The 113751-nt window shown below is 58.5% G+C and carries 105 protein-coding genes, 4 tRNA genes, 1 other RNA gene, 1 pseudogene and 1 riboswitch (1 of these 112 cut by a window edge); of the genes and pseudogenes, 85 read left to right on the forward strand and 26 right to left on the reverse strand.

The features are described 5' to 3' along the window. The 16 genes and pseudogenes from rsmI to lfiJ all read left to right on the forward strand — a co-directional run. Positions 1-89, forward strand: partial view of a 16S rRNA (cytidine(1402)-2'-O)-methyltransferase gene (rsmI, locus tag ACTG2T_RS11450; protein WP_330124679.1) — the 3' end only. Its footprint begins 745 nt before the window's first position; 89 of the gene's 834 nt are visible here — the last part of the coding sequence; the start codon falls outside the window, past its left edge; it ends in the stop codon at positions 87-89. 177 nt (positions 90-266) lie between these two features. Continuing rightward, positions 267-653, forward strand: an RNA gene (gene rnpB, locus ACTG2T_RS11455) — RNase P RNA component class A. 227 nt (positions 654-880) lie between these two features. Then, positions 881-1753, forward strand: coding sequence for a lateral flagellar motor switch protein LfiM (lfiM, locus tag ACTG2T_RS11460; protein WP_181497028.1), 873 nt, complete (start codon positions 881-883; stop codon positions 1751-1753). A gap of 8 nt (positions 1754-1761) precedes the next feature. Beyond that, positions 1762-2139, forward strand: a complete 378-nt coding sequence (lfiN, locus tag ACTG2T_RS11465) for a lateral flagellar motor switch protein LfiN (RefSeq protein WP_019444828.1) — start codon at positions 1762-1764, stop codon at positions 2137-2139. After that, the gene (gene fliP / locus ACTG2T_RS11470) at positions 2139-2873 is read left to right on the forward strand and encodes a flagellar type III secretion system pore protein FliP (protein WP_005336248.1); all 735 of its coding nucleotides are present in this window, start codon (positions 2139-2141) and stop codon (positions 2871-2873) included. Before lfiN ends, fliP begins: the two co-directional genes overlap by 1 nt. Position 2874: 1 nt before the next feature. Next, complete coding sequence (fliQ, locus tag ACTG2T_RS11475) at positions 2875-3144, forward strand: flagellar biosynthesis protein FliQ (RefSeq protein ID WP_005336246.1); 270 nt, start codon at positions 2875-2877, stop codon at positions 3142-3144. Next, positions 3141-3923: a lateral flagellar biosynthetic protein LfiR gene (gene lfiR / locus ACTG2T_RS11480; RefSeq protein WP_005336245.1), complete on the forward strand. Its 783-nt coding sequence runs from the start codon at positions 3141-3143 to the stop codon at positions 3921-3923. Before fliQ ends, lfiR begins: the two co-directional genes overlap by 4 nt. Then, on the forward strand, positions 3920-5056 hold the full coding sequence (gene flhB / locus ACTG2T_RS11485; protein WP_330124678.1) for a flagellar biosynthesis protein FlhB: 1137 nt from the start codon (positions 3920-3922) through the stop codon (positions 5054-5056). The genes lfiR and flhB overlap by 4 nt, the downstream gene beginning before the upstream one ends. Before the next feature lie 3 nt (positions 5057-5059). Further along, positions 5060-7135 (forward strand): lateral flagellar biosynthesis protein LfhA, encoded by a 2076-nt coding sequence (lfhA, locus tag ACTG2T_RS11490; protein WP_139400293.1) that lies wholly within the window; start codon positions 5060-5062, stop codon positions 7133-7135. A 174-nt stretch (positions 7136-7309) separates the two neighbouring features. Next, a riboswitch (cyclic di-GMP riboswitch) is annotated at positions 7310-7397 on the forward strand. A 135-nt stretch (positions 7398-7532) separates the two neighbouring features. Further along, entirely contained in the window at positions 7533-8918 is a 1386-nt protein-coding gene (gene lafK / locus ACTG2T_RS11495) for a lateral flagellar response regulator transcription factor LafK (protein WP_139400295.1), read from the forward strand. A 3-nt stretch (positions 8919-8921) separates the two neighbouring features. Then, on the forward strand, positions 8922-9248 hold the full coding sequence (gene lfiE / locus ACTG2T_RS11500; protein WP_005336241.1) for a lateral flagellar hook-basal body complex protein LfiE: 327 nt from the start codon (positions 8922-8924) through the stop codon (positions 9246-9248). 17 nt (positions 9249-9265) lie between these two features. Beyond that, a pseudogene (gene fliFL / locus ACTG2T_RS11505) lies at positions 9266-11013 on the forward strand (lateral flagellar M-ring protein FliFL). Next, on the forward strand, positions 11000-12028 hold the full coding sequence (fliGL, locus tag ACTG2T_RS11510; RefSeq protein ID WP_005336238.1) for a lateral flagellar motor switch protein FliGL: 1029 nt from the start codon (positions 11000-11002) through the stop codon (positions 12026-12028). Before fliFL ends, fliGL begins: the two are co-directional and overlap by 14 nt. A 12-nt stretch (positions 12029-12040) precedes the next feature. Beyond that, positions 12041-12733 carry a lateral flagellar assembly protein FliH gene (lfiH, locus tag ACTG2T_RS11515; protein ID WP_019444822.1) on the forward strand — a complete coding sequence of 231 codons (693 nt, stop codon included), beginning with the start codon at positions 12041-12043 and terminating at the stop codon, positions 12731-12733. Beyond that, positions 12726-14057, forward strand: a complete 1332-nt coding sequence (gene lfiI, locus ACTG2T_RS11520) for a lateral flagellar FliI-like assembly ATPase LfiI (RefSeq protein ID WP_330124677.1) — start codon at positions 12726-12728, stop codon at positions 14055-14057. Before lfiH ends, lfiI begins: the two co-directional genes overlap by 8 nt. A 9-nt stretch (positions 14058-14066) precedes the next feature. Continuing rightward, the gene (gene lfiJ, locus ACTG2T_RS11525; RefSeq protein WP_005336226.1) at positions 14067-14480 is read left to right on the forward strand and encodes a lateral flagellar protein LfiJ; all 414 of its coding nucleotides are present in this window, start codon (positions 14067-14069) and stop codon (positions 14478-14480) included. Between the two features lie 9 nt (positions 14481-14489). On the opposite strand, the gene ACTG2T_RS11530 is transcribed toward lfiJ, so the two are convergent. The 3 genes from ACTG2T_RS11530 to flgA form a co-directional block, all read right to left on the reverse strand. Beyond that, positions 14490-14933, reverse strand: a complete 444-nt coding sequence (locus ACTG2T_RS11530; protein WP_330124676.1) for a flagellar protein FlgN — start codon at positions 14931-14933, stop codon at positions 14490-14492. Continuing rightward, entirely contained in the window at positions 14930-15205 is a 276-nt protein-coding gene (flgM, locus tag ACTG2T_RS11535; protein ID WP_330124675.1) for a flagellar biosynthesis anti-sigma factor FlgM, read from the reverse strand. Before flgM ends, ACTG2T_RS11530 begins: the two co-directional genes overlap by 4 nt. A 76-nt stretch (positions 15206-15281) precedes the next feature. Continuing rightward, entirely contained in the window at positions 15282-15920 is a 639-nt protein-coding gene (gene flgA, locus ACTG2T_RS11540; RefSeq protein WP_330124674.1) for a flagellar basal body P-ring formation chaperone FlgA, read from the reverse strand. A gap of 212 nt (positions 15921-16132) precedes the next feature. Here flgA and lfgB point away from each other — a divergent pair, with 212 nt between their 5' ends. The 22 genes from lfgB to ACTG2T_RS11650 all read left to right on the forward strand — a co-directional run bounded on the left by lfgB (position 16133) and on the right by ACTG2T_RS11650 (position 34268). Continuing rightward, entirely contained in the window at positions 16133-16522 is a 390-nt protein-coding gene (lfgB, locus tag ACTG2T_RS11545) for a lateral flagellar basal body rod protein LfgB (RefSeq protein ID WP_019444816.1), read from the forward strand. A gap of 2 nt (positions 16523-16524) precedes the next feature. Next, positions 16525-16950 carry a lateral flagellar basal body rod protein FlgCL gene (gene flgCL / locus ACTG2T_RS11550; protein WP_019444815.1) on the forward strand — a complete coding sequence of 142 codons (426 nt, stop codon included), beginning with the start codon at positions 16525-16527 and terminating at the stop codon, positions 16948-16950. Between the two features lie 4 nt (positions 16951-16954). Beyond that, complete coding sequence (locus ACTG2T_RS11555) at positions 16955-17662, forward strand: flagellar hook assembly protein FlgD (protein WP_330124673.1); 708 nt, start codon at positions 16955-16957, stop codon at positions 17660-17662. Positions 17663-17680: 18 nt separating this feature from the next. Continuing rightward, positions 17681-18871: a lateral flagellar hook protein FlgEL gene (flgEL, locus tag ACTG2T_RS11560; protein WP_330124672.1), complete on the forward strand. Its 1191-nt coding sequence runs from the start codon at positions 17681-17683 to the stop codon at positions 18869-18871. A 9-nt stretch (positions 18872-18880) separates the two neighbouring features. Then, positions 18881-19615 (forward strand): lateral flagellar basal-body rod protein LfgF, encoded by a 735-nt coding sequence (gene lfgF, locus ACTG2T_RS11565; RefSeq protein WP_005336213.1) that lies wholly within the window; start codon positions 18881-18883, stop codon positions 19613-19615. A 78-nt stretch (positions 19616-19693) separates the two neighbouring features. Beyond that, positions 19694-20479 carry a lateral flagellar basal-body rod protein LfgG gene (gene lfgG, locus ACTG2T_RS11570; RefSeq protein WP_111899830.1) on the forward strand — a complete coding sequence of 262 codons (786 nt, stop codon included), beginning with the start codon at positions 19694-19696 and terminating at the stop codon, positions 20477-20479. Continuing rightward, the gene (flgH, locus tag ACTG2T_RS11575) at positions 20479-21150 is read left to right on the forward strand and encodes a flagellar basal body L-ring protein FlgH (RefSeq protein WP_139400312.1); all 672 of its coding nucleotides are present in this window, start codon (positions 20479-20481) and stop codon (positions 21148-21150) included. Before lfgG ends, flgH begins: the two co-directional genes overlap by 1 nt. Positions 21151-21158: 8 nt before the next feature. Then, positions 21159-22265, forward strand: coding sequence for a lateral flagellar basal body P-ring FlgIL (gene fgIL / locus ACTG2T_RS11580; protein WP_236768669.1), 1107 nt, complete (start codon positions 21159-21161; stop codon positions 22263-22265). Positions 22266-22273: 8 nt separating this feature from the next. After that, the gene (locus ACTG2T_RS11585) at positions 22274-22672 is read left to right on the forward strand and encodes a rod-binding protein (RefSeq protein WP_005336207.1); all 399 of its coding nucleotides are present in this window, start codon (positions 22274-22276) and stop codon (positions 22670-22672) included. Then, positions 22672-24015, forward strand: coding sequence for a lateral flagellar hook-associated protein LfgK (gene lfgK, locus ACTG2T_RS11590; protein WP_047438681.1), 1344 nt, complete (start codon positions 22672-22674; stop codon positions 24013-24015). The genes ACTG2T_RS11585 and lfgK overlap by 1 nt, the downstream gene beginning before the upstream one ends. 11 nt (positions 24016-24026) lie before the next feature. Then, positions 24027-24926, forward strand: a complete 900-nt coding sequence (lfgL, locus tag ACTG2T_RS11595) for a lateral flagellar hook-associated protein LfgL (protein WP_047438680.1) — start codon at positions 24027-24029, stop codon at positions 24924-24926. Between the two features lie 14 nt (positions 24927-24940). After that, positions 24941-25948, forward strand: coding sequence for a hypothetical protein (locus ACTG2T_RS11600; protein ID WP_330124671.1), 1008 nt, complete (start codon positions 24941-24943; stop codon positions 25946-25948). Positions 25949-26196: 248 nt separating this feature from the next. Next, positions 26197-27363 (forward strand): flagellin N-terminal helical domain-containing protein, encoded by a 1167-nt coding sequence (locus ACTG2T_RS11605; RefSeq protein ID WP_330124670.1) that lies wholly within the window; start codon positions 26197-26199, stop codon positions 27361-27363. Between the two features lie 121 nt (positions 27364-27484). Continuing rightward, positions 27485-28771 (forward strand): lateral flagellar capping protein LafB, encoded by a 1287-nt coding sequence (gene lafB, locus ACTG2T_RS11610; protein ID WP_330124669.1) that lies wholly within the window; start codon positions 27485-27487, stop codon positions 28769-28771. A 49-nt stretch (positions 28772-28820) separates the two neighbouring features. Further along, positions 28821-29213, forward strand: coding sequence for a lateral flagellar export chaperone LafC (lafC, locus tag ACTG2T_RS11615; protein ID WP_330124668.1), 393 nt, complete (start codon positions 28821-28823; stop codon positions 29211-29213). A 59-nt stretch (positions 29214-29272) separates the two neighbouring features. After that, complete coding sequence (locus ACTG2T_RS11620) at positions 29273-29674, forward strand: LafX (RefSeq protein WP_330124667.1); 402 nt, start codon at positions 29273-29275, stop codon at positions 29672-29674. 110 nt (positions 29675-29784) lie between these two features. Further along, a complete protein-coding gene (locus tag ACTG2T_RS11625) occupies positions 29785-30747 on the forward strand; it encodes a flagellar hook-length control protein FliK (protein WP_439973789.1) in 963 nt (320 codons plus the stop codon). A gap of 71 nt (positions 30748-30818) precedes the next feature. Further along, a complete protein-coding gene (lafF, locus tag ACTG2T_RS11630; protein WP_269428984.1) occupies positions 30819-31241 on the forward strand; it encodes a lateral flagellar basal body-associated protein LafF in 423 nt (140 codons plus the stop codon). 7 nt (positions 31242-31248) lie between these two features. Next, entirely contained in the window at positions 31249-31965 is a 717-nt protein-coding gene (lafS, locus tag ACTG2T_RS11635) for a lateral flagellar system RNA polymerase sigma factor LafS (RefSeq protein ID WP_330124665.1), read from the forward strand. A 50-nt stretch (positions 31966-32015) separates the two neighbouring features. After that, positions 32016-32873, forward strand: a complete 858-nt coding sequence (gene lafT / locus ACTG2T_RS11640; protein ID WP_019444796.1) for a lateral flagellar motor stator protein LafT — start codon at positions 32016-32018, stop codon at positions 32871-32873. Next, complete coding sequence (lafU, locus tag ACTG2T_RS11645) at positions 32873-33820, forward strand: lateral flagellar motor protein LafU (RefSeq protein ID WP_047438670.1); 948 nt, start codon at positions 32873-32875, stop codon at positions 33818-33820. The genes lafT and lafU overlap by 1 nt, the downstream gene beginning before the upstream one ends. After that, complete coding sequence (locus ACTG2T_RS11650) at positions 33807-34268, forward strand: hypothetical protein (protein WP_330124664.1); 462 nt, start codon at positions 33807-33809, stop codon at positions 34266-34268. Before lafU ends, ACTG2T_RS11650 begins: the two co-directional genes overlap by 14 nt. On the opposite strand, the gene ACTG2T_RS11655 is transcribed toward ACTG2T_RS11650, so the two are convergent. Together ACTG2T_RS11655 and ACTG2T_RS11660 are read right to left on the reverse strand one after the other, a co-directional pair. After that, complete coding sequence (locus ACTG2T_RS11655) at positions 34201-35208, reverse strand: lytic transglycosylase domain-containing protein (RefSeq protein ID WP_330124663.1); 1008 nt, start codon at positions 35206-35208, stop codon at positions 34201-34203. The genes ACTG2T_RS11650 and ACTG2T_RS11655 overlap by 68 nt on opposite strands. Positions 35209-35288: 80 nt before the next feature. Then, entirely contained in the window at positions 35289-35738 is a 450-nt protein-coding gene (locus ACTG2T_RS11660; protein ID WP_159144453.1) for a hypothetical protein, read from the reverse strand. Positions 35739-35852: 114 nt separating this feature from the next. Here ACTG2T_RS11660 and mraZ point away from each other — a divergent pair, with 114 nt between their 5' ends. The 18 genes from mraZ (at position 35853) to mutT (ending at position 56934) form a co-directional block, all read left to right on the forward strand. Then, positions 35853-36311: a division/cell wall cluster transcriptional repressor MraZ gene (mraZ, locus tag ACTG2T_RS11665; RefSeq protein ID WP_013723406.1), complete on the forward strand. Its 459-nt coding sequence runs from the start codon at positions 35853-35855 to the stop codon at positions 36309-36311. Then, positions 36312-37250, forward strand: coding sequence for a 16S rRNA (cytosine(1402)-N(4))-methyltransferase RsmH (rsmH, locus tag ACTG2T_RS11670; RefSeq protein WP_005336168.1), 939 nt, complete (start codon positions 36312-36314; stop codon positions 37248-37250). It begins immediately after the preceding gene. Positions 37251-37253: 3 nt separating this feature from the next. Next, positions 37254-37568, forward strand: a complete 315-nt coding sequence (ftsL, locus tag ACTG2T_RS11675) for a cell division protein FtsL (RefSeq protein ID WP_005336166.1) — start codon at positions 37254-37256, stop codon at positions 37566-37568. Continuing rightward, positions 37565-39319, forward strand: a complete 1755-nt coding sequence (locus ACTG2T_RS11680; RefSeq protein ID WP_005336163.1) for a peptidoglycan glycosyltransferase FtsI — start codon at positions 37565-37567, stop codon at positions 39317-39319. The genes ftsL and ACTG2T_RS11680 overlap by 4 nt, the downstream gene beginning before the upstream one ends. After that, positions 39252-40784 carry a UDP-N-acetylmuramoyl-L-alanyl-D-glutamate--2,6-diaminopimelate ligase gene (gene murE / locus ACTG2T_RS11685; protein WP_330124662.1) on the forward strand — a complete coding sequence of 511 codons (1533 nt, stop codon included), beginning with the start codon at positions 39252-39254 and terminating at the stop codon, positions 40782-40784. The genes ACTG2T_RS11680 and murE overlap by 68 nt, the downstream gene beginning before the upstream one ends. Continuing rightward, the gene (locus tag ACTG2T_RS11690) at positions 40781-42136 is read left to right on the forward strand and encodes a UDP-N-acetylmuramoyl-tripeptide--D-alanyl-D-alanine ligase (RefSeq protein ID WP_330124661.1); all 1356 of its coding nucleotides are present in this window, start codon (positions 40781-40783) and stop codon (positions 42134-42136) included. The genes murE and ACTG2T_RS11690 overlap by 4 nt, the downstream gene beginning before the upstream one ends. Next, entirely contained in the window at positions 42130-43212 is a 1083-nt protein-coding gene (mraY, locus tag ACTG2T_RS11695; protein WP_005356635.1) for a phospho-N-acetylmuramoyl-pentapeptide-transferase, read from the forward strand. Before ACTG2T_RS11690 ends, mraY begins: the two co-directional genes overlap by 7 nt. A gap of 4 nt (positions 43213-43216) precedes the next feature. After that, positions 43217-44500 (forward strand): UDP-N-acetylmuramoyl-L-alanine--D-glutamate ligase, encoded by a 1284-nt coding sequence (gene murD, locus ACTG2T_RS11700; RefSeq protein ID WP_042079680.1) that lies wholly within the window; start codon positions 43217-43219, stop codon positions 44498-44500. Continuing rightward, positions 44497-45678, forward strand: coding sequence for a cell division protein FtsW (gene ftsW / locus ACTG2T_RS11705; RefSeq protein ID WP_005336154.1), 1182 nt, complete (start codon positions 44497-44499; stop codon positions 45676-45678). Before murD ends, ftsW begins: the two co-directional genes overlap by 4 nt. Beyond that, positions 45678-46760: an undecaprenyldiphospho-muramoylpentapeptide beta-N-acetylglucosaminyltransferase gene (gene murG / locus ACTG2T_RS11710; RefSeq protein WP_181497036.1), complete on the forward strand. Its 1083-nt coding sequence runs from the start codon at positions 45678-45680 to the stop codon at positions 46758-46760. Before ftsW ends, murG begins: the two co-directional genes overlap by 1 nt. Before the next feature lie 111 nt (positions 46761-46871). Further along, entirely contained in the window at positions 46872-48326 is a 1455-nt protein-coding gene (gene murC, locus ACTG2T_RS11715; RefSeq protein WP_005336150.1) for a UDP-N-acetylmuramate--L-alanine ligase, read from the forward strand. A gap of 97 nt (positions 48327-48423) precedes the next feature. Then, positions 48424-49176 carry a cell division protein FtsQ/DivIB gene (locus ACTG2T_RS11720; protein ID WP_005336149.1) on the forward strand — a complete coding sequence of 251 codons (753 nt, stop codon included), beginning with the start codon at positions 48424-48426 and terminating at the stop codon, positions 49174-49176. Further along, positions 49157-50416 carry a cell division protein FtsA gene (ftsA, locus tag ACTG2T_RS11725; protein ID WP_005336148.1) on the forward strand — a complete coding sequence of 420 codons (1260 nt, stop codon included), beginning with the start codon at positions 49157-49159 and terminating at the stop codon, positions 50414-50416. Before ACTG2T_RS11720 ends, ftsA begins: the two co-directional genes overlap by 20 nt. Before the next feature lie 39 nt (positions 50417-50455). Next, complete coding sequence (ftsZ, locus tag ACTG2T_RS11730; protein ID WP_005336147.1) at positions 50456-51607, forward strand: cell division protein FtsZ; 1152 nt, start codon at positions 50456-50458, stop codon at positions 51605-51607. 99 nt (positions 51608-51706) lie between these two features. After that, a complete protein-coding gene (lpxC, locus tag ACTG2T_RS11735; protein WP_005336146.1) occupies positions 51707-52630 on the forward strand; it encodes a UDP-3-O-acyl-N-acetylglucosamine deacetylase in 924 nt (307 codons plus the stop codon). Between the two features lie 139 nt (positions 52631-52769). Next, positions 52770-53675, forward strand: coding sequence for a M23 family metallopeptidase (locus ACTG2T_RS11740; RefSeq protein WP_005355107.1), 906 nt, complete (start codon positions 52770-52772; stop codon positions 53673-53675). Positions 53676-53734: 59 nt separating this feature from the next. Continuing rightward, positions 53735-56455 carry a preprotein translocase subunit SecA gene (gene secA / locus ACTG2T_RS11745; RefSeq protein ID WP_005336144.1) on the forward strand — a complete coding sequence of 907 codons (2721 nt, stop codon included), beginning with the start codon at positions 53735-53737 and terminating at the stop codon, positions 56453-56455. 74 nt (positions 56456-56529) lie between these two features. Next, positions 56530-56934 carry an 8-oxo-dGTP diphosphatase MutT gene (mutT, locus tag ACTG2T_RS11750; protein ID WP_019444787.1) on the forward strand — a complete coding sequence of 135 codons (405 nt, stop codon included), beginning with the start codon at positions 56530-56532 and terminating at the stop codon, positions 56932-56934. 77 nt (positions 56935-57011) lie between these two features. Here mutT and yacG read toward each other — a convergent pair whose 3' ends face one another. The 9 genes from yacG to ACTG2T_RS11795 all read right to left on the reverse strand — a co-directional run bounded on the left by yacG (position 57012) and on the right by ACTG2T_RS11795 (position 64756). Then, entirely contained in the window at positions 57012-57206 is a 195-nt protein-coding gene (yacG, locus tag ACTG2T_RS11755) for a DNA gyrase inhibitor YacG (RefSeq protein WP_021231282.1), read from the reverse strand. A gap of 9 nt (positions 57207-57215) precedes the next feature. Then, entirely contained in the window at positions 57216-57938 is a 723-nt protein-coding gene (zapD, locus tag ACTG2T_RS11760) for a cell division protein ZapD (protein WP_021231281.1), read from the reverse strand. Positions 57939-57975: 37 nt separating this feature from the next. After that, on the reverse strand, positions 57976-58590 hold the full coding sequence (gene coaE, locus ACTG2T_RS11765; RefSeq protein WP_309507381.1) for a dephospho-CoA kinase: 615 nt from the start codon (positions 58588-58590) through the stop codon (positions 57976-57978). Between the two features lie 13 nt (positions 58591-58603). After that, positions 58604-59476, reverse strand: a complete 873-nt coding sequence (locus ACTG2T_RS11770) for a prepilin peptidase (RefSeq protein ID WP_330124660.1) — start codon at positions 59474-59476, stop codon at positions 58604-58606. 61 nt (positions 59477-59537) lie between these two features. Continuing rightward, the gene (locus tag ACTG2T_RS11775; protein ID WP_005336136.1) at positions 59538-60779 is read right to left on the reverse strand and encodes a type II secretion system F family protein; all 1242 of its coding nucleotides are present in this window, start codon (positions 60777-60779) and stop codon (positions 59538-59540) included. Between the two features lie 240 nt (positions 60780-61019). Then, complete coding sequence (gene tapB, locus ACTG2T_RS11780) at positions 61020-62726, reverse strand: PilB family type IVa pilus assembly ATPase TapB (RefSeq protein ID WP_005336134.1); 1707 nt, start codon at positions 62724-62726, stop codon at positions 61020-61022. After that, a complete protein-coding gene (locus ACTG2T_RS11785; protein WP_151286536.1) occupies positions 62726-63103 on the reverse strand; it encodes a pilin in 378 nt (125 codons plus the stop codon). The genes tapB and ACTG2T_RS11785 overlap by 1 nt, the downstream gene beginning before the upstream one ends. Before the next feature lie 315 nt (positions 63104-63418). Next, complete coding sequence (gene nadC / locus ACTG2T_RS11790; RefSeq protein ID WP_088868330.1) at positions 63419-64282, reverse strand: carboxylating nicotinate-nucleotide diphosphorylase; 864 nt, start codon at positions 64280-64282, stop codon at positions 63419-63421. Between the two features lie 3 nt (positions 64283-64285). After that, complete coding sequence (locus tag ACTG2T_RS11795) at positions 64286-64756, reverse strand: retropepsin-like aspartic protease family protein (protein WP_040068932.1); 471 nt, start codon at positions 64754-64756, stop codon at positions 64286-64288. Between the two features lie 130 nt (positions 64757-64886). Here ACTG2T_RS11795 and ampD point away from each other — a divergent pair, with 130 nt between their 5' ends. The 6 genes from ampD to ACTG2T_RS11825 all read left to right on the forward strand — a co-directional run bounded on the left by ampD (position 64887) and on the right by ACTG2T_RS11825 (position 73917). Beyond that, the gene (ampD, locus tag ACTG2T_RS11800) at positions 64887-65462 is read left to right on the forward strand and encodes a 1,6-anhydro-N-acetylmuramyl-L-alanine amidase AmpD (protein WP_323892355.1); all 576 of its coding nucleotides are present in this window, start codon (positions 64887-64889) and stop codon (positions 65460-65462) included. A 278-nt stretch (positions 65463-65740) separates the two neighbouring features. Then, the gene (pdhR, locus tag ACTG2T_RS11805) at positions 65741-66505 is read left to right on the forward strand and encodes a pyruvate dehydrogenase complex transcriptional repressor PdhR (protein WP_005336127.1); all 765 of its coding nucleotides are present in this window, start codon (positions 65741-65743) and stop codon (positions 66503-66505) included. A gap of 79 nt (positions 66506-66584) precedes the next feature. Next, positions 66585-69245, forward strand: a complete 2661-nt coding sequence (gene aceE / locus ACTG2T_RS11810; protein ID WP_064341798.1) for a pyruvate dehydrogenase (acetyl-transferring), homodimeric type — start codon at positions 66585-66587, stop codon at positions 69243-69245. Between the two features lie 119 nt (positions 69246-69364). After that, on the forward strand, positions 69365-71254 hold the full coding sequence (aceF, locus tag ACTG2T_RS11815; RefSeq protein ID WP_064341799.1) for a pyruvate dehydrogenase complex dihydrolipoyllysine-residue acetyltransferase: 1890 nt from the start codon (positions 69365-69367) through the stop codon (positions 71252-71254). 148 nt (positions 71255-71402) lie between these two features. Then, a complete protein-coding gene (gene lpdA, locus ACTG2T_RS11820; protein WP_005341659.1) occupies positions 71403-72830 on the forward strand; it encodes a dihydrolipoyl dehydrogenase in 1428 nt (475 codons plus the stop codon). Between the two features lie 124 nt (positions 72831-72954). Beyond that, the gene (locus ACTG2T_RS11825; protein WP_330124659.1) at positions 72955-73917 is read left to right on the forward strand and encodes a sensor domain-containing diguanylate cyclase; all 963 of its coding nucleotides are present in this window, start codon (positions 72955-72957) and stop codon (positions 73915-73917) included. Between the two features lie 84 nt (positions 73918-74001). Here the strand turns inward: ACTG2T_RS11825 and ACTG2T_RS11830 are convergent, their stop codons facing one another. Further along, positions 74002-75912 carry a methyl-accepting chemotaxis protein gene (locus tag ACTG2T_RS11830; RefSeq protein WP_064335319.1) on the reverse strand — a complete coding sequence of 637 codons (1911 nt, stop codon included), beginning with the start codon at positions 75910-75912 and terminating at the stop codon, positions 74002-74004. Positions 75913-76146: 234 nt separating this feature from the next. Here ACTG2T_RS11830 and ACTG2T_RS11835 point away from each other — a divergent pair, with 234 nt between their 5' ends. From ACTG2T_RS11835 to ACTG2T_RS11855, 5 genes are all read left to right on the forward strand, one after another. After that, entirely contained in the window at positions 76147-78408 is a 2262-nt protein-coding gene (locus tag ACTG2T_RS11835; protein ID WP_330124760.1) for a patatin-like phospholipase family protein, read from the forward strand. A 229-nt stretch (positions 78409-78637) separates the two neighbouring features. Continuing rightward, positions 78638-81235 carry a bifunctional aconitate hydratase 2/2-methylisocitrate dehydratase gene (acnB, locus tag ACTG2T_RS11840; protein ID WP_019444774.1) on the forward strand — a complete coding sequence of 866 codons (2598 nt, stop codon included), beginning with the start codon at positions 78638-78640 and terminating at the stop codon, positions 81233-81235. Positions 81236-81515: 280 nt separating this feature from the next. Beyond that, positions 81516-83102, forward strand: a complete 1587-nt coding sequence (locus ACTG2T_RS11845) for an EAL domain-containing protein (protein ID WP_107684308.1) — start codon at positions 81516-81518, stop codon at positions 83100-83102. A 162-nt stretch (positions 83103-83264) separates the two neighbouring features. Next, positions 83265-84671 (forward strand): D-arabinono-1,4-lactone oxidase, encoded by a 1407-nt coding sequence (locus tag ACTG2T_RS11850; RefSeq protein WP_330124658.1) that lies wholly within the window; start codon positions 83265-83267, stop codon positions 84669-84671. A gap of 71 nt (positions 84672-84742) precedes the next feature. Beyond that, on the forward strand, positions 84743-85870 hold the full coding sequence (locus tag ACTG2T_RS11855) for a CobW family GTP-binding protein (protein ID WP_330124657.1): 1128 nt from the start codon (positions 84743-84745) through the stop codon (positions 85868-85870). Here ACTG2T_RS11855 and ACTG2T_RS11860 read toward each other — a convergent pair. Then, positions 85855-88962, reverse strand: coding sequence for an efflux RND transporter permease subunit (locus tag ACTG2T_RS11860; RefSeq protein WP_330124656.1), 3108 nt, complete (start codon positions 88960-88962; stop codon positions 85855-85857). The genes ACTG2T_RS11855 and ACTG2T_RS11860 overlap by 16 nt on opposite strands. After that, on the reverse strand, positions 88959-90059 hold the full coding sequence (locus ACTG2T_RS11865) for an efflux RND transporter periplasmic adaptor subunit (protein WP_330124655.1): 1101 nt from the start codon (positions 90057-90059) through the stop codon (positions 88959-88961). Before ACTG2T_RS11865 ends, ACTG2T_RS11860 begins: the two co-directional genes overlap by 4 nt. A gap of 90 nt (positions 90060-90149) precedes the next feature. Between ACTG2T_RS11865 and ACTG2T_RS11870 the strand changes: the two genes are divergently transcribed. Further along, positions 90150-90758, forward strand: a complete 609-nt coding sequence (locus ACTG2T_RS11870; RefSeq protein ID WP_005355070.1) for a TetR/AcrR family transcriptional regulator — start codon at positions 90150-90152, stop codon at positions 90756-90758. A gap of 11 nt (positions 90759-90769) precedes the next feature. Continuing rightward, the gene (gene mdtD, locus ACTG2T_RS11875; protein ID WP_139428308.1) at positions 90770-92185 is read left to right on the forward strand and encodes a multidrug transporter subunit MdtD; all 1416 of its coding nucleotides are present in this window, start codon (positions 90770-90772) and stop codon (positions 92183-92185) included. On the opposite strand, the gene ACTG2T_RS11880 is transcribed toward mdtD, so the two are convergent. The 3 genes from ACTG2T_RS11880 to folB all read right to left on the reverse strand — a co-directional run bounded on the left by ACTG2T_RS11880 (position 92157) and on the right by folB (position 93652). Further along, on the reverse strand, positions 92157-92645 hold the full coding sequence (locus tag ACTG2T_RS11880) for a YbaK/EbsC family protein (protein WP_245148027.1): 489 nt from the start codon (positions 92643-92645) through the stop codon (positions 92157-92159). The genes mdtD and ACTG2T_RS11880 overlap by 29 nt on opposite strands. 126 nt (positions 92646-92771) lie before the next feature. Further along, entirely contained in the window at positions 92772-93281 is a 510-nt protein-coding gene (gene folK / locus ACTG2T_RS11885; RefSeq protein ID WP_139474360.1) for a 2-amino-4-hydroxy-6-hydroxymethyldihydropteridine diphosphokinase, read from the reverse strand. Next, positions 93281-93652 (reverse strand): dihydroneopterin aldolase, encoded by a 372-nt coding sequence (folB, locus tag ACTG2T_RS11890; protein ID WP_075112913.1) that lies wholly within the window; start codon positions 93650-93652, stop codon positions 93281-93283. Before folB ends, folK begins: the two co-directional genes overlap by 1 nt. A gap of 157 nt (positions 93653-93809) precedes the next feature. Here folB and plsY point away from each other — a divergent pair, with 157 nt between their 5' ends. The 7 genes from plsY (at position 93810) to ACTG2T_RS11925 (ending at position 97052) form a co-directional block, all read left to right on the forward strand. Further along, positions 93810-94472, forward strand: coding sequence for a glycerol-3-phosphate 1-O-acyltransferase PlsY (gene plsY / locus ACTG2T_RS11895; protein WP_042053596.1), 663 nt, complete (start codon positions 93810-93812; stop codon positions 94470-94472). 47 nt (positions 94473-94519) lie between these two features. Then, positions 94520-94595, forward strand: a tRNA-Phe gene (locus ACTG2T_RS11900). A 52-nt stretch (positions 94596-94647) separates the two neighbouring features. Then, positions 94648-94723, forward strand: a tRNA-Thr gene (locus tag ACTG2T_RS11905). A gap of 3 nt (positions 94724-94726) precedes the next feature. Beyond that, a tRNA-Phe gene (locus ACTG2T_RS11910) sits at positions 94727-94802 on the forward strand. Positions 94803-94810: 8 nt separating this feature from the next. Then, positions 94811-94886, forward strand: a tRNA-Asn gene (locus ACTG2T_RS11915). Between the two features lie 105 nt (positions 94887-94991). After that, positions 94992-96164, forward strand: a complete 1173-nt coding sequence (locus tag ACTG2T_RS11920) for a CD0519/CD1768 family membrane protein (RefSeq protein ID WP_005356581.1) — start codon at positions 94992-94994, stop codon at positions 96162-96164. Positions 96165-96596: 432 nt separating this feature from the next. Continuing rightward, entirely contained in the window at positions 96597-97052 is a 456-nt protein-coding gene (locus ACTG2T_RS11925) for a hypothetical protein (protein WP_330124654.1), read from the forward strand. Between the two features lie 75 nt (positions 97053-97127). Here the strand turns inward: ACTG2T_RS11925 and argH are convergent, their stop codons facing one another. From argH to argC, 5 genes are all read right to left on the reverse strand, one after another. Continuing rightward, on the reverse strand, positions 97128-98513 hold the full coding sequence (gene argH / locus ACTG2T_RS11930) for an argininosuccinate lyase (protein ID WP_330124653.1): 1386 nt from the start codon (positions 98511-98513) through the stop codon (positions 97128-97130). Between the two features lie 209 nt (positions 98514-98722). Continuing rightward, positions 98723-99958 (reverse strand): argininosuccinate synthase, encoded by a 1236-nt coding sequence (locus ACTG2T_RS11935; RefSeq protein ID WP_330124652.1) that lies wholly within the window; start codon positions 99956-99958, stop codon positions 98723-98725. 84 nt (positions 99959-100042) lie between these two features. Then, positions 100043-100954: an ornithine carbamoyltransferase gene (locus ACTG2T_RS11940; RefSeq protein WP_279464219.1), complete on the reverse strand. Its 912-nt coding sequence runs from the start codon at positions 100952-100954 to the stop codon at positions 100043-100045. A 25-nt stretch (positions 100955-100979) separates the two neighbouring features. Beyond that, positions 100980-101759, reverse strand: coding sequence for an acetylglutamate kinase (gene argB, locus ACTG2T_RS11945; protein WP_005336097.1), 780 nt, complete (start codon positions 101757-101759; stop codon positions 100980-100982). Positions 101760-101781: 22 nt separating this feature from the next. Further along, positions 101782-102789, reverse strand: a complete 1008-nt coding sequence (gene argC, locus ACTG2T_RS11950) for an N-acetyl-gamma-glutamyl-phosphate reductase (protein WP_330124651.1) — start codon at positions 102787-102789, stop codon at positions 101782-101784. Positions 102790-103060: 271 nt separating this feature from the next. Between argC and argE the strand changes: the two genes are divergently transcribed. From argE to ACTG2T_RS11985, 7 genes are all read left to right on the forward strand, one after another. After that, a complete protein-coding gene (gene argE / locus ACTG2T_RS11955; protein WP_330124650.1) occupies positions 103061-104206 on the forward strand; it encodes an acetylornithine deacetylase in 1146 nt (381 codons plus the stop codon). Between the two features lie 231 nt (positions 104207-104437). Further along, a complete protein-coding gene (gene ppc, locus ACTG2T_RS11960) occupies positions 104438-107071 on the forward strand; it encodes a phosphoenolpyruvate carboxylase (RefSeq protein ID WP_005341594.1) in 2634 nt (877 codons plus the stop codon). Positions 107072-107427: 356 nt separating this feature from the next. Continuing rightward, on the forward strand, positions 107428-108135 hold the full coding sequence (locus ACTG2T_RS11965) for a DUF2971 domain-containing protein (protein WP_330124649.1): 708 nt from the start codon (positions 107428-107430) through the stop codon (positions 108133-108135). 101 nt (positions 108136-108236) lie between these two features. Beyond that, positions 108237-108701 (forward strand): Cys-tRNA(Pro) deacylase, encoded by a 465-nt coding sequence (gene ybaK, locus ACTG2T_RS11970; RefSeq protein WP_005336092.1) that lies wholly within the window; start codon positions 108237-108239, stop codon positions 108699-108701. Between the two features lie 147 nt (positions 108702-108848). Continuing rightward, complete coding sequence (locus tag ACTG2T_RS11975; RefSeq protein WP_330124648.1) at positions 108849-109757, forward strand: hypothetical protein; 909 nt, start codon at positions 108849-108851, stop codon at positions 109755-109757. A gap of 68 nt (positions 109758-109825) precedes the next feature. Further along, positions 109826-110617, forward strand: a complete 792-nt coding sequence (locus tag ACTG2T_RS11980; protein WP_108612425.1) for a transporter substrate-binding domain-containing protein — start codon at positions 109826-109828, stop codon at positions 110615-110617. Between the two features lie 112 nt (positions 110618-110729). Beyond that, on the forward strand, positions 110730-111614 hold the full coding sequence (locus tag ACTG2T_RS11985) for a transporter substrate-binding domain-containing protein (RefSeq protein ID WP_330124647.1): 885 nt from the start codon (positions 110730-110732) through the stop codon (positions 111612-111614). On the opposite strand, the gene ACTG2T_RS11990 is transcribed toward ACTG2T_RS11985, so the two are convergent. After that, the gene (locus tag ACTG2T_RS11990; RefSeq protein WP_139405121.1) at positions 111608-112492 is read right to left on the reverse strand and encodes a LysR family transcriptional regulator; all 885 of its coding nucleotides are present in this window, start codon (positions 112490-112492) and stop codon (positions 111608-111610) included. The two genes, ACTG2T_RS11985 and ACTG2T_RS11990, sit on opposite strands and share 7 nt — an antisense overlap. Positions 112493-112626: 134 nt before the next feature. On the opposite strand from ACTG2T_RS11990, the gene ACTG2T_RS11995 reads away from it, so the two are divergent. Continuing rightward, positions 112627-113028, forward strand: coding sequence for a CidA/LrgA family protein (locus ACTG2T_RS11995; RefSeq protein ID WP_040069042.1), 402 nt, complete (start codon positions 112627-112629; stop codon positions 113026-113028). Further along, positions 113021-113710, forward strand: a complete 690-nt coding sequence (locus ACTG2T_RS12000; RefSeq protein ID WP_005341581.1) for an LrgB family protein — start codon at positions 113021-113023, stop codon at positions 113708-113710. The genes ACTG2T_RS11995 and ACTG2T_RS12000 overlap by 8 nt, the downstream gene beginning before the upstream one ends. Positions 113711-113751 lie beyond the last annotated feature (41 nt).

The raw sequence follows: 113751 nt of genomic DNA on the forward strand, positions 1-113751 counted from the left end.
TGCCACTGAAAAAAGCGGCCGCCCTGACCGCCGAGATCCACGGCGTGAAGAAGAATGCCCTCTACAAATACGGCCTCGAGCACTATTGAGCCGGTTAATAGGCCGTAAGGCTGTTTTAATAGGCCGTAAGGCTGTTTTCTGACCAGTGCAATCCCCCGAACCGGCGAGCATTCAGCATGTAAACGGGGGCCAAAGCGCGATAAATGGCTGTAAACGGGAATTGCCGGTTTACCCCGTGCGTATCGCAAGGCTATAATCCGCGCCTCGGAGTTGGCTGGGCAATCGCTGCTTCGTCGTTGTGTCCCTCGGGACAGACGGGCGGAGGGGAGGAAAGTCCGGGCTTCACAGGGCAGGGTGCCAGGTAACGCCTGGGGGGCGCGAGCCTACGACCAGTGCAACAGAGAGCAGACCGCCGATGGCCCGCAAGGGATCAGGTAAGGGTGAAAGGGTGCGGTAAGAGCGCACCGCGCGACTGGCAACAGTTCGTGGCACGGTAAACTCCACCCGAAGCAAGACCAAATAGGCCCCTATTGGCGCGGCCCGCGTTGGGGGCGGGTAGGTTGCTTGAGCCAGCGAGCGATTGCTGGCCTAGAGGAATGATTGCTACCCGGGGCAACCCGGTACAGAACCCGGCTTACAGGCCGACTCCGACCTCATTCCGCGTGAACCGTCACGCTAAAATCCCGGTGCCTAACGGCACCGGGATTTTTATTATTCACGCCGAGATGCACCGCATGGCGGCTTTCTGGAATTTGTAATAAAGTTCTCACCCTTTTTGGTCGATATACGTCGGCTGGACTGTCTGTATCTATCACACTGCTGGCCTGATGAGCGACCCTGTGGCAGTAAGGCGAGATGAAATGGTTAAGGTGGATTATTAATGTCATCAAGCAGCGCAATGCTCACACCTTCCCGGCTGCTTAGCGCAGAACGGGGCAGAACCCTGCCTCATTATGATCTGTTGGGTGTCGAGCGGTTAAACCACGCCCGTTTGAAGCAGGTCAATGGCCAGTTGAGCACATTTTCCCTGCAAGCTGCGAGTTGTATGGCCCAGCTGTTCAATAGTGCGGAGTGCGAACTGAATTATGGCGAGTTCGCCTTTTCCGGTCCTGCAGAGATAGATGACGCTCATATCTGGGTCGAGGCGAGAAGTCCGCTTGAACCACAGCGCGCCGTCTATTTCTCGATCGCACCCCTGGTCATCTATCGTCTTGCGGTCCTCTTTTTCGGTGGCACCTTGCAGCAAAAAGAGGAGCATGTTCAGTCTGGCAAAGGGCTGACCGATACCGAACAGCGGCTGTTATTGCGGCTTTGCCAGTATCAGGTTGATATCTGGTGTGCTTGTCTGGGGTTGGGGGATCTGAAGTGGCAGTTGCATGTCGTGCCACGTGATTCCATCGCCCACCGTCAGCTCTGGACCACGCAGGCAACCCTGCAGGCAGGTAATTGCACTCATCACTGGCAGATGTGGTTGCTTCCTCCCGAGGAGTCCATTTCTCAGGTCAGTCATTCCCTGCCGGAAGGTCAGCTGGAACAGGCTCTGACTCATGTCCCGGTTCGTCTGCGGGTGGTGATGGGCCAATTGTCCATGACGCTGGCAGATCTTGAGTGTCTCAAGGTGGGTGATGTGCTGTCACTGGATTTGCCTGAGGTGGTGCCAGCATTGATTGGCAGCCGTCCCTGCTTCAGTGGACGAATCGCAGAACACAAAGGCAGCCTGGTCTATCAGGTTGCGACGGTTGTAGAGGAGTAAATTGAATCATGAGCGAGCACAATATGAATGATCCGCTGGATCTGGATGGACTGGATCAACTGTTTGGTGACGACATCAGTATGCCTAGCGCCGCAGACTACTTGGCCCCCACCAGTAGCAGCAAACAACGGGATCTCTCCTTCTTTCGCCAGATCCCGGTCAAGGTGACGCTGGAAGTGGCCAGTACCGAAGTGCCGCTCGGCGATTTGATGCGCGTCGAGGAGGGGGCTGTCATTGAGCTGGACAAGCTGGCAGGTGAACCGCTGGATGTGCGGGTGAATGGCCGTCTGCTTGCCAAGGGCGAAGTCGTCGTCGTGAATGGCAAATATGGTCTGCGCCTGGTTGATGTCATCGATACCAACCTGCTGGGCGGCATGGACGACTGATGCGCTATCTGCTGCTGACGCTGCTGTTATTTTCGCTGCCCGGCTGGGGGGCGGACATGACCTTGTTCTCGGTATCGCCAGGCGCTTCAGGGGGCGAGGACTACAACATCAAGTTGCAGATCCTCTTCTTCATGACCCTGTTGGGTCTGCTTCCGACCTTGTTACTGATGATGACCAGTTTTACCCGGATCATCATCGTACTGGCCATATTGAGACAGGCCCTTGGCCTGCAGCAGAGCCCTCCCAACCGGGTGCTGATCGGCATCAGCCTCATCCTGACTGTGGTGATTATGCGTCCGGTCTGGACGGACATGTATCAGAATGCATTTGTCCCTTATGACCAGAATGAAATAACCCTGTCAGAGGGGATCGCCAAGGCAGAAAAACCCCTGCGTAAATTCATGCTGGCCCAGACCCGTGAACCGGATCTGGAGCAGATGCTGCGCATCTCTGGTGAACCAACAACGGTCGCCAAAGAGGATGTGCCTTTCGGGGTGCTGTTGCCTGCGTTTGTATTGAGTGAGTTGAATACCGCATTTCAGATTGGCTTTATGCTGTTTATCCCCTTTCTGGTGATCGATTTGGTGGTCGCCAGCGTTTTGATGGCGATGGGGATGATGATGCTCTCCCCGCTGATCATCTCGTTACCCTTCAAACTGATGGTGTTTGTGTTGGTCGATGGCTGGTCGATGACCGTCGGCACCTTGGCTGCCAGCTTTGGTGGGGGAGGCTGATATGACCCCTGAGCAGAGCGTTGCCCTGGTTGGTGGCGCGGTCAATCTGGTGGTGACCATGGTCTCGGTGCTGATTGTACCGGGCCTGATCGTAGGTTTGGTGGTCAGTATTTTTCAGGCGGCCACCCAGATCCAGGAGCAGACGCTCAGTTTTCTTCCCCGTTTTATCGTGACTTTGATGACCCTTATCTTTACGGGTAACTGGCTGTTGTCGCAGATCACCACTCTGTTCCAGGATCTTTTTCTTAAAATCCCCGGGTTTATCGGATGAATTCGCTGCTGTCCCTCAGTGCTGCTGACCTGACCGCATGGTTGGGACAGTGGTGGTGGCCGTTTATCCGGATCGGTATGGCATTCTGGGTGATGCCGGTCTTTGGGGATACCCGGGTGCCTGCGCAAGTTCGCCTGATGCTGGCGTTCATCATCAGCCTGCTGCTCGCCCCCATGATGAAGGATATGCCGGTTGTCGATCCTTTCAGTGCCGGTGCGCTGGTCCTGGCGGTGGAGCAGCTGCTATTTGGTTTGCTGTTTGGTCTGTGTGTCCAGTTGCTCTATATGGTGATGACCACTGCGGGGCAGATCCTCTCCATGCAGATGGGGCTCGCGATGGCGGTGATGAATGATCCGGTCAATGGGGATTCTGCACCCATCATCAGTCAGGTCATGATGGTGTTTTGCGCCTTGCTCTTTCTGGGGCTGAATGGCCATCTGGTGGTACTGGATATTCTGGTGCAGAGCCTGCGTAGCTGGCCGCCGGGTTCATCTCTGGATCTGATCGATATGAAAGGTGTGATCGGCTTGTTTGGTTGGTCTATCGGTGCCGCCCTGTTACTGACGTTGCCTGCCGTTGTCGCCATGTTGATGGTTAACCTGACCTTCGGGGTGATGAACCGGACCGCCCCTTCGCTCAATATCTTCTCTCTCGGTTTTCCCATGACCCTGTTGCTCGGGTTGCTCACCATGGCGCTCTCCATCAGTGGTGTGCCCTCCCGTTATCTGGATTTGGTTACCCATGTGCTTGAACAGCTGCGAGGCTTGACCCCGGCATGAGTCAGAACAGCGCACAGGACAAAACCGAAGAGGCCTCCAGCCAGAAACGCCAGAAAGCGAGAGATGAGGGGCAGATCGCTCGCTCAAAAGAGCTCAGTTCTGCCGGTTTGCTGCTGCTTGGCGGGTTGGTGATGCAGTGGATGGTGCCGGGGTTTGGCCAGTTCTTTGCCGAGTTGATGAAGCGTCCGCAGCGTTTTGACTGGCAAGGTGCCCGTGACCCGCAGATGATGATCCATTGGTTGGGTGAAGCGCTCATAAACATGCTGTGGGTGCTGCTGCCCCTGTTTGGTTTTCTGGCCCTGATGCTGGTGTTGCTCAGCATAGTGCCGGGCGGTATGGCGTTGACCTGGAAAAAGCTGCTACCCAGTGGCGAGAAGATGAACCCTTTGAAGGGGCTGGGGCGCATGTTCTCCAAGAACAGCCTGATGGAGTTGCTGAAGTCACTGCTCAAGGTGACGCTGATCGGCGGCACGCTGGCGTTGATGTTAAATCATCAATGGCCTTCCTTGTTGATGATGAACCGGATGCCCCCTCAGGCGGCCCTCGAGCAGGCGCTACGGATCCTCTCCCAGGCATTTATTTTGCTGGGGAGCGTTCAGATGCTGATTGCCGTGCTGGATGTGCCCTATCAGCGCTGGTCGCTTAACAAGCAGCTCAGGATGACCAAACAAGAGGTCAAGGATGAGCACAAGAACAGCGAAGGGCGTCCCGAAATCAAAGCCAAAATCCGCCTGGTACAGGGAATGCTTGCCCGCGCGCGTATCGAGCAGCGGGTACCACAGGCGGATGTGATCATCGTTAACCCGACCCATTATGCGGTGGCCATAAAATATGATGCGGCTCGTGCCAATGCCCCTTTCGTGATTGCCAAAGGGGTCGACAGCATGGCCGAGCGGATCCGCCAGGTTGCCAAGCAGCATGACAAGATGGTGATGAGCTTGCCTGAGTTGACGCGAGCCATCTATCACTCGACCAGGGTGGATCAGGAAGTCCCCGCAGGTCTGTACACGGCAGTTGCCTATGTATTGAACCATGTATTGCAGTTAAGGGCGTATGAGGCAGGCAAGGGGAGGAAACCGACCCCTCTTGCCCCGTTATATGTACCGCCCGAGTTACGTCAACCTGAGAGGTAAGTTGTGAACTGGCGTGTATTCACCCAATCCTATACCGCAATTCCGCTGATGTTATTGGCCATTCTGGCCATGATGATCCTGCCTCTGCCCGGTTGGCTGCTGGATGCGCTCTTTACCTTCAACATCGTGTTGGCGGTTCTGGTGTTGCTGGTATCCGTCTCGGCCCGCAGACCACTCGATTTCTCGGTATTCCCAACCGTGTTGCTGGTGGCCACCTTGATGCGGCTGTCGCTGAACGTGGCCTCTACCCGGGTTGTGTTGCTGCATGGTCACGAAGGGCATGAAGCAGCCGGTAAGGTCATCCAGGCATTCGGTGAAGTGGTGATCGGTGGCAACTATGTCGTCGGTCTGGTGGTCTTCGTGATCCTGATGATCATCAACTTTGTGGTGATCACCAAGGGTGGCGAGCGGATTTCGGAAGTATCCGCCCGCTTCACGCTGGATGCCATGCCCGGCAAGCAGATGGCCATCGATGCCGACTTGAATGCCGGCACCATGGATCAGCATCAGGCCAGGGCTCGCCGTGAGGAGATCGCGCGAGAAGCGGACTTCTATGGTGCAATGGATGGTGCTTCCAAGTTCGTTCGTGGTGACGCGATAGCTGGCATGTTGGTGCTGATCATCAACCTGGTGGGTGGGTTGGCCATCGGTATTTTCCAGCATGCCTTGCCCGTTGCAGAAGCCTTCCAGCGTTATGCGCTGCTGACCATTGGTGATGGTCTGGTTGCCCAGATCCCGTCCCTGCTGATGTCGACTGCTGCGGCCATTATCGTGACCCGGGTCAGTGATGAGGGGGAGATGGCTGATCAGGTTGGTCAGCAGATCCTGGCATCCCCTCGCGTTATCTATACCTCTGCAACGATAATGCTGATCCTGGGTCTGGTGCCCGGGATGCCTATGCTCGCATTCCTCAGTTTCGCAGCTGTACTGGCCTGGACTGGCTGGAGTGTCAGCAAGCGAGCCGTCAATGTGCCGGATCTGGATGCAGCGCAAGAGCTGACTCGTCAAATGATTCAGCCTGAACAGCAAGCACTGGAGTGGCAGGATTTGCCACCAGTCGATACGGTCGCCATCGAGCTTGGTTATCGTCTGGTGCCATTGGCTGAAACGGATAAAGGGGCTGAACTGCTTGCACGAGTGCGCGGGATCCGCAAAACCCTCTCCGAGCAGTACGGTTTTCTGCTCCCCGAGATCCGGGTGCGCGACAATCTGCAACTGCAGCCGGATCAGTACCGGATCAAGTTGTCCGGTGTCGCGTTGGCGATGGGGAATGTGGATTGCCAGCGCTTGATGGCGATCAGCAGTGGTGAGACCTATGGCGCGCTAGATGGCGAGTTGACCCAGGACCCGGCCTACGGTATGAGTGCGGTCTGGATCTCCCCGGAGCAAAAGGCCAAGGCCCTTAATCTTGGTTACTCGGTGGTGGATTCGGCCACCGTGATTGCCACTCACGCCAGCAAGCTGTTGCGTGAACAACTTGATGCACTGTTTGGTCACGATGAAGTTGGCAAACTGGGCCAATATCTCGCCAGTCAGTCCCCCCGGTTGGCTGAAGAGCTGAATCTGGCGCTGACCCAGATGCAGCAATTGAGAGTGTTTCGTCAATTGCTAAAGGACCAGGTCAGTCTTACCGATATACGAACCGTTGCCACGACGCTGCTGGATGCGAGCGAGTTGACCAAAGACCCTGTCTTGCTGGCATCCGATGTGCGCTGTGCCTTGAAGCGCCAGATTGTGCGGCAGGCTATTGGTAATCGTGATGTGTTGGCCACCTTTACGCTGGATGATCGCCTTGAGCAGACCTTGCTGGCTGCAATGAATCAGTCACAACAGCAGGGCAAAATCCAGCTGGACAGCTTTCCGGTCGATCCGCAACTGCTGGCCCAATTGCAGCAAAATATGCCGTTGGTGAAGGAGCAGTTGCAGCAGTTGGGACATGCCCCCGTATTGGTTGTTATGCCGCAACTGAGACCGTTAATAGCCCGTTATGCCCGATCATTTTCAAAGGGACTCAAAGTGCTTTCCTACAATGAGATACCTGAAGAGCTACGGGTGGAGGTAATTGGTACACTTGGTTAATTACTGTTGGATAAATATCCTGAAGGGAAGTGTTTTTTCCGCCCCAGCTTGAATTGCCGTATGAATACTATATGATGTGGCGAAAATTGACGCAGCAATGTGTGAAAGTTAAATAACAAAAACAATATTAATTGTGTTGCCACACGCTTAGCCCATCAGGCGGGGCGTGTTATCACATTGTAAGGGCAAACTGAACTGAAAAGTCAGGACGCAAAGCCTCCGGTCTAACAGCAGGAAAGCTAATGACAGCGGGGTTACCAAGGTGAGTTTGGATACAATTCTGTTACCATCTAGATACAAATTTCACTTTTTTAAGTGCGAATTTGTATTTCTCCTTTGTGTCTGATAATTCAGCTCTATTGATTGTTCTATCCACAATCACAGGTGTCAGACGTCTATGTCTTCGGGATTACCAATAAATACAACAATCGGGTTGTGTGGCGATAGCTTGGCTGGGCCACATATATTATTGATTCAGCCGCTAATAGTTGCCGAAAATGAGGTTGAAAAAATCCTATCCAAGGAAGGCATCAGGGTATCAAGCGTTAATTCTGTTAAACAATCAAAGGGCATTATTGCTGATGGTAATGTCAATTTGATCCTGCTCGATATGGATGCCATGACCGAGCTTGGGCCGCGTATTCTGCGTGAATTCGAAGGACTTGATTGTGTCATCATGGTCAATGAGCACCAGGCCACCATTGCTGCGGAAGCTATGTGTGCCGGGGCTGTTGACTATATTGTCAAACCCTTCTGCCCCCAGCAATTGCTCGATGCTGTCCGTGGTGCTCTACGCCTTCGTCAGGCGATCCCCAATCTTATCGCTGTGTCGCCCATGAGCCTGCAGGTCTTGCAACTGGCCCGACGAGCAGCCAAAACCTCTGCCACCATTCTGATCGGTGGTGAGTCAGGAACCGGTAAAGAACGGTTGGCCCGTTATATTCACGAAATGTCTGTCAGAGCGGAAAAACCATTTCTGGCGATTAATTGTGCAGCAATTCCTGAGGCAATGCTTGAGTCAATTCTTTTTGGCCACAATAAAGGTGCATTTACCGGTGCTGTTTCTGCCCAGCCCGGCAAATTTGAGTTGGCTCAGGGGGGAACCCTGTTGCTGGATGAAATATCAGAGCTTCCTTTGAACCTGCAGGCTAAATTATTACGGGTGCTGCAAGAAAAAGAAGTTGAGCGACTTGGCAGCAATCAAACGATTGCTCTTGATGTTCGAATCATTGCCGCCAGCAATAAAGATCTGCGCAAACTGGTTGCATGTGGGCTATTTCGTGAAGACCTTTTCTATCGTCTTGATGTATTGCCAATGAATTGGCCCGCATTGCGTGAACGTCCTGAGGATATTATTCCGCTGGCCAACTACTTTATTGAGCGTTATGCATCCCAACAGGGCTATCGCCTGAGTGAACGTGCCTGTCAGTTGTTGCTGTCATATGAATGGCCAGGAAATGTACGAGAGCTGGATAATGTCATTCAACGGTCATTAATCATGGCGCGTGGTTTGCATATACAGTCCGTCGATTTGATGTTGCCAAATTGTATTCTTCCCGAAGAAACAGTCGCAGCAGACACGTGGCATGCTCCCGAGGGGTTAAGTGAAACCCGGCGGCATGCCGAGTTCCAATTTGTATTAGAGACCTTGCGCCGCTTTCGTGGCCATCGTACCCGCACAGCAGATGCATTGGGCATGACAACCCGGGCACTGCGCTACAAGCTTGCGGCGATGCGTGAGCAAGGCATTGATATTGAACAGCAGATTCAAGCAGAGGGATAAAAAGTGAAGATTCAGATGATGTCATCACAGGTGACGCTACTGCAGCAGATGCAGGAGATGCAGCGTGTCGCAAGCCAGACCCCTTCTATCGAATCCAATGATCTGTCGGGAGCATCATTTACCGATGCCATGCGGGATGTGGTCGGGCGCGTCAATGAACAGCAGAATGTCGCGTCAAAATTAATGGCATCCGTCGATGCCGGGCAGAGCGATGATCTGGTGGGCGCCATGGTGGCGAGTCAAAAAGCCGGCTTGAGTTTTTCAGCCTTGATGCAGGTTCGCAACAAGCTGATGACCGGTTTTGATGACATTATGCGCATGCCGCTCTGAGGTAACAGATGACTGAACTGGTAACGTCTCCTCAGGGGGCTGCCCCTGATTCGCTCAAGATCAGGCTACAAGAGGGATTGCGCAATTGGCGTACCCTCTCCCGTGACAACAAATCGATCCTGACCATTGCTCTGCTGGCTGCCATTGTGGCCGGTACCATAGTCGTTATCCTGTGGACCTCCAGCAAAAACTATGTGCCCTTGTATGGCAAACAGGAGCTATACGATACCGCCAACATCATGGAGATGCTGGAGAAAGAGCAGGTGCCTTTCCGTCTGGAAAAGAGCACCGGTCAGGTACTGGTTCCTGAAAACCAGCTGGCTCATGTCCGGATGGCGCTTGCTGCACGAGGGGTGCGTGCAGCCATGCCGTCTGGTCTGGAAGGGCTGGATAACGTAACCGGACTGGGTACCAGCGAATTTATGGAAGGGGCGCGTTATCGTCATGCCCTGGAAGGGAGCTGGCCCGCACCATCATAGCGCTCGATGCCGTGCGCAGTGCCCGTGTTCATCTGGCTATTCCGAAACGCACGCTATTCGTGGGGCGCGATGAGGAGAAACCCAGCGCATCGGTAATGCTCGATATGCAACCGGGCCAATCCATCGAAGCGGGTCAGGTCGAGGCGATTGCCAACCTGGTAGCAGGTAGTATCTCCGGAATGAAGCCCGGTGCCGTCACTGTGGTTGATCAATCCGGCCAGTTGCTCAGCGCAGAGCTGGGGGACAAGGTCGGTTTTGGCAAGCAGAGCGTTCAACAGATGGAGTATGTCCGCAAGCTGGAACAATACATTCGTCAGCGTGCCAATGACATGCTCTATCCCATGCTCGGCAGCACCAATTTCAAGGTGCAGATTGCGGCAGACGTTAACTTCAACGCTGTTGAAGAGACCCAGCAGCAGCTCGATCCACAAGGGGTGGTTACTCGCGAGTCCAACAAGTCAGACAAGACCATCGATGCGCTGGCGATGGGGATCCCGGGGGCGTTATCCAACCGCCCGCCTGAAACTGCGGCAAAAGATGAAAAGGCTGGTGCTGACAAAAGCAATGCAAATGCCAATACCGCTACACAACAGAACGACACTCGTACCGAGCGTCAGGAAGTCAGCAAGCAGTACGAAAACAGTCGCACCATAGTACACACCCGTTACCAGCAGGGACGTCTGGAACGAATTAACGTATCAATTCTGCTTAACCAGCAGATTGCACCGAAAGGTGGCTGGAGTGCCGAGCAGCTGGAACAGATCCGTCAGATGGTAGAGCGTGCTGTCGGTTTCGATGAGACGCGTGGCGATCAGATTAGTCTGCAGGCCTTCGATTTCAATGGTGCAGTACAAGTAGCCGCTCCCGAATCCAGTTGGTGGGAGACCCCCTACTGGCAAGACTCCTTGCGCTATCTGGTCGGAGGTTTGCTTGGCCTGACACTGGTCTTCTTCGGTATTCGTCCGTTGGTGAAACATCTGGTTCGCACCCAACAGCAGCCGGATATGGAAATGGGTGAGACGGAAGAAGAGCTGGAGCCCACAGTCGGATTGTCCATGCGCAGGGATGACGATGATCCCCAGCTGACGTCTGCTCTTTCAAATAGTCTGATCCGTACTGACAACAAGATGGAGCCCCAGTTCTCGTCACTCGATATGGAGTCGTTGCCGGAACCTGGATCCGAGCTGGAGGTTCAGCTCAAGCATTTGCAGTTGCTGGTTGAAAAAGATACCGCCCGGGTGGCGGAGGTTGTCAGAGCATGGGTGAGTGGCAATGAACAGCGTTAACTTGAATCAGAGTGCCGTCGATATCGATATCGACAACCTTGAGAAGGCCGCCATCTTGTTGCTGAGCATGGGGACCGAATCTGCGGCCAAGGTGATGCAAAAGCTCTCCCGCGACGAGGTGCAGCGTTTGATTTCCAAGATGGCCTCTCTCTCTGGCGTCAGTTCGATGGAGGCAAAGTGGACGTTGCAGCAGTTCTTCAATCACTACCGTGAGCAGAGCGGAATTGGCAGCGCTTCACGGGAGTATCTGGAACAGACGCTCGATCTTGCTTTGGGGCAACGACTCTCCCGTAGTCTGCTCGACAGTCTGTACGGCGATGTGATGAGCCAGGATATCCAGCGTCTGCAGTGGGTACCTGCCGATGTGCTTGCACGTTTCTTCCGCAACGAGCATCCCCAGATGCAGGCTGTGCTGCTGGCCTTCCTGCCGCCCCAGACTGCGTCCGCCGTGCTTGATGCCTTGCCCGGCTCGGTGCATGACGATTTGCTGGTGCGCGTCGCCAGTCTCAGCAGTGTCAGTGAACATGTGCTGGGCGAACTCAGGCTGACACTGGATCGCTGTCTCACCTACGTGGCGGATCAATCTGGTGCCAAGGTAAACGGGGTGCGGCAGGTAGCCGATATTCTCAACCGTTATCAGGGTGACAAGGAGCAGATGCTCTCCCTGTTGCGGGAACACGATGGTGACATGGCGCTTGAAATTGAGAAGAACATGTTCGATTTCATGGCGTTGCGCCGTCAGAGCGACGACACCTTGCAACGGTTGGTGCAGGAGCTGCCCAGCGAATTGCTGGCATTGGCTCTCAAGAACACCGAAACCAGCTTCCGCAAGGTGGTGTTGGGTGCCATGCCGAAGCGGATGGCTCAGGCGCTGGACGATCAGATCCAGAACCAGGGCAGTGTCTCTTTGCGCAAGGTCGAGCAGGCAAGGGAAGAGGTCATGCAACTGGTCCGCGAGTTGGTGGAGCAGGGCGAGATCGAGTTCCAGCTGTTCGAAGAGCCCACCGTCAGTTAACAGGAGGCATTCATGAGTCACAATGTGCGCAAATTGATGCCTGGGGCGACCCGTCTGTATCGTTTCCCTGCGCTCGGTCAGAGTGGGGAAGAGGCCCGGAGTCAGCAAGAACAGTTTGAATTCGGCTATCAACAGGGGCTGGAGCAAGGTCATGACGAAGGTTATCAGGCCGGCTATCAGCAAGGGCTGACCAGCGGCCTGCAGGAAGGCGAGAGTACCGGTTTGCAACAAGGGCAAACCCGCGGGTTTGCTCAGGGCCTTTCGGAGGGGCGAGCCGCCTTCGAACAGGCAATGGTGCCGTTTGCCAAGCTGCAAGAGCAGTGGGAGTCACTGAGCCGGGCCCGGATGGCCGCGCAGAAAGAGCTGATTGCCCAGCTGGTGGCGCAGGTGGCCAAGCGGGTCATCATGGCCGAGTTCACCCTCAATCCGCAGCAGGTGATGAATCAGGTCGAGCAGGCGTTGGCTACCTTGCCGAGTGAGTCGGAAGAGCTGGTGATCTACCTCAATGAGGGAGACCGACAGCGACTCGCCGAGCAGGGGGTGACTCGCTGCGAAGGGTGGCCATTGCAAGTTGATGCAGCACTTGGGGTAGGCGATGCCCGTATCGAAACGCGCGCAGCCGTCGTCGAGGTAAGTACCAGCTCCCGCCTGGCAACCTGCATCGAACAGCTCAACAGCTCGCTGGACGTGCCGCAAGATGCATGAAGCCTTGCAGCAGGCTCTGACCAGTGCGCTGGATAATCTGGATGAGCTACCCGCATTTCGTCGCTTTGGCCGGTTGGTGCGAGTGACCGGTTTGACTCTGGAAGTAGTCGGCTGCAAACTGGTGATGGGGCAGCGTTGTCGTGTCAGCACGGCAAGTGGAGCTCCTCTGTTGGCCGAGGTGGTCGGTTTTAACCGGGATATCTCTTACCTGATGCCGCTGCAGCCGATGAGTGGCCTCTTCGCGGGGGCTCAGGTCGAACCGATCGATGGAGAAGAAACTGTTCGGCTTGGTAGTCATCTGCTGGGGCGGGTACTCGATGGACTGCTGCAGCCCCTCGACGGACAGCCGTTACCCGACGTTGGTGACAGTGTCCCCCTGTTTGCTCTTCCCCCCAATCCGCTATTGCGAACCCCGGTACGTGAACCGCTGGATGTCGGTATCCGCGCCATCAATGGCCTGCTGACGGTTGGCAAGGGTCAGCGTTTGGGTCTGTTCGCTGGCTCGGGGGTCGGCAAGAGTATGTTGCTGGGCATGATGACCCGCAATACCGCTGCCCAGATCGTCGTGGTGGGGCTGATTGGTGAGCGGGGCCGTGAGGTGCGCGAATTCATCGAGCACAGTCTGGGGGCGGAAGGCCTGGCTCGCGCTGTGGTCATCGCGGCGCCAGCAGATCAATCTCCCCTGATGCGGTTGCGAGCGGCCCAGCTATGCCACCGGATTGCCGAGTATTTCCGTGAGCAGGGGCAGGATGTGCTGCTGCTGATGGATTCGCTGACCCGCTATGCCCAGGCACAGCGGGAAATCGCGTTGGCCATCGGTGAACCTCCTGCCACCAGAGGGTATCCACCCTCGGTATTCAGCATGCTGACCCAGCTGGTGGAGCGAGCCGGTAACGGCACGCATCCGGATGGCAGTCTGAGTGCGTTCTACACAGTGCTGGCGGAAGGGGATGACCAACAGGATCCGGTGGTCGATGCGGCGCGCGCCATTCTCGATGGTCATATCGTGCTGACCCGCCGTCTTGCGGAAGAGGGCCACTATCCCGCCATCGATATCGGTGCCTCGGTCAGTCGGGTTATGCCACAAGTCGTGCCTGCCGAATGGCAAAAGCTGGCGGTCACCTTGCGCCAGCTATGGGGACGCTATCAGCAAGTGCGTGAGCTGTTGCCACTGGGCGGTTATCAACCCGGGGCCGATCCGCAGATGGATGAAGCTGTTCAGCGTTATCCGGGGATTGCGGCATTTCTGCAGCAAGGCTTGCATGAAGAGATGGCCTTTGAGCAGGTGATGGTTGGTCTCAAGCAGGTGCTGGGGCAGGGATAAGGATTCGTTATGCTGAAGTCTTATCTGGGGTTGCAACAGGAAGAGCTGGAAAATCTTGGCGCCGAGCGTCGACGCTTGCGGGAGCTGGCGTTGCGGGAAGAGCAGCGAGCACACAAATTGCAGGAAGTGATCTCCTCGCTGCGGCCCGGTTCCGACAAGTTTCACCCTTTGCTATGGCAAAACAAGCAACAGATGGATGGCCAGTTGCGCCGTTTGCTCTCCCATCAGGTGCAGCAATCTGCGCTGGCCAGACTGGATCTGGAGCGCCACGAAGGAGAACTTGTCCGGCAGTTCGGGCGGGTCAAGGGGCTGGAGCTATTGCTGGCACGACGTGATGATGTTGCTCGCCAGCAGCAGGAGAGGCGGGATCAGCTACAGCTGGATGAGCTGGCGAGTTTGCGTCACCTGACCCGCAAAGAGTAAGACGGAGGGTTAATCCGTGATGCTGTCCGGGTCACGATAACCTGAATCTTGTCCCAACAGCGAATTAATCGTCTCCATCTGGCCTGCCAGCAGGCGGCCATTGAGATCATTCTGGCGCAGACACTGGTGCAGCAGCTGTTCAAGCTGTTGCCATTGATTGGTTACCGTGGTGCGCAGGGGAAGTGGCAGCTTGGCTATCAGGGTGGCCATCCCCTTCTCATCGGGTTTGAGGCCTAATGTCTGCAGCTGCTGGCAGCGTAACTTTGCCTGTTGTGTCACCTTGGCCATCAGCGCTGTCTGCTGCTCGTTATGGACTTGCAGGCCATCGACATCATGGCTTGCCAGCAGTGCATGTTGGCGCAGCAACAGGGCGGTGAGTTCGGTATAGTGGCCGTAATCCTGCTGGATCCCGAGGATCAATGCCTTGACGGTGGCCTTGGTATCCACGCTCATCGGCGATGCATATCCAGAATGGCCTGACCCAGCGCATCCAGATCGATCTCCAGCTTGCCTTCACTGATGGCTTTGCGGATCTCGTTGACCTTGTCCATGTCGACGTCGGATGTGGTGGCCAGCTGGCTGCGGGCGTTGGCTACTGACTGCGCTGTGCTGCTGATCCGTGCTTCGGATGACTGTGCGGACCTGGTTTCCGGCTTGGTCGTTACCTCCGGTTTGCGGCCGGGCTGGTTTTGAATATAGAGCGAGTCAGTACGGGTAATTTTCATAACATAAATTCCTGATGGTCTGTTTATGACAAGCGACCCAAGGCTTGTCGAACTTGAATCAAATTGCGATCTTGGTTCAAAAACGGGTTTCAACTTCCCCTATATCAGTCACCCATGCCTGTATCTGCTTGCCAGAGCTAAGATTTTTCACTCTGATCCCGTCGCCTATTGCGCCATTACCGAGGGCCTCCCCTCTGGTTGTGGCGGAGAACTCACCTTTCCCTGCGCGGATCAGTACCCCTTCCCCCTGTTTGACCGCCCAACTCTTTTGTAAGTCCAGCTCTCCGATGAGTTGCCCGCTTCTCAGATGTCGGTTGCTTTTATGGCCCAGCAGGGAGTGATTGCTCGGGGTGAACCCGCGCTGTATGCGGCTGACATCCAACTCTTTCTCCACCAGATCGCTGGTGCTGATGCCCTGACCTTTTGCGATATCTCGTGCAGCAACCCAGACCGGCAACAGTAGCGAGACCTCTACCCGCCCGCGCACTTGCCAGGCGGGATCTGTGCATTCGATGAGATAGGGGCGTCGTCCCCAGGGTTGCCGATACTGGCCACCTGCTTGTAACGAGAGTGACTGTGAGGGGCAGGGAGGAAGGTGCTCGGCGGAAGGAGCAAGCCAGACTCGAAATTCCCCTGAGGTTGCAGGCCATCCCTGTTGGGTTACGTAGTCATCAAGACTCTGGCGGGCATCTTGTTCAAGCAACTGTTCAAGCATGGCGCTTTGCGCCTGCGGGGCACCGTGAGCCAATGCGCTCAGCAGAAGCCAGAGGATGCCACTCCATTTCCACACGGGAAGTCGCACTTCCTCATTTCTCATCTGCTTGCAGCGGATGGTGCATGGTAACCGCTTGAAACTAGGTATCTTCATGGTTGGCATGAGTCTTGATAAGGGTAACCCCGGTCTGAGTGAACGATAAAGGATGAAGCATGAGTATCTCATTTGACAGCGCCCTCGGCGTACACCCTTATGCCCTAGATGTCAGGGCGGAGCGGGCGCGTATTCTGGCGGGAAATCTGGCCAACGTGGATACACCGGGCTATCTGGCTCGGGATGTCGATTATAAGACGATTCTGGGCCGTGTCGCGCAGCAAGTTGCTGCGGGCGAGGAGAGTCAGGCCATCAGCCAGGGCGCCATGCGTGACGATATGCGTCACCCCCTCTATCGCATTCCTTATCAGGTCTCCATGGATGGCAATACCGCCGAATTGGGGGTTGAGCAGGGCAAATTTGCCAACAACGCCACCGATTTTCAGACCAGTCTCACTTTCCTCAATATGAAGATTACCGGGATCGCCAAGGCGATCGAGGGCCGTTAACCATGTCGTTCAACAAGATTTATGACATCGCCGGCAGTGCCATGCGCGCCCAGACCGTGCGGCTGGATACCGTTGCCTCCAACCTGGCCAACGTGGATAGCGCGGCCGCCAGTGAAGACGCCGCGTTTCGTGCCATCAAGCCGGTTTTTTCCACTCTCTATCAGAAGATTCAGGATGCCGATGGCCTCGGGGCTGCGTCGGTGCAAGTGGCGGGTATCGTACAGTCCGACCGTCAGGTCGAGAAACGGCTGGAGCCGACCAACCCGATGGCCGATCAGGATGGCTTTGTCTACTACTCCAACGTCAACGTGGTGGAAGAGATGGCGGACATGATGAGTGCCTCTCGCGGTTTTGAAACCTCGGTAGAGGTGATCAACCGGATCAACAGTATGCAGCAAGGTTTGCTGCGTCTTGGTCAGGGAGCCTAAGCCCATGAGTCTGCCACAGATAAGCAGTCTGGATACGGCGCGTGGTACGGGTCAGGCTGTTGCTGACCCCAAGATCGCCAGCAATGGCAGCGGTGCTGCTCAGGAAACACAAGCCAACCAGAATAGCGGGATACAACTGCGCAATGAATTTCTGCAGATGATGGTGGCGCAGATCCAGAACCAGGATCCCACCAACCCGCTTGATGGTGCCCAGTATGTTGCCCAGCTGGCCCAGTTCAGCATGGTAGAGGGTGTCGAGGGACTGAAGAAGCTTCAGTTACAGAGCAACACCAAGATGGATACCCAGCAGGTGTTGCAGAGTACCGCTTTGGTCGACAAAGAGGTCATGGTGCCGAGCAAAACCCTTAAACAACAGCAAGAGCACAAGATCCGCGGTCAAATCGAGCTGCAAAGTGCGGCGGAGCAAGTGGATCTCAAAGTGTATGACCAGCACGGCGTGCTGGTGGCCAGCAAGAGTTGGGGTGAGAGCAAAGCGGGCGGGCTGGATTATGAACTGCCCCCCCTTCCTGCCGGAGAGTACCGCTTTGAGGTCAAGGCCTCGGCGGGCAAGACCTTGGTGGCGACCAAAAATTATGTAGCGAGCAAGGTTGAACGTGTTGCCTTGCCCGGTACGGGAGAAATCATGCTGCAGGTTGCCGGTGTGGGCGATGTCCCGCTGTTCAGTGCAATCCAGTTCGGCAAATCAGCGTAATCAGAAAGGAGCGACACTGTGTCTTTCAGTATCGGATTGAGCGGCCTGCGTGCCGTAAACCAGGAATTGAGCGTTATCAGTAACAACGTTGCTAACGCCAGTACCGCAGGCTTCAAATCCAGCCGTGCCGAGTTTGCTGCCATCTATGGTGGTGGTCAGGCTGGCGGTGTCGAGATGAACAACGTCTCCCAGAACTTTGATCGCAACGGTGATGTGATGCGCACCGGGCGCGGGTTGGATCTGGCGATTTCTGGCAGTGGTTTCTTCGTGCTGAAAGATGGCAGCGGACAAACCTCCTACACCAGAGCTGGCATGTTCCAGCGTGATAGCGGTAACTACCTGACCACGGCGAGTGGTACCCGTCTGCAGGGTTATACCACGGATGACGCCGGCAAATTGCAATCCGGTGTGGTCGGGGATATTCAGGTCAAGGCGGGCAGCCTGCCAGCCAAGGCATCCGACAAGCTGGAGTTTGTGGCGAACCTAAAAGCGGATGCCAGCAAGATTACCAAGGTGTTCAACAAAGATAATTCGGAAACCTATAACTACTCCCAGACTAGCAAGGTGTACGACTCCCTCGGCAGTGAGCACAGCCTGACCCAGTATTTTGTCAAGACCGATGAGCACAAGTGGACAGTACATTACACCCTCGATGGTAGTGATCTGGCTGCAAAAACGGATCTGGAATTCACCAAAAACGGCACATTGAATGCGCCTGCGGCTGACAAAATGCCCAAGTTGACCCTTAATGCGCCAGGGGCTGTAGATATCACGCTGGCAGTGGATATCAGCAAGGTGAGCCAGTATGCCTCTGACTTCAACGCTACCCGCAACCAGTCCAATGGTTATACCGCAGGTGACCTGACCGGTGTGCGGGTTGATGCCGATGGTGGTGTCTATGCCACCTTTACCAACGGTCAGAGCCTGTTGCAGGGGCAGGTCGTGATGGCGAACTTCACCAATCCCAATGGTCTGCTGCAGACCAACAACACCACCTGGCAACAGTCGTTCAGTTCCGGCCAGCCGGTACTGGGGGCGCCGGGAACCGGCACCATGGGCAAGCTGACCGCCGGGGCCTATGAGAGCTCCAACGTGGATCTGACCGGTGAACTGGTAAGCCTGATGACTTCCCAGCGTAACTATCAGGCCAACGCCAAGACCATCAGTTCCGCTGACAAGATGACCCAGGTTCTGTTCAACTCCTTCTAAGGGTAACCCGTGGAAAAGCTTATCTACACCGCCATGTCCGGGGCGCAACATACCCTGATGGCCCAGCAAATCCGGGCCAATAACCTGGCCAACGTCAATACCGCCGGTTTTCGGGCTGACTTTGAGCGGGTTTCGGCTTATGCCCTGACGGGCGATGGTTACCAGAGCCGAGTGATGGCCAGAGAAGAGATGGCCGGGACCAACTTCAAAGCTGGCCCTCTGATGCAGACCGGTCGCAAGCTGGATGTGGCGATTCGTGGCGAGGGTTTTCTGGCGGTGCAGACGCCTGATGGCAAAGAGGCTTATACCCGCGCTGGTAATCTGGAGGCCGATGCCGACGGGCTGTTGACCCTCAATGGTCGGCCGGTGCTGGGGGAGGGGGGCGAGCTGGTGCTGCCCGCTTATCGTGACATCAGTTTCGGCAAGGATGGCACCCTGAGCATCACTCCGCCGGGTGGTGGCGCCCGGCTCGATGTTGGCCGCCTGAAGCTGGTCAATCCTGATCCGGCTGAGCTGGTAAAAGGCCACGATGGCCTGTTCCGGATGCGCCAGGGGGGGGATGCCGAAAGTAGCGAGCAGGTGGTAATGGCATCCGGCTTTTTGGAAGGGGCCAACGTCAATGCCGTGGATGAATTGGTGAGCAGCATGTCATTGACCCGCAATTTCGAACTGCAGGTCAAGTTGATGAAAGCGGCGGATGATCAGGCTCGTCAAGGGGCCAAATTGATTTCCGGTCAGGGTTGATTTTGACGGCATCGGGCAGATACCCGATGCCTTGCCACATCCCAGTGGATGAGGCTTGATGAACAAGGTGGAATAACAATGCACGCAGCATTATGGGTCAGTAAAACAGGTCTGTCGGCACAAGATGCCAAGATGTCCAGTATCTCCAACAACCTGGCTAACGTGAACACGGTCGGCTTCAAGCGCGATCGAGTAGCGTTTGAAGATCTCTTTTATCAGGTGCAGCGCCAGCCGGGTGCCCAGCAGGATCAGCAGAATTTGGCGCCTATAGGTATTCAGATGGGTAATGGTGTGCGGGTGGTGGGTACCCAAAAGGTCTTCACCTCCGGCCAATTCCAGAATACCAATCAGGAGCTGGATATGGCGGTGGTCGGTGCCGGTTTCTTCGGGGTTGAGCGCCCGGATGGCGAGACGGCCTATACCCGTAATGGTCAATGGCATCGCAATGCCGAGGGGCAGCTGGTTAACGCGGATGGTTTGCCCATGGTGCCGCAGATCCAGATCCCCGATAACGCCACCAAGATCTCCATTGGTACCGACGGCACTGTCAGCGCCTCGTTGCCCGGTCAGCAAGAGAGTGTCGAGCTGGGCCGAATCACCCTGACCAACTTCTCCAACCCGGCCGGTCTGGAAGCGCTCGGTGGCAACCTCTACCGTGCAACCGGCGCGTCCGGTGAGCCCATTGAAGGTGTACCGGGTGAAGAGGCGATGGGGGCCGTCAAGCAATTCACGCTGGAGAGCTCCAACGTAAACGTGGTCGAGGAGATGGTCGACATGATCACGACCCAGCGGGCTTACGAGATGAATGCCAAGGTGGTCTCTTCCGCCGACCAGATGCTCAAGTTTGTCACTCAGGCACTGTAATGATGAAGTCGATGCTGCGTTATATCTGGTTGGTATTGCTGTTGGGCGGCTGTGCCACCTATGAGCTGCAGGCGCCCGAGCCAGGTGACGAGAAATGGGCGCCATCCCGTCCCAAGGTGACCGCGACTGCGCAGGGCGAAGATGGTGGTCTCTATCGTGGCAACTACATGATGACCCTGTTTCAGGATCGGCGTGCTTACCGTGTTGGTGACATTCTCACCGTGGTGCTGGAAGAGCGTACCCAGTCGAGCAAGAAAGCCAATACCAGCATGAGCAAAAACAGCAGCATGAATGTGCCGGCCCCCTCTATTGGCGGTAAACTGCGCCCCGACTGGGGGGCAACCCTCAGTGCTGATCGGGATTTTGATGGCGGTGCGACCTCCAGCCAGCAAAATACCCTGGCAGGTTCCATCACTGTGACGGTCGCGGAAGTGATGCCCAACGGAGTGTTGGGGATCCGCGGTGAAAAGTGGATCCGCCTCAATCAGGGGGATGAATATATCCGCTTGGGCGGCATGGTTCGGGTTGAAGATATTGACCAGAGCAACCGTATCTCGTCCCAGCGCATTGCCGATGCCCGCATCACCTATGCCGGTCGTGGTGCCCTCGCCGACAGTAACCAGATGGGGTGGCTGGGCCGCTTCTTTAGCTCGGCGTTTGCGCCATTTTGAGGAATCACATGAACAGATGGTTTATCGCCCTGCTGTGTCTCTGCTTGCCCTTGTTTAGTCAGGCTGCCGCACCGGCCAAACGAGCCTTGCTGGATATTGCCGATGTGCAGGGGCTGAGAACCAACCAGCTGGTGGGTTATGGTCTGGTGGTCGGTCTCTCCGGGACCGGTGACAAAAGCCAGGTCAAATTTACCGGCCAATCCATGGCCAACATGCTCAAGCAGTTTGGCGTGCAGTTACCGGACGATATCGATCCCAAGCTCAAGAACGTGGCAGCCGTTTCGGTTCAGGCCACGCTACCCGCCTTGGCTGGCAAGGGGCAGTTGCTCGATGTGACCGTGACTTCCATTGGTGATGCCAAGAGTCTGCGCGGTGGTTCTCTGCTGCTGACCCCCCTGCGTGGTATCGACGGTGAAGTCTATGCCGTGGCGCAGGGCAATCTGGTTGTCGCAGGTGTGAAAGCGGAAGGGCAATCAGGTTCATCGGTCACGATTAACGTGCCGACAGCCGGGATTATTCCCAACGGTGCCACCATCGAACGAGAGGTGGTCAGCAATTTTGCCGAAAAGCCGGAAGTGACCCTCAATCTGCATCAACCCAACTTCAAGACCGCGCGCAATGTGGAGCGAGCCATCAACCATCAGCTGGGGCCGGTTGCCCGAGCGGTGAGTGCCGGGCGGGTTCAGGTTGCAGCCCCCAGGGACGAGAGCCAGCGCATCGCGTTTATGGCCCTGCTGGAGGATATCAAGGTGGATCCGGGTCAGGAGCGGCCGAAGGTGGTCTTCAACAGTCGAACCGGCACTGTGGTGATGGGGCAAGGGGTCAAGGTTCACAAGGCTGCCGTCAGTCATGGCAGTCTGACGGTGACCATTGGCGAGAGTCAGACTGTCAGCCAGCCCAACGCCTTCTCCAATGGGCAGACCACCACGACCCCCAACTCCAAGATCCAGGTCGATCGGGAACGTAACAACATGTTTGTCTGGCCGGATGGCACTTCCTTGGAAGTGATCGTCAAGGCTGTCAATTCACTCGGGGCAACACCCGATGATGTCATGGCCATCTTGCAAGCGCTCAATGAGGCTGGTGCCCTTGAGGGTGAGCTGGTGGTTATCTGAGGACTATCATGACCAGAATTAGCTCGGATCCCGGTTTTTATCAGGATCTCAATGAATTGCAGCAAATCAAAAGCAACCCGGATCAGCGTGCCGCGCTGGATGCTGCAGCCGGTCAGTTTGAAGTCAGTTTTCTGCAAACCGTGCTCAAACATATGCGCTCGGCGACGGATGCCCTGCAGGATGAGGACGACAAGATTATCAAGGGGCAATCCCTCTATCGTGATATGTATGACAGCCAGTTGGCAATGAGCATGGTTAAGCGAGGTGGCATCGGTCTGCGGGAGCAGATGGTCAACCAGCTAGCTCCGTCATTAAAGAATCCGGACGGGGTGGTCGCTTCAGAGCAGCAGACCCTGGCTGCGTTCAGCCAGCCTCTCAACTCGGCAAAAATGAAGAAGGTTGACTGATGTCACTGCTCAATATCGGCGCCAGCGGACTAAATGCAGCCCAGATTGCATTGAACCTGACCGCCCAGAATATCGCGAACGTTAATACCATAGGGTATAGCCGTCAGGAAGCCATGATGGGCAGTCTGTCCGGTTTCGGGCGGTTGGATAATGGTGCCGGTGTCGAGGTGACAGGGGTACGCAGGGTAACGGATGACTATCTGGTTGCTCAACACTGGCGTAGCCGTTCGGCCACCGGTTCTTCTTATGCCTTTCATCAGTACATCAATACGACAGAGCAGTTGCTGGGCAGTGAGTCGATGAATATCGCAAAAGGGCTCGACAGCTTTTTTGCCTCGCTCAGTGCTGCGCTCGACAGTCCGGAAACCCCGGCACAGCGCAGCCAGATCGTCAGCTCGGCTGGGGCGCTCGCCAACCGCTTTACCCAGCTGGACGAGAGCCTGGTCACCCAGGAAAAACAGATCGACGATCAGTTGAGCAGCACTGTTTCCCAAGTGAACAGCTACCTGTCACAACTGGCCGAATTGAATGTCCAGATTGGTGATCAAGCCGCCAAGGGCGTCAATACCTCAGCGCTGGAAGATAGTCGCGAACAGGTTGTTCGTGAGTTGTCGACCTATATGGAAGTGCGGGTTAATCGTCAGAGTGACGGCGCTTTCGCGATCAGCCTGCCGCAAGGACAGCCGCTGGTGTTGGGGGGAAGCAGCAGTACTCTCGCGCTTGCTGGCGATAAACTCAGCCTCGCTTTCGGTGGTCAGACGTTTGAAGTTCCTAAATTGCACGGTGGTTCGCTGGCGGGGGTGATGGATTATCGCACCACAGTATTGCGGCCGACCAGAGAGGCGCTGAATCAGATAGCGGGCAAGCTCGCAAAGGATTTCAATGATAAACAGGCCGGTGGTTTTGACCTTCATGGAGTAACCGGGAAACGGCTATTCGCTTTTGACGAAACAAAAGATATCCATGGTAACTACATCAATGCGTTGGGAACATTGCGGGTGGCTGATGGTTTTACCGGAGACGACCTGGCTTTTGCCAAGGCCGGTGGTGGCAAGGGCGATAACCGCAACCTGCAGGACCTGCTGACGATAAAAAATGGCCAATACGATGCCTATAGTGCCCTGCTTGGCAAGATGGCGGTGCAGAGCGGGCAGGCGAAAGCGAGCATGCAGGCCGATGCCAATATGGAAAAACAGATGGCGGCCAAGCTGAGCAGTGTCAGCGGGGTGAATACCGATGAGGAAGGGGTGAAAGTGATGGCTTACACCAAGGCTTATCAGGCCAATGCCAAGGTGATCAGCACCTCGGAACAACTCTTCAATTCCATTCTGAATATGTTCTGAGGAGGGTGACCATGCGCATCAGTACCAACCAGATCCAGCTAAGCATGCTAGACAACTTGCAGCATGGCTTCGGTGAATATGCCCGGCTTGATCGCCAAATCTCCACGCAAAAACGCATTCTTCAGCCCTCTGATGATCCTGTTGGTAGTGTGCAACTGCTGGGCTTGCAGAAAGAGCAGGTGGCAATGGCGCAGTACCAGAAAAATATTGCCAACGCCAAGAGCCAACTCTCTCAAGGGGAACTGCAGTTTGAAACCATGACCAACATGCTGATGCGGTTGCGGGAGTTGACCCAGACAGCTGCAACAGGCTCTTTGTCGGATGCGGATCGTAAAGCGGTAGCCAGCGAGGTCGCCATTATCAAGGATGGTCTGCTGGATCTTGCCAATGCGCGTAACGAGAGTGGCTCCAGCCTCTTTACCGGTAGCAAGGTTGATCAGACTGCATTGGTAAAGCAGGCGAGTGGTGACTACAGCTACCAGGGGGACAATCTGGTGCGTGAGGTCAGTATTGCAAACGGCGTCACTGTGGGCTTGAACCAGACGGCTGACCAGCTGTTTCTGAAGCCTGACGATTTTTTCAAACGACTCGATAGCATGGTGACGGCAATTAATGACGCAGCACCTGACGCCGTCGATCAAGCCCGAGCCATGCTCGGCCGCAGCCAGACGCTGCAAGATAGTATCAGCCAGGCGGTGAGCACGATTGGTGCCCGGATCAATCTGCTGGATCAGATTGACGAGAGCCATGCCGAGAAAGGTGTCTATAGCAAGGAAGTGAGCAACCAGATAGAGTCGCTGGATTATGCCGAGGCCGCGACCCGACAGGCCCATGTCCTGATGGCATTACAGGTGCAACAGCAAGCTTTTGCCAAGGTTAATGGCCTTAGTCTGTTCAACTACATGCCGTAACGAGTGAAGGAGTCATGATGCAGATCCAGCAAACCCGTCTTGGGGGCGTTGCCGAGGCGCAGGCAAAGCCCAAGTTGCAGGGCCGCGCAACTGCACAGGCTCACACTCCGGAAAACCGCAAGCAGACTGAGCGCCACCCCAATATTATCCGGATGGATAGATGGGCCCTGATCGGCGCAGCGCAACAGCGCATTGCCCATGCTCAGGGTGGGGAACAGGCACTCAATCAGGTTTGGGGCGAATTGAAGCGGCTGGAACGCCAGTTGGGTCAGCGTGAGCTGGCCAGCAGCGACGTTGCCAACCGCTTAAAAATGCTGGAAGAGAAAGTTACTTTGCCGAGAGGCCCTTTGACTGACGAGCTCAAGCCCAGACTTCTTGCGTCACCTCAGGAGCTGCGCACCCGGTTCAGTGCCGAGCATCTGGATTTATTAAGCGCCAAAAATAGCACTGAGCGACTGGTGTTCTCTTTCCCTCAAAGCAGTAGTGCGGTGGAGGTGACCATCCCCGCCGGAGCACGAGAGGGGGAGGTCGCAACCATACTCGATCGGGCGCTGCGTAAAGAGCATATCCGGGCTCGGCTGAATGAGTTGGGCAAGCTGGAGCTCTCTGTCGCTGAACCCCATCGTCGAAAACTGGATGAGCCGGTGCTGATCCGGGGCGAGGGGATTCGTATCCCGGCAGGCAACCCGATCCCGGTGCAGTTCAAGCCCAGGGCCGGAGCGCTGACTCACATGGCCGAAGGGATTGCCAAAGGGGAGATCCGTCAGGAGCGGCAGCGGCTGCAAAAAGTACTTGGCGAGATTGAGCAATCGGTTCGGGAGTTGAAACAGTTTCGCCAGAAGATGGTGCTGCAACTGGACAAGGTCAAGGCTCGCAGTCAGAACCTGAAACAGGAGGAGCTGGCACAGTTGCAATCCTCTCTGGCAACTCGCCTCTCACAAGGCGGCTATATGGGCACCATGTCCGGTCTGCTGGCGCAGGCCAATGTCACTCGGCAAGGGGTGGTTGCGTTACTCACTTGATAGCGCTGAGCTGTCTCCTCGTAAAAAACCGCACAAGCTGACTTGTGCGGTTTTTTTATCTCTGTGATGCCCTCTTGTGCCAGTGACGGCGCTGTCTGCTCGCGGGCCCACTCTTCGCATCCGAACGGGGGGCCAAGAGAAACTGCCGTTCAGCAAAAAAAGATTTAATTTTCACGACGCCGTGGTCGTTCTTCATTGGGGTCAACCCAAACGCTGCCTGTGGCAGCATCTATTTCGAGGAAACGAAAATGAGTCTGTCAATTCATACCAACTTTGCATCCATGGTTACCCAGAACCAACTGACCACCACCAACAAGCTGGCCAGCACTGCCATGCAGCGTCTGGGTACCGGTCTGCGCATCAACTCTGCCGCTGACGATGCCGCTGGTCTGCAAATCGCTACTCGTCTGCAATCCCAGTCCAACAGCCAGAAGATCGGTATGCGCAACGCCCAGGATGCCATCTCCATGATGCAGACTGCCGAAGGTGCCATGGACGAAATGACCAATATCGTTCAGCGCATGAAGGATCTGGCTACCCAGGCCGCCAACGGCACCAGCAGCGATAAAGATATTGCCGCCATGAACGCCGAATTCGGCGAGTTGACCAAAGAGCTGAAAAACATCGCCAGCAACACCACCTTCGGTGGCGAAAACTTGCTGGATAGCAAAAACGGCAAGTTCGCCAAGGGTGAAGTGACCTTCCAGATTGGTGGCTCCGACAGTGAGCGTTTGACCCTGGCTATCGGCGATACCCTCAAGAAGGTTGTCGGTGGCGCAACCCTGAGTGCTGAAGACCAGAAGCTGGTTGATGGGCTGACTGCACCGAAGACCACATTGGATGGTGCCAAGACCGCGGTTGATACCGCTAAAACTGATGCGGATGCCAAAAAAACTACAATGGATGCAGCCAAGGCTGCTTGGGAGGCAGAGACTGATGCTACAGCCAAGGCAACCAAACTAGGTACTTACAATACAGAAAAGGCAGCGTATGACACCGCGGCAAACACGTTGACCACCAAGCAGACCGATTTGGATACTGCTCAGAAGAATTTTGACAAGGCGACTGTAGGCGCCATGACCGCAGGATCTGGTTTGGATTCCAAGACCCTGGAGTATGGTCTGAAGAGCCAAGAGCACGCTCAAAAAGCTATCGGTGAGCTGGAATCCTTTATGCAGGATATCACCAGCGTACGTTCCGCTTTCGGTGCCAATATCAACCGTCTGGAGCATACCGTTAACAACCTCTCCAACATGAAAGAGAACACCGATATCGCCAAGGGTCGTATCATGGATGCCGATTTCGCCACCGAAAGCACCAACATGACCAAGAACCAGATGCTGATGCAAGCTGGCATGTCTGTGCTGGGTCAGGCAAACCAGATGACTGGTATGGTCACCGGTCTGCTGCGTTAATCGCTATAAGGGCCGCTACCTGTGTGGCGGCCTCTTTTCTTCCCCTTGCCGGTTGAAAAGTGCTGGCGAAACAGTGTTTTTCAACAAGCAAGTCTTGCCCTGATACCGAAGGAGTTGATATATGCAGGTCGATCCCGCTTCAGCCGCGATGAACATGGTGACCAATGAGCGCAAGAACATGGACAAGCTGCTTAAGGGGCAGCTAGCCAATGTCAAGGCGCAGCAGAGTTCGCTGTCATCCATTAACTCCAAACTCTCCAGCTTTCAGACTCTGCTGAAAGATCTGAACAAGCCAGCGGCTTTGCAGGCCCAGAAAGCCAGCCTCTCACAAGAGGGGATCATGACGGTCACCAGCAATGGCAAGGCGACCCCGGGGCAATATAACTTTGAGGTCAAGCAACTGGCACAGGCCCATCAGTTCGGGGTGCAACTGGCAGATGAAAAGGCGCCATTGCCAACCTCCGGCAAAGTGTCGTTCACCCTTGATGGCAAGGCGTTTGCTATCGACTTGGCGACCTTGCCTGCGGGGGCGACAGCCCAGAGTCTGGTTTCTGCGATAAATGATTCGGCGGATAACCCTGGGGTCAAGGCAAGCCTGATCCGCACAGATGGCAAGGTTAACCTGGTGCTGACCAGCAAAGAGAGCGGAGTAGCCAAGGTGTTTACCCCCACCTATGATGGCGACCCGGCTTCTGCGTTCGGCAAGGCATTTATCGATGGCAAGGTGATCACCCCGGGTCAGGACTCCATCATCAAGATGGGGGTTGGCGACGGTGCGCTGGAGATCAAATCGCCGACCAACAAAATTGAAAACGTAGTTGAAGGGCTGACGCTGGATCTCACCAAGGTGCAAAAGCCAACCGATGGCCCGATGCAGGTGACAGTGGCTTATGACAATGAAGCCGTCACCGGCTCATTGAAGAAATTTGTTGATAGTTACAATGAGTTGCTGGATCTGTTGAACAAAGAGACATCCACCGATATCAAGGCGAAAGGCGTACTGGCTTCTGATGCCACGGTGCGAGGTTTGAAAGGTGCGCTGGCCAACGCGGTTCGCAATCTTCCTGCTGGCATGACCCTGACTCAGCTTGGCATCAAAACCGAGAAGTCGGGCAAGCTGGTGTTTAGTGACTCGGATTTCAAAAAGTCGCTCGAGAAGGATCCCGAACTGCTGGGCAAGGCGCTGATGGGGGATGACGGTTTGCTCAAGCGGATGAGCAAGGTGCTCGACCCTTTCTCCAAGAGCAACGGGGTGATGGCCACTCGCAAGAGCACATTGGAAGCCAATCAAAAGCGACTTGATGATAAAATGGAGTCGCTGAATAAACGGATGGAGTCTGTTTACAAGCGTTACCTCAATCAATTCACCACCATGAACCAGATGACGCAGACCATGGGAGCACTCTAAGCTTTTTCCCTGGATGAACTGGTTTTGAACCTGCAATAGCGAGTGACCCATGTTTGAATCCGAAGATGGCTACGACGCCTATCGATTTGCTGCCACAGAAGCCAAGGCAGCCAGTGCCGATCCATATCAGTTGGTATTGATGTTGATGGATGGCTTGCTTGACGAGATAGCCAGAGCCGAAGGGCATATCTTGGCGAAACAGTTTGAGCGCAAAGGGTTGGCCATCAACAAGTGTCTGCAGATCCTTGGTGGGCTGGATAGCGCACTTGATATGGATAAGGGGGGGGATTTGGCTGCCAATCTACATCACCTCTATGACTACTGCGGCCAGAGGTTGTTTGAGATCAGTGTATCCAACAATGTTGAGGGGTTCGCCGAAGTGCGCAAAATCCTGCGAGAGCTGAAAGAGGGTTGGGAAGCCATGGCGCGTCATCCTCGTTAATACGGAAGTTGCACTTCCTTCCTCTCTGTTCTTCCCCACTTCCAACATATTGAAATTTCTTGGTTATCGGTCTGGCCCACTCCTTGCTTGTGGGCTGGGTCATCTTCTTTTTGGGGCTCGTCATGTCAGGTATTGCTCCCGTGTTGCGTGAGACCGAACTGCAGACTCGCCAGCGTCAGTTATTGGGGTTGGGTACGCTACTGCTGCAACAGGCACAAGCTGGCCAGTGGGATGCCGTCAGGCTAACGGATGGGCGTTTCGCGCAATTTGTCTCTCAAGTTAGCCGGAACCCCCAACTCTGGACTGCGTTGCAACCAGCAAGAGATAAAGCCCGAATTTTGTATCGGCAAGCATTGCAACTCTGCGAGCAGGAGACCCTGATTCGTAAACAGGAGTGGCAGCAGCTTTCTTCTATTCGTGAAGGCTTGACTGCCTACGGTGAGACACAGCAATGGGATTGATTCAATTTAGCGGTTTTGACGCTGTGCATTCACCGGATGTAACGGCCTTGAACCGTTTATCCGGTCAAACCGGCAGTGAAGGGGGGTTATATCAACCGCTGGATGGGGCTGTGGATCCTCTGGTTGCATTGCCTTTGCCCGAGCTGGTTGCCAGTGATGTTGCGGTAGAAGAAAAAGAGAGCGAACAGCCGGGGGCGGAGGGCGACCCGGCTGAACAGCTGCAAGCGTTTACCAATATGCCTCCTCTCTTTGTCAGAGTGAATGATGCCGATCTTGATGGTTTTCATTTAAGCCGTGGCTATTCCCGGGCAGAAAGTAACATCGGTGGCCAGCAGGCGGTAGTGGATAACAAATTGCCGCCCTCTCTTCGCGCGTTGATGGGGGCTGCGACCCCTCTGCCTGAGCAAGAGGTGATGCCGCGTCGTGAAACGGTTTCTGCAGCTGCGGAACAGGCGCTCTCTACGTTGCTTGCCAAATCAAATGGCCAGTCCGGTGTATTACCTGGCCGCTTCAGCTTGCCTGTTATGGCCGCCGGTTTGGAGCCGGGAAGTGTGCCTGATACCTCTGCAGTAGAAAACAGGCTGCCAGATGCTCGCCAGCTGGCAGTTGGACAACTCGCCGCTGCACCGCTGCGTCCGGTCGACTATCAATGGGCACCTGTCCGGTTGTCAGACAACCAGAGCCAGTGGGGACAGCTGCTGGTTAGCCTGCTTCAGGACAAGGTTGAACTGCAGGTCAATCAACAGGTGAAACAGGCTCACATCCGACTGGACCCGCCAGAGCTCGGGCGACTGGAGTTGACCGTCAAGCTCGATGGTGACCGGCTCAATGTCCAGTTGAACGTGACCAATCCGGCGGTGCGCGATGCGATGATCCAGTCGATGGAGCGCTTGCGCATGAGCCTGGCGCCCCATCATGCCGGCGGGGTCGAGGTCAATGTGGGGCAGGGTGGCGAACAGGGACAGCAGGAGCGGTGGCAACAGGAGAAGATCCTGGCTGGCCGCCGCCAGTTGCAGGATGATCCGGATTTCCAATGGGATACGGTGCACGACTGGCTCAATACACTGGTCTGATTTTTAACCCGTAACAGCGAGAGTGGTTTTACATTATGCGGCGTGTCATGAAGTGGTTGATGATATTCGTCATGGCTCTGTGTCTGTTGGCCATACTGGCCTATGGCGCATGGCTTAAACGCGATGTGGTCGAAGTCTGGCTCGGATTGGCAGAGCCAAAGCCCGAGCTGAGCAGCACTCCGCTGTTCAAGCCGATGGAGCGTTTTGTTATCAGTCTGGAAGGGGGTGAACAGTCTCATTATCTGGTGCTGGAGCTGGCACTGGTGACCTACAACCCGGCGCAGGTTGCCAAGCTGGATGAACTGACGCCACTGATCCGCAATGCCATGGTGCAGTATTTCAGCCACCGCTCCCATGATGACGTAAAAGTTGAGCTGCAGAATATTTCCAAGTTGCAGGTCTCTCTGCGCGACAAGCTGGTCACTACGGTACAGGGATATGGCTACAAGCCCTATCTTGATGAAGTGCTGATCACCAAGGTACTGGTACAGTAATTACCATATGACTGATTCTGCTTGGGATTCTCAACAAGAGTTTGCGGATACGCCAACAATTCCCCGTACTGGTGAACAGGCCATTCTGACTCGCTATCTGCCTCTGGTTAAGAGGGCTGCTTGTCACCTGCGTAGCCAGGTCAGTGCCTGTTTTGATCAGGAGGATATGGAACAGGTAGGGATGATGGGACTGCTGGAGGCGTGGCGCCGTTATGGTAGTGAACCTGATGCCCAGTTTGAAAGTTACGCCTTCAAAAGGATTCGTGGTGCCATGCTCGATGAGCTGCGGCGTCTGGACTGGCGGCCTCGCCAGTTGCGACAGCAGGTACACGGCCATAATCAGGTGCAGCGTGAACTGCACAATCGTTTGGGCCGGGCCCCCTCAGAACAAGAGCTTGCTACTGCGCTTGATTGTTCGGTTGATGAGGTGCGCCAGTTGTCCTATGCCAGCCAGGCTGAAGCGCTACAGAGTCTGGAAGAGTGGCTGGAGAATGGTGGCAAGGCGCCAACAACCGAGTCTGATGATGTCGATATGGCGATGACCATCAGCAAGGTGTTGGTCACTCTGGATAAACGCGAGCAGCTATTGCTTGCCCTCTATTACCAGCAAGAGCTCAATATGAAAGAGATCGCGCTGGTGCTTGGATTAACCGAATCCCGGGTTTGTCAGCTGCACAAGCAGTGTGTGCTTCAGCTAAAGCAGCGATTGGTCGACTCCATATAGTAGTGCTTCACCTTTACTGGTGACCCTTCTTGTATCGTGCGGGAACATTCATGCAAAAACAGATTGGCATCGGCGTCATTTTAGTATGTGTGCTGGGTGGCTTCATGATGGCCGGGGGAAACCTCGCAGCCTTGTGGCAGCCAGCCGAGCTCATCATCATCATCGGCGCAGCGGTAGGCTCCATGTTTCTGGGCAACTCGAAAGAGGTGATGCATGAAATGTGGCGGCAGATAAAGATGTGCTTCAAAGCGAATAAAGAAGAGAAAGAGGTCTATCGTGAGCTGTTGACTCTGATGCATCAACTGCTTGAAGAGACACGCAACAAGGGTATGAAGGCGCTCGACGAGCATATTGAAAATCCCCAGCAGAGCTCGGTTTTCTTGATGTATCCCCAGATTTCGGAAGATCCCCAACTGCTTGGTTTCATTATCGATAACCTGCGTCTGCTCGGAATGGGCAAGATCACACCCCATGAACTGGATACCGTGCTGGAGCAGGAGATCATGGCCATTGAAGAGGACATGCTCAAGCCTGCTCATGCCTTGCACAAAACCGGCGAGGCCTGCCCGGGCTTCGGCATTCTTGCTGCGGTGATGGGGATCATCATCACCATGCAGCAACTGGACGGCCCCCTGAGCAATATCGGTGTCCATGTGGCGGCGGCGCTGGTAGGCACCTTTATCGGTATTTTCCTCTGCTACTGCTTGCTGGAGCCAATCAGCAATGCCATGGAAGAGATGGTCAAGCGCCGTATCGGCCTGTTGATGTGCATCAAGTCGATCCTTATTGCCCAGTTGCGTGGCAAGACACCGCTGCTTGCCGTCGATTCGGGTCGCAAGATCCTGGAACCTGAAGTCAAACCAAGCTTCCTTGAGCTGGAAGATTGGGTGACCAACAGGGCGATGTAATGCGCAATCACGAACAGATTATCGTCAAGCGCCAGCAGCGTCGTAACAGCGGTCCCAAAGGGGGCGGCGCCTGGAAGGTGGCATTTGCTGACTTTACGTTGGCCATGATGGCGTTCTTCATGGTGCTGTGGATCCTGGCTGTGTCCAATCAGGAGGAGCGGGAAGTCGTTGCCAGCCGCCTGCGGGACTACAGCATCATGGACAGTGAGGCAAACCCGTTTGATATTCGCAACAGCCCCTATCCTGTCGATCTCGGTGGCAACCCCTCTGTGATGGATGAGCTTAACCCCAAGTTTGATCAGCAGGGCCAGCTGATGCCCAAGCATATGGACCGTAATCAGAGCATTTTTTCTGACGGCCCGGGTGGTGGGTATGAAAAGCTGTTGATAGGCAAGCTTGAAGGTGAAGCCCAGATGAAGCAGCTGGCCAGCTTTATCGACCATCTTGCTGAACAGATGCAGGCGAAGAATAACCTCGAGATTCAAATTGTTCCCCAAGGATTGCGGATCCTGATCCGTGATGACGCGGATCGGGAAATGTATAGCCGCGGCAGTGCCCGTATCAGCCCTTTCTTTCGCCATATGTTGATGGCATTGGCCCCCATATTCCAGCGTATCGAGAATCGGGTCATGATTTCTGGCCATACCGACAGCACACCGTTTGCCGGTGACAATTACAGCAACTGGGAGCTATCGTCAGACCGCGCCATGATGGCAAGACGAGTGTTGCTGGCGGGAGGCATGCCACCTGAACGGGTCGGGCAGGTTGTCGCGATGGCCGATACCATGCTGGAAGATACCCGGAATCCACAAAGCAGCCGTAATCGGCGCATTGAATTGCTGGTCATGACAACCCAGGCAGAAACTAATCTGGAGCAACTTTTCAGCTCCCAAACGCAAGCGGCAACCACCCATGCCAAGGAGATGATTTCCCATGGACGACCCTGAGATCGAGTTTCCGCTGCATACCTCGCACAATGATCCACGCCGAAAGGTGCCGCGCTGGTATCTGCACGATGGAACAACGCCTTTCGAGTCACAGAGTTGCGGGATTGCGGCCAGATTGCTGATTTCCGGATTGCTGTTTGACAAGAGCATCGGCCGCGCAGTGATCAAAGATATTGGCCCGGGAGGGGTCGGTTTCCTTGCTCCGGCCCGATTTGAATTACCCGAAACGGTGACGCTCTCCCTGTTGCCGCGAATTGCGCTGGATTGCAACATCACTCATCGTCGCGCTATTGGTCGGCAGCTCTGCTTTTACGGGGCTCGCTGGTCATATCCGGAAGAGGTTGATTTGGCTCCGGTACTGAGCCATTGGCGCCACTGTTTCATGGTGCCGCAATTAGCGGCCGCTTCTGCTGAATCCCAAGAGGATCAGGCAAGCGTTCCAGCCTGATCTCGCCTCGACTCATATCAAGCCCCCAGGCAGCTTTCAGCAACAGGGGATCATGCAGACTGTCCAGTGAGACCGCTTTGACAATGGCGGTCGCTCCTTTCTTCCGGTTGGCGGTGGGGGCCTTGCCCTTGCTATAGACGATCGGGCAATTGGTTATCCCTTGTGCGACAGGGAGTTGCCAGGCCGGATTCCAGCGGCTGGCTTCATTCATTGATACGCCCTTTGCCTGAGCCCACGCGGGTAGTGAGCAGCCATCCGGATGACGGAATATTTGCAAGTCATTGCCGCTGTGCCATGGCGGAAGTTGAAACTGATAGCTGTCAGCCATATCAAGCAGTCTTGCCAGCGCAACAAAGCGCGCGACATAAAAGCGTGTTTCAGTCGGAAGCTCCAGTTCCCATATATTACGTGTCCTCGCTTTTAAAACCGCATTGAGTACCCGCCCTTCTCCTGCGTTGTAGGCGGCCAAAGCAAGCAGCCAGTCATTGCCAAAGAAGCGATACAGCCATGCCAGATAGGAAAGGGCAGCCTCTGTGGCCAATGGCAATGAATAGCGGCCATCAAATTCGCTGGTGATGGGAATGGCAAATCGGGTGGCGGTATCTGGCATCAGCTGCCAAGGGCCTGCGGCGCCAGCAGAAGAGACCACATCCAATCGGTAACTGCTTTCCAGTAAAGGAACAAAGGCAAGCAAGGGCGGCAGTTTGCGTTCGTGAACCTGTTCCGCGACCCAGCGAATAACGGGCTGTGTCTCCGCAAGACGTTGTTGGAGATAAGGGCGCTGCTTCAGCAAGAATTGCTGCTGCTGGCTGACCAAGTCAACTCCTTTACCCTGAATCGGGACAGGGAAACCAGCTTGCCAGTGATAATTGTGATAAGCATGGCAAGATGTTGATATCATTAACATCCCGCTCATTAGCAAAAAAACGAGCCGGGTCATGGGGCAATTGTTGAGCAAGGATCGCGCAATAATAAAAACATGATATATCTCAACAGTTTTTTGAATTTAAGGTCGTCTGATCATGTGTAATCCAGGACGTAGCAAGCATGATAACACGAGTAAAAAAGAGCCCAAATTCGGGTAAAGCGATTCAGAAGTTTTTGCTGTATCTGATACTCGCCAATTTCATTCTGGTGGGCTTGTACATTGGTTACGCTCAAGAGCTGACATTTGCCACCAATATTCTGCTGACATCCCTGCTGATTATTTACAATCTGTTGCTTTGTCAGTTGGTGTCTCTGCGTGCTCGCCGTTCGAAAGATGGTTACATCATCTATCCAGTGATATGTGTCAGTATTTTGCTCTGTGCAGTGGTATTGTTCCGTTTCATCATATCGCCCAGATAGTGACCGCTCACCGACTTGCTGCTTATTAATCACTTTCTGTTTTTTCAGCAATAACTCTTGGAAAATCAACCCACTCAATCCGCGGTATGCAATTGCTGCGTCAATATGTTCCCTCTGTCCCATCTCCTTGCTTGAAAAGCCCCCTGCACGTCCTTAAACTTCAAGGTGGGGAAAAGTGGATCAAAGTGGTTTTTAGAGGGGCAATCTGCCTGCTCACTCACCTTCAGGGACTGCAATTTGTTGCGTGGCGCTCATGCCATCAGCCTGGACAGTAAAGGGCGGCTGGCAATTCCGACCAAATTCCGTGATTGGCTGCGCGACGAAAGCGACGGCCAGCTGGTCTGCACCATCGATATTGCCCATCCCTGTCTGCTGCTTTATCCCCTGAATGAATGGGAAGAGGTCGAGCGCAAGCTCAAAACTCTCTCCAGCATGAATCCGCAAGAGCGCCGTTTGCAGCGCCTGCTGCTGGGACATGCAACCGAATGCGAGCTGGATGGCAATGGCCGTCTGCTGCTCAGTCAGCCACTGCGCAACCATGCGGGGCTGGACAAGAAAATCATGCTGGTGGGCCAGCTCAACAAGTTTGAGCTGTGGGATGAAGCCCGCTGGCAACAACAGGTCAATGACGACATCTTGGGTCTGCCCGGGGACGATTGGGCAAGCTCACCACGACTACAGGATTTCTCTTTATAAATGACCCAAGCCGCTGAACACATCACAGTGCTGCTGCACGAAGCCGTTGAAGGTCTGGCCATCAAGCCGGACGGTGTCTACGTCGACGGTACTTTTGGCCGTGGTGGTCATTCTCGTCTGATCCTGCAGCACCTTGGCCCCAATGGCCGCCTGATCGCCATCGACCGCGATCCCCAGGCGATCGCCGAAGCGGCCAAGATCCAGGATCCCCGTTTCGAAATCGTGCACGGCCCCTTCTCTGGCATCGCCTCCTATCTGGATGAGCGCGGTTTGCTGGGCAAGGTGGATGGCTTCCTGCTGGATCTGGGGGTCTCTTCACCCCAGTTGGATGATGCCGAGCGCGGCTTCAGCTTTATGAAAGATGGTCCGCTCGATATGCGGATGGACCCCACCTCCGGTCAGAGCGCCGCCGAGTGGCTGGCCAAGGCCGATGTGGATGACATCGCCTGGGTGCTGAAGACCTTCGGTGAGGAGCGTTTTGCCAAGAAGATCGCCCGTGCCATTGTGCACGACCGGGTGACCGAGCCTTATGTGCGTACCCGCCAACTGGCCGAGATGATTGCCCGGGTCAATCCGAGCAAGGAGAAGGGCAAGCATGCGGCAACCCGCAGTTTCCAGGCCATTCGCATCTATATCAACAGCGAGCTGGACGAGATCGAAACCGCGCTCAACGGTGCACTGGAAGTGTTGGCACCACACGGCCGCCTGTCAGTGATCAGCTTCCATTCGCTGGAAGACCGGTTGGTGAAGCATTTCATCCGCAAGCACGAGAAGGGGCCGGAAGTGCCTTACGGCATTCCGTTGACCGAAGCCCAGCTGGCTGGCGGTCGCAAATTGAAGTCGGTCGGCAAGGCACTCAAGCCTTCTGATCATGAAGTATCTGAAAACAGCCGGTCACGCAGCTCGGTGCTGCGGGTTGCCGAACGGCTGGCGGAGTAAGCGATGAGCGAAGTGCGTGTTCATCTGGCCAAGGAGATCGTTGCCGATCTCTGGCGGCACAAGCTGCAGATTTTTCTGTCGGTCGCCGTGCTGGTGACCGCGTTTGCCGTGATCCTGGTGACCAACATGACCCGTGGTCTGACGGCCAAGCAGAACGATCTGATGGCGGAAGAGGATCGCCTCAATATCGAATGGCGCCACCTGCTGCTGGAGCAGGGCACCCTGGCTGAACACTCCCGGGTGGCGAGTCTGGCGATGGACAAGTTGCAGATGGGTCGTCCGCTGGTGACCACCGAGAAGGTAATTACCCAACCATGAAACGCAAGGCTACAGCCAAAGCTGCCAAAGCGAATGTCAAAGCGCCATCGATCTATCCGTGGCGCTTTCGCACGCTTGCGGTGTTTATCGGCATCGCGTTTGTGGGTCTGATCCTGCGTCTGGCCTGGATCCAGGTGATCAATCCGGATCGTCTGCGTCAGGAGGGTGACATGCGCTCCCTGCGTACCACCTCTACCCAGGCGGTGCGTGGCATGATCACCGATCGCAACGGCGAGCAGCTGGCGGTTTCTGTGCCGGTCGAAGCTGTCTGGGCCGATCCCAAGACGGTGCATGAATCCGGGGCCATTAATAACGAGCGAGCCTGGCTGGCACTTTCTGCCGTGCTCAAGCTCGACATCAATACTCTCAAACACCGCATCGCCAACCCCAGCAAGCGCTTCGTCTATCTGCAGCGTCAGGTTACTCCTGCGGTGGCGGAATATATCAAGGGGCTCAAACTGGGGGGCGTCTACCTGCGCCCCGAAGCACGCCGCTTCTACCCGACCGGTGAGATCAGCGCCCATCTGGTGGGGGTAACCAACATCGATGGCAGCGGTATTGAAGGGATCGAGCGCAGCTACAACGAGTGGCTGACGGCGACACCCGGCGAAATGCGGGTGCGAAAGGATCGTCAGGGCCGGGTCATCGAGCGGCTTGGCATCGTCAAAGAGGGCAAGAACGCCAACGATCTGCAGCTCAGTATCGATCAGCGGGTGCAGGCTTTGGCCTACCGTGCCCTCAAGCGGGCAACCGACGAGAACAAGGCGACCTCCGGCTCCATGGTGATGCTGGATATCAAGACCGGTGAAGTGCTCGCCATGGTCAACACCCCCTCCTATAACCCGAACAACCGAGGCCAGTATCAGAGCTTCCGGGTACGCAACCGGGTGGTGACTGATACCTACGAGCCAGGTTCGACCGTCAAGCCATTGATTTTGCTCAGTGCCTTGCAGGCAGGTGTCACCAGCTGGAAAGATTTCATTCCTGGTGGGCCGCTCTTTATCGGTGCCAAGCAGATCAAGGACGTCAGTATCCACAAGGCGACCAACCTCTACGATATCCTGCGTTACTCCTCCAACATCGGTATGTCGCGCATCGCGCTGCGGATGCCGGCGCAGGAGATGATCAACACCCTCAGCATGTTCGGTTTCGGCATGGATACCGGCAGCGGGCTGATGGGCGAGAGCAGCGGCATGCTGCCCCAGCGTCGTCGCTGGTCCGATATCGAGCGGGCAACCCTCTCCTTCGGTTATGGTCTGCGAGTCACCCCGCTGCAGCTGGCTTCCGCCTACGCCACCCTGGCCAACAAGGGCAAACGGGTGCCGCTCTCCATAGTCAAGGTGACTACGCCGCCCAAGGGTGAGCAGGTGATTGACCACAACAACGCTGCTGCCATGTTGCAGGCGCTGGAGTATGTGGTCGACAACGCCATTCCAAAAGCCAAGATCCCGGGCTATCGGGTCGGTGGCAAGAGTGGTACCGCCAAGGTCGCCGTCGCCGGTGGCTATGGCAAGGATTACATGGCCTGGTTTGCCGGTTTCGCACCAGCCAGTGATCCCCGTTTCGTCATGGTGGTGGTGATCAACGAGCCAAAAGGCAGCGCCTATTATGGCGGCGCCGTGGCGACCCCACCGTTTGCAGAGGCCATGGGCGGGGTGCTGCAGCTCTTCAATATTCGTCCCGATGCGGTGCCGCCAGCGGTGCCCACCAAACTTGCCCGTACGGAGGCTTCTCTTGTCCCGCGCACTTGATGCATTACTGCGCCCCTTCGGTATCCAGGCGCCGGCGCTCACCCTGACCGATATCCAGCTGGATAGTCGGCGGGTTGGCCCCGGCTCGCTCTTCGTGGCCATTCGTGGTCATCAAGTGGATGGCAGACGGTTTATCGAACAGGCGGTGGCTCAGGGAGCGACCGCTGTTGTGTTTGAGGAGAATGGTGAATTTATCCCACCATCGACTCCGGTTCCCTGTATCGGGATGCGGGATCTGCCCGCTCACCTCTCAGCACTCGCAGGTACCTTCTACGACCAGCCTGCGAACAAGCTGCAACTGGTGGGGATCACCGGTACCAACGGCAAGAGCACTACGGCACTGCTGGTCGCCAACTGGCGCACCCTGCTGGGTGGCAAGGCGGGTGTGATGGGCACCATCGGCAACGGCCTGTTTGGCAATTTGATCGAAGCGGAAAATACCACCGGTAGCGCCGTGCAGGTGCAAGCCAATCTGGCTGCGCTGCAAGCGCAGGGGGCGGATCTGGTGGCGATGGAGGTCTCCAGCCATGGTCTGGTGCAGCATCGTGTTGCCGCACTGCCGTTTGCCGCTGCCGTTTTCACCAACCTGAGCCGGGATCACCTCGACTACCACGGCACCATGGAAGCCTATGGCGCGGCCAAAGAGCAGTTGCTGCAGCTGGTCGATGAGTCGAATGCGGTGATCAACCGTGATGACGAGTTGGGTGCCAAGTGGCTCGAAAAATACCCGGCAGCGGTGGCCTTCAGTGTGGATGGCCCGATTGAACACCATTCTGGTCGTCAATTAACGGCGCAGCAGCTCGATTTTCACCAGCAAGGTTTTCGCGCGCAGATTAACTCCAGCTGGGGGAATGGTGTATTATCCGCCCCCTTGCTCGGGCGCTTCAACGTCAGCAATGTGCTGGCCGCGATGGGTGTGATGCTGGTGCTCGGTTACGACTTCAACGAGCTGCTGGCGACAGCGCCTCAATTGCAGCCGGTGACCGGCCGCATGGAGTGTTTTGGCGGTGGCAATACGCCGCTGGCGGTGGTCGATTACGCCCACACCCCGGATGCACTGGAGAAGGCATTGCAGGCCCTGCGGGTGCACTGCACAGGCCAGCTCTGGTGCCTGGTAGGCTGTGGTGGCGACCGCGATCGCGGCAAGCGCCCCATGATGGCCGCCATGGCCGAGCAGTATGCGGATCGCGTGATCCTGACCGACGACAATCCCCGTACCGAGGAGCCGGCCCGGATCATGGCCGACATGGTGGCGGGTCTTCGCGATCCTGCTGCGGTGCTGGTGGAGCACGACCGGGTCAAGGCGATTGCGCTGGCCATTGGTCAGGCGAGCAAACAGGACATCATCCTGGTGGCCGGTAAGGGTCACGAGGATTATCAGATCATTGGAACCGACAAGCGGCACTACAGCGACCGGGAAACCGTTGCGGCCGCCTTGCACACATTATTGGAGTCATTCAAATGATGACCCTCAGGCTTGCCGAGCTGGCGCAGGTACTCGATGCCCGTCTGATTGGTGACGATGGCGAAATCACCGTCGTCAGTACCGACACCCGCACTCTGGGCGCGGGTGCCCTGTTCGTTGCTCTACGCGGCGAGCGCTTCGATGCCCACGATTTTTGCGAGCAGGCCGTTCAGGCAGGGGCCTCTGCCCTGCTGGTTGAGCGTGAGCTGCCGCTGGCTATCCCCCAGCTGGTGGTGACCGACAGTCTGAAGGGGCTGGGCCGTCTCGGCAAACTGGTGCGTGAGCGCATCAACCCGAAAGTGCTGGCCATTACCGGCAGCTGCGGCAAGACCACGGTGAAGGAGATGGCAACCGCCATCCTGCGCAACGAAGGGGAAGTGCTGGCCACCGCTGGCAACTTCAACAACGAGGTGGGCGTGCCGCTCACCCTGCTGCGCCTCGAGCCGCAGCACAAGTTTGCAGTGATGGAGCTGGGGGCCAACCATCCGGGCGAAATCGCCTGGACTACTTCACTGGCCAAACCCGATGCCGCCATCATCAACAACGTGGCGGCGGCCCATCTGGAGGGCTTCGGCTCGCTGGAAGGGGTGTTCCACGCCAAGAGCGAAATTTTTGAGGGGCTGAGCCAAGGTGGCACCGCCATCGTCAATGCCGACAACGAATTCTGGCCGAAGTGGCGGGAACGCGATATTCACTGCGCCTTCTCCATCGACGATCAGAGCCAGCCGTTCCATGCTCGCAACCTTGTGCTCAACGAACAAGGCTGCGCCGAGTTCGTGATGGTGACCCCGCAGGGTGAGCTGAGCCTGACTCTGGCTATCCCGGGTCGCCACAACGTGGCCAATGCGTTGGCTGCCGCCGCGGGCTGTCTGGCCCTCGGCGCATCCCTCACCTGTATCAAGGCGGGGCTGGAGCAGATGGCACCGGTCAAGGGGCGCTTCTGCGTGCAGCGCTGGGGCGGTCTGACCCTGGTGGATGATACCTACAATGCCAGCGTGGAATCCGTGCTGGCGGGCATCGATGCCCTGACCGCCATGGGCGGCTTCAAGGTACTGGTGTTTGGTGATATGCGGGAACTGGGTGAGGAGTCTGCCGAGCAACACGCCCGGGTTGGCCGTCATGCCCGCGAGCGTGGTCTGGATGCCGTGCTGACAGTGGGGGAAGAGAGTCGCCACACCGCAGATGCCGCGGCTGGCCGACATTTCGATAACAAGGCGTCGTTGTTTGAAGTGCTTGCGCAAATGATAAATACACATCAGGAAATTTCGATTCTGGTCAAGGGCGCCCGTGGCTCCCGCATGGAAGATATCGTCGAGATGGTCAAAGGCCATCAGGAGTCAGCCACATGCTAGTCTGGCTGGCCGAACTGCTCACCCCGCACTTCACCTTCTTCAACGTCTTCTCCTACCTGACGTTTCGCGCCATCCTGTCGATCATCACCGGACTGGGGGTTGCCCTCTGGATGGGGCCACGCCTCATTCGCCGTCTGCAGATCCTGAAGTTTGGTCAGGTGATCCGCAACGACGGTCCCGAGTCCCACCTCAGCAAGCGGGGCACCCCGACTATGGGTGGCCTGATGATCATTGCTGCGATTTTCACGTCTGTGCTGCTCTGGTGCCGCCTCGACAACCCTTATGTCTGGCTGGTGCTGTTTGTGCTGGGTGCCTACGGTGCCATCGGCTTTGCCGACGACTACCTCAAGGTGGTGCGCAAGAATACCGACGGCCTGATCGCACGCTGGAAGTACTTCTGGCAATCCGCCGTTGCGCTGGCGGTGGCGGTGTTCCTCTATGCGACCGCAACCCATGAGGGACAGACCCAGCTGGTGGTGCCTTTCCTCAAGGATGTGATGCCGCAGCTTGGCCTGATGTTTATCGTGCTGACCTACTTTGTCATCGTCGGTACCTCCAACGCGGTCAACCTTACCGATGGTTTGGACGGCCTGGCCATCATGCCGACCGTGATGGTGGCGGGCGGCTTTGCTCTGATCGCCTGGGCTACCGGTAACGTCAACTTTGCCAGTTACCTGCACATTCCCTACGTGCCCTATACCTCCGAGCTGGTGATCGTCTGTACCGCCATTGTCGGGGCGGGTCTGGGTTTCCTCTGGTTCAACACCTATCCGGCGCAAGTATTCATGGGGGACGTAGGTTCCCTGGCACTGGGCGGTGCGCTCGGTACCATCGCAGTGCTGGTACGTCAGGAGTTCCTGCTGGTGATCATGGGCGGCGTCTTCGTGATGGAGACCGTTTCGGTGATCCTGCAGGTGGGTTCATACAAGCTGCGCGGCGTGCGGATCTTCCGCATGGCGCCGATCCATCATCACTACGAGAAGAAGGGCTGGCCGGAGCCGCGCGTTATCGTGCGCTTCTGGATCATCACCCTCGTGCTGGTGCTGCTGGGTCTTGCCACCCTGAAGGTGAGGTAAGGCCATGGTCATCATCATCGGATTGGGCAAAACCGGGCTCTCCTGTGTCGATTACTTCCTCGGCCGTGGCGTGACGCCACTGGTGATGGATACCCGCGCCAACCCGCCCGGCAAGGATCAACTGCCGCCGGAGGTGGAGCTGATCCACGGGCTCGACGAGGCGCTGCTCAAGCAGGCGCACATGATTGTCGCGAGCCCGGGTATCGCGCTGGCGACCCCCGAACTGAAAGCGGCTGCCGAGTGTGGCGTGCAGATCGTCGGTGATATCGAGCTGTTTGTGCGCGAGACCCAGACCCCGGTCATCGCCATTACCGGCTCCAACGGCAAGAGCACCGTTACCACCTTGGTGGGCGAGATGATTGCCGAAGCCGGTCTCAATGTCGGCGTGGGCGGCAATATCGGCACGCCTGCGCTGGAACTGCTCAAGCAGCCGATGGATCTCTGCGTGCTGGAGCTCTCCAGCTTCCAGTTGGAAACTACTCACAGTTTGCGTGCTGCCGCCTCCGTGGTGCTGAATCTCTCAGAAGATCACATGGATCGTTATCAGGGCATGGCCGACTATCGTGCCGCCAAGATGGAGATCCATCAGCACTCCAAACACATTCTGGTCAATCGTGACGATGCTCAGACCCTGCCCGATGTGGGTCAGGTGTGGCAGAGCTTTGGTCTCGACTGCAATGGTTATGGCCGTTGCCTGCTGGATGGCCGCTACTGGTTGACGTTGCACGGTGAACCACTGCTGGCGGTAGACGAGATGAAGATCGTCGGTGCCCACAATCAGGCCAACGCGCTGGCCGCCATGGCGCTGTGCGATGCGGTCGGCATTCCTCGTTCGGCTCAGCTTACCGTGCTGCGTCGCTTCGAGGGCTTGCCCCATCGCGCCCGCTTCGTGCGCGAGGTAAACGGGGTGCGCTGGATCAACGACTCCAAGGCCACCAACGTGGGAGCGACGCTGGCTGCCGTTGCCGGTGTGCGCGAGTCGGTCAAGGGGCGCCTGCTGCTGCTGGCCGGTGGTCAGGGCAAGGGGCAGGATTTTGGCCCGATCCAGGCGCTGCTGGGCAACCAGATCGATCACATGTACTGCTTCGGTCAGGATGCCGAGGTGCTGCTGGCTCTGGGCGAGCAGACCGAACGGGTGGCCGACCTGGCCGCTGCGGTTGCCAAAGCGGCGGCCGATGCCAAGCCCGGTGACTGGGTGCTGCTGGCGCCAGCCTGTGCCAGCCTCGATCAGTTCAAGTCGTTCGAGGTGCGCGGCGATCGTTTCACCGAGATGGTGCTGGCACTATGAACGCCCTTCGCGCAGCTGCAGGTCTGTTCCAGCGCTGGTTGTTACCGGCGCGTCCTGCCGGTCTCTACGATCGGCAGCTGGTACTGCTGGCGCTCTCCCTGATGGCGGTCGGGGTGGTCATAGTGGCCTCGGCGTCGATCCCCGAAGGGATTGCGCTGGGGGATGACCCCTTCATGTTTGTGAAACGTCACGCCCTGTTTCTGGTGATGGCGCTCGGTATCTCCTGGTTTGTGTTGCAGGTGCCGATGGCGCGCTGGCAACAGCACAACGGCCCCATGCTGCTGCTGGCGATCTTGATGCTGGTGCTGGTGCTGCTGGTGGGCCGAAACGTCAACGGTGCGGTGCGCTGGTTGCCGCTCGGCCCCTTCAACCTGCAGCCTGCCGAGTTTGGCAAGCTGGCGCTGTTTGTCTATCTGGCCGGTTATCTGGTGCGGCGCCAGAGCGAAGTGCGTGAAGCCTGGATCGGCTTCCTGAAACCGCTGGCGGTGTTCGGGGTGCTGGCGGTCTTGCTGCTGTTGCAGCCTGACCTGGGTTCCACCGTGGTGATGTTCGTTACCTCGTTTGGCATGCTGTTTCTGGCCGGAGCCCGACTGGGACAGTTTTTGACCCTGATCGGCGCGGGTCTCGGCTCGGTGGTGATGCTGATCATCGTCGAGCCCTACCGGATGCGGCGGGTGACCTCCTTTATGGACCCCTGGGCCGATCCGTTTGGTAGTGGCTACCAGTTGACCCAGTCGCTAATGGCGTTTGGTCGTGGCAGCTGGTTTGGCGAGGGGCTTGGCAACTCTATCCAGAAGATGGAGTACCTGCCGGAAGCGCACACCGACTTCGTGTTTGCGATCCTCGGTGAAGAGCTGGGTTACGTCGGGGTGCTGGGCGCCCTGTTCCTGATTTTTGCGCTGGCGGTCAAGGCGCTCAAGCTGGGGCATCGCGCGCTGGTGGCAGAGCGGCTCTATGACGGTTATCTGGCCATCGGCATCGGCATCTGGTTCAGCTTCCAGACCTTCGTTAACGTCGGCGCGGCCAGCGGCATGATGCCAACCAAGGGCTTGACCCTGCCGCTGGTCAGTTACGGTGGTTCCAGTCTCATCATCATGTCGGTGGCGGTGAGCATGTTGATTCGAATCGATTTTGAGTTGCGTCAGGCGACAGCCCAGGCGCGCGTGCGGGAGGTTTAGTGAGCAAGACTCTGTTGGTGATGGCAGGTGGTACCGGTGGGCATGTGTTCCCCGGTCTGGCCGTGGCCGATCGCCTGAAGGCCCAGGGCTGGACTGTCCACTGGCTCGGCACTGCCGACCGGATGGAGGCGGAACTGGTGCCCGCCCACGGTTATCCCATCTCCTTCATCGATATTCAGGGAGTGCGTGGCAACGGCATCAAGCGATTGCTGGTGGCGCCCTATCGCATCGTCAAATCGATCCTGCAGGCGCGTCAGGTGCTCAAGACCGTTCGTCCTGATGTGGTGCTCGGCATGGGCGGTTTTGCTTCCGGCCCGGGTGGCGTGGCGGCCTGGTTCTCCGGCATCCCGCTGCTGCTCCATGAGCAGAATGCCGCTGCCGGCATGACCAACAAGCTGCTGGCCCGTATCGCCAGGCGGGTGTTGATGGCATTTCCGGGCGCCTTCGCGCCGAGCCGTCGCACCGCCGTTGTCGGTAATCCGGTGCGTCCCGAAGTGGTCGCCCTGCCGGATCCGCAACTGCGCAGCGGAGCCGAGCCGCTCCATCTGCTGATCGTGGGTGGCAGTCTGGGTGCGCGGGTGCTCAACGAGCAGGTACCTGCTGCGGTGGCGGCGTCCGGCGTGCCCATTGAAGTGCGTCACCAGTGTGGCAAGGGCAATGCCGAGACTGTCTCTGCTGCCTATGCCCAGCACGGCATCAATGCCGAGGTGAGCGAATTTATCAAGGATATGGCCAGCGCCTACGCCTGGGCCGACCTGGTGGTCTGCCGGGCGGGAGCCCTGACCGTCTCCGAAGTGGCTGCTGCCGGTGTGGCTGCCATCTTTGTGCCACTGCCCCATGCGGTGGATGATCACCAGACACGTAACGCCCTGACCCTGGTCGACGGCGGTGCCGCCGAGTTTCTGCCCCAGTCCGAGCTGAACACAGCCTCACTGGCGGCGCGCCTGACCTGGCTGGCTGGTCGCAGGGAGACCCTGTTTAACATGGCGAAAGCGGCTCGCCGGGTCGCCATCACCGATGCGGCCGAGCGGGTTGCCGATGAGTGCAAACAGCTAGCAACCGGGCAGCGTGGTAAAGATTGATGAGCAAGGTTGCAGCGGTGACACCGGGCAGCCTTGTACCTGTATGTATTGATGCCGCCGTGCAACTGCGCTTTGACGGCACATGGCCTGCGGCAGACTAAAGAGACGATTATGACCAAGGTTGAACTGGCAAAACTGCGCACTGTGATCCCCGAAATGCGCCGCGTGCGTCGCATCCACTTTATCGGCATCGGTGGTGCCGGTATGGGCGGGATCGCCGAAGTGCTTGCCAACGAAGGGTATCAGGTAACGGGTTCTGATCTGGCTCGCAACGCCGTGACCGAGCGGTTGGCCGGACTGGGCGCGCACATCTTTGTCGGCCACAGTGCCGAACACGTTGAGGGTGCCAGCGTGGTGGTGGTCTCTACCGCCATCAAGCAGGACAACCCGGAGCTGCTGGCCGCCCGCGAACTGCGGATCCCGGTGGTGCGCCGCGCCGAGATGCTGGCCGAGCTGATGCGTTTCCGTCACGGTATCGCCATTGCCGGTACCCACGGCAAGACCACCACCACCAGTCTGGTGGCGAGCATCTATGCCGAAGCCGACCGCGACCCGACCTTCGTCATCGGTGGCCTGCTCAACAGTGCCGGCACCAATGCCCGACTGGGCAGCAGCCGCTACCTGATTGCCGAGGCGGACGAGAGCGACGCCTCTTTCCTGCATCTGCAGCCGATGGTCTCTATCGTGACCAACATCGAAGCGGATCACATGGATACCTACGGCGGTGATTTCTCCAAGCTGAAGGCCACCTTCATCGAGTTTCTGCACAATCTGCCCTTCTACGGACTGGCGGTGGTCTGCATCGATGATCCGGTGATCCGTGGCATGTTGCCCGAGATTGCCCGTCCGACCCTGACCTACGGTCTCTCTGACGATGCCGATGTACAGGTGCTGGATTTTGTCCAGACCACCAACCACAGCTGCTTCCGTGTTCGCCGCAAAGAGGCGGGTGAGCTGCAGGTGACCCTCAATTTGCCGGGTATTCACAACGCATTGAACGCCGCAGCGGCGATAGCTGTCGCGACAGAGGACGGTGTCAGCGATGAGGCCATCATCTCTGCACTGGCCAAATTTGAAGGGGTCGGTCGTCGCTTCCAGCAGTATGGCGAGTTTGAAACCGGTCGCGGCAAGGCGATGCTGGTGGACGATTACGGTCACCACCCGAGCGAAGTGAAGGTCACGATCAATGCTGCCCGTGCCGGTTGGCCCGAGAAGCGTCTGGTGATGGTGTTCCAGCCGCACCGTTATACCCGCACCCGCGACCTCTACGAGGACTTCGCCGATGTGCTCTCCAAGGTAGACGTGCTGGTGATGCTGGAGGTTTATGCTGCCGGTGAGGAGCCGATCCCGGGCGCTGATGGACGGGCACTGTGCCGCTCCATTCGCTCGCGTGGCAACCTGGAACCCATCTTCGTCGCCACGCCAGATGACGTGCCAGCCGTACTGGCCGACCTGATCGGCGAGGGGGATTTGGTGCTGACTCAAGGCGCCGGGAACGTCGGGGCACTGGCCCGTCGTCTCGGAGAGATGAAATTGAGCATAGATAGCATGAAATCTGGCGCCTGAGGGCCCAATGAGTATTTTGACCGCCAAGCCGGGGCCTATATAATGGCGAACCGGTCTGTCAAAGGCCGGTTTAGCGCGTTACACGGGGATCGATCGGGTGGAGGCAAGGGCACAGGGGCGCACCAAGGGTGGCTTCATCGCAGGGGTAGCGTTTTTCCTGCTGGTGATATGGGGCTGCTACCGGACGGCGCTGGATGTTAAAGGTTGGCTGACAGATGCCAACCGGTTGCCCATGAGCGAGCTGTTGCTGCAGGGGCAACACCAGTATTTGCAAACCGAAGAGCTGCGGATGGCCGTGCTGGATGGCGCCGAGCTGCGCAACTTCTTCGAATTGGACGTCAACGAATTGCAGGCAAGGCTCAACGCCCTGCCATGGGTGGCCTCGGTCTCGGTACGAAAGAAGTGGCCGAACAAGATCAAGATCTACCTCACGGAACAAGATGTGGCGGCGCGCTGGAATGGCAACCGCTTCGTCAACACCAAGGGCAAGGTATTCAGTGCCCCGGATCGGGTCAAGACGCCGCTGTTGCAGCTGTCAGGGCCGGATGACCAGGCCGCCCGGGTGTTGAAAGAGAGTCGGCAGTACGAGTCGCAACTGGCTGCCAAGGGATACAAGTTGCTGGGGGTGAATCTGACCCCCCGCCATGCCTGGGAACTGACCCTGGATGGCAATATCAAGCTGTTCCTGGGACGCAATGACATTGCGCTCCGGTTGCAGCGGTTTATCGATGCCTTCCCGGTTATCGAACCCCGTGCGCAAGTCGCCTACGTGGATCTTCGATACGACACCGGAATGGCAGTTGGCTGGAAGAAGAGCGAAGAGAAAGTGCATGACCAACACCGCAGATAGGAATTTGATTGTCGGACTGGATATCGGCACAACCAAGGTGGCGGTTCTGGTCGGGGAAGTATTGCCGGACGGTGAACTGAACGTCATCGGTATGGGCAGTCACGCTTCTCGCGGAATGGAGAAGGGCGGGGTCAACGACCTCGACTCCGTGGTCAAGTCACTGCGCCGCGCGGTGGAAGAGGCCGAGATGATGGCAGATTGCCAGATCAGCTCGGTCTATCTGGGGTTGTCCGGCAAGCATATCGATTGCCGCAACGAGACCGGTATGGTGCCCATCTCTGATGAAGAGGTGACTCAGGAGGATGTGGACAACGTGATCCACACCGCCAAGTCAGTTCGCCTCTCCGACGAGCTGCGCGTGCTGCATGTGCTGCCTCAGGAGTTTGCCATCGATTATCAGGAAGGGATCAAGAATCCGGTCGGCCTCTCCGGTGTGCGGATGGCGGCCAAGGTTCACCTGATCACCTGCCACAACGACATGGCTCGCAACATTGAGAAGTGTGTGGAGAAGGTCGGTTTGCGCGTGGATCAACTGATCTTCTCCGCGCTGGCCTCCAGCTATGCCGTGTTGACCGAAGACGAGAAAGAGCTGGGTGTCTGCGTGGTGGACATCGGTGGCGGCACCATGGACATGTCGCTGTTTACCGGCGGTGCTCTGCGCCACACCAAGGTGATCCCGTACGCTGGCAGCACTGTGACCAGCGACATCGCCTATGCCTTCGGCACGCCGCCGCTCGACGCGGAAGCGATCAAGGTGCGCTACGGTTGCGCCCTCGGTCGTCTGGTCAGCAAGGAAGACAATATTGAAGTACCCAGTGTCGGCGGTCGTCCGGCGCGCAGCCTGCAACGGCAGACACTGGCTGAAGTGATTGAGCCCCGTTACACCGAGTTGCTCTCCATGGTGAATGATGAGCTGGTGCGGGTACAAAGCGAGTTGAAAGCGCAGGGGGTCAAGCATCAGCTGGCAGCCGGTGTGGTCTTGACCGGCGGCGCTGCCCAGATTGAAGGCATTGTGGAGTGTGCAGAGCAGATCTTCCAGAGCCAGGTCCGGGTGGGAGAGCCCATGAACATACGTGGTTTGAGTGATTACGTGCAGGCACCGGTGTACTCGACTGCGGTCGGGTTGCTGCAATATGGCCGCACCCATCAAGCCACAGGTAGCAACAAAGAATATGCCGCCAAGGCAAGCGTCGGTGGCCTGGTCAAACGGGTTAGCAACTGGCTGCGTGGCGAGTTCTAAGAATTTTGCTGAGTCAGGCAAATAAAGCGGAGAGACAACATGTTTGAATTTATGGATAGCCACACTGACGAAGCCGTCATTAAAGTGATCGGTGTAGGTGGCGGCGGCGGTAACGCTGTCGAGCACATGGTTCGTCAAAATATTGAGGGTGTTGAGTTCATTACCGTCAACACCGACGCCCAGGCACTGCGTAACTCCAGCGCCAACACTACCCTGCAGATCGGCGGTGGCATCACCAAGGGTCTGGGTGCCGGAGCCAATCCGGAAGTGGGTCGTGATGCGGCCATGGAAGATCGCGAAGCACTGCGTGAGCTGCTGACCGGTTCCGACATGGTGTTCATCGCCGCCGGTATGGGTGGTGGTACCGGTACCGGTGCTGCGCCGATCGTGGCCGAAGTGGCGCGCGAGATGGGCATCCTGACCGTTGCCGTGGTCACCAAGCCGTTCTCCTTTGAAGGGAAGAAGCGGATGGGCTTCGCCGCCCACGGTATCGAAGAGCTCTCCAAAAACGTCGACTCCCTGATCACCATCCCCAACGACAAGTTGCTGAAGGTGCTGGGTCGCGGTATCTCCCTGCTGGATGCCTTCAAGGCGGCCAACGATGTACTGCTTGGCGCGGTACAGGGCATTGCCGAGCTGATCACCCGTCCAGGCTTGATCAACGTCGACTTCGCGGACGTGCGTACCGTAATGCGTGAAATGGGTACCGCCATGATGGGTACCGGTTCCGCCTCCGGCGATGACCGTGCCGAAGAAGCGGCCGAGAAAGCCATCTCCAGCCCGCTGCTGGAAGATGTGGATCTGGCTGGTGCCCGTGGCATCCTGGTCAACATCACCGCCGGCATGGACATGACCATCGAAGAGTTCGAAACCGTGGGTAACGCGGTCAAGGCCTTCGCTTCCGAGAACGCCACTGTAGTTGTGGGTACCGTAATCGATCCGGAAATGCACGACGAGCTGCGTGTAACTGTGGTTGCTACCGGTATCGGTGCCGAGCGCAAGCCGGACATCACGCTGGTCAAGAGCAGCCAGGTGCAAGAGCGCCCGGTACGTCAGCCGCTGGTCAGCGACATGATGCAAGGCCGCGTGATGGACGAAGCCCCGGCCAAGGTGGTCAACGCCGAGCCGCAAGCTCGTCGTGAACCGGATTACCTGGATATTCCGGCGTTCCTGCGCAAGCAAGCTGACTAAGCCTCTTATGGCTCTCGTTTGTTTGTTGTTCAAGGAATGTGCTAAGATGGCCTGCCAACGACCATCTGGTCCGGATTTTAAGCTGTTTAGGGTACACCCATGATTAGACAAAGAACCTTGAAAACGAGTGTACAGGCGACTGGTGTCGGCCTGCATTCGGGCCGGAAAGTCACCATGACGTTCCGTCCGGCGCCTGTGAACACAGGGATCGTTTACTTGCGTACCGACCTGAATCCTGTGGTGGAGCTGCCAGCCAATGCCGATCAGGTGCGCGATACCGTGCTCTGTACCGCTCTGGTCAACGAAGCCGGTGTCCGTGTCTCTACCATTGAGCACCTCTCTGCCGCGCTGGCCGGGATGGGGATCGACAACCTCTACGTTGAGGTTGACGCGCCCGAGATCCCGGTGATGGATGGCAGTGCGCATCCCTTTATCTACCTGCTGCAGGAAGTCGGGATCCGTGAGCAGAATGCGGCCAAGCAGTTTGTGCGGATCAAGAAGAGCATCCGGGTTGAAGACGGCGACAAGTGGGCGGAATTCCACCCCTACCGCAACGGCTTCAAGATGGATCTCGAGATCGATTTCCAGCATCCGGTCTTTGAAGGGCGCAATCAGCGTTGTGTACTGGACTTCTCCGGTGCCTCCTTCGTGAAAGAGATCAGCCGCGCCCGTACTTTCGGGTTCATGCGTGATATCGAGTACCTGCGTTCCCAGAACCTGGCGCTGGGCGGAAGCCTGGAAAACGCCGTGGTACTGGACGACTATCGGGTGCTGAACGAAGACGGTTTGCGTTATGAGGACGAGTTCGTCAAGCACAAGATGCTGGACGCGATCGGTGACCTCTACATGTGTAACCGCAGCATCATCGGTGAGTTCCGTGCCTACAAGACCGGACATGCCCTGAACAACAAGCTGCTGCGTGCCTTGCTGGCCGAGCAGGAGGCTTGGGAACTGGTGACCTTCGAGGGTGAGGGCGACAAAGCGCCTATCGCTTACTACGATAACGGTCTGGTTCTGGCCTGATACTGTGCAACGGAACGTCGGTCCTCTCTCCGCACCGACGTTCCGTCATTTGTTTACTCCATCCTTTAATACCGATTATCTCCCGGTTTTATTTCCCGTGCCGGCTCCTGGCCGCACCTGACCGAGCAGACTGATTTCTATGAGCATTACCCTGATCCTCCACGGCAAGCAGCGACGCAAATTGCACCTGCCCAAACAACGTCTGGCCTGGGTCGGCGGTATTCTCTTCTCCCTGTTGGCCCTTGGTGGTGGCTGGCTCTGGCAGAGCTGGCACCAGAAAATGGAGGCGCTGGAAGTGGCGCTTGCCGTTGCCGAGCAACAGTCCGTTGACCAGAGTGGCGACGAAGCCCGTGAACAGTTGGCAATGCTGGCAGCTCAGGTGGGCACCATGCAGGGCCAGCTTGGCCGTCTCAATGCCCTCGGCGAACGATTGACCGAGCAGGCCGATCTCGATCCCGACGAGTTCAATTTCAAAGAGCTGCCCCCCATGGGTGGCCCTTCTTATGATGAAGAGCTGGAAGTGAGCCTCAACGAGCTGCAAGCCTCGATGAAGCACCTCAGCCAGCAGCTCAGCAGCCGTGAAGAGCAGCTGTCGGTACTTGAATCTTTCATCATGAATCACCATATCACCGATGCCGGTTTTATTTCCGGCACGCCAGTCAAACAGGAGCGAGTTTGGGTCTCGTCCGGGTTTGGTGGACGGGTCGATCCGTTCAACGGGCGTGCCAAGATGCACAAAGGGGTCGATTTCCGTGGCAAACCCGGAACCCCGATTCTGGCCACCGGGCCCGGCATTGTCAGCTGGGCGGGCCGTCATCCGGAATTTGGCAATATGGTGGAGATTAATCACGGCAATGGCCTGGTCACCCGCTATGCCCACAACTCCAAGTTGCTGGTCGAGGTGGGAACCCTGGTTGATCAGGGTCAGAAGATTGCCTTGATGGGACGCACCGGTCGCGCGACCGGGGTCCATCTGCATTACGAAGTGTTGAAAGATGGTCGTCAGGTCAACCCCGCACGCTTTCTCAGTGCCAGACGGGGTTAGGTTTTTTTCTTCAGGTTCCAGTGACGGAACGCTTTTATAACCAGAAATAGTTGGTACCCATGATTAGCACACTGCTTACCAAGATTATCGGCAGCCGGAACGACAGAACGCTCAAGGCTTTGCGCAAAATTGTAAAACAGATCAATGCCATGGAGCCGCAGTTCGAGGCTCTGTCCGATGCCGAGTTGCAGGCCAAAACGGCCGAGTATCGTCAGCGTATCGAGCAGGGTGAGACCCTGGAGCAGTTGCTGCCGGAAGCGTTCGCGACCGTGCGTGAAGCCTCCAAGCGGGTGTTCGGCATGCGTCACTTCGACGTGCAGCTGATCGGCGGCATGGTGCTGAACTCCAACCGCATCGCGGAAATGAAAACCGGTGAAGGTAAAACCCTGACAGCCACTCTGCCAGCTTACCTGAACGCCCTGAGTGGCCGTGGTGTGCACGTGGTGACGGTGAACGACTATCTGGCCAAACGTGACGCTGAGGCAAACCGCCCGCTGTTTGCCTTCCTCGGCATGACCGTCGATTGCAACGTGCCCGGTATGGATGCGTCCCAGAAGCGTGACGCCTACGCCGCCGACATCACCTACGGTACCAACAACGAATTCGGTTTTGACTACCTGCGCGACAACATGGCGTTCTCGCCGGAGCAGCGGGTACAGCGTCCGCTCAACTACGCGCTGGTGGATGAGGTGGACTCGGTGCTTATCGATGAAGCCCGTACTCCGCTGATAATCTCCGGCCCGGCTGAAGACAGCTCAGAGCTCTATATCCGCGTCAACAAGCTGATCCCGCTGCTGGTCAAACAGGACAAGGAAGACACCGAAGAGTACACCGGCGACGGTCACTACACAGTAGACGAGAAGAACCGTCAGGCTCTGCTGACCGAAAACGGCCAGATCTTCGTGGAAGAGCTGCTCAAGAAAGAGGGGCTGCTGGACGAGAACGATTCCCTGTTCTCCGCCTCCAACATCAGCCTGCTGCACCACGTCAACGCCGGTCTGCGCGCTCACACCCTGTTCGAGCGCAACGTGGACTACATCGTCCAGAAAGACGAGATCGTCATCGTCGACGAGCACACCGGCCGTACCATGCCGGGTCGTCGCTGGTCCGATGGTCTGCATCAGGCCGTTGAAGCGAAGGAAGGGGTGAAGATCCAGAACGAGAACCAGACGCTGGCATCCATCACCTTCCAGAACTACTTCCGTCTCTACAACAAGCTGGCGGGGATGACCGGTACTGCGGATACCGAAGCCTTTGAATTCCAGCAGATTTATGGCCTGGATACCGTGGTTATCCCGACCAACAAGCCGATGGTGCGCAAGGACATGGGCGATCTGGTCTACCTGACCGCTAATGAGAAGTATGCCGCCATCATCGAAGATATCCGTCAGTGCGTGGCCAAGGGCCAGCCTGTACTGGTTGGTACCGTCTCTATCGAGAACTCCGAGCTGCTCTCCGGCATCCTGACCAAGGAGAAGATCCCGCACAAGGTGCTGAACGCCAAGTTCCACGCCATGGAGGCGGAGATCGTTGCCCAGGCCGGTCAGACAGGTGCGGTCACCATCGCCACCAACATGGCCGGTCGTGGTACCGACATAGTGTTGGGTGGCAACTGGCAGGCAGAAATTGCCAAGCTGGAGAACCCGACCAGCGAGCAGATTGCCGAGCTGAAAGCCGCCTGGCAGGTGCGTCACGATGCGGTGCTGGCCGCCGGTGGTCTGCACATTATCGGTACCGAGCGTCACGAATCCCGTCGTATCGATAACCAGCTGCGCGGCCGTTCCGGTCGTCAGGGTGACCCGGGCTCATCCCGTTTCTACCTCTCCATGGAAGATACCCTGATGCGGATCTTCGCCTCCGATCGCGTGACCGGCATGATGAAGAAACTGGGCATGGAAGAGGGCGAAGCCATCGAGCACCCGTGGGTCACCAAGGCGATCGAAAACGCCCAGCGCAAGGTGGAAGGTCGCAACTTCGACATCCGCAAGAGCTTGCTGGAGTTTGATGACGTTGCCAACGATCAGCGCAAGGTGGTCTACGAGCAGCGCAACGAGCTGCTGGATACCAACGACATCTCCGAGACCATCCACGTTATCCGTGACGACGTCTACGGCGCGGTGATCGACGAGTACATCCCGCCCCAGTCTCTGGAAGAGATGTGGGATGTGCCGGGTCTGGAAGCACGCCTGAAGGCGGACTTCGCGCTGGATCTGCCGCTGCAGCAGTGGCTGGCGGAAGACGACAAGCTGTATGAAGAGAAGCTGCGCGAGCGCATTCTGGACGAAGCCACCAAACTCTATGCCCACAAGGAAGAGCTGGTCGGCAAAGAGGTGCTGCGCAACTTCGAGAAGGCGGTGATGCTGCAAACTCTGGATGGTCTGTGGAAAGAGCATCTGGCGGCCATGGATCACCTGCGTCAGGGCATCCATCTGCGCGGTTACGCCCAGAAGAACCCCAAGCAGGAGTACAAGCGCGAATCCTTCGATCTGTTCACCCAGATGCTGGAAACCCTCAAGCGCGACGTGGTCAGCATCCTGAGCCGTGTTCAGGTGCAGGAGCGCGATGTGGAAGCGATGGAAGAGCAGCAGCGCCAGCAGGCGGAAGCCGCTCCCCGCACCTATACCCACGCCGCCGCTGAGAGCCAGCTGGCCGATGAACAGGCCGCAGGTGAAGAGGGTCACACCACCTTCGTACGTGACGAGCAGAAGGTCGGTCGCAACGATCCCTGCCCGTGCGGTTCCGGCAAGAAGTACAAGCACTGCCACGGTCAGTTGACCTGATCGACGCTATGCCATAACAGGCGGGCCAAGTGCCCGCCTTGTTATTGGTGGCAACAAGCGAACAGAGGTAATTGATGGAACAGAAGAAACGGATCTGGGTGGCGGTTGGCGTCATCGAGAATGAACGGGGCGATATCTTCATCGCCCGACGCTCCTCCGATCGCCATCAGGGGGATCGCTGGGAGTTTCCCGGTGGCAAGGTGGAGTCGGGCGAGGATCTGCTAACCGCACTGGATCGGGAGCTGTGGGAAGAGATCGGCATTCGGGTATTGGATTGTGCCCCCTTCATGGAGCTGCAGCACGACTACCCCGAGAAGCAGGTATTGCTGGATATCTGGAAGGTGACCCGTTTCAGCGGCGAGCCGTTCGGCAAGGAGGGGCAGGAGTGCCTGTGGGTGCCGGTGGCCGAGCTGCACAACTACCACTTCCCCGATGCCAATGGCCCGATTGTAGCGCGGCTACAGGGTCTGCTGGCGTGAGCCGGTAGCAATCAACAAGCATGAAAAAAGGGCCAATCGGCCCTTTTTTCATATTGCAGAGGTGCGTGACCAGGGGCTTACAGCCACTGATCGCCCTCTTCCTGCTCCGGCAGCAGATCCGGGTTGATCTCCCCCGGGATCCGCTTCTCTTCATCGGCCCATTCGCCGAGATCGATCAGCTGGCAGCGCTTGCTGCAGAAGGGGCGGAACGGACTCTGCGGGCCCCACTCCACTTCGCTCTGACAGGTCGGACACTTTACCTTGGTGACCATAAGCCCTCCTTAGCAGCAGGCGAGCTGGAACGGCACGTCGCCAATCGGCTGTTCTGCGGTGGGCAGAAAACGCAAGGCGAAGCGGTTCTTGTGGCCGCTCAGGGTCGGGTAGCAGAACAGATTGCCCGGCAGCTTGATGCGGATCAGCTCGGCGCTCTCGGCGGTGTCCTGGAAGAAACCGTTGTTGGCAACCTGCTCACTGAAACTGCCTGATTCACGCCACAGGCGCAGCAGCAGGGTGATGGCATTCATCAGCAGGTTGATATCGCTCAGCCAGCCTTGCATCTGCTGGTGACGGGTGATGGCCGGGGTACCGAGCCAGTGGTGTAGCTGCGGCACATCGAAGGCACACAGACCACCCGGGATGGAGAAGCGCTGGCGGATGGAGCCGAGCAGACGATCCTCTTTCAGGCGGGCACCCGGGCGTGGCGAATTGAGCAGGTTGCGGGAGAGCTGGCTGCTCTCTTGCTGCATCAGTTTGATCTGCTCCAGATCGACGTCGGGCAGGCTGGCCCAGTGGCTCAGACGCTGGCCGAGACGCTCCAGATCCTTGATGAGATCGGCGCGCAGGTCACCACGCTCCAGCAACTCCTGCAGATCGAACAGCCCCTTGAAGAAGGCGATATGTGCCCAGGATTGTTCACTCTCCAGATTGTCGCGGATCTGGGAAAACAGGGACTCCAGACGAAGATAGGTCCGGCTTTTTTCATTGAGGGGGAAATCGTAAATCATGCCTAATCCTGGCCAGCCATAAACCGGCCTAGTGTACTCACACTTGGCGGCCTTGTTGAGAGGCAATTGCCAGATATGTCTCGTGCAGCGCCAAAATCCGCGTTTTAATCGCCATTTCGCTGCCATTGTGGTTTTCGATGACATCATCCGCCGCAGCGAGGCGTTCCACCCGACTTGCTTGGGCGGCGATGATGGCCTTGGCCTGCTCGGCCGATACCCCATCACGGCGACAGGTGCGTTCAATCTGGGTGGCTTCATCCACATCGATCACCAGCACCCGGTTGGCGAGGCCGGTGAGTTTGTTCTCCACCAGCAGCGGCACCACCAGCAGGCAGTAAGGAGAACTGGCCGCGGCACATTGGCGCTGCATTTCGCTGCGAATAAGCGGGTGAAGCAAAGCATTGAGCCACTCCTTGGCCTGTGGGTCGCTGAAGACCCGCTCGCGCAGAGCGCGACGGTCGAGTTGACCGCTCGGATCAATCACATCCGGGCCAAAATGGTCGGTGATGGCGGCAAGAGCCGGGGTGCCCGGCTCTACGACCTCGCGGGCGATCACATCGGCATCCACCACCTCGATACCCAGCGCGGCAAACTGATTGGCGATAGTGGTCTTGCCGCTGCCGATACCACCTGTGATAGCAACTACATACATGGGGGCCTCTTGCTCAAAGCAGGGTAGAGAGATACCAGCGGGTGATGGTATCGCCCCACAACAGCGCAATCCAGCCCGCGATGGCGAGGTAGGGGCCGAAGGGGATCGGCTTGCCCTGATGGTGTTTGTGCAAGGCGATCAGACTGATGCCGATCACTGCACCGACCAGAGATGAGAGCAGCAGAATTATGGGCAGCGCCTGCCAACCGAGCCAGGCGCCCAGCGCCGCCAGCAGCTTGAAGTCGCCATAGCCCATCCCCTCCTTGCCGGTTAGCAGCTTGAAAGCCCAGTAGAGGCTCCAGAGCACCAGATAGCCCGCCATGGCCCCGATCACGGCATCCGCCAGCGGTACGAAGCCACTTGCCAGGTTGCACAGCAGCCCGCCCCACAGCAGTGGCAGGGTGAGCTGGTCGGGCAGCAACATCTTGTCGAGATCGATAAAGGTGAGGGCGACCAGCACCCAGGTCAGGAAAAGGGCGGCCAGTGTGCCCCAGCCTGGCGTTATGACCATGGCAACGGCCACCGAGAGCAGGGCGGTCAGCAGCTCTACCAGCGGATAGCGGGCCGAGATGGGGGCCTGACAGTCGCGGCAACGCCCTTTGAGCCAGAGCCAGCTCAACAGCGGGATGTTCTCAAGCGCAGTGATGGCGTGGCCACAGTGAGGGCATGCGGAGCGCGGCACCATCAGGTTGTAGCGCTCTGGCGCAGTGGCCTCCTCATCGGGGGAAAAGTAGCCGCGATACTCGGCCTGCCACTCCCGCTCCAGCATGATGGGCAAGCGGTGGATGACCACGTTAAGGAAGCTGCCGATCATCAGGGAGAAGAGAAAAACCAGCGAGAAGTAGAGCCAGGGCAAGCTGTGAGCCAGCTCGAGAAGAAGTGTCATAACCAACCGTCAGTTATTGAATTGGGGGGAGGGCATGGTTGTGGTGCCATGCCCTGATGAATCAGCCTACCACGTCGCCAAGCTTGAAGATGGGCAGGTACATGGCAATAACCATGCCGCCGACCAGTACCCCTAGCACCACCATGATGAGGGGTTCCAGCAGGCTGGTGAGGCCATCTACCAGATCATCCACCTCCTGTTCGAAGATGGTGGCGACCTTGGAGAGCATATCATCGATGGCACCAGACTCCTCACCGATCATCACCATCTGGATCACCATGTCGGGGAAGAGATCGACGGTGCGCATCGCCACGTTGATCTGCATGCCCGCCACCACCTCGTTGCGAATGGCCATGACCGCGGTGCGATAGACATAGTTGCCGGAGGCCCCTGCCGCCGAAATCAGCGCATCTACCAGTGGGATACCGGCGGAGAAGGTGGTCGACAGGGTGCGGGCAAAGCGAGCCATGGCCGCCTTGTGCAGGATCATCCCGACCACCGGAATGGTGAGGACGAACTTGTCGGTATTGTCTTTCACCTTCTGGGAGGCCCGCCAGGCCCGCACGTAAAGGAAGATACCAAGGGCCGTGCCACCAAAGAAGACATACCACCAGTTCTGCATAAAGCGGGAGATGCCGATAACAAACTGGGTGAACACCGGCAGCTCGGCGCCGAAGCTCTTGAAGATATCCTCGAACTGCGGAATGACGAACAGCAGCAGGATGGAGGTGACCACGATGGCGACCAGAATGACCATGGTGGGGTAGAACATCGCCTTCTTGATCTTCGACTTGAGCGCTTCCGACTTTTCCCGGTAAGTGGCGATACGGTCGTAGATGGTCTCCAGCGCACCGGATTGCTCACCGGCTTCCACCAGATCGCAGTAGAGATCATCAAAGTAGAGGGGATGGCGGCGCAGCGCCTCCGACATGGGGGTGCCAGTCTCCACATCGGCGGCAATCTGTCCCATCAGCTCGCGCATCGAGGCTTTCTCGTGGCTGCGGGCGATGATCTGCAGGCTCTGCACCAGCGGTACACCGGCGGAGAGCATGGTAGTTATTTGGCGTGAGACGATGGCGATATCCATCGGTTTAATCTTGGCGCCGCCCTTGGAGAAGAGCCCTTGGGATTTCTTGGCTACTTTGGTGACGTTGACTCCCTGCTTGCGCAGTTCTGTCTTGACGGTGTTGATGCTGTCGGCCTGCAGCTCACCGGAGACCTTCTGCCCTTTGCGGTTTACCCCGTGCCAGCGGAAGGCGAAGACTTTCTTGGGGGCATTGTTCTTTTTCGTTAGGGTTGCCATCTTTGCATCCTGCAATGGGGTTGGTTGTCAGAGTCGGGCTCTGCACGTCACCAACCTGGTCAAGGTGCCCGACTGGCTTGATGCCTGCGGGGTACTGATAGGGTGGGTGGTACCTTCTTGGCGCCATCCCAGTCACTTTAATGCCTGATTATTCTGTCGCTCGGGTTACCATCCATACCGAGTTTGTGGGCGAATGATGCGTTCTGCCAACCAAACCGGCGGGTCGTTCCGCTACGCGGATCAGTTGGTGGTGACCCGGTTGACCTCGGCCAGACTGGTGACCCCGAGCCGGGCTTTCTCCAGTCCTGAGGTACGAAGGGTTCGCATCCCCTCTTTCTGCGCGATAGCGGCGATTTGCAGGGAGTTTGCGCCCTGCATGATCAATTTGGCGATGTTCTCTGACATCAGCATGATTTCGTAGATGCCGACCCGCCCCTTGTAGCCGCCGGAACACTCCTTGCAACCGACCGGTTTGAACAGTCGCAGCCCGGCCGCCAACTGCTGCGGCGTAAAGCCCAGCTCCAGCAGTTCGGCTTCCGGCACCACTTCCGGCGCTTTGCAGTGGTCGCACAGTTTACGGGCCAGCCGCTGGGCCATGATCAGGGTGACCGAGGAAGCGATGTTGAAGGCCGGTACCCCCATGTTCATCATCCGGGTCAGGGTCTCGGCGGCGGAGTTGGTGTGCAGGGTCGAAAGCACTAGGTGACCGGTCTGCGCCGCCTTGATGGCAATCTCTGCGGTTTCAAGATCGCGAATTTCACCCACCATCACCACATCCGGGTCTTGCCGCAGGAAGGAGCGCAGGGCGCTGGCGAAGGTGAGCCCCGCCTTGGGGTTGACCTGCACCTGATTGACGCCGGGCAGGTTGATCTCCACCGGATCTTCGGCGGTAGAGATATTGACCTCGGTGGTGTTGAGAATATTGAGGCCGGTATAGAGCGAGACCGTTTTGCCCGAGCCGGTGGGGCCAGTCACCAGGATCATCCCCTGTGGCTTGGAGAGGGCGCGCAGGTACTGCGCCTTCTGCCGGTCATCAAAGCCGAGTTGCTCGATATTGAGGCGTGCCGCCGAGGAGTCGAGCAGACGGATAACGATCTTCTCCCCCCACATGGTGGGCAGGGTGTTGACCCGCATATCCATCGACTTGTTGCGCGACAGCTTCAACTTGATGCGGCCATCCTGCGGCAGCCGCCGCTCGGCGATATCGAGCCGCGCCATCACCTTGAGGCGAGCGGAGAAGCGGTTGGAGAGGTTGACCGGCGGGGTAGCAATTTCATGCAGAATACCATCGATGCGAAAGCGCACCCGATACTTGAACTCATATGGCTCGAAGTGCAGGTCGGAGGCACCACGCTTGATGGCGTCCATCAGGATCTTGTTGATGTACTTGACGATGGGGGCATCGTCATCGGCGGTATTAACGCTTTCGTCGAGGCGGCTGTTCTCGTCAGAGACCTCGAGATCAGAAATCTCGGACTCGTCGATATCCTCCATGCCGAGGGCGTCATTTTCGCTCTCCAGCAGCTTGCCGATGGCGGCGGTGAGCTTGTTCTCCTCCACCAGCAGCGCCTCGGTATGAAGGCCAAAGCTGAAGCCGAAGTCCTCCAACGCCGAGACATTGGTCGGATCCGACATGGCGATATAGAGGGTGTGGCCTTGGGTGTAGATGGGCAGCACATGGTGTTTCTCAATCAGCTTCTGATTGAGGTACTTCTGCGGGATCTCGGCCAAGTCGAAGGCGGCAAGATCCAGCAGAGGTACCCCATACTCCAGCTCGCAAAAGTCGGCGAGCGCCTTGCTGTCGAGGATCTCGTTTTCTATCAGAAATGTCACAAAGGGTTTGCGCTGAGCCTTGGCCTGGCTCAGATAGCGCTGTGAGTCCTCTTCGCTGATCAGTGAAGAGGCGGCCAGGCTTAACGCCAGGCCGCTATTAGGACTGGAGGTCATTAATTACAGAGAGCTCCAGACACAGGGGACCAAATGATCTGTCCACCGGTAATATTGCTGGATGCTAATGCGCAAGAATAAGAACTAAGTGCGCCACTACCTGTAGATGTGATAGTTACTGCACTACTTGCATATGACATGCTTACAGAACCGACGAACTGGGTCGGTGTATAAGTCGGGATGGCACAGGATGTTGCGCCAGATGCGGCACAAACTTCAGCTTGAGTCTTGGCCGCAGACATAGCTGAAACTAACTCTGTTGCTTTTGCTTTGAGCGTATATTGCTGATACGCCGGCAGTGCGACTGCCGCCAAAATGGCCACGATCGCGACCACGATCATCAGTTCAATAAGGGTAAAGCCCGATTGTTTCTTCATTTCAAATGTCCTTTTATCCTTGGTTCCTGGGAAGTGTCGGTAGAAAATCGTCCGAACGTCAGTATCTTATCCGAGCTGTCAGGGGTGGCAACAGAGATTGCTGCCTTTGTTAACCACTTTCATGTCATTTACCAAAAACTTGATGCGAGTCATAAAATAAGTGGCTTCTTATGACTCTTTGTTACGGGTGAAAGCGGGTCCGTCATTACACTCCTTTGCTGAGGGATCCTGCATAAAGAAAAGGCGCCCATGGCGCCTTTTGCAAGTTGTTTATCCGGTTAGACCGAGTATTTGCTCAGGCCTGCGGGGTGAATCTCACTGCTGGATAAAGCGCATGGAGAGATCGAGCGCCCGCACATGCTTGGTCAGTGCCCCGACCGAGATAAAATCGACGCCGGTGGCGGCAAACTCGGCCAGAGTGTCGAGGGTGACATTGCCCGAGACTTCGAGCTTGGCGCGGCCCTGATTGATGGCGACCGCTTCCCGCATCATGGTCACGTCGAAGTTATCGAGCATCACGATATCGGCCTTTGCTGCCAGCGCCTGCTCCAGTTCTGCCAGTGATTCTACTTCCACCTCCACCGGTTTACCCGGATTGAGATGGCGAGCCTCATTAATCGCCTCGGCAATGCCGCCGCAGGCGAGGATATGGTTCTCTTTGATGAGGTAAGCGTCGTAGAGGCCGATGCGGTGGTTCTTGCCGCCGCCACAGGTGACTGCGTACTTCTGGGCGGTACGCAGTCCAGGGATGGTTTTGCGGGTGTCGAGCAGGCGGCAGTCGGTGCCCTCCAGCTCTGCCACATAGCGGGCGGTGAGGGTGGCGACGCCGGAGAGGGTCTGGACAAAGTTCAGCGCATTGCGCTCGCCAGTCAGCAGCTGGCGGGCAGGGCCATGGAGGCGGAACAGCTCCTGATTGGGGGAGAGCACTTCCCCATCCTGCACCTTCCACTCCACCTTCACGTCGCCGCCGAGTTGTACGAACACTTCATCCACCCAGGGCTGGCCGCAGAACACACCGGCCTCACGGGTGATGACCCGGGCAGTGGCCATCCGGTCGGCCGGGATCAGCTGGGCGGTGATATCGGCGCTGGCGTCCGGTTGGTCCAGCGTGGTGAGGGCATCGCCCAGATCTTCGAGTAGTGCGGCGCGCACGGCGCGGCTGACATCCTGTTGAAACATGCCTTATTCCTGCAAGGGTCTGAGCAGCAGTTGCCGCTCCTTTTGAACCAGCTCCAGCCGACCGAGGGCGTTCATGCCAACCAGCACTTCGTCACCGTCTGCCGCCGGATTGATAAAGATGGCCAGATCGTACAAGGTCAATGGCCCCATCGCCAGCGTTTCGATGGTGCCGTTGCCGACCCGGATCTGCCCCGCGGCGGTATTGACCTGGCTGCTGCCATGAGCGGTCAGGCCGAGCCGCTCGGCAACTTGCTGCGGGATGGTGATACGGGTGGCGCCGGTATCGAGCAGCAGTTGCACCGGCTGGCCGTTGATGGCACCCTCCAGACGATAGTGGCCGCTCTGGTCTGCTCGCAGCAACAGCTCGCCGCTGGCGGTGACGCTTGGTTGGTTGCGGGAGTGAAAATAGAGGGTCAGCAGACCCATCAAAGAGAGCCAGGCCAGTAACCACATCCAGCGTGCCGTGTGCTGCATACCCCATCCATATCGAGCGGAAGATGACTCAGCCTAACATACCATTTCCCTTTGATTCAGTGAGTTGGTGTCGGGTTGCCTATCAGGTATCTTCGTTGTCTCGCCATTTATCAGCCAACTCGAGTAGCCGATGACTCAACTCGCTTCGCAACCTTGTTTCTCTATCGATGCCGCTGGCTGGTGCCAGCAGGCGCGCCGGGTGCCTTCTCCCCATCACAACGAGCGGGCCGTGCCGGATGATATCTCCCTGCTGGTGGTGCATGGCATCAGCCTGCCGCCTGGGGAGTTTGGCGGTCCCTTTATCGACGATCTCTTTATGGGACGACTCGACCCCGAGGCTCATCCCTATTTTGCCGGTATCCATCAGCTGCGGGTCTCGGCTCATTGCCTGATCCGCCGTGATGGCGAGCTGGTGCAGTATGTACCGTTTGGCGCGCGCGCCTGGCATGCAGGTGTCTCGAGCTGGCAGGGGAGGGAGGCATGTAATGACTTTTCCATTGGGATCGAGCTGGAAGGGACTGACGAAACCCCCTATACCGAGGCTCAGTACCAGGCGCTGGCGGGGCTCACTCGAGCTATCTCGGAGCGCTATCCGGCGATTACCCACGGAAAAATTGTCGGCCATTGCGATATCGCGCCAGGGCGCAAGACGGATCCCGGAGCCAGTTTCCAGTGGGATTACTACCGGCAACTACTAAACAGCTAAAGTAAATATTCAAATTTAGTTTGGGTTTTAAAATCAATGGCTTGCCTATCTGGCAGGCCATTTTTGTCTCTGGTTGCGCAAATGTTATTTGTGAACGAGGCCAAGAATATTGGTCAGACCATTTTCTATGAGCTAAATCATGTTTCCCCTGCTTTACCTCTTAAGTGGTGGGGCTGATTCTTGACTCAGATCATCTTTTGAGTGGACTTTTCAAAAGGCCTCTGCTAATTTTCGCCCCATCCATAAAATTGGTAATACCAATTTAACAAAGTAGCCTCATGCCCTATCGCAAGATTACGCAACCCAAGTTGGCCGACTCCATTGTCGCCGAGCTGGAACAGATGATTCTGGAAGGCAGCCTGCAGCCGGGGCAGAAATTGCCTCCCGAGCGGGAACTCGCCATCCAGTTTCAGGTATCGCGCCCCTCCTTGCGCGAAGCCATCCAGCGACTGGAAGCGCGCGGATTGCTTTATCGCCGTCAGGGCGGCGGCACTTATGTGCAGAATGCCCTGAGCAAGGGGATCGCCGATCCTCTGTTCGAACTGCTCAGTACCCACCCGGAAGCCCAGTATGACCTGCTGGAGTTTCGCCACGCGCTGGAAGGCATCTGTGCCTACTACGCGGCCTTGCGGGGAACCGGGTCTGATTTCGAGCGCATTCGTCAGGTGCAAACCACCATCGAAGAGGCGGGCCAGCTGGGCTCGCTGGTGGCTGAATCGGCAGCCGTGACCCAGTTCTATCTGGCGGTGGCCGAGGCGTCCCACAACGTGGTGCTGCTGCACCTGCTGCGGGCCATGAGCCCGATGCTCGAGCAGAACATTCTGCAGAATAACGAGATTTTGAATCGCCGCCCGGGAGTGGTAGCCAAGATACGTCGCCATCGTGCGAATCTGATCGAGGCTATTCTTTCGGGGGCTCCGGAGCGGGCCAGAACAGCTTGTCATGAGCATCTGGCCTTTATCGAGGACACCTTGTTGGATATGCAGAGGGAAGACAGCCGGATCCAGCGATCCATGCGTCGGATCCGTCAGCAGGAAAACTAATCCCACAAGGCTCTATTGTCGAATGCTTGCGCCCTTCGCCGTGCAATGCCGTGCAATCACAACAACATAGGAACCAGCCATGTCTGATATCCTGAAGAACGATGTGGACCCGATAGAAACGCTGGAGTGGCTTGCCTCTCTGGAATCCCTGCTGCGTGAAGAGGGTCCGCAACGCGCTCAGTTCATCCTTGAACAGTTGGCCGAGAAAGCCCGCGTAAGCGGTGTGGACGTGGCTGCCAAGGCAAATCGCGATTACATCAACACCATCCCGTCCAGCGACGAGCCGGACTACCCGGGTGACCTGGAGATGGAACGCCGCATTCGCGCCATCATCCGCTGGAACGCCATGATGATCGTGCTGCGCGCGTCCAAGAAAGACCTGGACCTAGGTGGTCACATGTCTTCCTTCGCTTCTTCTGCGACCATCTATGATGTCTGCTTCAACCACTTCTTCCGTGCTCGCAACGAGAAGGATGGTGGTGACCTGGTTTACTTCCAGGGTCACATCTCCCCGGGCATCTATGCTCGTGCCTTTGCTGAAGGTCGTCTGACCGAAGAGCAGTTGGACAACTTCCGTCAGGAAGTGGACGGCAAGGGTATCCCTTCCTATCCGCACCCGAAACTGATGCCGGACTTCTGGCAGTTCCCGACCGTCTCCATGGGTCTGGGCCCCATTGCCGCCATCTATCAGGCTCGCTTCCTGAAGTACCTGACCGACCGTGGCATCAAGGATTGCTCCGAGCAGACCGTTTACGCCTTCCTGGGTGACGGCGAGATGGACGAGCCGGAAGCCAAGGGTGCCCTGACCGTTGCCGTGCGTGAAAAGCTCGACAACCTGGTGTTCGTGGTCAACTGCAACCTGCAGCGTCTGGATGGTCCGGTTGTCGGTAACGGCAAGGTCATCAACGAGCTGGAAGGCCTGTTCGCTGGCGCCGGTTGGGACGTGACCAAGGTTATCTGGGGTCGCAAGTGGGATGAGCTGCTGAAGAAAGACACTTCCGGCAAGCTGATCCAGCTGATGAACGAGACCGTGGACGGTGACTACCAGACCATGAAGTCCCGCGACGGTGCCTACATCCGCGAGCACTTCTTCAACCGTTATCCGGAAACTGCCGCGCTGGTCAAAGACATGACCGACGAGGAGATCTTCGCCCTGAACCGCGGTGGTCACGATCCTCGCAAACTGTTCGCCGCGTTCAACAAGGCGACCCAGACCAAGGGCAAGCCGACCGTTATTCTGGCCAAGACCATCAAGGGTTACGGCATGGGTGAAGCGGCCGAAGGCAAGAACATCGCTCACCAGGTCAAGAAGATGGAGCTGGACTCCGTGCGTCACCTGCGTGACCGCTTCAACCTGCCGGTGGCCGACGAGCAGCTGGCCGATCTGCCGTACCTGAAGATTGAAGCCGGTTCTGCCGAGCACAAATACCTGCACGACCGTCGCACTGCCCTGAAAGGCTATGTGCCGACCCGTCTGCGTGAAAGCACCACCAAGCTGGAAATCCCGGCACTGGATGCCTTCGGCCCGCTGCTGGGTGAGCAGGCGCGCGAAATCTCCACCACCATGGCGTTCGTGCGTTCCCTGAACGTGATGCTGAAAGACAAGTCCATCGGCAAGCGCATCGTTCCGATCCTGGCTGACGAAGCCCGTACCTTCGGTATGGAAGGTCTGTTCCGCCAGATCGGTATCTACAGCCCGCACGGTCAGCAGTACACCCCGCAAGACCGCGACATCGTCTCCTACTACAAGGAAGACAAGCAGGGTCAGGTTCTGCAAGACGGTATCAACGAGCTGGGCGCCATGTCCTCCTGGCTGGCTGCTGCGACCTCTTACAGCACCAACGACTGCCCGATGATCCCGTTCTACATCTACTACTCCATGTTCGGCTTCCAGCGGATCGGCGACATGGCGTGGGCAGCCGGTGACCAGCAAGCTCGTGGCTTCCTGCTGGGTGCAACCTCCGGTCGTACTACCCTGAACGGCGAAGGTCTGCAGCACGAAGATGGTCACAGCCACATCCTGGCGAACACCATCCCGAACTGCATCTCCTACGATCCGTCCTACGCCTATGAAGTGGCGGTGATCGTACAGGACGGCCTGCGCCGCATGTACGGTGAGAACCCGGAGAACGTGTTCTACTACATCACCACCCTGAACGAGAACTACGCCATGCCGGCCATGCCGGAAGGCGCCGAGGAAGGCATCCGCAAGGGTATCTACAAGCTGGAATCCGTAGCCGGTGCCAAGGCGAAAGTTCAGCTGCTGGGTTGTGGTTCCATCCTGGGTCACGTGCGCAAGGCTGCCCAGATCCTGGCCAGCGAGTACGGCATCGGTTCCGATGTGTTCAGCGTCACCTCCTTCAACGAGCTGGCCCGTGACGGTCAGGACGCGGATCGCTGGAACATGCTGCACCCGACTGCCGAAGCTCGCGTACCGTACATCGCTCAGGTACTGGGTTCCGAAGCCACTATCGCTGCGACCGACTACATGAAGTCCTTCGCCGATCAGGTTCGCGCCTTCGTTCCGACCGAGAACTACCGTGTGCTGGGTACCGACGGTTATGGCCGTTCCGACAGCCGTGCCAACCTGCGTCGTCACTTCGAAGTGAACGAGTTCTACGTGGTAGTTGCTGCCCTGACCGAACTGGCCAAGCGCGGCGAGGTAGACAAGCAGGTTGTGGCCGACGCCATCGCCAAGTACGGCATCGATGCCGACAAGGTCAACCCGCTGTACGCGTAAGTGGATCAAGGGTCGCGGCGTATGACGGCGCGACCCTGCCAGGATTTAAAACGGTTAACGCGAGATGTGCGTGGCGGCATCAGCCAGCCATGCGGATCGACGCAAGAGGATAAAGCACAATGTCCAAACAGATTATGGTGCCGGATATCGGCGCCGATGAAGTTGAAGTCACCGAGATCATGGTGGCCGTGGGTGACAAGGTCGAGCTGGACCAGTCCATCATCGCGGTAGAAGGCGACAAGGCCTCCATGGAAGTTCCGGCCCCGTCCGCCGGTATCGTCAAAGAGATCCTGATCAAGGTGGGCGACAAGGTTGCCACCGGTTCCCAGATCATGGTCTTCGAAGCCGAAGGCGCTGCCGCCCCTGCTGAAGTGGCTGCACCGGTTGCTGCTGCTCCGGCCGCCGCACCTGCCGCTGCCGTGCGCAAAGATGTGCACGTACCGGACATCGGTGACGACGAAGTGGACGTGACTGAAATCATGGTTGCCGTGGGCGACATGGTAGAAGCTGACCAGTCCATCATTGCCGTGGAAGGTGACAAGGCCTCCATGGAAGTACCGGCACCGTTCGCAGGCCGCGTGGTCGAGATCAAGGTTGCCGCTGGTGCCAAGGTCTCTACCGGTTCTCTGGTGATGGTATTTGAAGTGGCTGGCGCTGCGCCTGCTGCCGTTGCTGCTCCGGCTCAAGCTGCCGCGCCCGTGGCTGCTGCCCCGGTTGCCGCCGCTGCCAAAGAGGTCAACGTACCGGATATCGGTGGCGACGAAGTGGAAGTCACCGAGATCATGGTTGCTGTGGGTGACAAGGTTGAAGCTGACCAGTCCCTGATCGCCGTGGAAGGTGACAAGGCCTCCATGGAAGTGCCTGCGCCGTTCGCCGGTGTGGTCAAAGAGATCAAGGTGAAGGCGGGTGACAAGGTCTCCACCGGTTCCCTGATCATGGTCTTCGAAGTGGCTGGCGCTGCTCCTGCTGCCGCGCCGGTTGCTCAAGCTGCCGCTCCGGTCGCTGCAGCCCCTGTTGCCGCTGCTCCGGCTCCGGTTGCCCAGGCTGCTGCCGCTGCGACCGATTTCGTTGCCAACGACGCCTACGTGCACGCCTCTCCGGCGGTACGCCGTCTGGCGCGCGAGTTCGGCGTCAACCTGGCCAAGGTGAAAGCTTCCGGTCGCAAGGGTCGTATCGTCAAAGAAGACGTGCAAGCCTACGTGAAGGATGCCATCAAGCGTGCCGAGTCCGCTCCTGCCTCTGCCGGTGTAGCCGGTGGCAACGGTCTGGGCGTACTGCCGTGGCCGAAGGTAGACTTCAGCAAGTTCGGTGATGTGGAAGAGGTCGAGCTGACCCGCATCCAGAAGATCTCCGGTCCGAACCTGCACCGTAACTGGGTCATGATCCCTCATGTCACCCAGTTCGACGAAGCCGATACCACCGAGCTGGAAGCGTTCCGCAAAGAGCAGAACGCGATGCTCGAGAAGCAGAAGGCAGACGTGAAGATCACCCCTCTGGTGTTCATCCTGAAAGCCGCCGCCAAGGCGCTGGAAGCTCACCCGCGCTTCTGCAGCTCCCTGTCCGAAGATGGCAGCAAGCTGATCATGAAGAAGTACATCCACATCGGTGTGGCGGTAGATACCCCCAACGGTCTGGTTGTGCCCGTGGTGCGCGATGTTAACAAGAAGGGCATCATGGAGCTGTCTCGCGATCTGGCCGAGATCTCCAAGAAGGCCCGTGCCGGCAAGCTGACCGCTGCTGACATGCAGGGCGGTTGCTTCACCATCTCCAGCCTGGGGGGCATCGGCGGTACCAGCTTTACCCCGATCGTCAACGCGCCGGAAGTGGCCATCCTCGGTGTTTCCAAGTCCGAGATGAAGCCGAAGTGGAACGGTAAAGAGTTCGCGCCGCGCCTGATGCTGCCGCTGGCTCTGAGCTACGACCACCGCGTGATCGATGGTGCCGATGGGGCTCGCTTCATCACCACCATGAACGGCGTGCTGTCCGACATTCGTCGACTGGTCCTGTAAGTGAGAGGGCGGGCCCAGAGCCTGCCCTTTTTACTTCTCATTTCATTAACATGATCGTAAACTTGCCCCGTTTTTTTCACGGCTGCAGCCACCCGTTTCGGTATAAGACTGCGCTGTCCGGGGATATAAGAACGACAAAGAGGTCATGATGAGTAAAGAAATCAAAACCCAGGTCGTAGTACTGGGTGCTGGCCCTGCCGGTTATTCCGCTGCTTTCCGTGCAGCCGATCTGGGTCTGGATACTATTATCGTCGAGCGTTACTCCACCCTGGGTGGCGTCTGCCTGAACGTGGGCTGCATCCCCTCCAAGGCGCTGCTGCACGTTGCCAAAGTGATTGAAGAAGCCAAGGCGCTGGCCGAGCACGGCATCGTCTTCGGTGCACCGCAGACCGACATCGACAAGATCCGTCTGTGGAAAGAGAAGGTTATCAACCAGCTGACCGGCGGTCTGGCTGGCATGGCCAAGATGCGTAAAGTTCAGGTTGTTAACGGCTTGGGTAAATTTACCGGCCCGAACACGCTCGAAGTGACCGGGGAAGACGGCAAGACTACCGTGACCTTCGACAACGCCATCATCGCGGCCGGTTCCCGTCCGGTGAAGCTGCCGTTCATCCCCCACGATGACCCGCGCGTATGGGACTCTACCGATGCGCTGGAGCTGAAAACCGTTCCCGGCAAACTGCTGGTTATCGGTGGCGGCATCATCGGTCTGGAGATGGGTACCGTTTACTCCTCTCTGGGTTCCGAGATCGACGTGGTGGAATTTGCCGACCAGCTGGTTCCGGCTGCCGACAAAGACATCGTCAAGATCTATACCAAGCGCGTCGCCAAGAAGTTCAACATCATGCTGGAGACCAAGGTCACCGCAGTTGAAGCGCGCGAAGACGGCCTGTATGTCTCCTATGAAGGCAAGCACGCTCCGGCCGAGCCGGTTCGTTACGACAACGTGCTGGTTGCCGTAGGTCGTGTGCCGAACGGCAAGATGCTGGATGCCGAGAAGGCAGGCGTTGCCGTGACCGAGCGCGGTTTCATCGAGGTGGACAAGCAGCTGCGTACCAACGTGGCGCACATCCACGCCATCGGTGACATCGTTGGCCAGCCGATGCTGGCACACAAAGGTGTTCACGAAGGTCACGTTGCCGCCGAAGTGATCGCCGGCAAGAAGCACTACTTCGACCCGAAAGTGATCCCGTCCATCGCCTACACCGAGCCAGAGATGGCATGGGTTGGTCTGACCGAGAAGGAAGCCAAGCAACAGGGCCTGAACTTCGAAGTCGCCACCTTCCCGTGGGCTGCTTCCGGTCGTGCCATTGCGTCCGACTGCTCCGACGGTATGACCAAGCTGATCTTCGACAAGGAGAGCGGCCGCGTCATCGGTGGTGCCATCGTGGGTACCAACGGTGGTGAACTGTTGGGTGAAATCGGTCTGGCCATCGAAATGGGTGCGGACGCCGAAGATATCGCGCTGACCATCCACGCTCACCCGACTCTGCACGAGTCCGTGGGTCTGGCTGCCGAAGTGTTCGAAGGCTCCATCACCGACCTGCCGAACGCCAAGGCCAAGAAGAAAAAGTAATTTTCTTCCCCGCTTGTCTAAAAAGCCGCTCGAATGAGCGGCTTTTTGTTTTCTCCTTGCTGCCCCGACGTCAGCAAAGCCCAATATGCTAAAGATAGGTTTTGGCACTGACGAGAGAGGCACGATGCTAGAAGCACCTATTCCACCCGATGAGGCATTGCGGTTGGAGACCCTGCGGCGGCTCTCTTTGCTGGATTCCGAGGCCGAGGAGCGGTTTGACCGGCTGACCCGCATGGCCCGACGGGTGTTCAATGTCCCCATCGCGCTGGTGAGTCTGGTGGATGAAGATCGCCAGTGGTTCAAATCCTGTATCGGGCTGGAGGTTAGTGAGACCGCGCGTGACATTTCGTTCTGTGGCCACGCCATCATGGGTAATGAGACCTTCATCGTGCCGGATGCTTCGCAGGATCCCCGCTTTGCCGACAATCCGCTGGTGGTGGGTGGGCCCGGCATCCGCTTCTATGCCGGACAGCCACTGCGGATCGCCAACGGCTGCAAACTGGGGACGCTCTGCATCATAGATACGGTGCCACGGGAATTGAGTGAGGAGGATGTGGGACTGCTCAAGGATCTGGCGGCGATGGTGGTGCGGGAGCTCGAAGCGGTGCAGCTGGCCACCATTGATGAGTTGACCCTGATCTCCAATCGGCGCGGGTTCGTGATGCTGGCGGAGAAGAGCCTCTCGCTGGCCGGTCGCTTGCAGATGCCGCTGGCGCTGCTCTATCTGGATCTCAATGGCTTCAAGGGGATCAATGATCGGTGGGGGCATGCAGAAGGGGATCGGGCCCTGATCGCCTTTGCCACTCTGCTCAAGCAGGCTTTTCGGGGCGCAGACGTGTTTGCCCGCATGGGCGGCGATGAGTTCGCCGTCCTGCTGCCCAATGTGGTGGAGGCGCAGGCACAACTGGCCTATGAGCGTTTCAATGCCATGTTGGTCGAGCACAATCAGCGCAGTGGTTGCGGCTATGCGCTGACCTGCAGCACCGGGATTGTCTGCTATGACGGGCGCGGCTGTGCTTCCCTTGCCGAGCTGCTCACCCGCGCGGATGAGCTGATGTATCAGCGCAAACGGGATGGCAAGGGCTGACTGCTATGCCGGATTAGCCGCCACCAAAACAACAGAGAGCGCCACGACGCTCTCTGTTGTTGATGACTCAGGTCAAGGTCGGGGTTAGAGCCGGAAGTTGCCAACCAGCTTGTCCAGCTGACCGGAGAGCTGCTGCAGGCTGCGGCTCGACTCGGTCAGCTGGTGGGCAATGTCGGCGGTCTCCATGGTGAGCTGGTTGATGTCTTCCACGTTGCGGTTGATCTCGCCCACTACGCTGGATTGTTCCTCGGTGGCGGTGGCTACCTGGATATTCATGTCGTTGATCTGGGTGATGTGGGCGGTGATCTGTCCGAGGGCTGCGTTGGCCTCATCGGCCTGGCTCACCACCTCCAGACTCTGGTTACGCCCCTGCGCCATGGCGCTGACCGCGCGGGCACTCTGCTCCTGCAAGCGGTTGATCATCCCCTGGATCTCGGCGGTCGAGGCGGCGGAGCGGTTGGCCAGATTGCGCACTTCATCTGCCACCACGGCGAAACCGCGACCCTGTTCACCGGCGCGAGCGGCCTCGATGGCGGCGTTCAGTGCCAGCAGGTTGGTCTGCTCCGAGATGCTGCGGATGGTTTCGAGGATGCTGCCGATGGAGTCGGTCTGGCTCGCCAGCGACTCGATAACCCCTGCCACCTGCTCAATCTCTCCGGAGAGGTCGACGATGCCGTGGCGCGCCTGCGCTACCACTACTGCCCCTGCATCGGCCTGATCGTTGGCCTGTCTGGCTACTTCGGCTGCCAGAGAGGCGTTACCGGCGATCTCGCTCACCGTGGCCCCCATTTCGTGGATGGCGGTGGCCACCTGCACAGTACGGTCACGCTGGGCAGTACAGTTGTGCTGGGTCAGCTGCGCCTTGTTGGCCACCTCGTTGGCGGTGGCCGCGAGCTGGCGAGAGTTCTCCGCCACCTGCTCGATGGAGCCGTGGATCTTGGCGACGAAGTTGTTGAAACCGGTGGCGACCTGACTCAGTTCGTCACGTCCTTCCACTTTCAGGCGCTGGGTAAGATCCCCATCGCCGCTGCCCAGCTCCTTGAACAGGCGGGCCAGTTCGTTGAGCGGGCGGCTGACCGAGCCTGCCAGCAGCATCCCCATCAGCCCCATGGCCAGCGCAATCACCAGCGAGATCATCAGGATCTCGTTGCGGGTCTGATCCAGCTCGGCATAGATCTCGGCTTCTGGCACCTGGGCCACCAGATACCAGTCGAGCAGCGGGATATAGCTGCTGGCCAGTACCATGGGCTCGCCATTGACTTCGGCGTTGATGACGGCAAAGGGGCGTTTGGCCAGCAGGCTGCCGGTATCACCGCTGGCAATGTTGCCAAGCGTGTCACGCTCGATGCGGTTGGCCTCGGGGTGCAGCTTCACCTTGCCGCTGCCATCGACCATAAAGACGATGCCGCTCTCTTCCAGCCGGAAGTTGGAGACCATGGTCACCATGGTATCGAGGGATTTGGCAAAGCCAGCCAGCCCGCGCCCGTTGAGTTGCTGGAAGTTGACGAACAGCTTCACCTCGCCGTTGCTCTCGCGGAAGATGCTGAGGGTCATCTCCTTCTGGCTCTTGGTGTAGTCATAGAACCAGGCGTCTTGCGTGGGGGTCAGGTTGCGCAGAAAGCCATCCTGGTTGTAGTAGGCAGCACTCTGGCGATCGGCGAAGGAGGCGGTCACCAGGCCATACTGGTTGGCCACATCCTTGAGCTGGTTGATGAGGATTGGCTCCTGCTCTTTGGGCATGCCCCGATCCACCCAGTCGAGGATGAAGCGGTCGGTGGCCAGTTGGCGGGCGGCTTGGGCGATGCCGTGGAGATCCTGTTCAATCTCCTTGCTGATCCGCTGGGTCAGGTTGGGCAGCTCCTGCTCGAACATCCGGTTTTCGATCAGTTGCTGGGCCGAGCGTTGGCTGAAGTAGCCTACCAGCAGACAGGAGACGACCACGGCCAGGGTGACCGTGGCCAGTATTTTCTGTTTAAGAGTGAGGGTTGCCAGCATAAAGGTGCTCAAAAGGTTGAGATTGACGACCCTCATATTAGCGGCAGCGCGGGGCTACCCATGAGGCTTGCAGCCCTTTATTTGCGGATTACGTTTGCGCTCACAGGGGCGGTGGCTTGCCCCGTCGGCATGCTGCACAGGCGGGATGCTGATTGACGGTTGCGCTAACTGCCGAGCCCCTTATAGTAGAGGCCATCCTTGGTGACTGACCCTCTGAATAATATGGAAAATATGATGCGCAGCTTAGGTGCGGGATGGACCCGTCTGCTTTTGGTGATGCTGGCGGCCTGCCCGCTGCTGGCTGTGGCGGCACAGGGGGAACGCCCGAAAATTGCGGTGGTGCTCAGCGGCGGCGGCGCCAAGGGCTCGGCCCATATCGGCATTCTCAAGGTGCTGGAACAGAAACGGATTCCGGTCGACATCATAGTCGGCACCAGCATGGGCTCTTATGTGGCGGGGATGTATGCCATGGGGCTCAGTGCCGAGGAGGTGGAGCGCACCACTTTGGCCATCGACTGGAACAAGGGGTATCAGGACAAGGTGGGCCGCGACGAACTGTCGTTGCGTAAAAAGCAGCAGAACGAGCAGTATCAACTGCGGACCGACATCGGGGTGAATGGCGATACCACCCAGTTGCCGGACGGTTTCTTCCAGGGCCAATCCATGGCCAGCCTGCTGCGGGGGGCCACCTCCAACCTGCCGGTACAGGCGAGTTTCGATGATCTCCCCATTCCCTACCGCGCCATGGCGACCGACATGGAGACGGTCACCCCCTTTGTGCTGGATCACGGCAGCCTGGCCAAGGCGATGCAGGCCTCCATGTCCATTCCCGGTGCCCTCAAGCCGGTGGAGTGGGAGGGGCACATCCTGGCGGACGGCGGTAGCGTCAACAACATGCCGGTGGATGTCGCCAAGGCGATGGGGGCCGACGTGGTGATCGCGGTGGATATCGGTGCCAAGCTACGTACCCGGGAGTCCCTCAAGTCAGGATTGGCCATGATTGACCAGCTCACCACCTACATGACCCAGGTGGGCACCGACAAGCAGAAGGCGCTGATGGGACCGAAGGATATTCTGATCGCCCCCGAGTTTGGCGATATGGGGATCGCCGACTTTGCCCGGATGCCGGAGGGGATCAAGATCGGTGAGACGGCGGCTGACAAGGTGTCGCTGCAACTCGATAAGCTGTCGCTCACCAAGGCGCAGTACAACGTCTATCGCAACCAGAAGCTGAGCCGTCGTGCCGAGCGTAGCGGTCAACCCGCTTACTTCATCGACAAGGTGGAGATCATCAACAAGTCGCGCCTCTCCGACGAGACGGTGCGCGCCATGCTTAAAGTACGGCCGGACAAGGTACAGACCAATGAGAGTCTGGAAGCGGGCATTCGCCGCCTCTATGCCCTTGAGTCCTTTGACCGCATCACCTACGAGGTGGAGGAGCGTGACGGGGAGAATGTGCTGCTGGTGGATGCCAGCGAGAAGAACTGGGGGCCGGGCTACCTCAACTTCCAGTTCGGTTTCACCGATGACTTCGAGAACACCTCCAACTACAACGTCGGCATGTCCTATACCCTCACCAACGTCAACGAGTGGGGGGCCGAGTGGCTGACCGAGGCGTCGCTGGGCACGGCCAAACATATCAAGACCGACTTCTATACCCCGCTCGAACCCTCCCAGACCTTTTATGGCGAGGCGAGTCTGGCCTATGACCAGACCCTGCGCCGCCTGTTTTTCCCCAATCCGGATCCCGAGGCGGTTTCGATAAGCTATCTCGACTCCGAATACTCCTTCTTCAGTGGCGATCTGGCGGTGGGCTGGAACCGCCAGCCCTGGAGCCGGTTGTCGATGGGGCTGGAGGGACAACTGGGCACGATTGATGTGAAGAACTTCAAGGGGCTGGAGATGGATGCCACGGCGTGGGGCCCCTATGTCCGCTTTGAACACGACAATCTGGATAGCCGCTATTTCCCCTATCAGGGGGTGAAATGGGACATGAAACTGGGCCACTCCCACGTCAGTGTGGATGGACTCGAGTCGGCAGATGGCCGCAGTGAAGGCTGGAATTATCAGCTCTCGATGATCAAACCCTGGTCATGGGACAGGCACAGCCTCAACCTGATCCTCGAAGGGGGAGGATCGGGCAGTGAAGAGGTGGTGCCGCTGCATATTCAGGATCTGGGCGGGCTGTTCCGCCTCTCCGGTTTCCAGCGCTACCAGCTGAGCGGTCGCTACAGCCTGTTTGGTGGCCTGCGTTACATCTATCGGGTGGCAGACAATGACTTTGGTGCCCTCAAGATGCCGCTCTATCTGGGTGGATCTCTGGAGCAGGGCGGGGTCTGGAACAAGGGTGAGGATATCAGTCTGGAGAGCTCGTTTACCGCCGGGTCGGTTTATGTCGGGGTGGAGAGCTTCCTCGGCCCTGTGTTCCTCGGCTACGGCATGGCAGAGGGGGGCAATGACGTCTTCTATCTGCAATTGGGCAGTACGTTCGAATAATGCTGAAATGATGCCAATTTGTTAACTCTGGTTGAGGGCGTTCAATTAATTTTCAAAAAATACCAGTCTGTTTAATTGGTTACGATTTTGTGGTGAATAAGTAAACAGGGTTTGGATTTTAATTAGTCGTTAAAACTTATATAGTGGGGAGCACCCTACGGGGTGTCCCGCAAGGACGATCGCCGCGAGCGTGGGCGAACCCCAAAAAAAGACCAAAGAGGAATTAGTCGTGCTTGAAACATACCGTAAACACGTCGCAGAACGTGCCGCCGAGGGCGTGGTTGCCAAACCTCTGGATGCAGAGCAGGTCGCCGCCCTGGTAACGCTTCTCAAGAACCCGCCCGCTGGCGAAGAAGACTTTCTGAAAGAGCTGTTGTCCTCCCGTATTCCCCCCGGTGTTGATGAAGCGGCCTATGTCAAAGCCGGTTTCCTCACCGCCGTCGCCAAGGGCGAAGCCCACTCTCCCATCCTGACTGCCGCCGAAGCCGTTGAGCTGCTGGGCACCATGCAGGGTGGTTACAACATTCAACCGCTGATCGACCTGCTGGATCACGCCACTCTGGCGCCGCTTGCCGCCAAGGGGCTCTCCCATACCCTGCTGATGTTTGACTCTTTCCACGACGTGGAAGAGAAGGCCAAGGCGGGCAATGTCCACGCCAAACAGGTGATGCAGTCCTGGGCTGATGCCGAGTGGTTCCTCTCCCGCCCGGAGCTGGCCGAGAAGATCACTGTCACCGTGTTCAAGGTGACCGGCGAAACCAACACCGACGACCTCTCGCCGGCACCGGACGCCTGGTCCCGCCCGGACATTCCGCTGCACGCGCTGGCGATGCTGAAAAACGCCCGTCCCGGCATTACTCCGGACAAGGATGGCGCCGTCGGCCCCATCAAGACCATCGATGCCCTGAAAGAGAAAGGCTTCCCGCTGGCCTATGTGGGTGACGTGGTCGGTACCGGTTCTTCCCGTAAATCCGCCACCAACTCGGTGCTCTGGTTTATGGGCGACGACATTCCGTTCGTGCCGAACAAGCGCGCTGGCGGTGTCTGTCTGGGTGGCAAGATTGCCCCGATCTTCTTCAACACCATGGAAGATGCCGGCGCCCTGCCCATCGAAGTGGATGTCTCCAAGCTGGAAATGGGCGATGTGATCGACATCTACCCCTATGCCGGCAAGATCTGCAAACACGGCACCGAACAGGTGCTGGCGCAGTTTGAACTGAAAACCGACGTGCTGATCGACGAAGTGCGCGCCGGTGGCCGTATCCCGCTGATCATCGGCCGCGGCCTGACCGACAAGGCCCGCGAAGCGCTGGGGCTGCCGTTCTCCACCGTATTCCGTCGCCCGCAGCCGGTGGCCGATACCGGTAAAGGCTTCACCTTGGCCCAGAAGATGGTGGGCAAGGCGTGCGGCGTGAAGGGCATTCGCCCGGGCACTTACTGCGAGCCCAAGATGACCACGGTCGGCTCTCAGGACACCACGGGCCCGATGACCCGCGACGAGCTCAAAGATCTGGCCTGTCTCGGCTTCTCCGCCGATCTGACCATGCAGTCCTTCTGCCACACTGCCGCCTATCCGAAGCCCATCGACGTACAGACCCACCACACCCTGCCGGACTTCATCATGAACCGCGGCGGTGTGAGCTTGCGTCCGGGTGACGGCGTCATCCACTCCTGGCTGAACCGCATGCTGCTGCCGGATACCGTGGGTACCGGTGGTGACTCCCACACCCGTTTCCCCATCGGTATCTCCTTCCCGGCGGGCTCCGGTCTGGTGGCCTTCGCCGCCGCCACCGGCGTGATGCCGCTGGATATGCCGGAGTCGGTGCTGGTGCGCTTCAAGGGCGAACTGCAACCGGGCATCACTCTGCGTGATCTGGTCCATGCCATCCCCTATGCCGCCATCCAGAAAGGGCTGCTGACCGTCGAGAAAGCGGGCAAGAAGAACATCTTCTCCGGCCGTATCCTCGAGATCGAAGGTCTGCCGACCCTGAAGGTGGAGCAGGCGTTCGAACTGGCTGATGCCAGCGCCGAGCGTTCCGCAGCCGGTTGCACCATCAAGCTGGATAAAGAGCCGATCATCGAGTATCTGAAGTCCAACATCGTGATGCTGAAATGGATGCTCTCCGAAGGCTACGGCGACGTACGCACCATCACCCGCCGCATCAAGGGGATGGAAGAGTGGCTGGCCAACCCGACCCTGATGGAAGCGGACAAGGATGCCGAGTACGCCGAAATCATCGAGATCGATCTGGCCACCATCAAGGAGCCAATCCTGTGTGCACCGAACGATCCGGACGATGCCCGTCTGCTGAGCGACGTGGCTGGCGACAAGATCGACGAAGTGTTCATCGGTTCGTGCATGACCAACATCGGTCACTTCCGTGCCGCCGGCAAACTGCTCGAGAAGTATCAGGGCGAGCTGCCGACCCGCATGTGGATCGCACCGCCCACCAAGATGGACAAGGATCAGCTGACCGAAGAGGGCTACTACGGCATCTTTGGTCGCGTCGGTGCCCGCATCGAGATCCCGGGCTGCTCCCTCTGCATGGGCAACCAGGCGCGGGTAGCGGAAGGGGCCTCCGTGGTCTCCACCTCCACCCGTAACTTCCCGAACCGTCTGGGTAAAGGTGCCAACGTCTATCTGGCCTCTGCGGAGCTGGCCGCCGTTGCCGCCATCCTCGGCAAGATCCCGACTGTGGCGGAGTACCTGCAGTACGCCAAGGCGCTGGATGCCACTGCGGCAGATACTTACCGCTACCTCAACTTCAACGAGATCGCCTCCTACACCAAGAAGGCCGATGCGGTGATCCTGCAACAAGCCGTTTAACGGAGTTCTTGCGCGATTTGCGCGATAAGAAGCCAATAATGCCGCGTATTTACGCGGCATTATTTATTTGTGTGTTATTCACCGTCTTTTTTGAAGATTGTTTGCACGATCCTTGCTAGAGAGATCCAACCACCTGTTTGGTGGTTCGTTTTATAAACACTTTGGGTTATGTTGTTCGGTTATGTGCGGTAATGATGAGGCATCGTTATCGAGGGAAAGTGGATATCTGTTCACTGGGCGCTTGCGTTGGCAGGCCTGACGAATTGCGGCGTGGTTCTTTATGTTTCTGTTCAGGATCGATCTCTCCCGAACCGGGTTACGCTTCGGCGGTGCCTTGCTGGTCTTTACCCTGCCGCTGCTGGTGGGAAGTTGGCTCATCCACAGCAATTATGTGCAGGAGCTGAAAGCGGAATCCAGCGCCTCGGCCCACAAGGCCAGAACCCTGATGGAGTCGATGCTGGATCATGCGGAGCAGGCCAATCGCTCCGTGCTGCCCTTGGTGAATGCTCCCTGTCGCGACAACCTGCTGGTGCTGCGCAAGAAGGTCGCCATTGAGCCCTTCCTGCGTTCGGTCAATCTGGTGCGAAACGGCATCATCAATTGCACCTCGCTGTTTGGTGAGGCCAATGATGCCGATGACGGCTCCATCTACACCGGCCGCAAGCTGTTGCTGATGAGTGGCAACCGGGTGCGGCAAAATCACCCGCTGCTGGTGGTGCGCACCGAGCAGGGCAAGGATGCCGCCTTGAGCGCCATCGACAGTACCCAGCTCAGTTTCATGCTCTCCATGAGCGGAAAATCCAGTGCGCTTTATCTGCAGGTGGGGTCGGCCTGGCTCAATGAGTCTGGCCGCTATCTGAGCGAGGCGCCCACCCTCCATCGCGGGATCAGCCAGGCCCTCACCTCATCCCATTATCCTTTCACCATCCATGCCGGTTATGCCATGCCGGTCTACTGGAAGTCGCTGTGGGCCGCGCGGCATGTGGCGCTGTCGTGGCTGGCGGTTTCCTCGCTTTTGCTGGCCTGGCTGGTGTGGTGGGTGCTGGGGCGTCCCGGCTCGCCAACAGATGAGTTGCGACGTGCCCTGCGGGCCAGGGAGTTTGTTCCCTACCTGCAGCCGCTGATTGCCAGCCACGACGGCAAGATGATGGGCGCCGAGGTGCTGATGCGCTGGGAGCATGTCAATGAAGGGGTGATCCGGCCCGATCTCTTTATCCCGCAAGCGGAGGAGTCGGGACTGATCGTACCCATGACCACCCATATCATGAAGCAGGTGGCGACACGGTTGAACCGCTCTCAGGAGCAGTTGCCCGATGGGTTTCATATCAGCTTCAACATCAGCGCCGCCCATTGCCACGATTTTGCCCTGCTGGCCGAGTGCCGCGCCTTCCTCGGCCACTTCCTCCCCGGCAAGGTGGTACTGGTGCTGGAGCTGACCGAGCGGGAGCTGTTGATGTCCGATCCCCAGACCCTCTCCCTGTTCCGCCAGCTGGACGAGATGGGGGTCAAACTCGCCATCGACGACTTTGGTACCGGCCACTCCAGCCTGGCTTACCTGCAGCAGTTCCATGTGGATTACCTCAAGATCGACAAATCCTTTATCGCCCGCATCGGTACCGAGTCCCTCTCGGAACATATCGTGGACAATGTGATCGATCTGGCGACCCGGCTCGGTCTGGCGCTGGTGGCGGAAGGGGTGGAGAGCGAGCGTCAGGCTGACTACCTCAGGGCCAAAGGGGTCGATTATCTGCAGGGGTATCTGTTTGCCCGCCCCATGCCGCTGCGCCAGTTTTGCGAGGAGCTGCTGCCGGAAGAGGCACAAACCCGCCAGCCAGATGGGGTGCGAGGCATCCCGAACGCCACCTGATCTATCGGTGACAGACGGGCGGCCACGCTCCCGTCTGGCAGGGTAGGGAAGTGCTATATCCCTATCCCCCCTCGAGTGCAGGGGCTTGTTTTCCATGCCTTGCGGCTCGCTTTTCGGTAGAATCAGCGCTCATTTTGACGTCAGTAAAAGATGAGGCGCGGTATGACGGTTCAGTTCCAGGCATTTCACAGCATCAAGGCGATCGGTAATCGGGAGGTGCTGTTCAACTGGTCGAGAACCAATCCCCTCGGGGCGCTGGATCAGGTGTGGCGCCCGAAAACCCGCGACCAGCTGCAAGCGCTGCTGCGGGAACACCCCGAGCGCAAGTTGCGCCTTATCGGCTCCGGCCTCTCTTTCGAACCCATTCACAGCGTCTATGCCGAGGGCAGTCAGGCGCTGCTGGTGGACTTGCACCACCTGCGCGGCCAGTTGGCTAAAACTGCCGATACCGTGACCTATCAGGCGGGGACGCCCCTTGATATCGTCTACGGCGATCTTATCGCTATGGAGCGGATGCTGCCGGCTTCCCCCGGGGTTATCGGCATCCAGACCCTGGGCGGCGCGCTCAGCACCGGCACCCATGGTCAGGGACTGCACCAGTCAGCCCTGTGCGATGCGGTGGAGGCGATGACGGTGATGCTGGCCAATGGCGACATCATCCGGGTGGATCGCACCGACCCGCGCTTCGGCGCCTTCGTGATGGGGATGGGGATGCTCGGCATCCTGCTCGACGTCACCTTGCGCACTGTGCCCAATCGCATTATGCGCTGCACCAAGTTCACCACCGATTACCCCTTCCTCTTGGAGCGCAACGAGCGGCTCAACCGTGAGCACGGCTTTGTGAAGAGCTGGTGGTTTGCCTGGACCGGTGAGAGCCACATCTGGCTGGTGGATCCCGCCTCTGATGAGGAGGTGGCCCGTTACCGCGCCGGCGGCAGCGAGCCGCTGCTGCTGGATGGCGATATCGACGCCCGCATGAATGCTGCTCTTAATGCCACTATCGACGCCACCATGCAGAAGATGGCCAAAGACACCAAGGATGAGGCGTTGGCTGGCGAGCACTTCGAGACGGTGCGCCGCTTCAAGGATGCCTCCGATCTGGTGGGCAACGTCTACCAGATCCTCTGCAAGGGGATCCCGGCCCCCCAGATCAACTGCGAGGTGGCGGTGCCGCTGCATCGGATGAACGAGGCGCTGGAGACCCTGCAAGCGTGGCAGCAGGCCAATCCGGGCGTGCTGCACTACCCCTTTATCCTGCGCTGTACCGGCCCTTCCGAGGCCTGGCTCAGCGCCGCTTATGGCCAATCGGTCTGCTGGATCGGTTTCCTGGTCTACCTGGCGGCGGACGGCACCTTCGTCAATGGCTCGATGGAGCAGATGCGCGAGCTGCAGCAACTGCTGGTGCCGCTCGGCGGCATCCCCCATTTTGGCAAGCATCTGGCGATGGATCTCTACGACTTCCCGGCCCTGCTGCCACGCTGGAACGACTTCGTTGCGTTGAAAGCCGAGCTCGATCCGCACGGCCGTTTTGAAAACCGCTGGCTCAGCGATCTGTTTGCCAACCGGTAAGGATCTGACATGACCGATATGCAAGATACCCGCGCACTCATCACTCTGCCGACCAGAGGGAAGTCATCGATATGACCGATATGCAAGATACCCGTATCCCAGTGACCCTGCTGACCGGCTTTCTCGGCAGCGGCAAGACAACGCTGCTCAACCACTGGGTCAAGCAGCCGGAGCTTGGCGAGTGCGCCGTGCTGATCAACGAGTTCGGCTCGGTTGGGCTGGATCACCATCTGGTGCAACAGGTGGATGAGCAGGTGATGCTGCTCGACTCCGGCTGCATCTGCTGCTCGGTACAGGGCTCTTTGGTGGAGGCGCTGCAGGGGCTGTTTATGAAGGCTATCCAGCGCAAGATCAAACCGTTCAAGCGGCTGATTATCGAGACCACCGGTCTGGCAGATCCGGCCCCCGTGCTGTTCACGTTGAGGGAAGAGGGCTTTATCGCCCAGCGCTACCGCTTCGATGGCACCGTCACCGTGGTAGATGCCGGCCATATCGAGCAGCAGCTGGCGGCTCAATATGAAGCGGTGAAACAGGTGGCGCTGGCGGATCTGCTGGTGGTGAGCAAGGGGGATCTGGTGGAGGACGAACAGCTGGCGCGGGTCGAAGCCCAGCTGGCTGCACTCAACCCGGCGGCCCCGATCCAGCAGGTGACCAATGGCGAACTGTCGCCAGCAGTGCTGGAGAAGCTCGGCGCCTACAACGAAGCGGCGGGGCGCGATGTGCGCCAGCTGCTGGCCTGGCTGCGCACCGAATCCCCCAAGCAGGGGCTGGCATCACCCATGCAGCCGAAGATGCAACCGTTCGCCGCCAAGGTGGGCACAGCTGCGCCCACCCACTTGGAGCACGGCAACATCGAGAGTTTCTCCCTGCGTATCGGAGAGCCGCTCAAGCCCTCCCGCCTGCTGGCCGCCATCGATGCTGTGCAGGCGCAGTATGGCGATGCCCTGCTGCGGCTCAAGGGGATCTTGCAGCTGGAAGGGGAGAGCCAGCCGGTGGTGATCCACGGCGTACACGGCCAGCTCTATCCGCTGCAGGCGCTGGGCGACTGGCCGGAGGGCAAGGCCCAGTCCCGACTGGTGTTTATCGTGAAAAGTCAGGACAAGGCCGGTATCGAGCAGCTCTTTATGGCGACCCTCAAGGCCCCCGAGCCCACTCTGGAAGAGCGGCTCAAAGCCATGCTGGGTCAGCCCGACAACTGATCTTGCGCGTTGCAGCTCTCCTGCACCGGGTCAGGACGGCGACGGTTGAACAGCACGAACGCCACCGGCACAAAGTAGAACGAGAGCAGGGTTGCCAGCGCTGTGCCACCGGCGATGGCGATGGCAAAGGGTGGCCAGAAGCCGCCGCCCCCCAGCAATAGCGGGATGAAGCCGCCCACCGTGGTGATGGTGGTCGAGACGATGTGGCGGCTGCAACCGGCCACCAGATCACGGATCTGCGGCAGATTGCCCTGTTGTGCCAGCGGGTCTGCCTTCAGCTCGGCCAGAATGACGATGGCGGCGTTGATGGCCAGCCCCATCAGTCCCAGCAGGGCGATGATCACCGTAAACCCGAAGGGGTAGCCCAGCAGCCAGACCCACAGCAGCCCGAGCCCAGCCGACTGGATCGCCACCAGGGTGACGATGCCTGCCAGCCGGAACGAGTTGAAGCTGAGCACCAGCACGGCCACCAGCAGCACGGCGACCAGGCTGACATGGGCCATCAGATTGCCTACCGATTCATCCCGCTTGGCGGCTTCCCCGCCGAACTCCAGTCGATAGCCCGGCGGCAATGCCAGCGCCTTGGCGGCCAGCCTCTCTTTGACCTGCTCCAGCACGGTTTGCGGCAGTACGCCGACCGCCAGATAGGCCTCCAGCACATTGACCCGCTCACCATCCCGACGGCTGATCTCCCCCCAGCTTGGCAGCAGCTCGGGAGTGGCCAGCGCCCGCAAGGTGAGATTGGCTGCCCCTTGCTGGCCTGTGCCGGTGAGCGACAGCGGCACATTGAGCAGCGCATCCGGATCCTGACGCAAGGGCTCGGCCAGTCGCACCCGAACCGGGATTGACTCGGTGCCTTCCAGCACAGTGCCGCCCAACCTGCCATCCAGTGCACCCGCCAGCCGGGAGGCAACATCTGTCAGGCTCATGCCTGCCAGTCGGGCGGCCTCCTCATCGACCTGCAACCAGAGTTTGGGTGCCCCTGCCTGCAAGGTGGCGCGGGTCTGCACCACGGCCGGGGTATTGGCGAGCAGAGTGCGCAGCTCCTCTCCCAGATGGTGTAGTTGTTCAAGGTCGGGGCCAAACAGCCGCAGCTCGACCGGGGCATTGAAAGGCGGCCCCTGTTCCAGCTTGCGCACCAGGATCTGCGCTTCGGGAAATTTTGCATCGAGCCGCTGCTGCAGTTGTGGAATGAGCCGTTCGGCGGCATCGGCATCCTGCAGGGTGATCATCCCCTGGGCGTAATCGGCCCGCCCCTGTTTTCTGGGCACCAGGTTGTAGTAGAAGCTGGGGGCGTTGTCACCCACCACCCAGTCCTGACGAACCAGCTCGGGGAGGTTGTCCAGCTCGGCGGAGATCCCCAGTGCCAGCTCGCGAGTGCGCGCCAGGCTCGCCTGTGGGGAGAGGCTGGCCTCGATGTGGATCATGTCCCGATCGGCAGGGGGAAAGAACTGTTCGGTGAGGCGGCCCGCCACCCAGAAACCGAGCAGGGGCAGCAGACTGACCAGCAGCAGGGTACGCCAGGGGTGAGCCAGCGCCATGGCGATGCTCTGCTGGAAACGGGCACTCACCCGGGGCAGGTGCAAGCCATCCTGATACCAGCGTCCCCCTTGGTCACTACCAATCCAGCGGGCTGCGAGGCCAGCCACCAGGGTGTGGGCGATGAGGTAGGATCCCAGCAGCGAGCAGATCACCGCCCAGGCGATGCCGCCGACAAACTCGCCCGCCGGGCCCGGCATCAGAATGATCGGCATAAAGGCGAGCATGGTGGTGAGGGTGGAGCCCAGCAGTGGCAGCCAGAGGTGGCCGATGGCTTCCAGTGCGGCGGCACTCATGGCCATGCCGTGGCGGCGCTGATACTGCACCCGATCCGCCATGACGATGGCGTTGTCCACCATGATCCCGAGCGCCACCACCAGACCGGTGACCGACATCTGGTGAATGGGCAGATTGATCAGGTTCATGCAGGCGAATGAGAACGCCACGGTAAGCGGCAGCGACAGGGCCACGATAATGGCGGCCTTGACCCCCAAGGTCACCAGCAGCACGGCCACTATGATGAGGAAGCCCTGCACAATGTTGATGAGCAGTGTGTCGAGCCGCTGATCGGTATAACGTTGCTGATCGAAGCTGGTGACGAGGCCGATATTATCCGGCAAGTCCTGTTGCAGCTGGGTCAGCATGGTGTCGACCCGTGCCGACCAGAGGTCGATGCGGTGATCCTGTGCCATGCGCAGGCCGACCACCACGGCCCGCTCACCATTGGCAAAGGCCAGCTGGCTCTCCGGCTGGTGCAGGGTACGCCGTACCTCGGCCAGATCGCCAAGGCGCAGGGTCTGGCCCTGCTCGCCGGTGCGCAGCGGGATCTGGCGGATCCGCTCCAGGGTATCGAGGGCGCCACGGATCTCCACCTGAAAGCGATTGTGGCTGCCCTGCAACTCCCCGGCGGCTACCTTGGCATCGGCACCACTCAGCGCCTGGGCAAGCTGTTCGCCACTCATGCCGCTGGCACTGAGGGCGAGGGGATCGAACCGCACCTCGATCTCCTCCTGCGGTGCCCCGACCCGCTCGACGTATTCGGTGCCCGGCAGCTGGCGAGCCCTGCGTTCCAGCTCGGCGCTGTAGCGGGCGAGGCGATCCAGCTGTGGCTGGCCCGGCCCGTGCCAGACCACATTGACCAGCCGGGTGAAGGGGTAGCCCTTCTCGTCATCCAGCTTGGGGGCACTGGCGCCGGCTGGCAGTCCGGCGGCAAGATCTGCCAGCCGATCACGGACTCTGGACCAGACAGGTTCGACATCGCTGACCTCATCCTTGAGCTCCAGATTGATGATGGAGATACCGGGGCGAGAGCTCGACTCGATCAGCTTGATCTCGCTCTGGGCCCGCAGCCGGTTCTCGATGGGCTCGCTCACCAGCGCTTCCACCCGTTCGGCGCTGGCCCCGGGGAAGTGGGTAACTACGCTGGCAAAACGGCTGGTGAGCTGGGGATCTTCGGTTCTGGGCAGGGTCTGCAATGCCGCAAGGGCGGCCGTCAGCAGCAGCGCGACCGTCAACAGCAGCAGGCGGCCATTCTCGATAAACGGGCGGATCATGACTGTGGCTCCGGATGGCCTGCCTGATGATCCACGCTGGTGGTCAGGGTGACCTGCTGGCCCGGCACCAGTTTATGCAGGCCATCGGTCACCAGCTGTTCTTGTCCATTCAGGGCACCACTGATCCAGGCCCGCTCGCCATCTTGCTGCAGCAGGGTGACGTCCCGGCTGACCACCCGGGGTGGTGTTTCGTCGTTGAGCAGATAGAGGGTCCAGCTGCCGCGCAATCCCTGGGTCAGTGCGGTGAGCGGTACCTCGTAAGCGCGGGTGGGCTCGCGGGTCTGATGCAGCAGGGTGATCAGTTGCCCCTCTGCCAGTTGTTCGCCGCCCCGGGTCAGCTGGAAGCGGGCGGTGCGGGTGTGGGTCTGCCCGTCCACTTGTACCCCCAGATTAAGCAGGCGACCCTCCAGTGATTGCGCACCGCTTTGCAGGGGGTAGCGTTGGCCGACGATCAGGGTCTCGGCCTGTTTCACCGGCACGCCGATATCGGCCTCCCACTGGCCGCTGCGGGTCAGGGAGAAGAGAGGCTGGCCTGCAGCCACCACGGCCCCCAATGCCTGCTCGCGGCTGACCACAATCCCGTTGAAGGGGGCGCGCAGCTGTGATTTCTCCTGTTTGACCCGGTTGGCTTCGAGGGCGGCGGCCAGCTGGTTGGCGCTTGCCTCCAGCATGCGGACTTTGCCTTGCTGTTCATCCAGCGCCTGACGGGAGCTGAACTGCTGCTGGCGCAGAGCTGTGAGTCGTTCGAGCGTCTGTCGGGCAAGGGTCAGCTCGGCCTCGTTCTGGGCTGCCCGGGCGGCCAGCTCTTTGGCTTCCACTGCCAGCAGCCGGGTATCCAGTGTGGCTAGCAGTTCGCCAGCCGCGACCGGCTCTCCGCGTCCCTTGTGCAGGGTAGCGATCCGCCCTGCCTGCTCGAAGCCTATCTGGCTGTGCTCGGGGGCGATCACCCGGCCATTGAAGCGGTGCAGCACCGGGTAGTGATCGCTGGCTTGCAGCGGCTGGGCGATCACCCGGGTCAGGGCGGGTGTTTCTTCTGACTCTGTGACCGGGCTGCAGCCACTCAGTAACAGCGCCAGCAGGATTAAGCAAAGTGTCATGACATCATCCTCTGGTTGACATAACATCAAATCACACCGGTGAGTCTAGTTTTTCGAAACTAGACTGTCCAGTTTGATTGTGGAGGAAAAATGAACATTTCACCCCGTAGTCAGCAGAAGCGGGCTGCGATCCTCGATGCTGCCGGGCGGCTCTTCTGTCAGCACGGTCTGCATCTGGTCAGCATGGACATGGTGGCCAGTGAAGCGGGCGTCTCCAAGCAGACGGTCTACAGCCATTTTGCCAACAAGGAGTCGCTGTTTGCCGAAGCGGTGGGCAGCAAGTGCGTCAGCAGCGAGCTGATGCCGGAGGTGTTGCTGCGTGGCAACAATGTGCGGGAGAGTCTGATTGCCTTTGGTCGCAGCTTTCGCAAGTTGATCCTGAGCGATGATGCCATCAATATCTTTCGCACCTGCATCAGCTGCAACGATGCCCAGCTGGCCACCCTTTTTTTCGAGGCGGGCCCGCTCTATGTGACCGAGATGCTGTCCAACTGGCTGGAGCAGCAGAAGCAGCAAGGCCTGCTGTGCCATCAAGACAGCGAACAGGCCGCCTTGCAGCTGTTGCTGATGTGGCAGGGCAAGGAGCGAATGCTCCGTGAGCTGGGTCTGCCGTTGACCCAGAGCGCTGCCGAGCAGGATGCCTGGACCCTGAGTTGTGTCGATCTCTTCCTGACCGCCGCCGCTCCCCCGCAAAAATAATGGAGGTGGCAATGAGCCACACAGTGACAGATGCCCAGCGCAAGTGGCTGCCCCTGCTGGCGGCGGTCGGTTTCTTTATGCAGGCGCTGGATGGCACCATTCTCAACACCGCCCTGCCCAGCATGGCCGAGACCTTGGGAGAGAGCCCGCTGCAGATGCAGTCGGTGATCATTGCCTACATGTTGACGGTGGCGTTGCTGATCCCGGCTTCCGGCTGGCTGGCTGACAGATTCGGCACCCGCCGCATCTATCTGGCTGCCATCTCGCTCTTTACCCTCGGCTCGCTCGCCTGCGCCGCCTCCAATTCCCTCTCCATGCTGGTGGCCGCCCGGGTACTTCAGGGGATTGGCGGTGCGCTGCTGATGCCGGTGGGACGGTTGGCGGTGCTGCGGGTCTATGACAAGCACGAGCTGCTGCGGGTGATGTCGTTTGTCACCATCCCTGGGCTGCTCGGCCCGTTGATGGGGCCGGCGCTCGGTGGCTGGCTGGTGGAAGTGGCGAGCTGGCACTGGGTATTTCTCATCAACCTGCCGGTGGGGTTGCTCGGCTTTATCGCCAGCTGGCACTTTATGCCGGAGCTGCGGCAGCAGACCGCCCGGTTCGACTGGCAGGGCTTTGTGATGTTCAGCGTCGGCATGGTGCTGGTGTCGGTCGGCTTGCAGGGTCTGGGGGAGCACAGCATCTCCACCGGTTGGGCGCTGTTTGCACTGATCTTCGGCTTGGCGGCGATGGCGAGCTACTGGCTCTATGCCGCCAATGCACCGCAGCCGCTCTTTAGCCTGAGCCTGTTCAAGACCGCCACCTTTGCCATCGGCATCTGGGGCAACCTGTTTGCCCGCCTTGGCAGCGGCGCCATGCCCTTCCTCACCCCGCTGTTTCTGCAGCTGGGGCTCGGTTTCTCCCCGAGTAAGGCGGGAATGACCATGATCCCCACCGTGATTGGCGCCATGCTGACCAAGACGCTGGTGAACAAGCTGATTCCGAAGGTGGGCTATCGCCGCATTTTGATCGGCAACACCCTGTTGCTGGGGGCGATGATCGCCAGCTTCTACTTTATCGACAACCAGCTCCCCTACGGGGTCTTGCTGGGCTGGCTGGCGATCTTCGGCGCCATCAACTCGCTGCAGTTCTCCGCCATGAACACTCTCACGCTGCAAGATCTCAGCCCGACCCTGGCCAGCAGTGGCAACGGCCTGCTCTCGGTGGTGATGCAGCTCTCCATGAGTTTGGGGGTGGCAATTGCTGCCAGCCTGCTCGGGCTCTTCTCGGCGGGCACCTCAGCGGGCACCTTAGTGGCTGAGGGTCAGTGGCTGGCCGGGTTCCACCTTACCTACCTCTGTGTCGGGTTGCTCTCCATGCTGGCGGCGCTGATCTTCGCCCAGCTGGCGCGCGATGGGGCTACGCCGTCGGCGCGGGCAGATAGCTGACCTCGCAGGGGAGCTGCGCCAGTACCTCGGCCAGATGCTCGGTCGCCAGCAGAAAGGTCTGCTCCGGGTGGCCCGGGGTCCAGGTGAAGGCGGTGTGGTTGAGCAGTTGCGGGTCCACCAGTAGTGGAATATCGGCACGGGGCAGGAAGGGGCAGACCGCTCCCGGCAGGCAGCCAATCTCCGCCTGCATCTCTTCGGCGGTGCAGATGGAGGGTTTGGCGCCGAGCGCGGCCTTGACCGCCTTGTTGTCGAGCCGGCCGTCCCTGTGGGTCAGCAGCAGGGCGAAGCTGCCATCCTTGAACTTGAGAAACAGGGTCTTGCTGAACTCCGCCTGCCAGCCGAGGCGGGCCTTGACCTTTTCATCGGTGGCGTAGTCGAGAATGGGTTCATGCTCATAGCGCTGGTGGGGCAGTTCGGCCAGCAGTTGGCAGTTGAAATGGTGAATGGTATCGAGTGGCATGGGGTTCTCCTGTAGTGGGTGCTATCCTGCCAGCCTCGCAGGGTCAGGCCCAATGACACTTTCTTATCCGTGATAAGCAACCCTGTCCATGCAAACAACAAGGGCGCCGTGAGGCGCCCTTGCGGATCAGTGATGCTGCAATTCGCACGCTTCCCAGTGAAAGGGAATGGGGCACAGCTGCTGGGAAGCCTTGTCATAGGCTTGCCACAGCTCACCCATGGTGCGGCCATCGACGGGGTGGCGCAGTTTGGGGGCCAGTTCGGCCAGCGGCCACAGCACGAAGGCGTTGGTGAGCACTTCACCGCGCGGCAGCACCAGCGGGGTGTCGCAGACCAGATCGCCATAGAGCAGCAGGTCGAGATCCAGGGTGCGCGGGGCGAACTTCTTGGCATCCGGCTCGCGGCCGTGGGCGAACTCCATGGCCCGCAGTCGCTGGCAGACGGTGGCCAGCGGCAGATCGGTCTCGGCAGCCGCTACCAGGTTGTAGAAGGGGCGGCCGTTGAAGCCGACCGCCTCGCTCTCGAATACCCGGGAGACCCGCAACTCGCCAAATTCGGCGTGCAGGGCATCGAGCCCGGCGCGAATATGGCGATCCCGCTCGATGTTGGAGCCCAGGCTGATATAGATGGTGGTCATCAGTTGCTGCTCGCGGCCGGCGTGCGATGGCGCAGGATCTCGACGCCGACTCCGGCGGCATTGGGCACGGCGCCCGGCTTGGTGAGGGTGACCTTGACCCACTGTACCCGCTCGTCGGTCAGAACCAGCATGGCGACCTGCTCGGCCATGGTCTCGACCAGCTCGACCACCTTGCCGGTGACATGCTCGCAAATCTTGTTGGAGAGGTCGGCATAATCCAGTGCCAGATTGATGTCGTCGGTTGCTGCCGCGGGGCGGTTGTCGAACCCCATCTCGAGGTCAAAACGGAGCTTTTGGCGAATGCCCTTCTCCCACTCATATACACCGATGGTGGTCAAAACTTCGAGTCCGCGAATAAACACCTTGTCCATGACTGTACTTCTTCTTTACTCTTGATGGGCTGTGATGACAGCGCAGGGATGCTGGCCGGGCAACAGGCTTGCCGAGGCGCTCTGGGTGGGCATGGGCCCATGCCAGCGTATGTGGCCCGCATCATACCCCATTCATATCGTGGTAAAAACGACCAAGATGACGGCCCTGACGATTTTGATGATTATTCTGGCCTACCTGGGTGGTTCACTATCCAGTGCTGTGCTGGTCTCCCGCTGCACCGGTCTGCCCGACCCGCGGGATCATGGCTCCCACAATCCGGGGGCAACCAATGTGCTGCGCCTGGGTGGCCGGATGGCGGCGCTGGTGGTGTTGTTGCTCGATGTGCTCAAGGGTACTGTGCCCGTCTATCTCGCCTGGTATCTGCAGATCAAACCCGTCTACCTCGGCTTTATCGGGGTCGCCGCCTGCCTCGGCCATATGTATCCCATCTTCTTTCATTTTCGTGGTGGTAAAGGGGTCGCCACCGCTCTTGGCACCATGATGCCCATCGGCTTTACCATGGGGGGCGCCGTGATTGGCACCTGGCTGCTGGTGCTGCTGGTGAGCGGCTACTCCTCGCTGGCCTCCATCATTACCGTGCTGCTGACGCCGCTCTTTACCTATCTGCTCAAACCCGAATATACCCTGCCAGTCTCCCTGCTCTCCTGCCTCATTCTGATCCGCCATCACGAGAACATCTCCCGCCTGCTCAAGGGGGAGGAACCCAGAGTCTGGGGGCGAAAAGGCGCGGCCTGTGCCGAAGAAGTGGCAGAAATGGACGATGTTGCGCAAAAAAGAGACGAACGAGACAAAAAGTGAAATTTCCCGTTGACCATCCGCCTTAAAATCCGTTTAATAGCGCCCACGCCCAGATAGCTCAGTCGGTAGAGCAGGGGATTGAAAATCCCCGTGTCGGCGGTTCGATTCCGTCTCTGGGCACCAATTTTGGTGCCATGAAATAAAAAACTTGTTCATGCACAATGGTTTAAAGTGTGCCGGCTTAGCTCAGTAGGTAGAGCAACTGACTTGTAATCAGTAGGTCACCAGTTCGATTCCGGTAGCCGGCACCATTTGCCCAGATAGCTCAGTCGGTAGAGCAGGGGATTGAAAATCCCCGTGTCGGCGGTTCGATTCCGTCTCTGGGCACCAATTACAATTCCTCCTTAGTTCAGTCGGTAGAACGGCGGACTGTTAATCCGTATGTCACTGGTTCAAGTCCAGTAGGAGGAGCCAATTCAAAAAGCCCTTGTCGCAAGACAAGGGCTTTTTTCTATTTGGCGCAGCTATTTTTTAACCATAAAAACAACCACACACGCACAGATGAACCGCAGGATAGATATGGAAAATCATGTAGTTATAGAGTCAAAGGGGCGACTTGCCGCCATTCGGAACTGGATGGAACCCGTGCTGGTGCTGCTTATTCTCGGCAGCCTGTTCGGTTACCTCGGCAGCCAGATGGGCCTCTCTGCCATGGTCAACACCCTGTTCAATACAGCCCACCAGCTGCTGCTCAATACCGTGCTCTTTATCATGGGGATCACGGTGCTCTCCGGTGCCCTGAGCCAGCTCTTGAGCGAGTTCGGGGTGATCCGCCTGCTGGAGGTTCTGCTGGCCCCGCTGATGAAGCCGGTGTTTCGCCTGCCTGGCCGCACCGCGCTGGCGGCGCTGATGACCTTCTTCTCCGACAACCCGGCGGTGATCAGCCTCGCCAAGGACAGCCGCTTTCGCAAAGGCTTCACCCCCTGGCAACTGGTGTCGCTCACCAACTTCGGCACCGCCTTTGGCATGGGGCTGATTGTGGTCACCTTTATGGCTACCCTGCAGTTGCCAAGTGGTGAATCTACTGCCAGCGCGGCGCTGATTGGGTTGCTGGGTGCTCTGGTGGGCTCGGTGGTCTCTACCCGACTGATGCAGCGGATGATCCGCCCCTTGGTGGGGGAAGTGCTGAACGATGACGCTGTATCGTCCGACGGCCGCAAGGTAGGGGTGACCAAAGAGGCGGCTCCCGGCTGGCTGCGGATCCTCAACTCTCTGCTCGATGGCGGCAAATCTGGCGTGGAGCTGGGGATGGCGGTGATCCCCGGGGTGCTGATAATTAGTACCTTCGTGATGCTGCTCACCTTCGGCCCCGGCGACAAGGGCTATACCGGCGAAGCGTTTCAAGGGGTTGCCCTGCTGCCGGTGCTGGCCGCCAAGGTGAGCTGGCTGTTTGACCTGCTGTTCGGCTTCCAGCAGCCGGAGCTGGTTGCCTTCCCGGCCACCTCGCTTGGTGCGGTTGGTGCCGCCATGTCACTGGTGCCGCCTTTTATTGCCAAAGGGTGGATCACCGGTAACGAGGTCGCGGTATTTACCGCCATGGGGATGTGCTGGAGTGGCTTCCTGAGCACCCACACCGCCATGCTCGATGCCCTCGGCTATCGCCACCTCACCTCCCGTGCCATTGTCGCCCACACGGTCGGCGGCTTGTGCGCCGGGGTGGCAGCGCACCAGCTTTATATGCTGCTGGGCTGAGTCAGGTTCAGACACTGATATAAAAAGAGGCTCTCCGGAGCCTCTTTTCATTTCTATTGGTCACGCCTTGTGGGCGGATCACCGCTCGATTAGTAAGCCCGCAGGTCGTTATTCGGTGCCTGATCGCTGCGCCGCTTTTGCCAGGTTTACTCTGTTGGTGCTATCAGCAACGCAAGTGGCTTAAAGAGTTGGCGATTAGGGTGTGAAAGGAAGGGGGCCGGCTCGGGTGGGCGACAAAAGGCTTTGCCACCACATTGCCACTACTGCCCGCCTGCCCCCCCTTTGCGCTCGGCCATCTCCTGCGTGCTGGTTGAATAAATAGATCAGCCATTCAAGGGATTAGCCGGTGCGGTGCGTTTTATCATCGTGCTGGCCCCGCTTATGCACATCTCTTGGCAACACCATCAAGGGTCGTTGTCGCGGAGAGTTATCATGATCAGCAACCTGCTCCCCCTTGCCTCTATCGCCCTCAAGCTGGGCAGTCAGCTGCTTGGCAGCAGTAGCAAACCTGAGCCCGTGCAGCCTGCCGTACAGGAGGAACACCTTGCCCCGACCGTCCAGAGTCTGTTCCAGCGACTCGGTATCAAGGATGCCGACAACGAGCAGAACCGCTCGGCCATCAACCACTTTATGGGGGAGCTGATGCAGACTCTGGGGCAGGAGAATAGCGGTCAGTCACTCCCAGCTGCCATCGATAGTGCCCGCAATCAGCTGGTCAACGGTACCCAGAGCACCCGCCTCGATGCGCTGCAAAGCGAGCTCGATACCCTCAAGGGCACCCTTGGTGCCAGCCATCTCAACCTCGACCAGCTGCTCGCTGCCTTTAAACAGACCCTGCCCAATGGCAAGGGCGATGGGGTTGGCAAGCTGCTAAATGCCAGTGCGTGAACGGTAGCAGGCAATAAAAAACGGCAACCTTGGGTTGCCGTTTTGCTTTCTTGTTCGAATGACAGGCCGGTTGGCTTAACCCGCCCGCTTGGCCAGCCACTGCTCTGCGGCAGTAAGGGCCGCTTCTACCTGCTCCCGGGCGACGCCGCCTTTGGCAACCCGTTTGGCGAGGGTGGCTTCCAGCTCCAGATTGGGGTAAACGTCGAACTCGATCACCGGGCTGAAGCGCTGGAACTCGCCGATGGAGAGCTCCTCCAGCGGACGGCCCACGCTGATGGCGAATACCACGGTTTCGCCGACGATATGGTGCGCTTCACGGAATGGAATCCCCTTGGCCACCAGATAGTCCGCCAGCTCGGTGGCGTTGGCGTAGCCGCCTTGCGCCGCTGCCATGGTGCGCTCGCCGTTGACCTTCAGATCGATCAGCACCAGCGCCGCCATGTCGAGGCAGTCGTGCCAGGTGTCGAGGGCATCGAACAGCCCTTCCTTGTCTTCCTGCATGTCCTTGTTGTAGGCCAGCGGCAGCGCCTTGAGGCTCATCAGCATGCCCATCTGGGCGCCTACTACACGGCCAGTCTTGCCGCGGATCAGCTCGAGCGCATCCGGGTTTTTCTTCTGCGGCATCAGGGAGGAGCCGGAAGTGACCGCATCGGAGAGCTCGACAAAACCCGCCTCGCCGGTGTTGTAGAAGATAAGGTCTTCGGCAAAGCGCGACAGGTGGGTCATGGAGAGGGACGCCACGTGCATCAGCTCCACCACGTGATCCCGATCGGAGACCGAATCCAGACTGTTGCGGGTGGCACCGGCAAAGCCCATGTCGAGCGCCAAGGCTTCGCGGTCGATGGCATAGGCAGTGCCCGCCAGCGCGCCGCAGCCGAGGGGGCTGGTGTCGAGACGCTTGAGGGCATCCTGCAGGCGGGAGTAGTCCCGCTCCAGCATCTCCACATAGGCCAGCGCCCAGTGGGCGTAGGTGACCGGCTGGGCCCGCTGCAGGTGAGTGTAACCGGGCAGCACGGCAGCCTGATTGGCGCGAGCGGAGGCTACCAGCCCCTGCTGCAGGGCGGTGATGGAGCCGAGCAGCAGCTCGCCCTGCGCCTTGCACCAGAGTTTCAGGTCGGTGGCGACCTGATCGTTGCGCGAGCGGCCGGTGTGCAGCTTCTTGCCCAAATCGCCGACGGCGGCGATGAGCTGGCTCTCGACCCAGGAGTGGATATCTTCGGCGTCCGAACTCAGGATCTGCTGGGGATCCTGCTGCACCGAGGCGAGCAGCACCTCCATCGCCTGTTGCAGTTTGCCCTGCTCATCGACGGTCAATACGCCCACCTTCACCAGCGCTTTGGCCCAGGCCATGGAGCCTTGAATATCCTGTTCCGCCAAGCGGTAATCGAACCGAAGCGAATCGTTGAACTGCTTGAACCGGCTATCGGCTCCCTGACTGAAGCGTCCACCCCAAAGTGCCATACTGCTCTCCTTGAATGCGTTGTCGGCGGCGCCCTGGCCACCGAGCTTGAAATCGTGCCCTGTTTTTCTGCGAGCCTGTTATCTCACAGAAGCGGACGGGGCGCAGCCGCTCTTGTCACACGGCCGATGATTGGTCAGGGGTTATGCCCTATGCCTGTAGAAGAGGGGGCCATGCCCCCTCAACGGAATCAACGGGTTATCGCGCTTGCTTAGCCGTGGGTGTGATCGCCACCGATAGCCTGATGCTGTTCCTTCATGGCGCGGATCCGGCTGGCCAGGGTGTAGAGACGGATAAAGCCTTCGGCATGGCTCTGGTCATACACTTCGTCGGCGCCGAAGGTGGCGAAGTCTTCGGAGTAGAGGCTGTTCGGCGACTTCTTCTGCACCGCAGTGACCTGACCTTTGTACATCTTCAGCACCACTTCACCGTCGAGATCTTCGGCGATGGCGTTGGCAGAGGCGAGGATCGCCTTGCACAGCGGGGTGAACCAGCGACCGTCATAGACCAGATGGGAGAACTCGGCACCCAGCTTCTCCCGCCAGGCGCGGGTCGGGCGATCCAGTACCAGCTCTTCCACAGCGCGCAGCGCGGCGACCATCACGGTACCGCCCGGGGTCTCGTAGCAGCCACGGGACTTCATCCCCACCATCCGGTTTTCGGTGATGTCGATGCGGCCCACGCCGTGCTTGCCAGCACGCTCGTTCAGGATCATCAGGATCTGGTGCGGGCTGAGCGGCTGGTCGTCAACGGCCACCACTTCACCCTGCGCCACGGTCAGCTTGACGTACTCCGGCTGATCCGGAGCCTGCTCGGCCGGTACGGTCCACTGCCAGACCGCTTCGGACGGCTCGTTCCAGGTGCTCTCCAGCTCGCCACCTTCGGTGGAGATGTGCCAGGCGTTGGCGTCGCGGCTGTAGATCTTCTTCAGGGTCGCCTTGCAGGGGATGTTGCGGGTCTCCAGATAGGAGAGCAGATCTTCCCGGGAGCGCATGTCCCAGATCCGCCACGGGGCGATCACTTTCAGCTGGGGCGCCAGCGCGGCGACCGCACCTTCGAAACGTACCTGATCGTTACCCTTGCCGGTGCAGCCGTGGGAGATGGCATCGGCCCCTTCCGCCAGCGCCGCTTCGACCATCGCCTTGGCGATCACCGGACGGGCCATTGAGGTGCCCAGCAGATAGGTGCCTTCATAGACGGCGCCGGTCTTCAGGGTCGGGTAGACGTACTCTTTGACGAACTCTTCCCGCAGATCCTTGATGATGCACTTGGTGGCACCGGAGGCGATGGCCTTCTGCTCGATCCCTTCCAGATCGTCACGCTCCTGACCCACGTCAGCCACGAAGGCGATGATTTCGGCGTCATAGTGCTCTTTCAGCCAGGGAATGATGGCCGAGGTATCCAGTCCACCCGAGTAAGCCAGTACGATCTTGTTGATTCCGCTCATGTTACTTCTCTCCGTGATGATTCGATGATGATTCAATAAAAGGGTCGTGATTCAGGTTGAGTGCCGCGTTACTTGTTGCCCTGACTATTTATGCCCAAACAGGGTCAGCAACACGGCGTTCTGGATATGCATCCGGTTTTCGGCCTCGTCCATGATGAGGGAGGCGGGGCCATCCATCACCTGCGAGGTGATCTCCAGCTCCCGGTGCGCCGGCTGGCAGTGCAGCACATGTGCAATGCCGGTGCGGTCGATCAGGGCCTGATTGATCTGATAAGGCATAAAGAGGTCTTTGACCTGCTCCATCGGGGTGTTGTCGCCCATGGAGACCCAGGTATCTGTGTAAGCAACGTCGAACCCTTCGATATCCGCCACGTCATCGCTGATGTGGATGGTCGCCCCCGACTTGGCCGCCAGAGCCTGCGCCTGCAGGAAGATCTGGGTATCCGGGCCGTGGCCTTTCGGGCATATCAGGGTCACGTCGGTGCCGAGGGTCGCCCCCAGCAGCAGCAGAGAGTGGCTGACGTTGTTGCCATCACCGAGGTAGGCAAGCTTCACCTTCGACAGATCGTCGTAGTGCTCGGCAATGGTCATAAAGTCGGCCAGCCCCTGACAGGGGTGATAGAGGTTGCACAGGCTGTTCACCACCGGCACTGTGCCGTGCTCTGCCAGCTCGACCAGGGTCTGGTGATCGAACACCCGGGCGACGATGGCATCACACCAGCGCGACAGGTTGGCGGCGAAATCCTTCACCGACTCCCGCTTGCCCAGCGCGCCGTTCTGCTGATCCAGATAGACGCTGTGGCCGCCCAGTTTGGCGATGCCGATGTCGAAAGTGACCCGGGTGCGCAGGGAGGGCTTCTCGAACAGCGTGACCACACTCTTGCCGGCCAGCGCCTGGCTGTACTTCTTCGGGTCGGCCTTCACTGCTTTGCCCAGCGCAATCAGCGCCTCGATCTGGGCTTTGTTCAGATCACTGTCTTTCAGAAGATGTTGCATCGGATGTTCCTTGTTCCGGTGGAGATCAAATGGCCACTTGGGTGCCTACCGCGCCGCCAGCCAGCAGCTTGAGCAGCTGATCCGGGTAGCGCCAGCTGGCGACACAGACCGGCTTGCCGAGGGTCTCGGCGGCGTGCAGGGCTGCTTCTACCTTGACCGCCATGCCGTCGCGGATCACCCCTTTCTCCATCAAATCCAGCGCGGTCAGCTTGTCGAGCTGGGGCACCAGCTTGCCCTTGCCATCGAGGATGCCGCTCACATCGGAGAGCATCACCAGATCGGCACCGAGCGCTTCGGCAATGGCGGTGGCCGCCTGATCTGCGTTGACGTTCATCAGCTGCCCTTCGGCAGTGATGCCGATGGAGCTCACCACCGGCAGGAAGCCCTGACCGAGGATGCCTGCTACCAGCGCCGGGTTGCCCGGTTTGCACTCGCCGACGGCACCGAGATCCGGGTCGAGCTGGGTCACCTGACACAGGCCGCCATCCGCCAGGCAGAGCCCCACAGCCGGAATGCCGGTGGCGATCGCCTTGGCCATCATCTGCTTGTTGGCTGTGCCCGCCAGCGCCCCAGCAATAAAGGGGATCTGCTCGAACGGGGTCACCCGCAAGCCGTTCTTCTTGGTGGAGGTGAGACCCAGCCCCTTGAGCAGGTCATCCACCAGACAGCCACCGCCGTGCACCAACACCAGCGGACGGTGCTGATCGTCGAGAAAGGTTTTGAGGGTGGCGAACAGGGCGGTCAGCGCCTCGTCGTTTTCTATCAGGGCGCCGCCCAGCTTGATTACCAACGTCTGTTTGTCCATGTTCGAGATCCTTCCTAAGTCCTTAAATCAGGCCGGTGGCCGGTTCAAATCCAAATTTGATATTTATGCACTGCATGGCTTGCGAGGCGGCACCCTTGAGCAGGTTGTCGATGGCCGAGACCACCACCAGCATGTTGCCCTGCTGTTGCCAGGCGATGTCGCAATAAGGGGTGCCAGCTACGCCGCGAATGGAGGGCATCTGGCCGGTGAGGCGCACCAGCGGTTTGCCTTCGTAAGCCTTGAGGAAGGCCTGATCCACCTGGGTGGGGGTCACGCCGTCCGCCAGCTGCACATAGATGGTGGCCAGAATGCCGCGCACATAGTTGCCAAGGTGGGGCTGGAACAGCACCTCCTTGCCGAGGTGGTGGCTGATCTCCGGCTGGTGTCTGTGATTGAAGGTGCCGTAGGGATTGAGGCTCACTTCGCAGAAGCTGGTGTTGATGGCCGCCTTGCGCCCGGCGCCGGAGACCCCGGAGACGGCGTTGATGATGGGCTGCCACCCCTTGGCAATCAGGCCATCCTGCTGCAGCGGCTTGAGGGCGCACAGCGATGCGGTCGGATAGCAGCCGGGCACCGCGATCAGCTGGGCGGTGGCGATGGCATCGGCATTCCACTCCGCTAGGCCATAGACGGCCTGATCCAGCCACTGTTCGCTGTCGTGGGTGAAACCGTAGAAGCTGTCGTAAAAGCCCTGATCCTTGACCCGGAAGGCGCCGGAGAGATCGAACACCGGCAACCCCTTGGCGAGAAACTTGGGTGCGAGCTCGGAGCTCACCTCGTGGGCGGTGGCCAGCAGCACCAGATCGGCCTGGGTCAGGATCCGGGTCATGCCATCCTCGTCCAGCGGCAGCAGCGGCTGATCGAGGGCTCCGACCCACTGGGGATGCAGGGAAGAGAAGCGCTTGTGGGCATCCTGACTGCCGGCGGAGACATAGAGGCCGAACAGCTTGAGTTGTGGGTGGTTCTGTACCAGTGCGGCCAGTTCGGCTCCCGCGTAGCCACTGGCACCGACGATAACGGTGTTAAGCATGTTGAATATTCCAAGTCAGAGTACGAGATTCACAGCATGACGCTGCAGTGCACAAGGGTGGTCGAGCGCCCCTTTGCACAAGTGCGGAGGGGCAATTCAGGCGGGTGTGTGTCGTCGGTTATAGATCAGGTGACAGAACATTAACTTTCCCTTACAACTAGAAGCCTTTGTTGATGAGCCAGATATTCAGGTAAAATTACAGAATATTCATGCACTCACTTTGCATTTGTATTTTCTAACAGAAACATTCCGGGGACGCAAGGAGGAGCTGATGGCCAATCTGGATTTTTTTTCACTTTATAAGAATATTATTGCGATTCCCTCTATCAGCAGCACGGATCCCAAGTGGGATCAGAGCAACGAGGCAGTGATCCGGCTGCTGGCCGACTGGTTCGGTCAGCTCGGTTTTCAGTGCGAGGTGACGGCGCTCCCCGATCTGCCGGGCAAGTTCAATCTGGTGGCAACGATCTGTCAGGGTGAGGGCGGTCTGCTGCTGGCGGGTCACACAGATACGGTGCCGTTCGATGAGGGGGGCTGGAGCAAGGATCCCTTCAAGGTGACCGAAGAGGGCAACCGCCTCTATGGCCTCGGCACCATCGACATGAAGGGCTTCTTCGCCTTTATCGTCGAGGCGCTCAAAGATATTGACCTCACCAAGCTCAACAAGCCGCTGTGTATTCTCGCCACTGCCGACGAAGAGACCACCATGGCGGGGGCCCGCGCCATCGCCGCGGCGGCCGAATTGAAACCCGACTACGCCGTGATTGGCGAGCCGACCGGACTGGTGCCGGTGGTTGCCCATAAGGGGCATATGTCGGAGGCGATCCGCATTACCGGCAAGAGCGGTCACAGCTCGGATCCCACCAACGGCGTCAACGCCATGGAGATCATGCACAAGGCGATGGGGCAGGTGCTGCGCTTGCAGCAGGATCTGAAAGATCGTTACGCCGACCACCGCTTTGCCGTGCCGCAGCCGACTCTGAACCTGGGTTACATTCAGGGCGGCGACAGCCCGAACCGCATCTGCGGCTGCTGCGAGCTGCATATCGACCTGCGACCCACTCCGCAGGTGGGGCCGGATGAGTTGATGGGGATGCTCAAAGAGGCGCTGTCACCCATCGAGATCCACCAGCCGGGCTGCCTGCATCTGCAACATCTGCACGAGCCTATTCCCGCCTATGCCTGCGCCGACGACTCTGTGCTGGTGCGCGAAGCTGAGAAGGCGAGCGGTCGTGCCGCCGAGTCGGTCAACTACTGCACCGAGGCGCCGTTTATCCAGCAGCTTGGCTGCGAGACCATAGTGATGGGCCCAGGTCATATCACCCAGGCGCACCAGCCAGATGAGTATCTCGACCTCTCCTTCGTCAAGCCGACCACCTCGGTGTTGCAGCACCTGATCAGACGTTTTTGCCTGTAGCGGCGGCGGTGAAAGGGGCGTAAAAACTGTAAGTAAGTTACATAACAAGCCGGTTGTGGAGTGGTGATGGAAATACATGTTCTGAATCGGCCTGTTATTTGACCTTGCGCAGACAATCTGGGTAGATTGTCACCCTAAGATGACGGAGCATATGTTGTAATCGCACAACAATAAGTGAGGTCGTCTAGCACCCCGGATGGGTGTCAGGCACCAACAAGATAAGGATGTGGAATGAACGAAAAGTACGCCGCACTACGCGCCAACGTAGGTATGCTGGGTCAGCTGCTGGGTAAATCCATCAAGGATCATCAGGGTCAGGCCTTTCTCGACAAGATCGAAACCATTCGCCAATTGGCCAAGTCCTCCCGCAAGGGCAATGAATCAGACCGGGAACGTCTGCTCGATACCCTGCGCACCCTGAGCGATGACGAACTGCTGCCGGTGGCCCGCGCCTTCAGCCAGTTCCTCAATCTGGCCAACGTGGCGGAACAGTTCCACACCATCTCCCGTCGCTGTGAAGAGCAGGTCTGCACCCCGGATCCGCTGGAGCAGATGTTCGACAAGCTGAAAGCGTCCAACCTGTCGCAAGAGGCCATCATTCAGGCCGTGCGCGAGCTGGATATCGATCTGGTGCTGACCGCTCACCCCACCGAGGTGACCCGTCGCACCCTGATCCACAAGCACGTACAGCTCAACGACTGCCTCGAGGCGCTGGAGCTCTCCGACCTGCTGCCCCGCGAGCGGGACAAGATCCTCAATCGCATCGAACAGCTGATCAATCAGGCGTGGCACACCAACGAGATCCGCGAACAGCGCCCGACTCCGGTCGACGAGGCCAAGTGGGGCTTCGCCGTGGTGGAGAACAGCCTGTGGCCCGCCATTCCCGAATTCATGCGCAATCTGGACGAGCGTCTGCAACACCATCTGGGTGTGCGGCTGCCGCTGGATGCCGCGCCGGTCAAGTTCACCTCCTGGATGGGCGGTGACCGAGACGGCAACCCCTTCGTCACCGCCAAGGTGACTGCCGAAGTGCTGGAGCTGGGCCGCTGGATGGCGGTGAGCCTGTTCTACAAAGACATCAAGGAGCTCACCTCCGAGCTCTCCATGTCCGACTGTACCGACGCCGTGCGTGCTCGCGTTGGCGATCACCCCGAGCCCTACCGTGCGCTGGTGCGCGAGCTGCGTGAAGCGCTGCGCGAAACCAAGGAGCATCTCACCGCCAAGGTGCAGGGCCAGGCGAGCGAGAGCCAGGATCTGGTCAAGACCACCGCCCAGCTGCGCGAGCCGCTGGAGCTCTGCTACCACTCATTGCACGCCTGCGGCATGGGCAACATCGCCGATGGCATGCTGCTGGACGTGCTGCGCAAGGTCGCCTGTTTCGGCATCCATCTGGTCAAGCTCGATATCCGTCAGGATGGTGAGCGCCACGGGCTGGTCTTCTCCGAGCTGACCCGCTATCTGGGTCTGGGTGACTACGCCGAGTGGAGCGAAGATGACAAGCAGGCATTCCTGCTCAATGAGCTCAACTCCCGCCGTCCGCTCATTCCTCACGACTGGGAGCCGAGCGCCGAGGTGCGCGAGACGCTGGATACCTGTCAGGTCATCGCCCAGCACGACCCCGATGCGTTCGGCATCTACATCATCTCCATGGCCGGTGCGCCGTCCGATGTGCTGTCGGTGCAACTGCTGCTCAAAGAGGCGGGCTGCAAGTTCCGCATGCCGGTCGCCCCGCTGTTTGAAACCCAGGATGACCTGATGGCAGGCACCGCCGTGATGGAGCGTCTGCTCTCGGTGGACTGGTATCGCGGCTACATTCAGGGCCGTCAGTACGTGATGATCGGTTACTCCGACTCTGCCAAGGATGCGGGCATGATGGCCGCTGGCTGGGCCCAGTACGCCGCCATGGAATCCCTGGTGGGGCTGGCCGAAGCCAACAACATCCGCCTCACCCTGTTCCATGGCCGTGGCGGTACCGTCGGTCGTGGTGGTGCGCCTGCCCATCAAGCCATCCTCTCCCAGCCGCCGGGATCCCTGCGCGGCGGTCTGCGTACCACCGAACAGGGGGAGATGATCCGCTTCAAGTTCGGTCTGCCGAAAGTGGCGATCAAGAGTCTGGAGCTCTACACCAGCGCCGTGCTGGAAGGGAACCTGCTGCCACCGCCCAAGCCGAAAGAGTGCTGGCGCGAGGTGATGGAACAGCTGGCCGCCGACTCCTGCGATCACTACCGCAGCATCGTGCGCGGTCATCCGGACTTCGTCCCTTACTTCCGTGCCGCCACCCCGGAGATGGAGCTCGGCAAGCTGCCGCTCGGCTCTCGTCCCTCCAAGCGCAAGCCCAACGGCGGCGTCGAGAGCCTGCGCGCCATTCCGTGGATCTTCGCCTGGACCCAGAACCGTCTGATGCTGCCGGCCTGGCTCGGTGCCCACAAGGCGCTGCAACAGGCTATCGACGGCGGCAAGCTGGCGGTGCTGGAAGAGATGAGCGCCCAGTGGCCCTTCTTCCGCACTCGCCTCGAGATGCTGGAGATGGTGTTCCTCAAGGCGGACGTCTGGCTCGCCGAGTACTACGACACCCGTCTGGTACCGCAGGAGCTGTGGGGCCTTGGCAAACAGCTGCGTCAGGAGCTCGCCGAATCTATTGAAGTGGTGCTGAAACTGAGCCCGCGCGGGGATCTGCTGGAGGATCAGCCGTGGATCAAGGAGTCCATCAAGCTGCGCAACCCCTACACAGACCCGCTCAACGTGCTGCAAGCCGAGCTGCTCAACCGCTCCCGCAACCACCCGGAGACCCTGCACCCCGAGCTGGACAAAGCACTGATGGTCACCATCGCCGGTATTGCGGCAGGTATGCGCAACACCGGTTGATAGCCAGCCCAAGCCAGCAGGCTTCAGCAATATCCATCAAGCCAAAGGGCGCCGACAAGGTGCCCTTTGTTTTTTGTTGTCCGGCAGAATTGGGCTCGATGGGAACCCTCCCCCTCCATGTTTTGGGCTGTATTTCGTAGGGTGTAATAAGCACAGCGCATTGCACCGCTCGACAATGTGTTTTGCCCGAACTAGTCCTGCGTTTGATATGGCAAGCGGTGCAATTTACTTCGTTCATTGCACCCTACTGTAGTTGGTTAGCAAACTTATATATGTTACTTTGATTACATTTAGGATTATCTGCTGGTGGACAAATGAATTCGTCATTAAACTTCTTTAAATTCAAATCGATAAATATGTGGTTATTAGATTCTGTAATCAATAGCTCCATATATGCAGCAAAACCAGAAAGTTTAAATGATCCATTTGATTGTCAAATCGACCTTGAATTTGAGCTTAAAAAAGCCACATTAAATGAAATGAATCATGCAAATGCTATTCTTCAAGCAGCTCTTAATAATCCAGCCTTCATTGATAACTGGCGAAGTGTTTTGTCGTCCTGTGGTGTGGTCTCTTTTACTCAGGATGATGCCTCTCATAAGGCAATCGAGAATATCTTGATGTGGACTCACTATGCGGATGAACACAAAGGGGTTTGTCTCGAGTATTCAGTGGGTGAGGAGTATATTAATAATAACTGGATAGGTGATAATGCTGAAAACCCACTTGTGATGTGTAGGTCCGTTAATTATAAGTCTGAATTATCCATCAATTGCCTTGGTAACGATTTTAATAATGAGAGAGAGTTTGTTATAGCACTTTTGGAAGACTACTTAACTATGAAAACAACACCATGGGGTTATGAGCATGAGGGGCGAATTATTTTTACGAAAAATGGTTCTGTCGCATTACCAAGAGAAGCTTTAGTTGCCGTTAGGTTCGGTTTAAAGTCTTCTAGTGATCACGTGCGTTTAATAAAGCGGATACTGGCTGACTATTCACCTGAAACAAGAGTTTTTAAGGCAGTTAAAGAGAAAAACAACATCAAATTTATAGATGTGTGAATATAGCTGCTGTAAAGCACCCCCTCAAACTTGCATCCTCCTTCACGCAGGCGCAGACTGTTTGGCCTTGTTTTTATGCGATTCGATTCAAGGCAACCATCATGACTCCTGCCATCAACCTGCTGAAGAAGCTCAAAATCCCCCACAAGCTCTACCCTTACGAGTGCGAAGCCCACGACGATTTCGGCAAGCATGCCGCGACCCAGCTCGGGCTGCCGGAGGCGCAGGTGTTCAAGACCCTGGTCGCCCATCACGACAAGCAGGCGGTGGTGGCCATCGTTCCCTCATCCGGCATGTGCAGCCTGAAACAGCTGGCCAAGGCGACCGGTCTCAAGAAGGTGGAGATGATGAAACCGGCGGAAGCGGAGAAGCTGACCGGCTATAAGGTCGGCGGCATCAGCCCGCTGGCCCAGAAGAAATTGCTGCCCACCGTGCTCGACGAGTCGGCGCTGCAGTTTGACGAGATCCTGGTGAGCGGCGGCAAGCGCGGCCTCTCGGTCGGTGTGGCGCCGCAGGATATGCTGACGCTGATGAAGTGGATCGCCGCTCCCATCGGCGAAGAGTAGTGTCGGGCACAGTGTGAACTTGCCTTCCGGGCCTGTGGTGGCCCGGATTGTCCTACCTGTGATCGGACGCGCAAGCCGTGATTGCCCCGTGCTCAACGGGGAGTGTGCCAGTCTATACTGGGTGAACCCCGTTGTATGAGTTCAGCCATGATGTACCGACTTCTGTTGCTTTGCCTCTGTTTATCCTTCCCCTCTGCCTTGCTGGCTGCCACCCGCTTTACCCTGCTCAGTCCTGAAAACAGTCAGGATATGCGGATGCGTTATTACCGTGAGGTGATGCAGCTGGCGCTGGAGAAAACTCGTCCCGAATATGGTGACTACGAGTTGCTGGACTCCCTGCCGATGAACAAGGCGCGGATGCGGATCGAGGTGCAGGAGCAGGGCAAGAGTGCGCTGTTTATTGTCGATAGCTGGCCCTATCAGGGGGAGGTTGTGGCGGGTCAGGGCGCGGAGGATCAGGTGTCATCGATCCCGTTCCCGATCGATATGGGGATCCTCGGCTATCGGGTCTGTTTTGTCGGCTCGGATCGTGCTGCCGAGCTGGCGCGGGTGAACACCCTGGATCAGTTGCGCCACTTCACTCAAGGGGTGGGCTCCGGCTGGCAGGATGCGGCGATCCTGCGCCACGGCGGGCTGACGGTGCATGAGGTGGATAACTACGAGTCGCTGTTTCGTATGGTGGCACGAGGGCGCATCGATCTCTTCTGTCGTGGGGCCAACGAGATCCTGTCGGAGTGGCAATCTCATCAGGGCAAGGTGGCCGGTTTGACGGTCGATCGCCATCTGGCCCTTTTCTATCCGCTGATCCACGTGTTCTACAGTAATGCCCGCTACGTTCAGGAGCGCGAGCGCCTTGAGCGCGGTCTGCAACTAGCCTGGCAGGATGGTTCGCTCAAGCGGCTCTGGCGCCATCACTTCCAACCCTCGCTGGTGTTTGCCAATCTGGGGGCTCGCCAGATTTTCCGGCTCGGCAATCCGCAGTTACCCAAGGGCGGTTTTGACTATCGTTCCTACCTTTACAACCCGCTGGCGGATGATTTCGGTTCACTGCCCTGAGCCGAGTTATCAGGTGCGCAGGCTCTGATAGAGTAAGGGAGAGATCATTGCCGCCAAGGATATGGCCCATGCGCGCATCTGCCCGCTATCTGCTCTTTATTGCGTTGCTGCTGCCCGCGACCGGCGGTGCGGCCCCTGCCTTTACGCTGCGTACCTGCTTTGAAAACAGTGATTCCTATCCTTGGCTGCTGCAATCGGGGGAGGGGGTTGTGCAGTATCACCTCAAGGCGGTTGCTACCGCTCTTGATGCCGAGATCGTGCTGACGCCGCTGCCGTGGAAGCGCTGCCTCTCTCGGGTGAGCAGTGGCCAGATGGATGCGGCCATCAAGATGAGTTACAGCGTCGAGCGGGCGACCAGGGTGGGGGTTTATCCCATGCGTGAGGGCAAACCCGACCCCGCCAAGCGGCTGCTGACCGAGAGCTACAGCCTCTACCAACTCAAGGGGGGTAAGAGCCAGTGGGATGGCACCACCCTCAGGGTCAATGGCGTGGTTGCGGCCCAGTCAGGATTTTCCATCGTCGACTTGTTGCAGGCTGCGGGAGCCGAGGTGGATGACTCCAGCCGTGACCCGCTGATCATTTTGAAAAAGCTGGTGATGGATCGGGCGCAGGCGACCGCCATCCAGACCGAGGTGGCTGACAGCATTCTGGCGGCCCATCCCGCGTTGCAGACTCGCATCGAGCGGCTGTCGCCGGTGCTGGTGGAGAAGCCCTACTATCTGGTCTTCTCTCACCGCTTTTATCAATCTCATCCCCGACAAAGCCGACAGGTGTGGGATACCATCGAGCAGGTGCGCGACTCTGCTGCCTATCAGCGTTATGCCACAGCGCTCAGAAGTACGCCTCCGGTGGGGGAGTAGGCTGATGGATGCGACTGGCCGAAAAGGGGAGGAGAGCGTGGGGTGGTGGCAGGGCCGAGTGCCCACGCTCAGGGCTACACTGAAAGTACCCCCTTCAGCCAAGGCGCGGTTTATGTCACCCCTGCATCTGCTGGCCACCGCTCTGCTCTGCATGTTGTCGCTGACCGGACAGGCGGCCACCCGGTTTACCTATATCAGCCCGGAGAGCGAGCGGGATCCGCGTACCACCTATGATCGGGAGCTGCTGCGGCTCGCCCTCGACAAGACCCGTGACCAGTTTGGCGACTATCTGCTGGAGCCTGCACCGCCCATGACCAAGGCGCGCGAGCGGGTCAGCATGCAGCTCGACAGTTATCCCAACCTCTTTGTAATGGACAGCTACAGCAGCACCCGCGAGGAGCTGGGGCTCGCCTATGTCCGTTTTCCCATCCATCTGGGCATCGTCAGCTACCGCATCTGTTTTGTCAGCCCGCAGCAAAAGGCGGCGGTGAGCAAAGTGACCGACCTCAAGGGGCTGCGGCAGTTCACCTTCGGTCAGGGCAAGGGGTGGCTGGATGTGGATATCCTGCGCTACGCCGGGATGGATGTGGTGGAAGTGGAGGGGTACGAGAAACTGTTCAAAATGGTGGCGCGGGGCCGCTTCGATCTCTTCTGCCGCGGGGTGAGCGAGCTGCGTAGCGAGCAGCTTACTCACAAGGAGATGACGGATCTGCTGGTGGATGACGCACTGTTGATCTACTACCCGCTGCCCCGGGTCTTCTACACCAATCCCAGCAATCGTGAGGCGCTCAAGCGGGTCGAGCGGGGGTTGCAGCTGGCGTGGCAGGATGGCTCGCTACAGGCGCTGTGGCGCAAGAGCTTTGGCCCGGCTATCGCCTTTGCCAAGCTCTCCCAGCGCCGACTGTTGCGACTGGATAATCCCTTCCTCGACGGGATCAGCTTCGATTACCGCCCCTACTTCTACAATCCGCAGACCAATCGCTTCGGCGATTACTGAGGTGCCTGCCGCTGGCGGCAGAGGGCCAGCCAGGCCTCGGCTGTGCGGGAGAGATAGCGCTCGCTCGGCCAGATCACCCCGAGTCGCCAGCTCAATTCGGGCTCCAGCGGCCGCAGCACCAGACCATCCGGGGTCAGCCGGTTGCAGACCGGCTCCGGCAAGAAGGCGACCCCCATGCCGCTGCGCACCATGGCGGTAAGAAAATCCCACTGGCTGCTGCGCGCCGCCACCTGCGGCACAAAGCCCGCCTCCTGACACGCCTGCTCCAACCGCTCGCTCAGGGTAAACGCCTGGGTATAGAGCAGGAAGGGCTCCTCCTGCAGGGACTCCAGCCGCAGCGGTGCCTCGCCATGCCAGCGCGGTTGATCTGGCAGCACTACCCGGATCGGGTATTGATCCAGCTCCAGCGCGCTGAGGGCGCCCCCCTCTTTGGTCGGCAGCATGGTGATGGCGAGATCAAGCTCCCCCTCCAGCACCGCCTGTTCGATGCGGCGGCCGCCGTACTCCACCAGGGTCAGCTCCACCTTGGGATAGAGGGTGCGGTAGGCGCGGATCAGATCCGCATAGACGTGACCCACCATGGGGGGAATGCCGAGGGTGAGGCGACCATGTTGCAGGCTCTGCAGATCCGCCAGTTCGGCCTCCAGCTGCTGCATCTCCGCCAAGATGGTCTGGGCCCGGTTGAACAGCACCTGGCCGCTGTCGGTCAGGGTAAAGCGGCGTCCTTCCCGGTTGAGCAGGGGTTGGCCCAGCTCCTCTTCGATATTGCGGATCATCTTGCTGATGGTGGGCTGGGTGACGAACAGCTTTTCAGAGGCGCGGGTGAAGCTTTTTTCCCGCACCAGTTCGACAAAATAGCGCAGGGCGCGAATATCCATGGACTCTCTCGACTCGTGTTGGCGGGTACGGGATGAAGTATGCCTATGAGGCATGAATTCGATAATTTTAATTCATTTCTGGCAGGTTTTGCTCAACTCTATACTGTGAGCCGGTTCACAGAAAGACGATGATCATGAAAGCCCTCTGCTTGCGCTGGTTACAGACTCCCTTCCAGATTGTGTTGCTGGCAGCCATCTGGCTGCTGGCCGATACCGCGGTGCGTACCCTCCATCTGCCGCTGCCCGCCAACCTCACCGGCATGCTGTTGCTGCTGGCCTGCATCCTGCTCGGGGTGGTAAAGGCCGAGTGGTTCAGCGCGGGGGCTCGCTGGCTGCTGGCGGAGATGCTGCTCTTCTTCGTGCCCGCCGTGGTTGCGGTGGTCAACTATCAGGATCTGCTGTTGCAGGAGGGGTGGCGCATCATGGTGGTGCTGCTGGTGAGCACTACGCTAGTGCTCGGCACCACGGCGCTGGTGGTGGATCGGGTTTACCGCCTCGAACTGAAACTGGCCCGCCGGAGTCGCCGTCATGTCTGATACCCTGCTCGGGCTGATCTGTTTCGCCCTCACCCTGCTCTTCTACTACGCCAGCAAATGGCTCTATGGCAAAAAGCGCATCCTGCCGCTGATGCCGCTGCTGCTGGCGCCGACCCTGCTGGTGGCCGTGGTGCTGCTGTTCCACATCCCCTATCAGGATTACATGGCGGAATCCCACTGGCTGCTCTGGCTGCTGGGCCCCGCCACCGTCGCCTTCGCGGTGCCGGTCTACGAGAACCGCCAGCTCATACGTCGCCACTGGTTGTCGCTGTCGGTAGGGGTGGTCGCCTCGGTCATCATGGCGGTGGGCAGTACCGTGCTGCTGGCCCGCTGGCTGGATCTCTCCGACATGTTGCAACGCAGTCTGGCGATGCGCTCCATCACTACGCCGTTTGCGGTGGAGGCGACCCGCGCCATCGGTGGTCAGAGCGATCTCACTGCGCTGTTTGTGGTGCTGACCGGGGTGATTGGTATGGCGGTGGGGGAGAGCGTGCTCACCGTGCTGGCCATTCGCAGCCGCCTCGGCAAAGGGGCGGGGTTTGGCGCCTCGGCCCACGGTGCCGGTACTGCCAGGGCTTATCAGATGGGTAATGAAGAGGGGGTGGTCTCCAGTATGGTGATGATGATCGCCGGTATGGTGACCGTGCTGCTGGCGCCCCTGCTGGGCCGGATGTTCTGGTAGGCCTGGCTTCCCTTTAGAAGGCGGCTCGTCCCGGCGCTACA

It is taken from the genome of Aeromonas sp. 75A, from assembly GCF_051919425.1.
Taxonomy (GTDB): Bacteria; Pseudomonadota; Gammaproteobacteria; order Enterobacterales; family Aeromonadaceae; genus Aeromonas; species Aeromonas veronii.

Bases quoted from the DNA above. Each gene is read 5' to 3' on its own strand.
- lfiM (WP_181497028.1), top strand. From the start codon at position 881: ATGTCATCAAGCAGCGCAATGCTCACACCTTCCCGGCTGCTTAGCGCA.
- ACTG2T_RS11990 (WP_139405121.1), bottom strand. From the start codon at position 112,492: ATGGATATTCGCGCCCTGCGCTATTTTGTCGAACTGGTGCGGGAAAAA.
- lafF (WP_269428984.1), top strand. From the start codon at position 30,819: ATGGCTCTGTGTCTGTTGGCCATACTGGCCTATGGCGCATGGCTTAAA.
- ACTG2T_RS11975 (WP_330124648.1), top strand. From the start codon at position 108,849: ATGATGTACCGACTTCTGTTGCTTTGCCTCTGTTTATCCTTCCCCTCT.
- lafT (WP_019444796.1), top strand. From the start codon at position 32,016: ATGCAAAAACAGATTGGCATCGGCGTCATTTTAGTATGTGTGCTGGGT.
- fgIL (WP_236768669.1), top strand. From the start codon at position 21,159: ATGAACAGATGGTTTATCGCCCTGCTGTGTCTCTGCTTGCCCTTGTTT.
- ACTG2T_RS11680 (WP_005336163.1), top strand. From the start codon at position 37,565: ATGAAACGCAAGGCTACAGCCAAAGCTGCCAAAGCGAATGTCAAAGCG.
- ACTG2T_RS11850 (WP_330124658.1), top strand. From the start codon at position 83,265: ATGACGGTTCAGTTCCAGGCATTTCACAGCATCAAGGCGATCGGTAAT.
- ACTG2T_RS11795 (WP_040068932.1), bottom strand. From the start codon at position 64,756: ATGCAGCACACGGCACGCTGGATGTGGTTACTGGCCTGGCTCTCTTTG.
- ACTG2T_RS11940 (WP_279464219.1), bottom strand. From the start codon at position 100,954: ATGCAACATCTTCTGAAAGACAGTGATCTGAACAAAGCCCAGATCGAG.
- ACTG2T_RS11660 (WP_159144453.1), bottom strand. From the start codon at position 35,738: ATGGGACAGAGGGAACATATTGACGCAGCAATTGCATACCGCGGATTG.
- murD (WP_042079680.1), top strand. From the start codon at position 43,217: ATGGTCATCATCATCGGATTGGGCAAAACCGGGCTCTCCTGTGTCGAT.
- murC (WP_005336150.1), top strand. From the start codon at position 46,872: ATGACCAAGGTTGAACTGGCAAAACTGCGCACTGTGATCCCCGAAATG.
- lfgB (WP_019444816.1), top strand. From the start codon at position 16,133: ATGAGTATCTCATTTGACAGCGCCCTCGGCGTACACCCTTATGCCCTA.
- ACTG2T_RS11770 (WP_330124660.1), bottom strand. From the start codon at position 59,476: ATGACACTTCTTCTCGAGCTGGCTCACAGCTTGCCCTGGCTCTACTTC.
- ACTG2T_RS11995 (WP_040069042.1), top strand. From the start codon at position 112,627: ATGAAAGCCCTCTGCTTGCGCTGGTTACAGACTCCCTTCCAGATTGTG.
- yacG (WP_021231282.1), bottom strand. From the start codon at position 57,206: ATGGTCACCAAGGTAAAGTGTCCGACCTGTCAGAGCGAAGTGGAGTGG.
- mdtD (WP_139428308.1), top strand. From the start codon at position 90,770: ATGAGCCACACAGTGACAGATGCCCAGCGCAAGTGGCTGCCCCTGCTG.
- ybaK (WP_005336092.1), top strand. From the start codon at position 108,237: ATGACTCCTGCCATCAACCTGCTGAAGAAGCTCAAAATCCCCCACAAG.
- ACTG2T_RS11555 (WP_330124673.1), top strand. From the start codon at position 16,955: ATGAGTCTGCCACAGATAAGCAGTCTGGATACGGCGCGTGGTACGGGT.
- coaE (WP_309507381.1), bottom strand. From the start codon at position 58,590: ATGTATGTAGTTGCTATCACAGGTGGTATCGGCAGCGGCAAGACCACT.
- lpxC (WP_005336146.1), top strand. From the start codon at position 51,707: ATGATTAGACAAAGAACCTTGAAAACGAGTGTACAGGCGACTGGTGTC.
- ppc (WP_005341594.1), top strand. From the start codon at position 104,438: ATGAACGAAAAGTACGCCGCACTACGCGCCAACGTAGGTATGCTGGGT.
- ACTG2T_RS11785 (WP_151286536.1), bottom strand. From the start codon at position 63,103: ATGAAGAAACAATCGGGCTTTACCCTTATTGAACTGATGATCGTGGTC.
- zapD (WP_021231281.1), bottom strand. From the start codon at position 57,938: ATGATTTACGATTTCCCCCTCAATGAAAAAAGCCGGACCTATCTTCGT.
- ACTG2T_RS11585 (WP_005336207.1), top strand. From the start codon at position 22,274: ATGACCAGAATTAGCTCGGATCCCGGTTTTTATCAGGATCTCAATGAA.
- ACTG2T_RS11530 (WP_330124676.1), bottom strand. From the start codon at position 14,933: ATGAGCGTGGATACCAAGGCCACCGTCAAGGCATTGATCCTCGGGATC.
- ACTG2T_RS12000 (WP_005341581.1), top strand. From the start codon at position 113,021: ATGTCTGATACCCTGCTCGGGCTGATCTGTTTCGCCCTCACCCTGCTC.
- ACTG2T_RS11775 (WP_005336136.1), bottom strand. From the start codon at position 60,779: ATGGCAACCCTAACGAAAAAGAACAATGCCCCCAAGAAAGTCTTCGCC.
- ftsL (WP_005336166.1), top strand. From the start codon at position 37,254: ATGAGCGAAGTGCGTGTTCATCTGGCCAAGGAGATCGTTGCCGATCTC.
- argB (WP_005336097.1), bottom strand. From the start codon at position 101,759: ATGGACAAACAGACGTTGGTAATCAAGCTGGGCGGCGCCCTGATAGAA.
- lfgK (WP_047438681.1), top strand. From the start codon at position 22,672: ATGTCACTGCTCAATATCGGCGCCAGCGGACTAAATGCAGCCCAGATT.
- ACTG2T_RS11985 (WP_330124647.1), top strand. From the start codon at position 110,730: ATGTCACCCCTGCATCTGCTGGCCACCGCTCTGCTCTGCATGTTGTCG.
- lpdA (WP_005341659.1), top strand. From the start codon at position 71,403: ATGAGTAAAGAAATCAAAACCCAGGTCGTAGTACTGGGTGCTGGCCCT.
- ACTG2T_RS11600 (WP_330124671.1), top strand. From the start codon at position 24,941: ATGATGCAGATCCAGCAAACCCGTCTTGGGGGCGTTGCCGAGGCGCAG.
- ACTG2T_RS11980 (WP_108612425.1), top strand. From the start codon at position 109,826: ATGCGCGCATCTGCCCGCTATCTGCTCTTTATTGCGTTGCTGCTGCCC.
- lfgL (WP_047438680.1), top strand. From the start codon at position 24,027: ATGCGCATCAGTACCAACCAGATCCAGCTAAGCATGCTAGACAACTTG.
- folK (WP_139474360.1), bottom strand. From the start codon at position 93,281: ATGACCACCATCTATATCAGCCTGGGCTCCAACATCGAGCGGGATCGC.
- ACTG2T_RS11925 (WP_330124654.1), top strand. From the start codon at position 96,597: ATGATCAGCAACCTGCTCCCCCTTGCCTCTATCGCCCTCAAGCTGGGC.
- lfiN (WP_019444828.1), top strand. From the start codon at position 1,762: ATGAGCGAGCACAATATGAATGATCCGCTGGATCTGGATGGACTGGAT.
- argH (WP_330124653.1), bottom strand. From the start codon at position 98,513: ATGGCACTTTGGGGTGGACGCTTCAGTCAGGGAGCCGATAGCCGGTTC.
- ACTG2T_RS11870 (WP_005355070.1), top strand. From the start codon at position 90,150: ATGAACATTTCACCCCGTAGTCAGCAGAAGCGGGCTGCGATCCTCGAT.
- plsY (WP_042053596.1), top strand. From the start codon at position 93,810: ATGACGGCCCTGACGATTTTGATGATTATTCTGGCCTACCTGGGTGGT.
- ACTG2T_RS11935 (WP_330124652.1), bottom strand. From the start codon at position 99,958: ATGAGCGGAATCAACAAGATCGTACTGGCTTACTCGGGTGGACTGGAT.
- ACTG2T_RS11690 (WP_330124661.1), top strand. From the start codon at position 40,781: ATGATGACCCTCAGGCTTGCCGAGCTGGCGCAGGTACTCGATGCCCGT.
- fliP (WP_005336248.1), top strand. From the start codon at position 2,139: ATGCGCTATCTGCTGCTGACGCTGCTGTTATTTTCGCTGCCCGGCTGG.
- aceE (WP_064341798.1), top strand. From the start codon at position 66,585: ATGTCTGATATCCTGAAGAACGATGTGGACCCGATAGAAACGCTGGAG.
- ACTG2T_RS11880 (WP_245148027.1), bottom strand. From the start codon at position 92,645: ATGCCACTCGATACCATTCACCATTTCAACTGCCAACTGCTGGCCGAA.
- ACTG2T_RS11605 (WP_330124670.1), top strand. From the start codon at position 26,197: ATGAGTCTGTCAATTCATACCAACTTTGCATCCATGGTTACCCAGAAC.
- ACTG2T_RS11965 (WP_330124649.1), top strand. From the start codon at position 107,428: ATGTGGTTATTAGATTCTGTAATCAATAGCTCCATATATGCAGCAAAA.
- ftsW (WP_005336154.1), top strand. From the start codon at position 44,497: ATGAACGCCCTTCGCGCAGCTGCAGGTCTGTTCCAGCGCTGGTTGTTA.
- ACTG2T_RS11655 (WP_330124663.1), bottom strand. From the start codon at position 35,208: ATGACCCGGCTCGTTTTTTTGCTAATGAGCGGGATGTTAATGATATCA.
- lfiJ (WP_005336226.1), top strand. From the start codon at position 14,067: ATGCTGAAGTCTTATCTGGGGTTGCAACAGGAAGAGCTGGAAAATCTT.
- lafB (WP_330124669.1), top strand. From the start codon at position 27,485: ATGCAGGTCGATCCCGCTTCAGCCGCGATGAACATGGTGACCAATGAG.
- mutT (WP_019444787.1), top strand. From the start codon at position 56,530: ATGGAACAGAAGAAACGGATCTGGGTGGCGGTTGGCGTCATCGAGAAT.
- ACTG2T_RS11865 (WP_330124655.1), bottom strand. From the start codon at position 90,059: ATGACACTTTGCTTAATCCTGCTGGCGCTGTTACTGAGTGGCTGCAGC.
- lfiI (WP_330124677.1), top strand. From the start codon at position 12,726: ATGCATGAAGCCTTGCAGCAGGCTCTGACCAGTGCGCTGGATAATCTG.
- argC (WP_330124651.1), bottom strand. From the start codon at position 102,789: ATGCTTAACACCGTTATCGTCGGTGCCAGTGGCTACGCGGGAGCCGAA.
- ACTG2T_RS11740 (WP_005355107.1), top strand. From the start codon at position 52,770: ATGAGCATTACCCTGATCCTCCACGGCAAGCAGCGACGCAAATTGCAC.
- lfiR (WP_005336245.1), top strand. From the start codon at position 3,141: ATGAATTCGCTGCTGTCCCTCAGTGCTGCTGACCTGACCGCATGGTTG.
- ftsZ (WP_005336147.1), top strand. From the start codon at position 50,456: ATGTTTGAATTTATGGATAGCCACACTGACGAAGCCGTCATTAAAGTG.
- ACTG2T_RS11825 (WP_330124659.1), top strand. From the start codon at position 72,955: ATGCTAGAAGCACCTATTCCACCCGATGAGGCATTGCGGTTGGAGACC.
- pdhR (WP_005336127.1), top strand. From the start codon at position 65,741: ATGCCCTATCGCAAGATTACGCAACCCAAGTTGGCCGACTCCATTGTC.
- ACTG2T_RS11835 (WP_330124760.1), top strand. From the start codon at position 76,147: ATGCGCAGCTTAGGTGCGGGATGGACCCGTCTGCTTTTGGTGATGCTG.
- lafK (WP_139400295.1), top strand. From the start codon at position 7,533: ATGTCTTCGGGATTACCAATAAATACAACAATCGGGTTGTGTGGCGAT.
- fliGL (WP_005336238.1), top strand. From the start codon at position 11,000: ATGAACAGCGTTAACTTGAATCAGAGTGCCGTCGATATCGATATCGAC.
- tapB (WP_005336134.1), bottom strand. From the start codon at position 62,726: ATGACCTCCAGTCCTAATAGCGGCCTGGCGTTAAGCCTGGCCGCCTCT.
- lafU (WP_047438670.1), top strand. From the start codon at position 32,873: ATGCGCAATCACGAACAGATTATCGTCAAGCGCCAGCAGCGTCGTAAC.
- ACTG2T_RS11845 (WP_107684308.1), top strand. From the start codon at position 81,516: ATGTTTCTGTTCAGGATCGATCTCTCCCGAACCGGGTTACGCTTCGGC.
- ftsA (WP_005336148.1), top strand. From the start codon at position 49,157: ATGACCAACACCGCAGATAGGAATTTGATTGTCGGACTGGATATCGGC.
- flgCL (WP_019444815.1), top strand. From the start codon at position 16,525: ATGTCGTTCAACAAGATTTATGACATCGCCGGCAGTGCCATGCGCGCC.
- lafS (WP_330124665.1), top strand. From the start codon at position 31,249: ATGACTGATTCTGCTTGGGATTCTCAACAAGAGTTTGCGGATACGCCA.
- ACTG2T_RS11920 (WP_005356581.1), top strand. From the start codon at position 94,992: ATGGAAAATCATGTAGTTATAGAGTCAAAGGGGCGACTTGCCGCCATT.
- fliQ (WP_005336246.1), top strand. From the start codon at position 2,875: ATGACCCCTGAGCAGAGCGTTGCCCTGGTTGGTGGCGCGGTCAATCTG.
- folB (WP_075112913.1), bottom strand. From the start codon at position 93,652: ATGGACAAGGTGTTTATTCGCGGACTCGAAGTTTTGACCACCATCGGT.
- flgM (WP_330124675.1), bottom strand. From the start codon at position 15,205: ATGAAAATTACCCGTACTGACTCGCTCTATATTCAAAACCAGCCCGGC.
- lafC (WP_330124668.1), top strand. From the start codon at position 28,821: ATGTTTGAATCCGAAGATGGCTACGACGCCTATCGATTTGCTGCCACA.
- secA (WP_005336144.1), top strand. From the start codon at position 53,735: ATGATTAGCACACTGCTTACCAAGATTATCGGCAGCCGGAACGACAGA.
- ACTG2T_RS11650 (WP_330124664.1), top strand. From the start codon at position 33,807: ATGGACGACCCTGAGATCGAGTTTCCGCTGCATACCTCGCACAATGAT.
- ACTG2T_RS11860 (WP_330124656.1), bottom strand. From the start codon at position 88,962: ATGATCCGCCCGTTTATCGAGAATGGCCGCCTGCTGCTGTTGACGGTC.
- rsmH (WP_005336168.1), top strand. From the start codon at position 36,312: ATGACCCAAGCCGCTGAACACATCACAGTGCTGCTGCACGAAGCCGTT.
- flgA (WP_330124674.1), bottom strand. From the start codon at position 15,920: ATGCTTGAACAGTTGCTTGAACAAGATGCCCGCCAGAGTCTTGATGAC.
- argE (WP_330124650.1), top strand. From the start codon at position 103,061: ATGGCCAATCTGGATTTTTTTTCACTTTATAAGAATATTATTGCGATT.
- flhB (WP_330124678.1), top strand. From the start codon at position 3,920: ATGAGTCAGAACAGCGCACAGGACAAAACCGAAGAGGCCTCCAGCCAG.
- lfiH (WP_019444822.1), top strand. From the start codon at position 12,041: ATGAGTCACAATGTGCGCAAATTGATGCCTGGGGCGACCCGTCTGTAT.
- ampD (WP_323892355.1), top strand. From the start codon at position 64,887: ATGACTCAACTCGCTTCGCAACCTTGTTTCTCTATCGATGCCGCTGGC.
- murE (WP_330124662.1), top strand. From the start codon at position 39,252: ATGCGGTGCCGCCAGCGGTGCCCACCAAACTTGCCCGTACGGAGGCTT.
- lfgG (WP_111899830.1), top strand. From the start codon at position 19,694: ATGCACGCAGCATTATGGGTCAGTAAAACAGGTCTGTCGGCACAAGAT.
- aceF (WP_064341799.1), top strand. From the start codon at position 69,365: ATGTCCAAACAGATTATGGTGCCGGATATCGGCGCCGATGAAGTTGAA.
- ACTG2T_RS11855 (WP_330124657.1), top strand. From the start codon at position 84,743: ATGACCGATATGCAAGATACCCGTATCCCAGTGACCCTGCTGACCGGC.
- ACTG2T_RS11830 (WP_064335319.1), bottom strand. From the start codon at position 75,912: ATGCTGGCAACCCTCACTCTTAAACAGAAAATACTGGCCACGGTCACC.
- mraY (WP_005356635.1), top strand. From the start codon at position 42,130: ATGCTAGTCTGGCTGGCCGAACTGCTCACCCCGCACTTCACCTTCTTC.
- nadC (WP_088868330.1), bottom strand. From the start codon at position 64,282: ATGTTTCAACAGGATGTCAGCCGCGCCGTGCGCGCCGCACTACTCGAA.
- flgH (WP_139400312.1), top strand. From the start codon at position 20,479: ATGATGAAGTCGATGCTGCGTTATATCTGGTTGGTATTGCTGTTGGGC.